This is a genomic window from Aeromonas sp. QDB54, from assembly GCF_027707385.1.
Lineage (GTDB): Bacteria > Pseudomonadota > Gammaproteobacteria > Enterobacterales > Aeromonadaceae > Aeromonas > Aeromonas hydrophila.
In genome coordinates this window covers 1-111,188 of the sequence record NZ_JAPCIT010000003.1, presented here as the reverse complement: position 1 = coordinate 111,188, position 111,188 = coordinate 1, and the positions used below count along the sequence as shown (strand labels likewise).

The following is a 111,188-nucleotide window of genomic DNA, read 5'->3' as shown; positions in this document are numbered from 1 at the left end:
ATGGGGATCCTGGCCATGACCAACGACGATGCCGAATACCTCGACGAGAACCGGCTGATCCGCGCCGAGCTTATCAAGCCGTTCGGCGCCCCCGTCTACCTGCGTACCCGCAACTTCGCTACCCTGTTGATGGGCAGCGACAACAAGCTGTGGGCCAACTGGCACTGTGAGAACGGGCTGGCGGCCAGCTACCCGCTGGCCTGATGGCGGTGAAATGCGAAGGGCCCTGACGGGCCCTTTTTCTTGTGAGGATCAGATTCCCCAGGCCGTTGCCCGCTCAGGGTTGGTCCGGCGTCTGGGCGAAGAAGTCGCGCCGAAACTGGCCGAGTACCGCTTCCCTGTGCTGCTGCCAGCTTGCCTCGTCCATGTTGCCCCGGCTGGCCGCCAGCTGCTGCTCCAGCTCGGTCAGCTGCTGCTGGTAGTGGCTGCGCTGCGCCAGCTGCTGCTGTCGGCTGGCGGCAAACTGCAGGGTCGCTTCGGCCTGCCCGGCCGGCAGGAAGTGGTGGGCCAGGGTCGTCAGCTCCTCGTCCCCCCACAGCTGGCGCGCCTGCTGCAAGCGGGCGGCCGGGTTGAACAGTTCAGCCGCCAGATCCGGATGATCCGCCGCCCACTCATCCTGCAAGCGGGTGAGGGCGGTCAGTCGCTCGGCCAGCGGCAGTTGCTCGTGCTCCTGCGCCAGCTGCTCGAGTGCCAGGGCGTAGCGCCCCTGCAGCCGAAACAGGCTCTCCCCCTCGCTCAGCCATTGGGCCTCTATCGCTTCCAGATTGGCCAGCCGCTCGGCGAGCGGCTGCTCGCTGTCGCTCACCTCGCTAGCGAGCTGCCGGTTCATCTCGTCCGGCAAGTCGCGCCAGCTGGCAGGCGCAGGTGCTGGGCCATCTGGCACGGCGGTGGCGGCAACCGGGCCGCTAGCGCGGGCCTGTGGCGGCTTTGTCTGCGGCGACGCTGCGGTGGCTGGGTGAGCGAGCTGGCCGGTGTGTGCCGGCCGCGTTGGCGCCTCCTGCCAGCTTAGGTTGAGCAACAACAAGGCCAGCATTGTCAGTGCCAGCAAGCCGTAGCGGCGCTTCATCGGCTGATCTCTCCCTTGACCGGGAAGTGATCGGAGAGGTTGCTGGCGGGCCAGAGGCTGCCATCGCTGCTGCGCGGGATCCAGACGCTGTTGAGGTTGTGGCGCACGGCGCCGTATTCCCGGCTCACCACCAGATAGTCGAGGTACTCCACGTTGGCACCGCCGGAGAGCGGACCGCCGGCATAGGGGTTGATCCTGGGATCGAAGGTGGCCTCGGTGTAGCCGCCATAACGGGGCTCGTCGGCGTTGAGGTTGGCCAGCATGCCGGCGTAGTCGTCGGCAAACTTGCGCTTGTTGACGTTGAAGTCGCCGCCATAGATGACGGTGTCGCTGGCGGGGATCTTCAGGCTGGCGGCCAGGGTGCGGATCTGGCCGAACTGGATCTGGCGCAGCCGGCGCGCCTCGTCGGTGTCGAAGCTGGCGGTGTGGGTGGCAAACAGGTGCCAGGCCTTGCCCCCCTTGATCACCTCCGCATACATCACCCCCTTATCGGCGAAGCAGTCGGTGCCGGTGCACTGGGGATAGACCAGCTGGGCCTCGCGCACTATGGGATAGCGGCTGATGATCACCACGCCGCCGTCGTGGATGTTGACCCCCGGCTTGTCGAGCACTCTGGTTTGGTAGGGGTACTCCTTGGCCAGCGCCTGCAGGAAGCCCTCGCGGCGCCCGTCGAACACTTCCTGCAACAGCAGGGCGTCATAACCCTTGAGGTGCTCGGGCAGCAGCGCCAGCCGCTCGCCGATGCTGGCGGCGATCACCGGCAGCGCCCAGACGTTGTAGCTGGCCACCTTCAACTTGGCTTCGTCAGCGTCGGGCAGCTCCACCTGCCTGGGCGGAGTGAGCATATAGTGCAGATCGTCGTAGCGGCCGGTGAACTTGGCGGCAAAGGCCAGCTCCTGCGGCCCGCTCAGGCGGTGGATGGCGCGATCGCTCTGCCAGCCGGAGTTGTCTGCCGGCGTCTCGCCGCCGTGTTGCAGGGTGCTGTTCCACCAGGTGCCCTCCATCTTCTGGTTGAGGCGATAGGTGTCGCCGCCGGGAGTGGTGACCCGGGTTTCGAACAGATAGCTCTTGCCCGCCTTCACCCCCTCGTAGCGGTTGAAGCTGAGCACCATGGCGCTCTCCCAGGGGCCCAGCTCGGTTCTGTGCTGAAGCCACTGGCTGCCGGCCTGCAGCTGGCCGGAGCCGCTCTGGCGGATCTCCAGCTGGACCGGATCCGGGCTGTTGTTGGTGAGGTAAACGTCGGTGTCGGCCAGCGCCTGCAGCGGAAACTGGCTGGCCAGCAGCAGGGCGGCATAACTGAGGGGTTTGTGCATCATGAAGTCCTTCTGGTCGAGGCACGCTGGAAAGTGACTGTTATGGCGGGCACAGAGGTCATTTCATTTACATTTTTGTTACAAATAAATGAAGGGCCCCATATGGGGAGGTGTTAACCCATGGGGTTGGCAACGGCCAAAGGGACGGGGGAGGTCAGGACAAACGAGGTGAAGCGGGCGTGCCGGGCGGCACGCCCCTGCAAGGCGGTCAGTGCTGGAACTGGTTGATCAGGCGGGAGAGGGCATGCAGCCGCTCCACCAGCAGGGTGATGCCGTCGAGGGCCTGGCGGCTGTTGTCGGCGGTGTGGCTGGCCAGCTGATGGATCTGGTGGATGCCCTTGTCCAGGGTGCTGGTGACATCCGCCTGCTGGCTGACGGCCTGGGCAATCTCGTCGCTGGTATGGGTGACCCGGGCCAGCATACGGTTGATCTGGTTGAGCACCTCGGCGGTGGTCCCCACGTGCTGCTGGCAGCGGTCCGAGGTCTGGGCGCCCTGGCTCATGCCGTCGGCCAGCTGACGGGTCGTCTGCTGCAGCGCCTGGATCATCTCGTTGATCTCGCCGGTGGAGCTGCGGGTCTTCTGGGCCAGCGCCCGGATCTCGTCGGCCACCACCGCAAAACCGCGCCCCTGCTCGCCGGCCCGCGCCGCCTCGATGGCCGCGTTGAGGGAGAGCAGGTTGGTCTGATCGGCGATCTGGCTGATCACCTCCAGGATCCCGCTGATCTTCTGGCTGTCGCCGGTCAGCCGGGCCAGCACGGCGTGGTTGGCGTCTAGCTCGTGATGGAGCTGATCGACCGAGGACTGGGTGGTGGCCAGCGCCCGCAACCCCTCGGCGGAGACCTGCTGCACCTCGCCCACCAGTTCGCTGGCCTGATGGGCGTTGCTCGCGACATCACGAATGGAGTGGCTGAGCTCGGTGATGGCGGCGGCCAGCTGCTCGCTCTGGGCCCGCTGCTGCTGCAGGTGGATATCGATGGTCTGGATATTGCCCCTGTCATCCTCGGCGGCCTGCAGGATCTGCTGGTTGGTGTCGGCGCTGCGCCCCACCACCGCCTTGAGCTCGGCCCGCTTCATGCGCAGCGCGAGCTCCAGGGCTGCCAGGGTGTCCCGCCGCCTGGTGTAGAGCACCTGGCAAAGCGGGGTGCCCATCTCTTCGCCGGCCGTATGAGCCAGCCGGTTGAGCCGCTGCTGCAGGCGCCAGCCGTGCAGCATCTGGGCCAGCAGGGCCAGTGCGCCTGGCGCTCCCCACAGCGGATTGCCGCTGATGATGGCCGCCAGCAGGGTGAGCAGGGCGCCGCCCGACAGCAGCAGGGTGAGCAGACCGGGTTCGAGGGCGAGCCGGCTCAGCCAGGGCAGTGCCTTGCCGGCCCGGATGCGGGCGTAGAGCTGCTCCGCCCAGGCGATGTCGTGCTCGCTCGGGCGGGTGCGCACCGACTGGTACTCGATGATCTGTCGCTGTTCGTTGAGGATGGGGGTGACATAGGCGTTGACCCAGTAGAACTTGCCGCTCTTGGCGCGGTTCTTCACTAGCCCCATCCAGCTTTTACCCTGGCGCAGTCGCTGCCACATGTCGGCGAAGGCGGCCTTGGGCATGTCGGGGTGGCGTACCAGATTGTGGGGCACCCCCTCCATTTCGGCGGGGTGATAACCGGCCACGTCACAGAAGTGCTGGTTGGCGTAGGTGATGTGGCTGGCGGGGTCGGTCGTCGAGATCAGTGACAGGTGGTCGGGGAAACGTATCTCCCCCTCCCGTTGGGTTGTGGTCATGAGTGCATCCTGATTGAGCCAAGTAACTGATAGATTTGTTTTTATTTTTTGTGATTGTTACCGGCCCATTCTAGGGGGCAGCAAGCGCGCTATCTTGGCTTGGGTCAATTAATCGCCACTCTCGCTTAGCTAAATAGTGCAAATGAAAGGTGCATCTGTGCAGGCGGATGGCAAAGGAGTGGGCGGCATGCGCCAAGGGGGGGGCAGAGGTTGCAGGCGCCCCGCTGGGGGCGCCCGGGATCAGCGGCTGGCCAGCGGGTAGGTAAAGAGGGCCAGGTGGGCGAAGTTGAACAGGAAGTGGATCGCGATGGCGACGCTGAGGCGCCCGCTCAGCAGGAACGCCAGGCCATAGCAGGCCCCCGCCAGCGCGGCGAACAGCACCAGCAGCGGGCCGCCGGCCAGGTGGGCGGCGCCGAACAGCAGGCTGGCCACCAGCACCCCAAGCCAGCGCCGGCTGTGTGCGGCGATCCCCTGCTGCAGGAAGCCGCGAAACAGCGCCTCTTCCGCCACGCAGGTGAACAGCAGGTTGTTGAGGGCAAACAGCCACCACCAGCCGGGCAGGCCCGCCTCGGGCTTGAGGGCCCCCAGCTGCCAGGCGGCGACCAGCAGGGCCGCCAGCGGCACCAGCAGCAGTGCCAGTCTGCGCCACTGAACGGTGCCGCCCGGGCCCAGCAGGGCGGGCCAGGCCAGCAGCAGGCCGAAGAAGACCAGGGGCTTGTCCAGGTTGAGGTACATGTTGAACGGCACGCTGGCGGGGCCGGCCTGCACCTGATCCAGCACCTTCAGGTTGGTGAAGCCGGGGATGAGGTGCAGCATCAGCGCCACCGCCCACAGCAGCACGGCGCTCAGGGCGACGGCGCGCCAGGGCTGGGGCAGGGAGGGGGTGCGCCAGGCCAGCAGCAGGCCCGCCGCGCTGGCCAGCAGGGCGATGGGGCTCAGGTGGCCGAGGCCGAGAGCCGCCAGCAGGGCGACGACCAGCATGATGAAACCGGGCAGCCGTTGCCGGGCCAGACAGAGCAAGACGGCCAGCGCCAGTGCTCCCCAGATGAGTGAATCAGGTAGAGGTAACATTGAGTCTCCAAGGCCGATGAAAGTCCCGCACCTTAACAATGGGACATCCCATGAGACAAGGCTTAATAAGCTGGTCGGATCCCGTGTTCGGCTGGCTGCCAGGGCGCGCGGCCATAAAAAAACCGGAGCTGGGCTCCGGTTTTGGCAAGGGTGACAAGGCGTCTCAGCGGCCGGATTCGGCGATCACCCGGGCAATGATGTCGGCACGCTTGCTGGCTTCCAGCTCGCCCAGGGCGATGAGGCCAGCCTTGAAGATCACGTTCTTCGGCAGGCTGACGTCGTCCAGGGTGGCAATGGCTTCGACGTGCATACCGTTTAGACGGCTGGCATCGCGCGGGCTCAGGTTGACCTGGGTGTTCAGCACCTGCTTGCCTTTCTTCTTGGCAGGGGCGGCTTTTTTCGGTTGTTCCTGCTCGTCTTCTTCCGGCAGTTCGTCATCAAAATCGTAAATAGACATAGTCAATCCTGTTGGTTAGGCAATGGGGCATGGTTGCCCGATGTCGTTTTTCAGAGGGGTCGATCAGCCCATATCCTCGTTGCGGATAAAGGCGCGCCAGGAGCCGAGCACCTGGGCAAAATCTTCCAGCCCGCACATGGCCAGCTGTTCATCATCGTAGTAGGCGAGATCGTCGAGATCCTCATCCTGCTCGATATTGAGGACGTTGGCTTTCACCTCGGCTTCCTCGTGGGTCAGCAGCAGGGAGTAGTCGCCGCCCAGCAGCCGGTATTCGACGCGAGTCCGGCTGGAGAGCTGATCGATGATGGCGAACAGCTCGTCGAGTTTATCCTCGTCCTTGCCCACTTCGTCGATCAGCCACTGGCCGATGGCCTCATGGCCCATGGAGAACCGGGCGCGATAACCGCCGAACGGATCGCGGCGAAATTCATAATCCATAGTTCAGTCCATAGCGGAAGGGTGAGTCGTCATGGGCAGGGCAAATCCTGCTCCATGGCGGGGCGCATATAGCGTAAAGTGGCCTATTCTAGCGAGCCCCCCCTCGCTTGTCTTGAAGATGTGGCATCTTTGCCCCGCTACCGGCGCTTTGTGACCGGTCCGGCCCCCGCTTTGGAGATGTGATGCAGCTAAACGATACCCTCGCGCGCCAGATTGTCAGCCGGGCGATGAAAATCCTGTCGTGCTCGGTCGAGGTGATGGATGAAGCACTGCGACTCATCATCGCCTCAGGCTATTCCCGGTTCATTCAGCGGAGTACCTATGCAGCTCAATGACACCCTCGCACGGCAGATTGTCAGTCGGGCGATGAAGATCCTCTCTTTTTCGGTCAACGTGATGGACGAGCATGGCCTCATCATCGCGTCCGGCAACCCGGAGCGGCTCCATCAGCGTCATGAGGGGGCTGTGCTGGCGCTGACCGAGAACCGGGTGGTGGAGATCAGCGACGCCACCGCCCGTGAGCTCAAGGGGGTGCGCCCCGGCATCAACCTGCCCATCGCCTATCAGGGGGAGCTGCTCGGGGTCATCGGCATCTCGGGCGATCCGGACGAAGTTCGTGCTTACGCCGAACTGGTGCGGATGACCGCCGAGCTCATTCTGGAGCAGGCGGCGCTCACCGAGCAGCTGCAGTGGGACAAGCGCCACAAGGAGGAGCTGGTACTGCAGCTCATCCGTGGTGAAGGGCGGGACGATCAGCTGCAGCAGGCGGCCCGTTTCCTCGGGCTGGATCTGGCCCAGCCGCGGGTGGTGGCAGTGCTGGCGCTGGAGGAGGCCGACCCGGCCCGGCTGCGGGAGCTGGTGCATCTGCTGGAAAACCCGGAGCGGGACAACCTGGTGGCCATCAACGGCCTGGACGAGATAGTGGTGCTCAAGCCGGCCCAGCTCAGCGACGGCAGCTGGCAGTCGGCGCAGGAGCGCAGCCGCATCAAGCAGCTGCTGGCGCGCATTCCCCACTTTCGGGTACGCATCGGGGTGGGTGATTACTTCGCCGGCACCGGCGGGCTGGCGCGTTCCTACCAGACGGCGCGGGACACCTTGCACCGCGGCATGCGGCAGGCGCCGCGCAAGCAGGTCTATTTCTTCGAGGATTATCGGCTGCCGGTGCTGCTCGGCAGTCTGGCGGACTCCTGGCAGGCGGATCAGCTGCGGGCCCCGCTGCATAAGCTGGCGCAGGAGGACACAAAGGGAACACTGCAGAAGACGCTGCGCCAATATTTCTTGCAGGATTGTGATCTGCATCCCTGCGCCGAAGCCCTGTTCATCCACCCCAATACCCTGCGCTATCGGCTGACCCGGATTGAGCAGATAACCGGGTTGAATTTCAACAAGTTAGATGACAAGTTTCTGCTCTATCTCGGGCTCAACCTCGACAGCTGATTTGTTCATTAATACAAAAAGTTGCGTTATACAACGCTGATATTTGGTTTTTTTACCAAAGCATTCCGATCCCGGATCACCATAATGGCCACCACTCACTCATTTGAAAGGTGCCCGTCATGATCCCTGTATCCGCGCTCGGCGCTCTCGCCGCGCTCTCCATCGCCATCTTCCTGATCCTGAAGAAGGTGCCGCCCGCTTACGGCATGATCGTCGGCGCCCTGGCCGGTGGCCTGATCGGCGGCGCCGATCTGACCCAGACCGTCGCCCTGATGATCGGCGGCGCCCAGGGGATCACCACGGCGGTGATGCGGATCCTGGCGGCCGGCGTGCTGGCCGGCGTGCTGATCGAATCGGGCGCCGCCACCACCATCGCCGAGACCATCGTCAAAAAACTCGGTGAAACCCGCGCCCTGCTGGCGCTGGCGCTGGCCACCCTGATCCTGACCGCAGTCGGCGTGTTCGTGGACGTGGCCGTCATCACGGTCGCTCCCATTGCGCTGGCCATCGCCCGCCGTGCCGACCTCTCCAAGGCGGCCATCCTGCTGGCGATGATCGGTGGCGGCAAGGCGGGCAACGTCATGTCTCCCAACCCCAACGCCATCGCCGCAGCCGATGCCTTCCACCTGCCACTTACCTCGGTGATGGCAGCCGGCATCATCCCGGGCCTGTTTGGGCTGGTGATGGCCTACTGGCTGGCCAAGCGCCTCAACAACAAGGGCAGCAAGGTCGCCGCAGACGAGGTGGTGAGCTTCAATGGCAGCAAGCTGCCGGGCTTTGCCGCCGCCATCAGTGCGCCGCTGGTGGCCATCCTGCTGTTGGCCCTGCGCCCCATCGCCGGCATAGTGGTGGACCCGCTCATTGCACTGCCCCTCGGTGGCCTGGTCGGTGCCCTGATGATGGGCAAGTTCAGCAAGGTGAACCAGTTTGCGGTCTCGGGTCTCGCCCGCATGGCGCCGGTGGCCATCATGCTGCTGGGTACCGGTACCCTGGCGGGCATCATCGCCAACTCCGGTCTCAAGGATGTGCTGATCAGCGGCCTGACCGCCTCCGGTCTGCCCTCCTACCTGCTGGCCCCCATCTCCGGTGCCTTGATGTCGCTGGCGACCGCCTCGACCACCGCCGGTACCGTGGTGGCCTCCAACGTGTTCAGCTCCACCCTGCTCGAGCTTGGCATCAGCAGCCTGGCGGGGGCCGCCATGATCCACGCCGGTGCCACCGTGTTCGACCACATGCCCCACGGCTCCTTCTTCCATGCCACCGGTGGCAGCGTCCACATGGGCGTGGGTGAGCGGCTCAAGCTCATCCCCTACGAAACTGCGGTCGGTCTGACCATTGCCGCCGTCTCCACCCTGATGTTCGGCGTGTTTGGCCTCGCCTAAGGAATTGATATGAAAATTGTTATCGCCCCCGATTCATTCAAGGAGAGCCTCAGCGCCATGGCGGTGGCCGATGCCATCGAGGCCGGATTCAAGCAGGTGTTGCCGGATGCCACCTACGTCAAATTGCCGATGGCCGATGGCGGCGAGGGGACGGTGCAGTCCCTGGTGGACGCCACCGGTGGCCGCACTCTGCCCTTCTATGTGACCGCTCCCCTTGGCAACAAGGTACAGGGCTTCGTCGGTCTGCTGGGGGATGGCGAGCGTGCGGTCATCGAGATGGCGGCGGCCTCCGGCCTGCATCTGGTGGCGCCTGAGCTGCGCAATCCGCTGCACACCTCTAGCAGCGGCACCGGCGAGCTGATCCTGGCGGCCCTCGACATGGGGGTGAAGCATCTGATCCTCGGCATCGGCGGCAGTGCCACCAATGACGGCGGTGCCGGCATGATCCAGGCGCTTGGTGGCAAACTGCTCAAGCGCGACGGCACTCCCATCGCGCCGGGTGGCGCCGGTCTGGCCGAGCTGGCCACCATCGATCTGAGCGGGCTCGATTCGCGCCTCGCCAAGATCACCATTGAAGTGGCCTGCGACGTGGACAACCCGCTGTGCGGGCCGAAAGGGGCCTCCGCCGTGTTCGGTCCGCAGAAGGGGGCGACCCCCGCGATGGTGGCGCAGCTGGACGCCAACCTGGCCCACTACGCCGACTGCATCGAGCAGGCGCTTGGCAAGCAGGTGAAGGAGATTGCGGGGGCGGGCGCCGCCGGTGGCATGGGCGCGGCCCTGGTGGGTCTGCTCGGCGCCGAACTGAAACCCGGCATCCAGATCGTCATCGAGGCGCTGAAACTGGCCGAGGCGGTGGCCGACGCGGATCTGGTCATCACTGGTGAGGGACGCATCGATAGCCAGACCATCCACGGCAAGACGCCAATCGGTGTCGCACGCTGCGCCAAGCAGTTCGGCAAGCCGGTGATCGGCATTGCGGGCTGCCTGACCGACGATTACGGCGTGGTGCACGAGCACGGGCTGGATGCGGTGTTCGCCGTGGTCAACCGTGCCATGTCGCTGCCGGAGGCGCTGGCCACCGCCACCACCAACCTGCAGCTCACGGCCCGCAACGTGGCGGCGCTTTATCTGCTGCGACCCTGACTCTCTTCTGGCCGGTGCATGGCGCCGGCCAACCCAGCCCCGTGTCGCGGTGACGACCTGCCCCGCAGCAGGTCTGCCCGAAACACCTTGCCGATCAGATGATCGGCTTTTTTCATTATCCTGCTGTATAGCCAGTGCTTTTCTGCGGTTTCTGTATTCTGGCCGCCGACTTTGCGGCATAGTGATCCCCCATAGTACAAGGAGCAACCCATGATCTTGCTGACCCTGGGGGTACTGCTGTTTACCCTGATCCACCTCTATCCCTGCTTCGCAGGTGCCCATCGGGCCCGCTTGCGCGAGCGGCTGGGGGAGAATCGCTACAAGGGACTCTTCTCGTTGCTGGTGTTCATCGCCATCGCCTGCATCATCGCCGGCTGGCGCAGCGCCAGCCCGCTGCCGCTCTATTTTCTGCCCGCCTGGGGACCGACCCTGATGATGGCGGTCATGCCCATCGCCCTGATCCTGTTCTGCTCCGGTCAGGGGCCCAACCACCTGCGGCGCTGGCTGGTGCATCCCCAGCTGCTTGGCACCCTGCTCTGGGCCGGCGCCCACCTGGCGGTCAACAGCGAGGCCCGCTCCCTGGTGCTGTTTGGCGGCATAGGCCTGTGGGCGCTGGTGAGCATCGTCTGGATTTCGGTGCGGGACTGGCAGCGCCATCCCCGTCCGGCGGCCAACTGGTACGGCACCGGGCTCAGCGTGGGGGCCGGGCTGGCGCTCACCGCCCTGCTGATCTTCTGGGGGCACGGCATGCTCACCGGCATCCCCCTCTATTGAGCGGGTGAACTGGCCGGCGTGCCCGTGCGTATGTCACTCATCTGCCTGACAGGAGTCGCTCGATGAAATGGATCATGTTGTTGCTGACACTCGGGGCCGGGGCGGCCGTCGCCGCCTGCCCGGACTACTTCAACGTGGAGATGCGGGAGCTCAACAGCACCCAGCGCCACAACCTCTGCCAGCTGACCGAGGGCAAGGTGGTACTGGTGGTCAATACCGCCTCCTACTGCGGCTATCGCGGCCAGTTCCGGGATCTGGAGACGCTCTACCAGACCTACAAGGAGAAGGGATTGGTGGTGCTCGGCTTCCCCTCCAATGACTTCTGGCAGGAGGCGGGGGAGGAGGACAAGACCGCCTCGGTCTGCCGACGCGATTACGGGGTCACCTTCCCCATGTTCAACCGGATCGCCGTGCGCGGGGCCGATGCCAGCCCGCTTTACCGGGGGTTGGCCACGGCGGCAGGCGAAGCGCCGGGCTGGAACTTTCACAAATACCTGGTCGGCCGTGACGGCAAGCTGGTCGCGAGTTATGGGGCGAACCAGAATCCGGCGGACGATCCCTTGCAAAAAGAGGTCAAACGGGCGCTCGGCCTTTAGCGCTACCCCGCGGCGGGCGGCTCTGGAATAATGGGGGCCCGCTCTTCTCTCTGGTAATCCCGTGCTGCAACGTCTGCCCCAAATGGTGATCTTCGATGCCCTGGTCCGTGAACAGGGCATCTCGGCGGCCGCCCGGCGGCTCGGGGTCTCCAAATCCCACATCAGCAAGCAGCTGGCCCAGCTGGAGACCGAACTCGGTGCCCAGCTGGTGCAGCGCACCACCCGCCGCTTCTCCCTCACCGAGCTCGGCCAGGAGTATGCCCGCCACTGCCGCGCCCTGGTGGCGGTGGCACTGGAGGCCGACTCCATGGTAGCGGAGCGGCGCGGCAAGGTGAGCGGCATCCTGCATCTGGGGGTTGGTCAGTCTTTCGGCCGGCTGCACGTGATCCCGCGCCTCAAGGCGTTTCAGGATCGCTACCCCGAACTGGAGCTGGAGGTCTCGCTGTTCGATCACCGCACCAACCTGGTGGATGAGGGGCTGGATCTCTGGATCACCACCTACGAGGACAAACCCGAGGCCCTGGTGGGGCAGCGGCTGGCGGACATTCACTTCGTACTGGTGGCCTCGCCGGACTATCTGCTGAGCCACGGCACCCCGCTGCACCCCAGAGATCTGGCCCAGCACAACTGCATCACCTATCAGAGCCGGGAGCGGCGCTACCACGAGTGGTCGTTTCGTCAGGGCAAGGAGCGCCAGACGGTGCAGGTGGCCGGCAACTACCGGGTGGATCTGGCGGAGGCGGTGCGCGACGCCGCCCTGGCCGGGCTCGGCATCGCCTACGTGGCCAACTACCTGCTGGACAAGGAGTTGCAGTCCGGCCAGCTGATCCCGCTGCTGCCCCAGTGGCGGCCGAACCAGAAGATGGCGGTGCACGCCGTCTATGCCAGACGCGAGCACCTGGATCCCAAGATCCGGCTGTTCATCGACTTCCTCAAGGAGAGCTTTGGTCCGAACCCCTACTGGGAGCAGCGGCTGGCCCCCTGGCTCGGTGGCAAATTGTCCGGCACCGAGGAATAATCGTTTCCATATAAGAACACTGGCTTTCGCTTGAAACCAAAATCGAGTCAAATCAGCCAGTTGCCGCAACCGGTATCGTGCAAACGTTTTTGCTAACAGGGCTGTAACCAAGTGGACTTGCAGTGGCGAGGCCGGGAGCGCAGAATCCGCGCCCATCTTTCGCCCCACCTGATGGAGTCCCTATGATTGCCCTGCTCGGCATCCTGAGCATTCTGGCCGTGGCCACGCTCTGCTCTGATAATCGTCGTCGTATCCCGTTGCGAACAGTGGGCCTGGCCCTCTGCCTGCAGATCCTCTTCGCCGGCCTGGTGCTCTGGCTGCCCGCCGGTCAGCACGTGCTGAACGGGGTAAGCGAAAGCGTCAGCAGCGTGATCGGCTACGGTCAGGAGGGGATCGCCTTCCTGTTCGGCGATCTGGCCAAGTTCAAGCTGGGCTTCATCTTTGCCTTCAACGTGCTGCCGGTCATCATCTTCTTCTCCGCGGTGATCGCCATCCTCTACCACATCGGCCTGATGCCGAAAGTGATCGCCCTGCTCGGCGGTGGCCTGCAGAAGCTGCTGGGCACCGGCCGCGCCGAGAGCCTCTCCGCCACCGCCAACATCTTCGTCGGCATGGTGGAAGCGCCGCTGGTGGTCAAACCCTATCTCTCCAAGATGTCCGACTCCCAGTTCTTCGCGGTGATGAGCTGCGGCCTCGCCTCCGTGGCCGGCGGTACCCTGGTGGGTTACGCCAGCATCGGGGTCGAGCTGAAATACCTGATCGCGGCGGCCTTCATGTCGGCGCCGGCCGGTCTGGCCATGGCCAAGATCCTGGTGCCGCCTGCCGCCGAAGAGCAGGACCACCATCAGGACGTGGTGATCCCGCGCGCCACCAACGTGATTGAAGCGGCCGCCGATGGCGCCATGTCCGGCCTCAACATCGCGGTTGCCGTGGGGGCTACCCTGCTGGCGTTCGTCGGGGTGATCGCCATGCTCAACGGCCTGCTGGGCTGGGCAGGCGACCTGGTGGGGCTGGAGCTGAGCTTCCAGATCATCCTGGGCTGGCTGTTTGCACCCGTCTCCTGGCTGATCGGTATTCCTTGGGAGCAGGCTCAGGCCGCCGGCGCTCTGATCGGGACCAAGATAGTGGTGAACGAGTTCGTCGCCTTCATCGCTCTGGTGCAGGATCAGACCCTGAGCGAGTCGAGCAAGGCCATCGTCACCTTCGCCCTGTGTGGTTTCGCCAACATCTCTTCCATGGCGATCCTGATCGGCGGCCTGGGCGCCATGGTGCCGGAGCGCAAATCCTTCATCGCCCGTTACGGCATGCGCGCCATCCTGGCGGGTGTGCTGGCGAACCTGATGAGTGCCTCGCTGGCGGGCTTGTTCCTCGCCCTCTGATTGACCCAGAAGCTAGCACCTTCCGGTCAGAGCCCGCTTCGGCGGGCTTTTTTGTGGCCGCTTGCCGGCAAAAAAAAGCGCCTCAGGGAGGCGCGGGGAAAAAGACAGATTGGAAGCGTCACATGGGTGCCACTTGAATGAGGGATGAGCCATGCCATCCAAGTGTGAAGCCATGATGCCTGATGCTGTCTGAAGCCCTTCTGAGGCGATTCTTCATACTATGTTCATTTTGCTAAACGCAATGGGACTGACTTGTCAGAGGCTCAGAGGCTCAGGGGGTCAGCGCAAAGTTGTCTGCGGTCTGTTGCTCCAGCGCCAGCAACCAACGTTTGATGGGAATGCCGCCGGCATAACCGGTCAGCTCGCCGCTGCGGCCGATCACCCGGTGACAGGGCACTATGATGCTGAGCGGATTGCGGCCGTTGGCGGCACCCACCGCCCGCACTGCCTTGGGATTGCCGATGGCCTGGGCTATCTCGAGGTAGCTGACGGTCTCGCCATAGGGAATATCGCCCAGGGCGCGCCACACCGACTGCTGAAAAGGGGTGCCCCGGGCGGCCAGCGGCAGATCGAAGCGGCGCAGGCGACCGGCGAAGTAGGCCGCGAACTGTTCGATGAAGGGGGCCAGCGCCTGATCGTCGCGCTGCCATTCGTCGGTCGGGGTCACCGGCTGCTCGCCTAGCACGAACTCCACATAGCGCAGCCCGTCCCGGTCGATGGCGATGAGCAGAGGGCCGTGGACGCTGTCGCAAAAACTGAATTTCATTCTGTCATCCTCGGGCGTTGGGCAAGGGCCCGGCTAGTCCACTACCGGCTTGCCGCGGGTCGATTTTATCTCCCCCTTGCGCTTCTTGGCATCGATCCGCTTGCGCTGGGAGCTGCGGGTCGGCTTGGTGGCGTGGCGGGCCTTGGGGCGCCAGGCCGCTTTCTTCAGCAGCTCCACCAGACGGTTCATCGCCTCCTTGCGGTTCATGTCCTGGCTGCGGTGGGTCTCGACCCGGATCATGATGAAACCGTCGTGAACCCGGCTGTCGCTCAGCTTGTCGAGCCCCTCCTTGTAGAGCGGGGTGAGGCTGGGGGAGTTGCGGTAATCGAAGCGCAACCAGACGGCGGAGTCGGTCTTGTTGACGTGCTGGCCACCGTTGCCCTGCGCCCGCATGGTCTGGAATTGCAGTTCATGCCAGGGCAGGGTAACGCTGTTGGAGATGACTAACATACTGCGGTGCTCTTGTTTGGTGCATCGGCTGTGGCTGGCTCAGCTTGGTGCCTCATAATGGGGCGAGATGCGCTCCCTTGGTGATGCCGGGAGAGTCCTGCTCCAGACGTAAATGCTATCTTTTTGAAATTAAACAATAAAAAGACTTGGCACAAGAATTGATTCCCCATTCATGACATACCATGGATTGGGAGCAACCAGATGAAGCTGATTACTGCGATTATCAAACCCTTCAAGTTGGACGACGTGCGCGAAGCCATCGCCAACCTGGGGGTCGAGGGTCTGACCGTGTCCGAGGTCAAAGGGTTTGGCCGCCAGAAGGGGCACACCGAATTATACCGGGGAGCCGAGTATCAGGTCGACTTCCTGCCCAAGGTAAAGCTGGAGATAGCGACGGCCGACGACAACGTCGAAGGGGTGATCGAGGCGATCTGCAAGGCCGCCTATACCGGCAAGATCGGTGATGGCAAGATCTTCGTCTACGACCTGCTGCAGGCCGTGCGCATTCGGACCGGTGAGAGCGACGACGAGGCGCTCTGATCGCGCTGGATGGGGCGAATGATCGGTACTTTGTCGCTGATTGACTCCATGGTGGGGCCGGATAGGATTCTATCCGGCCCCTTTGTTTGAACAGGGTTTAAATATGTGATCCCGCCACATCAGGATTTCTTGATCCGGCTGTCGAGCTCAATGCAAAATGCAAACAGCAATGGTTCTCACTCGATATAGCAACTCAAGGAATGGATGATGAAAATGAAGATGTTGGCACTGGCTTTCTCTGCGTTGGCGGCTCAGTCGGCATTGGCGGCAGGGGAGGTAAATGTCTACTCCAACCGGCAGGATGAGCTGATCAAGCCCATCATCCAGCAGTTCGAGAAGGAATCGGGCATCAAGGTCAACGTGGTGTTCGCCAAAGAGGGGCTGAACGAGCGTCTGGAGCGGGAAGGCAAGCTCTCCCCGGCGGATCTGATGCTGACCGTCGACATCAGCCGGCTGACCGATCTGATGGACAAGGGGCTGGTGCAGCCGGTGGACAGCAAGATCCTGCAGGAGAACATCCCCGCCATCTATCGCGATCCGGACAACCGCTGGTTCGCGCTGACCACCCGGGTGCGCGCCATCTATTCCAGCAAGGATCGTCTCGGCAAGCTCGATACCATCAGCTACGAAGATCTGGCCAAGCCTGAATTCAAAGGAAAAATCTGCACCCGCAGCGGCAAGCATGAGTACAATGTGGCGCTGGTCTCCTCCATGATCGCTCATCACGGCATGACCGAGACCAAGAGCTGGCTGGAAGGGGTCAAGGCCAACCTGGCGCGCAAGCCGCAGGGCAACGACCGGGATCAGGTCAAAGCGATCAAGGATGGTATCTGTGACCTGTCGCTCGGCAATAGCTACTACCTGGGTGCCATGTTGAAGGATCCGGCGCAGAAGGCTTGGGCCGATGCCGTCTACATCAACTTCCCGAACCAGGCTGACCGCGGCGCCCACGTCAACGTGAGCGGCGTGGCCATGACCAAGTACGCCAAGAACAAGGTTGAGGCCCAGAAGCTGATGGAGTTCCTCGCCGGCGACACCGCCCAGCACATGTATGCGGACGTGAACGCCGAATATCCGGTCAAGGCCGGGGTCGAGCCTTCCGCCATGGTCAAGTCCTGGGGCAGCTTCAAGTCTGACGCGCTACCGGTCAGCGATTACGCCAAGCACCGCAAGGACGCCTTGCAGTTACTGGATGAAGTGAAATTCGACTTGTAATTCAGATGGGGCCAAGGGCCCCATCAACCTCTGTGGTCTCATGAAAAATTTTGGATGGATTACCGGCAGCTGGGCCAGCGCCCTGCTGCTGGCTTTGCCGGTGCTTGCACTGGTCTTCTCCGCCTTGTCGGCCGACGGAGATCTGTTTGGCCACCTCGCCGATACCGTGCTGTTCGACTATCTGGCCAATACCCTGGGGCTGGTGGTCGGCGTGGTGCTGCTCAGTCTGCTGTTCGGTGTGCCGACCGCCTGGCTGGTGGCCATGTGCCAGGTGCCGGGGCGGCGCGCCCTGCAGTGGGCGCTGATGCTGCCGATGGCCATGCCCTCCTATATCGTCGCCTACGTCTATACCGACCTGCTCGACTACTCGGGCCCGCTGCAAGCGGGACTGCGGCAGCTGTTTGGCTGGAGCGGGCCGGCCGATTACTGGTTTCCGGCCATCCGCTCCCTCGGCGGCGCCGCCTGGGTGCTGGCGCTGGTGCTGTTTCCCTACGTCTATCTGCTGACCCGCGCCTCTTTTCTCGAGCAGTCGGTCAGCCTCATTCACTCCAGCCGCCTGCTCGGTTGCTCCCCCTGGCAGAGTTTTCGCCGCCTCAGCCTGCCGCTGGCGCGCCCGGCCATCATGGTGGCGGTATCGCTGGTGGCGATGGAGACGCTGGCCGATTTTGCCACCGTTCACTTCTTTGCCATCAACACCCTGACCACGGCGGTCTACGACACCTGGCTCGGTTATGGCAGCTTGGCCACCGCCGCCAAGCTCTCCTGCCTGATGCTGCTGGCGGTGGTGCTGCTGATCGCGCTGGAGCGCCGCTCGCGCAGCCGGCAGCAGGTGTTCCAGAAGTCGATGGGTCATGAGCAGCCGCTGTGCTATCCGCTCAAGGGGATTGGCCGTTGGTTGGCCGCTCTCTGGTGCTGGGGGCTGGTGCTGGCCGGCTTCGGCCTGCCGTTCGTCATCCTGCTCGATTACGGCGTGCGCTACTTCGAATTGTCGTGGACGCCGGAGTTCGTTCGCTTTGCCGGCAACAGCTTGGCTATCTCGGCGCTGACCGCCCTGCTGGCCATGGGCATCGCCCTGCTGCTCGGCTTCTGTCGTCGCCTCGATGGCGGAGTCAAGAGCCTGCTGCCGCTGCGCATCGCGGCCATGGGTTACGCCATGCCGGGTACCGTGCTGGCCATCGGGGTGCTGGTGCCGCTCACCGCCCTCGATTTTGCCATCAACGATCTGGCCGAGTGGCTGGGGCGTCAGGGCCCGGGTCTGCTGCTGACCGGTACCATCACCGCCATCGTGTTCGGCTATCTGGTGCGCTTCGTGGCCATCGCCATCGGTTCGGTGGAGAGCAGCATGGGCAAGATCTCCCCCAGCCTCGACATGGCGGCCCGATCCTTAGGGCAGGGGGATGGCGCCATGCTGCGGCGGGTGCACCTGCCGCTGGTACGGCGCGGGCTGTTTGCCGGTGCCATGCTGGTGTTCATCGAATCCATGAAGGAGCTGCCTGCCGCCCTGCTGCTGCGGCCGTTCAACTTCGACACCCTGGCGACCCACGTCTACCAGTTCGTGTCGGACGAGATGCTGGAGCGCGGCGCGCTCGGTGCCATCGTCATCGTGCTGGTGGGGCTGTTGCCGCTGATCTGGGTCAACCGCAACCTGGATGGGGCGGGGCACTGAGTCGCCACGTAGGCCAATGAAATTGCATGCAGTGTGCTGAGCCGAAAGGCCGCACACCGCCAGAAATGAGAGGAAGTCAGCCTTGTCCTGTTTGCAGGTTGAAAATGTCAGTTGCCGTTACAACGGCCGCAATGTGCTGGAGCAGCTCTCCCTGACGGTGGCCGACAACGAGATTGTCTGCCTGCTGGGGGCGAGCGGCTGCGGCAAGACCACGCTGCTCAAGGCCATCGCCGGCCTGCTGCCGCTGGCGGAGGGCACGATCCGCCTCGGCGATACCCTGCTCGACGGGCCGGATGTCAGCGTGCCGCCCGAGGCGCGCAACATCGGCATGATCTTTCAGGATTACGCCCTTTTTCCCCACCTGACGGTGGCCGACAACGTCGGCTTTGGCCTGACCAAACTCGATCGCCGTGCCCGCCAGCAGCAGGTGGACGAGGCGCTGGCGCTGGTCAATCTGCAGGGGCTGGGGGATCGCTATCCCCATCAGCTCTCCGGTGGCCAGCAGCAGCGGGTGGCGATTGCCCGGGCGCTGGTATGCAAGCCGCGGCTGATGCTGCTGGACGAACCCTTCTCCAACATCGACACCCAGGTAAGGATGAAGTTGATCCTGGAGATCCGCGCCCTGCTCAAGCAGCAGGGGATCGGCGCCATCTTCGTCAGTCACAGCAAGGAAGAGGCGTTCGCCTTCGCCGATCGGCTGGCGCTGTTTCGCGCGGGTCACATCGAACAGGTGGGTCAGCCGGAGCAGCTCTATCGCCGCCCCCAGAACCGCTTCGTGGCGGAGTTTCTCGGCGGGGTCAACTACCTGGCGGCCGAGGTGGTGGACAGCCACTGTGTGCGCACGGCGCTCGGAGTCATCTGCGGCAGCGAGCCCCATGGCCGGGCAGTGGGTGAGCTGCTGCAACTGATGCTCAGGCCCCAGCAGCTGCTGCTGGAGAGCGTCGCGGATGGCGAGCTCAAGGTGGTGGAGCAGCAGTTCCTCGGCCATCACTGCCGGGTGCTGTTCGAGAGTGGCGAGCTGCGGCTGGAGGCGAGCATCGGCGAGCCGCTGGAGGGAGCGCGGGCGCGGGTCAGGGTGACGCCCCACGCGCTGGTGTTGTTTGACCCTTTACCCTGAACGCGTGATATCGTCGTGAAATCAATGAACTGGAACCGCGCTGGTTTATAATCGCGCAACGCTAACCGCCCATATCGCCAATGTCTGTTCAGGGGAGAGATATATGAAAGCCCAAGCCGGGATCTGTGCCGAGCCCAATCTGCACGCCCTCTATCTGATGTTCAACCGTACCGGTGACGCCGCCGAGCTGGTGGCCCGTCTGGCCAGGTTGCCGGCCCTGTGGGAGGCGGTGGCCGCCGATTTCCCCGCTGCCGGCTTCAGCGGTCTGGTCGCCGTCGGTGCCGATGCCTGGGATGGCCTCTATCCTGCCGCCCGCCCGCCCCAGTTCCGCAGCTTCATGGCGCAATCCGCCAACGGCCAGGAGGCGCCCAATACGCCGTTTGATCTGTTCGTGCAACTGCGCGCCGATCGGGTCGATGTGCTGCACCATGCCGGTCAGCGCGTCATGGCCCTGCTGGCGGGCTTGGTGGCACTGGCGGAAGAGGTGCGCGGTTTTCGCAACCTCGACTGCCGCGATCTGACCGGTTTCGTCGACGGCACCGAGAACCCGCAGGATGAGCACCGCGCCGAAGTGGCGCTGCTGGACGGCGGCGAGTTTGCCGGCGGCTCCTACATCCACGTGCAGCGCTGGGTCCACGCCATGAGCGACTGGGAGAAGCTGGCACTGAAGGAGCAGGAAGACATCATAGGTCGCACCAAGGTCGACAACATCGAGTACGAGTCGGCCGACAAGCCGCTGACCGCCCACATCAAGCGGGTCAACCTCAAGACGCCGAAGGGGGAGTCCATGGAGATCCTGCGCCAGAGCATGCCCTGGGGCACCATGCGTGAGCAGGGGCTCTACTTCATCTCCTGCTGCCGCACCCCGCAGCACTTCAACGCCATGCTGGCCAGCATGTACAAGGGCGAGGGCAGTCACTTCGATCACCTGCTGCGCTTCACCAGGGCGGTGACCGGCGCAGCCTTCTTCGCCCCTTCAGAAGATTTTCTGGTGGCGCAGGGCAAATAAGGCTCGCCCACCCGCAGATAACAAAAATCCCGGCCTTGGCCGGGATTTTGCGTTTTGGCGGGACCGCGATGAGGCGGCGGCAACCATTACGGCGTCTGTTCGAACAGCTCGAGGGCGGAGAGGTAGAGCTCTTCGATGTCGGTGTCGCTGGTCGGGGTGATGAAGATGGTGTCGTCACCGGCGATGGTGCCGAGGATCCCTTCGGCCTTGCCAAGGGAGTCGAGCAGGCGGGCGATCAGCTGGGCCGCACCCGGGCTGGTATGGATCACCACCAGGGCACCGTTGTGGTCGACATCCAGCACCAGATTCTTGAGCGGGCTGGAGGTGGTGGGCACGCCCAGTTCCACCGGCAGGCAGTAGACCATTTCCATCTTGGCATTGCGGGTGCGAACGGCGCCGAAGCGGCTCAGCATGCGCGATACCTTGGACTGGTTGATGTTTTCGAAGCCCATCTCTTGCAGGGCAGTCACTATCTCTGCCTGGGAGCCAAATCGTTCTTCTTTCAGCAAGGCTTTAAAGGCCTTGGCCAGTTTTTCTTGCTTGTCGTTATGCTTCATCTTGGACTCACGAATGAGGAGGTTTGGCTGCCTGTCACGCTCAGGCGGCAGATATGAACAGCGTGCCCATTTTGCATTCATATGCCTATTTTTGCAAGGAAGCGGCGCTTGTTCTGCATATTGATTCAAATATAGCTTGCATCCACCCATGCCAGCGTTAGAATCAGGACGAAATTTTGAAAACTTATTCAATTGGGCTGTATGGGTATTGAATTAATCGGTATCGAAAAATCCTGGCACAAGGTGCCGGTACTGCAACAGGTCAGCTTTCGGACCGCTCCCGGTGAGACCTTGGTGCTGCTGGGCCCGAGCGGTGCCGGCAAGAGTTCTCTGCTGCGCATGATGAACCTGCTGGACACCCCGGATGCCGGTGTTCTGCGCATCGGTGAAAGTGAATTTTCTTTCCCATCCAGCCTCTCCACCGCCGAGTTCAACCGCCAGACCCAGGCGCTGCGGCGCAAGGTGGGCATGGTGTTCCAGCAGTACAATCTGTGGCCCCATCTCACCGTGATGGAGAACCTCATCGAGGCGCCGGTCAAGCTGCTTGGCATGAGCAAGGCGGCGGCCATGGAGAAGGGGGGCTATCTGCTGGCCCAGCTGCAACTGGCCGACAAGCGCGATGCCTGGCCGGCGCGGCTGTCCGGTGGTCAGCAGCAGCGGGTGGCCATCGCTCGTACCCTGATGATGGACCCCCAGGTGCTGCTGTTTGACGAGCCGACCGCCGCCCTCGACCCCGAGATCACCAAGGAAGTGGCGGAGATCATCCGCAACCTGGGCCAGACCGGCATCACCCAGGTGGTGGTGACCCACGAGGTGGAGTTTGCCCGCAAGGTGGCCAGTCAGGTGATCTATCTGGAGAAGGGGCGGATCATCGAAGCCGGCTCCGCCGCCATTTTCCAAGCCCCGCAAACCAGCCGGTTTGCCGAATTCTTGATGCATTGATATTCAAATCGATAAGGAAGCTGTCATGAAAAAGAGTCTGTTGCTGGTCGCCGCCATGGGCCTGCTGAGCACCTCGGTGCTGGCCAAGGAGATCAAGTTCGCCACCGAGGCCACCTACGCGCCGTTCGAATACCTGGACGACAAGAACGAGTTCCAGGGTTTTGACATCGATCTGGCCCGCGCCATCTGTGAACAGGCCAAGCTGGAGTGCAGCTTCCACAACCAGGCCTTCGACAGCCTGATCCCCAGCCTGAAATTCCGTCGCTATGACGCAGCCATCGCCGCCATGGACGTGACCCCGGAGCGGGCCGCCCAGGTCGATTTCTCCGACATCTATTACCAGAACTCCGCCGTGTTCGTGACCAAGAAGGGCGCCTTCAAGGGGCCGGAAGAGCTGGTGGACAAGACCGTCGGCGTGCAGAACGGCACTTCCCACCAGTCCTATCTGGTGGACAACTGGGTGAGCAAGGGTCTGCTAACCGTGCCCTACGCCAGCTACCAGAGCGCCTTCCTCGACATGATGAACGGCCGTACCGACGGTGTGTTTGCCGATACCGCGGTCGCCGCCGACTGGCTCAAGCAGCACAAGGAGTATGCCGTGATCGGCACGCCGGTGACTGACGCCAAGTACTTCGGTACCGGCTTTGGCATCGCGGTGGCCAAGGGCAATCAGGAGCTGCTGACTCAGCTGAACAAGGGGCTGGCCGACATCAAGGCCAACGGCACCTATCAGAAGATCTACGACAAATATTTCGCGCACTAAGCCATGTTGAGCCTGTTGTTGGATGCAGCCTGGATGACCCTCGGGCTGGCCTTGGCATCCCTGGTCGGGGGAATGGTGCTGGCGCTGGCGTTCAGCGCCGCCGAACTGAGCAAGCAGCGCGCTCTGGTGTGGCCGGTGGCCACTCTCACCACGCTTATTCGCGGCTTGCCCGAGCTGCTGGTGGTGCTGTTCATCTACTTCGGCTCGACCCAGGTGCTGTTCCTCATCACCGGCGAGTACGTGGAATTCAGCCCGTTCGCCTGCGGCGTGCTGGCGCTCTCCCTGCTGTTCGCCAGCTACGCCACCCAGACCCTGCGGGCCGCCCTCAATGCGGTGCCCGCCGGGCAGCGGTTGGCGGCACTGGCGCTCGGTCTTGGTAAGGGGCACATCTTCTTTCGCATCGTGCTGCCGCAGGCGTGGCGGCACGCCCTGCCGGGGCTCGGCAATCAGTGGTTGGTGCTGCTCAAGGACACCGCACTGGTCTCCCTCATCGGGGTGAACGAGATGATGCGCCAGGCCCAGATGGCTTCGGCCAGCACCTATCAACCCTTCACCTGGTATGCCGCGGCGGCCCTCATCTACCTGGCCATCAGCCTGGTGAGTGAGTTTGGCTTGAAGCAGGCGTCCCGTTACACCCGTCGTTACGGAGGCTGATCATGCAGGATTACCTGATGACCCTGCTGGGTGGCCTGGCGATTACCCTGCAACTCACGGCATTCAGCCTGCTGCTCGGCGTGCTGATGGCGGCTGCCATGACCTGGGTGCTGGAGCGCCGCATTCCGGTGGCGACCCAGCTGGTGCAGCTGTGGGTGCTGATCTTCACCGGCACGCCGCTGCTGATCCAGATCTTCCTCATCTACTACGGGCCGGGCCAGTTTGCCTGGCTCAAAGAGGGGCCGCTCTGGCCGCTGCTCAAGCAGCCCTGGTTCTGCGCCGTGCTGGCGCTCGGCTTCAATACCGCCGCTTATTCCACCCGGCTGTTCAAGGGGGCGCTCGATGCGATTCCGGCCGGTGAGGTAGAGGCCTGCCGCGCGCTCGGTTTCTCCGCCGGCCAGACCCTGTGGATGAAGGTGCGTCACGCCGCCCGGCGGCTGGTGCCCGCCTACTCCAACGAGGTGATCCTGGTGCTCAAGGGGAGTTCGCTCGCCAGTACCATCACCATCATGGATGTGATGGGGCTGGCCCAGCGCCTCAATGCCCAGACCTATGACACCCTGGCGGTGTTCACCGTGGCCGGTGCCCTCTACCTGACCATGAACGGATTGTTAACAATTGGTTTTCGTTGGTGTGAGCGCCGGGCGTTGGCCTTCCAGGGCTGAAGTCGGTAGATCTACCTATTAATGGTGAGGGTAAGTGCAGGAAATCTGTGCTTCCCCTCCAATTTTTTGCATTTTCCCCCATTTTTATTCGCCGCCTGTTTATTGGCTCACAGAACCTGTGATTACAACTGTTATCAGATTGTTTTTTAGGGGGGGATCCTTTAAGGTTGGGCGCACAACAAGAAACAACCTTAAACCTACGCTTAAACATGGAGTTGATCATGAAAGTTGCCGTTCTGGGTGCCGCCGGTGGCATCGGCCAAGCCCTCGCTCTGCTGTTGAAAAACCGTCTGCCAGCTGGTTCCGAATTGAGCCTGTATGACATCGCTCCGGTGACCCCGGGCGTGGCGGTCGATCTGAGCCATATCCCGACTGACGTGAAAGTAAAAGGTTTCTGCGGTGAAGATCCGAGCCCGGCTCTGGTCGGCGCCGATGTCGTGCTGATCTCCGCCGGCGTGGCTCGCAAGCCCGGCATGGATCGTTCCGACCTGTTCAACATCAACGCCGGCATCGTCAAGAACCTGGTGGAAAAGTGCGCGGCCTCCTGCCCGAAAGCGCTGATCGGCATCATCACCAACCCGGTCAACACCACGGTCGCCATCGCGGCCGAAGTGCTGAAGAAAGCCGGTGTCTATGACAAGCGTCGCCTGTTTGGTGTCACCACCCTGGACGTGATCCGTGCCGAGACCTTCGTGGCCGACGCCAAGGGTCTGAACGTCGACAAGGTGCGCGTCAACGTGATCGGTGGCCACAGTGGCGTGACCATTCTGCCGCTGCTCTCCCAGATCGACGGTGCCAGCTTCACCGCCGACGAAGTGGCCGCCATGACCAAGCGTATCCAGAACGCCGGTACCGAAGTGGTGGAAGCCAAGGCCGGTGGCGGTTCCGCTACTCTCTCCATGGGCCAGGCTGCCTGCCGTTTCGGCTTGTCGCTCATCAAGGGTCTGCAGGGTGAAGCCAACGTCATTGAGTGCGCCTACGTGGAAGGCGACGGCAAACACGCCACCTTCTTCGCGCAGCCCATCCTGCTTGGCAAGAACGGTGTCGAAACCGTGCTGGACTACGGCAAGCTGAGCGCCTTCGAACAAGAGGCGATGGATGGCATGCTGGCCACTCTGAAAGCCGATATCCAGCTGGGTGTCGACTTCGTCAAGTAAGGCGTCCGGATGGACAGCAAGGGGAGCTTCGGCTCCCCTTTGTCGTTATGGTGACGGATGCAGGCGGCGCCGGCCTAAGGGGATGCTGCCGGCTGCCGATAACAGGGTGCTGCAGGAGATCCTTATGATGAAACCCATTACCCTTGTCGGCCTTCTCTGTTTGCTGACGCCCCCATTGCTGACGAGCCAGGCGCAGGGGGCCGAGCCTTCCGCCTCTGCCGCCGCCGCGACGAGCGGGGCCGTGGCCGCCTCCGCACCGGCCAGTACGCCGGCGCAACCGGAGGCGGCGGTCCCATCTGCTGCAGCCGCGGTGCCGGCGGCCACGGATACCACGGCTGCGCCATCGACCAGCCCGGCGACGGCCGATGCGCCGGCAGCGGCCCCCATTCCTGCACCTGCCGCCACGGATAGCGGGCGCTCACCCAATAGCCGCCCCATGACCAGCACCCCGAGCAGCAGCAGCGGCCTGAATGTGGACAGTGGCACACTGCAGGCGGTGCCGCTCTATCGCCAGGACGAGCTGCTCAACTGGATTGAACAGGGGCGTCACCTGCAGCAGGTAAAGCAGGACAGGTGCCAGCTTACCCAGGATATCGAGGTGCGGGCCGAGGTGATGAAGGTGCCTGCCTATCAGTTTCTGTGGGGGGACATGCTGGCCTGGGGGGTCTGCATCAAGCCCAACGCGGAGCTGGGGGTCAAATTCATGTGGGAGGCGGCCAATCAGGGATTGGCGCCGGCGCTGGAACAACTGGGCCGTTACTACTGGAAAGGCACGCTGGTGCAAAAGGATCTGCTCAAGGCCGAGACCCTGATGCGGGAGGCCGCCAGCCTGGGCTTCCAGCGGGCACAGATAGAGTGGGTGGAGATGCTGCTGCAGGGAATGGGCAGCCCGCTCGACTATGAAGAGGCCTACCACTGGTTGCACAGCACGGTGATCGGCGACAAGGCGCTGCACCAGAAGGCGACCAGCCTGCTGAGCCGGCTCGGCAACCGGATGCCGGCCAATGCCATCGCCCGCGCCAAGGCGATGCACTTAGCCAAAAAAATGACCCACGGATCTGCATCCGTGGGCCGGGAGGTGCCGGCCGCCGTGCCGTGACAGGCTGGCCCCTCAGCTGGTTATAGTGATCAGATCGCCTTACAGATCTTGGTGGGGACCAAAAACTTCGTAATGGAGCTGGCCGGCCGGAATGTCTGCCGCGATCAGCTGCTGCTTGACTGCCTGCATGAAGCCGACGGGACCACAGAAGTAGTAGTGGGCCTGCGGCGTGATGCGCTCCTTCACTGCAGTCAGGTCCATGGTGCCGGCAAAGTCGTAATCTTCGCCCTGCACATCACTGGCCTGGGGCTCCCGATACCAGACCCGGCTCAGCAGGTTGGCGTTTTGGCGGGATTTTTGCTGAATATCCTCCCTGAAGGCATGTACGGCACCCTGTTCACAGGCGTGCAGCCAGGTGATGTCGGCCTGATGGCCGTTCGCCAGCAACTGGTTGAGCATGCTCATCATCGGCGTGACACCCACACCGGCCGAGAGCAGCACCACCGGGGTATGGCCATCGGCTTTCAGGTAGAAATCGCCGGTGGGGGGCATGACCTCAATCTTGTCACCCGCTTGCAGATGATCGTGCAGCAGGTTGGAAACCTGGCCCTGCGGCTCGCGTTTGACGCTGATGCGGTAGTGCTGGCCGTTGGGGGCATCGGAGAGGGAGTACTGGCGGATCTCCTGATATTCCAGCTCGGGGTGGACCAGCTTGATGCTGAGGTACTGGCCCGGCTTGAAGTCCAGTACCGGCTTGCCATCTACCGGCGCCAGCAGGAAGGAGGTGATGAGCTCGCTTTCGAGCCGCTTCTCCTTGATCAGGAAGGGGCGGGAACCCTGCCAGCCACCTGCCTGGCTCGCCTTCTCCTGATAAATCTCGCTCTCGCGGCCGATGAAGATGCTGGCGAGCACACCATACGCCTTGCCCCAGGCATCCAGCACCTCGTCGGTGACCGCACTTCCACCCAATTCTTTGAGCGTGGCCAAGAGATGACTACCTACAATGTGATATTGTTCTGGCTGGATCAGGAAACCCGTGTGCTTGTGGGCGATACGCTCCACGGCCCCGGCCAGTGCCCCCAGGTTGTCGATGTTCTTGGCATAGGCCGCCACCGCATTGAACAACGCCAGCGGCTGACCGCCGCTGCGCTGGTGCGCCAGGTTGAAAATGTCCTTCAGTTCCGGGTTATGGCTGAACATGCGCTGGTAGAAGTGCTGGGTGAGCGCGGGGCCCGCCGATTCGAGCAAAGGGATGGTGCTTTTGATGACGGCGATGGTGGCTTGGTCTAACATAGGGGGTCCTTGCTAATTGAACATCTAAAATGTCACTTAATAAGCTGCATCCTAGATGTTTATTTGATCTGAATCAATAATCAATTTCCGCGCGATGCGCCACAGGCACTATGAGACTAACTAGCTATACCGATTTTGGATTGAGAGCCCTGCTCTATCTGGCGACCCTGCCGGAGGGCGAATTGTCGAGCGTGGCCAAGGTCTCCGCCTTGTATGACGTCTCCCGCAATCACATGGTGAAGGTGGTGAACCAGCTGGTGAAACTGGGCTATCTGCAGTCCCAGCGCGGCAAGAATGGCGGGATCCGCATGGCTTGTGCGCCGGAGACCGTCAACATCGGTCAGGTGATCCGGGCGCTGGAAGGGAATCTGGACGGGATAGATTGCGGCTCGCCGGCCTGCCACATCGTCTCGGTCTGTCTGCTGAAGAATGCCCTGAAGGAGGCGATGAACGCCTTTCTGGCGGTGATGGACAGCTATACCCTGCAAGACCTGCTGGCCAATCGCGACGAGCTGCAGAAGGTATTTGGCGAATTGATTCCGACTCTGGTGCTGGAGCCGGATGAAGAGAGCGAGTGAGCAAGAAAAAAGGCTGCCAGTGGCAGCCTTTTTTCAATCTTCAAAGCCAGACTCGTTACGGTATAAATCAGGCATGATCCGCGCCATCTTCACCATGTTGTTCTCCACTTCCAGGATCTCGATGGGGTAACCGGCCAGCCGCAGGCTGATGTTGGGCTGGGGAATCTCCTCCAGGTATTCCAGGATGGCGCCATTGAGTGTTCTGGGCCCGTCGATGGGCAGTTGCCAGCTCATCTCCTTGTTCAGCTCACGGATGCTGGCGGAGCCCTCCACCAGGAAGGAGCCGTCCGGCTGGGGGTGAATCTCGTCGCTGGGAGCGGGGGTCATGGAGGTGGTGAAGTCGCCCACTATCTCTTCCAGAATGTCGTCCAGGGTGATCAGTCCCTGAATGTCGCCGTACTCGTCAACGATGAGGCCGATCCGCTCCTTGTTGCGCTGGAACTTGGCCAGCTGCACGTTGAGCGGCGTTCCCTCCGGGATGAAGTAGATCTCGTCCACCTCTCGCAGCAGGCTCGACTTGTTGAACTGATCCCTGGCCATCAGCCTCAGTGCGTCGCGGGCGTGCAGAAAGCCCACCACGTCGTCTATGTTGTCGCGATAAAGCAGGATCTTGGTGTGGGCGCAGTGGGCCAGCTGGCGCAGTATGGTTTTCCAGTCATCGTTGATGTCGATGGCGTAGATCTCGCTGCGCGGCACCATGATGTGCTCCACCGTCATCTTGTCCAGATCCAGAATGCTGAGCAGCATCTCCTGATGGCGCTGGGGGATGAGGCTGCCGGCCTCGTTGACGATGGTACGCAGCTCCTCGGTATTGAGGGCGTCATCCTTGCTGGGGTTGAGCCGCAGCAGCTTGAGCAGGCCGCTGGTGATGCCGTTGATCAGCCAGACCAGCGGCGAGAGCGGCACCATCAGCCCCTTGAGCACCCAGGAGGCCGGGTAGGCAATCTTCTCCGGGAACATGGCCGCCAGGGTCTTGGGGGTCACTTCACCAAACACCAGCACGATCAGGGTCAGGCCGAAGGTGGCGATGGCCACCCCGAGATCGCCGAAGACGCGGATGCAGACGATGGTGGCGATGGCCGAGGCGAGGATGTTGACCAGGTTGTTGCCGATCAGGATCAGCCCCAGCAGGCGATCCGGGCGAGAGAGCAGCTTTTCTACCCGGCGGGCAGCCTTGTGTTTGGTCTGGGCCAGATGCCGCAACTTGTAGCGGTTGAGGGACATCATGCCGGTTTCGGAACTGGAGAAAAAAGCAGACAAGAGGATCAAGATAACGAGAACAATCAGCAATGTACTCGTTGAGATACTGTCCAAGAAGGGCTCCTGTGGGAGTGGGTGATAAAAAGGGTAGCGGTCAGCTCAACAAGACTTCTTTGACGAACCGGCTGCCAAAATAGGCCAGGGTCAGAATGAAGCTGCCGATCAGGCTCAGGGTGATGACCTTGCGACCGCGCCAGCCACGGGTATGGTGGCCCCACAGCAGCAGCACGTAGACGCACCAGGCCAGGATCGAGAGGATGGCCTTGTGGGATTTGCCCTGGGCGAACATGTCTTCGAGGAAGAACAGGCCGGAGGCAATGGAGAGAGTCAGCAGGAACAGACCCGCCGAGATGAGCTGGAACAGCCGCTTCTCCACCGTCATCAGAGGCGGCATGGCGGGCAGCTGGCTGATCTTGCGCGATTTGAGCTGCCGGTCCAGACAGGCGAGCTGCAGTGCAAACAGGCAGGCGATCATCAATACCGAGTAGGCCATCAGCGCCAGACCAATGTGCAACAGCAGCTGGGGATGGGCCTCCAGATGGGTGATGTAGCGACCGGGAATGAGGGCGCTGGCGGCCAGCAGCAGGGCCGAGAAGCTGTAGACCACCGGCAGCAGGATCCAGCCGTTGAAGCGGCGGGTGACGCAGGTCATGAAGCAGCTGATGATGAGGCTGACCAGCGAGGCCACGTTGAGCATGCTCAGGTTCTGGCCGGAGTGAGTCACCAGCACTTCGCCGGCCACGGCGGTGCCATGGGCGATCAGGGCCAGTCCGATACAGGCAAACAGGGGGGCTTGTCCCACTGGTTTGGCACTGAGCAGCAGGTGCAGAGAGGCAATGATGGCCAGCAAATAGAACGCCAGGGCCAGAACAGAGATCACGATCATAACCGGGTCGTTGTCGAGCAAGCGATTGGGAATAGGAAGGGCAGTATACCTTGCACAAGATGTGCTCGCCAGTTGTGCAGCCGCCGATCCGCCCATATATAGGCAGCAGTCTGCCGCAGCGACGCGCACCAGAAGGCGCGCCGGCACCGGCCGAAATACCAGCCTGGGTTCATTGTGCCTGCCCTTTTGAGGGCAGGTCACCGTCGTGTGCGGCGAATAATCGTCCTCATTGCGCCGGCTGAGGTATAATGCCCCCATTTGTTACGCCAAGAACCGGAATGCGTCATGTTTGAGAATTTGACTGAACGACTCTCGCGCACCCTGCGCAATGTCAGCGGCCGTGGTCGTCTGACCGAAGAGAACATCAAAGAGACCCTGCGCGAAGTTCGCATGGCGCTGCTCGAGGCGGACGTCGCCCTGCCGGTGGTGCGTGACTTCGTGGCTCGCGTCAAGGAGCGGGCGGTTGGCCAGGAAGTGGCCAAGTCGCTGAGCCCGGGCCAGGCCTTCATCAAGATTGTGCATGGCGAACTGGTTTCCGTGATGGGGGAGGCCAACGAGCAGCTCAACTTGGCAGCCCAGCCACCGGCCATCATCCTGATGGCGGGTCTGCAGGGTGCCGGTAAAACCACCACGGTTGGCAAGCTGGCCAAGCTGCTCAAAGAGCGCAGTAAGAAAAAGGTGCTGGTAGTCAGTGCCGACGTCTATCGTCCGGCGGCGATCAAACAGCTGGAAACCCTGGCCAATGACATCGGTGTGGACTTCTTCCCGAGCGATGCCAGCCAGAAGCCGGTCGACATTGCCAATGCGGCCATCGATCAGGCGCGCAAGAAGTTCTATGACGTGGTGATCGTCGATACCGCCGGCCGCCTGCACGTCGACAGCGACATGATGGACGAGATCAAACATCTCCACGCTACCATCAAGCCAGTCGAGACCCTGTTCGTGGTGGATGCCATGACCGGTCAGGATGCCGCCAACACCGCCAAGGCCTTCAACGAGGCGCTGCCGCTCACCGGCGTGATCCTCACCAAGGCGGACGGTGATGCCCGCGGTGGTGCCGCCCTGTCGGTGCGCCACATCACCGGCAAGCCGGTCAAGTTCATCGGTATGGGCGAGAAGACCGATGCGCTGGAGCCGTTCCACCCGGATCGTCTGGCCTCCCGCATCCTCGGCATGGGCGACGTGCTCTCTCTCATCGAAGAGGTGGAGCGCAACGTCGATAAAGAGAAGGCGGCCAAGCTGGCCAGCAAGGTCAAGAGCGGCAAGGGCTTCGATCTGGAAGATTTCCGCGAGCAGCTGGCCCAGATGCGCAACATGGGCGGCATGATGGGCATGCTCGACAAGCTGCCGGGCATGTCCGGCCTGCCGGACAACATCAAGGATCAGATGGATGACAAGCTCACTGTGCGGATGGAGGCCATCATCAGCTCCATGACGCCCAAGGAGCGTGCCCATCCCGACCTCATCAAGGGCTCTCGCAAGCGTCGTATCGCTGCAGGCTCGGGCATGCAGGTGCAGGATGTGAACAAGCTGCTCAAGCAGTTCACCGAGATGCAGCGGATGATGAAGAAGATGTCCGGCAAGGGTGGCATGCGCAAGATGATGGGGCAGATGAAGAACATGCTGCCGCCGGGATTCGGTGGTGGCCGCGGCCCCTTCTGATTGCCGGGTCGTCATGCACACGTCAAGGGCTCACCATGGGTGGGCCCTTTTCATGGGGCCGCTTGTGCAAAAAATGGCTGGCTTGGTTGCAATTATTACGAATCCAAGTAGAATTACGCGGCTTATTTTAAGCTAGGGTCCGCGTGTTTGCGGGCCTTGTTCATTAGATGTTAATGAGGACGATATGGTAACCATTCGTTTACAACGTGGTGGCGCGAAAAAGCGTCCGTTCTACCAGGTAGTAGTTGCTGACAGCCGTAACGCCCGTGACGGTCGTTTCATCGAGCGCGTTGGTTTCTTCAACCCGGTTGCTTCTGGTAACGCTGAAAAGCTGAACCTGGACCTGGCTCGCATCGAGCATTGGGTTGGTACTGGTGCCGCTGTTTCTGACCGCGTTGCCAAGCTGATCAAAGACGCTGCCAAAGCTGCTTAATCAGCCAAACGGTAAGGAGTTAAGGTGGAAAAACCTGTAGTTCTGGGCACCCTGGGTACCGTTTACGGCATCAAGGGCTGGCTTAAAGTGAACTCCTTCACCGATGTTGCCGAAGCGATTTTCGATTACAACCCCTGGCTGATCAATCAGAACGGGGTGTGGCGTGAAATTCAGGTTTCATCCTGGAAGCGTCACAACAAGGGTCTGATCTGCAAACTCGATGGTATCGACGTGCGCGAGGATGCCCTGGCATTGACCAATGTCGAGATTGGCGTAGCCGCCGATCTGTTGCCTGCGTTGCCTGAGGGCGAGTTCTACTGGCGTGACCTGATTGGTTGCTCGGTAGTGACCACCAAGGGATACGACCTGGGCAAGGTGACCGAATTGATGGAAACCGGCTCCAACGATGTGTTGGTGGTTGAGGCCAATGTAAAAGATGCCTTTGGTGCGAAGGAGCGGTTGATTCCGTTCCTGGAAGAGCAGGTGATCAAGAACATTGATCTGACTGCTCGAACAATCGAAGTTGATTGGGATCCTGGTTTCTAGTTTCCCGCGCTAACACGGGTGCCGGAGGTTTCTTATGTGGATTGGGGTGATTAGCCTCTTCCCTGAAATGTTCCGAGCCATTACCGAGCACGGGGTAACGGGTCGGGCCGTCAAGAGTGGCCTGCTGCAGATTGAGTGCTGGAACCCCCGGGACTTTACCCACGACAAACACCGTACGGTCGATGATCGTCCTTATGGTGGTGGGCCCGGCATGTTAATGATGGTTCAGCCGCTGCGTGACGCGATTCATGCAGCCAAGCAAGCGGCGGGAGACGGAGCGAAAGTCATCTATCTCTCTCCTCAGGGACGCAAGCTGACTCAAGCGGGCGTGACCGAGTTGGCGACGAATCAGAAACTGATTCTGGTCGCCGGTCGATACGAAGGTATCGATGAACGCGTGATACAAACCGAAGTCGACGAAGAGTGGTCTATCGGGGATTACGTGTTAAGTGGTGGCGAGTTGCCTGCCATGACCCTGATCGATGCGGTTTCGCGTCTGGTCCCTGGGGTTTTGGGCGATCAGGCCAGTGCCGAGCAGGACTCCTTCACGGATGGCCTGCTGGATCATCCCCACTACACTCGGCCGGAGTTGTTGGATGGATTGGCGGTGCCAGAGGCGCTGACAAGCGGCAATCACGAAGTGATTCGGCGCTGGCGGCTCAAGCAATCGCTCGGACGAACCTGGCAGAGAAGGCCGGAACTTATTAACAACCTAGCTCTGACTGACGAGCAAGAATCACTTCTTGCCGAGTATGTCCGCGAAGTGCGTGACAGCGTTAAGTAGAGTTTTCAGTTTATCCTAGGTAAGGAAAGACAATGAGCAAGATTATTCAGCAGCTTGAACAAGAGCAACTGCGTACCGACATCCCGGCTTTTGCCCAGGGCGACACCGTACGTGTTCAAGTTCGTGTTAAAGAAGGTGGTAAAGAGCGTCTGCAGGCTTTCGAAGGCATCGTTATTGCCAAGCGTAACCGCGGTCTGCACTCTGCTTTCACCGTTCGCAAGATCTCCAACGGCGAAGGTGTTGAGCGTGTATTCCAGACTCACTCTCCGCTGATCCACAGTGTAGAACTGAAGCGTCGTGGTGATGTTCGCCGCGCCAAACTGTACTACCTGCGCAACCTGTCCGGCAAAGCTGCTCGTATCAAAGAGAAGCTCAACTAATCCGATTCGAATTGGTGTCGGTATGTCGGCGAAAAGCTCGACAGGTAGTGAAAAGGCTCGCCAATGGCGAGCCTTTTTTGTATCCGCTTCGGGTGTGTCGGCTCAACCTGGCTGGCTGACCCGCACCACCGAGTTGTCCCGTCCGAAGGGGCCGGGCACGTAGTCATCCGCCGCCCAGTCGTTGTCGTAGTGGGTCTCCCCGTTGGGTTGCACCAGCTGGTAGCAGTACTCGAAATGAGCGGGACCGTCGGTCGGCAGATTGAGGGTGGTCTTGAACTCACCGCTCTTCATCCGCTTGAGCTCGATGGGTTGCCACTGGCTGAACTCCCCCAGCAACAGCACCTGCTCGGCCTCTCCTGCGGCCTCTTTTTCCACGGCAAAGGTCACCTTGACCTCGGGGCGGGACTTGAGAAATTGCTTGTTGATCGGCATGACGCCTCCTTGTCCTGATTGCGAAGAAATAGCTTCTGGCTATTTTTATATCACTTTATGACAAGGATGTTGATAACCGAGATCAAGCGGGCAGGGCAAAGTGGCGCTGCAGCAGCCCGTGGGTAAAGCCTATCTTGAGGTAAAAGCCGCGCGGTAGGGTCATGATCGGCTGGCCATTGCGGCCGATGGCCCGGGTCAGAGCCTTGTTGTTGGCCGCCTTGGGGCGCAGTTGCAGCACCTGGCCGTGGCGGGCGCTGATCTGCTCCACCTCTCCCAGCACTATCATGTCCATCAGCTCTTCCCAGTCCTGGCGCAGCAGCCGCTCCTCCTCTTCATTCGGACTCCACAACAGCGGCATGCCGATCCGGCGCTCACCGATGGGGATCTCGCGGCTGCCCTCCACCGGGATCCAGAGCACGCGGGATAGCTTGTTGCGCACATTGGACTGTTCCCACTGCTGGCCGCTGACACCGATCAGCGGTGCCACGCAGACGAAGGTGGTCTCCAGCGGTTTGCCCTGAGGATCGATGGGGATCGTCTTGAGTTCGATGCCGAGATCCGGGAAGTCCTGTTCGGGCTTGCTGCCGGCGCTGGCCCCCAGCTGCCACTCGATCAGCTGACCAACCCAGCCCTTGTCACGACGCAGATCCGCCGGCACGGCGATGCCGGCCGTGGCGGCCAGCTGGGCCAGCGTGAAGCCCGCCATGGCATAGGCGCGGGCCAGCAATTCCTGCTCGGACTGGGGGTTGGTGGGCATGGGTCACTCCTGCAAAGGGGAATTATTCTAGCAACTCTGATCCTCGCTGAGGATCGCTGTTTTTATAACCGATCCTGGCAGGGGTATGCACAGGGGGGGCTGTTTTGTGAGTAAGTACTTATCATAATGATTTTAAACAAATTTGTCTCTATGCCGTCGGTCATTGACCGGCAGGATCCAGGCTCAAAATAGTTGTCCAAGGGTTTGCTCGCGCTGTTGCACACAGTTATCCACAGAAATCTTGGATAACTGCCGGCAAGTGCTAATAGTTGGCTCATTGTTACAAAAAAATGTGAAACAGCACCGATTTCAACGGCGATTCCAGCGCAGATAGTGTGCCACCCCTGTGGATAAAATAGCCGTGGTGGATCTTTGAACAGTCGAACTTGTTCACAATCGAGATCCCGGATCGCCGGCCGTGAAAGACATGGATCTTGATCCAGCATTGATTGTTTAACATCATGTATTTAAATACATATTCTGTTTTTATCAACATGGGGTATGCTGTCGCTTGGTTTGGAACAGATAAATGAAACTACTGTATATACCTGCTTGCTCACAGGCTTATGCACAGTCTGGGTGGGCAACTTGGTCCAGTTGATCCTTGGATTTGTTTATAAGTCGGCTTGAAATTGAAAGTTATTCATGAGTGGGGGATCGCAGTCCCTGTTTGCTGCCACGAGGTGAATGTGGAACAATCCCCTTATAGATTCAGCCTTTATAAGGTGATCACGTGATAGATGGCGACGGGTTTCGTCCCAATGTCGGAATCGTGATCTGTAACCGTGACGGACAAGTATTGTGGGCTAAGCGCTATGGGCAGCACTCCTGGCAGTTTCCGCAGGGAGGGGTTGATGATGGTGAGACGCCGGAGCAGGCCATGTATCGTGAGCTGTATGAGGAGATAGGCCTCAAGCCCGAAGATGTGACCATCATGGCCACCAGTCGCAACTGGCTGAAGTACCGCTTGCCCAAACGCCTCGTTCGTTGGGACAGTTCACCGGTCTGTATTGGCCAAAAACAAAAATGGTTCTTGCTGCAGTTGGATTCGGGCAGGGAGTCCAGGATCCAGTTCGGCTGTCATGGTCATCCCGAGTTTGATGACTGGCGTTGGGTCAGCTTCTGGTATCCGGTCCGTCAGGTCGTCTCCTTCAAGCGGGAAGTCTATCGACGGGTAATGAAGGAGTTTGCCCCGCTGGCGATGCCGGTGCCGGCAGTTCAGGTCAACAAGAAGGATGGGCGGCGCAATCGCCCCCGTTAAGGAGCACAGATTAGTTGTTAACGGAACTCAGACGCATCGTCGAAAGCATGGCCGAGGCCAATACCCTCGAGCTGGCCTTGCAGGCACTGGTCAGCCAGACCCGGCTGGCCATGATGGTGGACTGCTGTTCCGTTTATGTCTCAGAACCCGAGATGCGCCGCTACCGGCTAGCCGCGACCGATGGTCTGGCCGAGTCGGCGGTGGGCAAGGCCACCCTGCCGTTCGAGCAGGGCATCGTCGGTCTGGTGGGTCAGCGGGAAGAGCTGATCAACCTGGCCGATGCCCCCTCCCATCCCAGCTTCAAGTTCCTGCCCGATGTGGCCGAAGAGGCGTTTCGCTCCTTCCTCGGCGCCCCCATCATGCATCAGCGTCAGGTGGTGGGCATTCTGGTGGTGCAGCAGAAGGAGAGCCGCCTCTTCGATGAGGGGGAAGAGTCCTTCATGGTGACCCTGGCGGCCCAGCTGGCGGCCCGGATCGCCCAGGCCCAGGCCAAGGGCTGGTTGCAGAAGACCGACTGGAGCAAGCCGCTGCGCGGTATTGCCGGTGCCAGCGGCATCGCCATGGCCAAGGCCTGGGTGTGGCGGCCGCGCAAGGAGCTCAACTCCATCACCCCGCGCAAGGATGAGGATCACGCCAGACAGCTGGAACGGCTGAATGTGGCGGTGGAGGAGGTACGCCACGATCTGGAGAGCCTGGCACTGCGGTTTCGCGAGAGCTACAGCCAGGACTCGGTCGCCATCTTCGACATCTACCTGCATCTGCTGAACGATCCGGGCTACATCAAGCCCATTCGCAACAAGGTGAGCAAGGAGCACTGGACGGCGGTATCGGCGGTCAAGCTCATCAGTGACCGGCTGATCGATCAGTTCAAGGGGATGAAGGATCCCTACCTGCAGGAGCGCTCCACCGATGTGAAGGACATTGCCCAGCGGCTCATCAGCCGGCTGGTGCAAAACGAGCCAGAGCATATCGCCATCGGCGAGCCGGTGGTGCTGGTCGCCGACGAGGTGACCGCCACCATCCTGGCCGAAGTTCCCCGCGAGTTTCTGACCGGGGTGGTGTCGCTCAAGGGGGGCACCAACTCCCACGCCGCCATTCTGGCTCGCGCCATGGGGGTGGCGGCCATCATGGGGGTGGATCTGCCGCTCGGCGACATCGGCGGTCGCATGCTGGTGGTCGATGGCTACAGCGGTGATCTCTTCATCGAACCCAATCAGGTGATCCTGACCGAGTACCGCCAGCTGCTGAGCGAGGAGCGGGCGCTCGATACTCTGGTGCGCAGCGTCGACAACCAGCCCTCCGAGACGGCCGACGGCGTGCCTGTCTCCCTGCTGCTCAACGCCGGGCTCAGTGCCGACACCGAAATATCCCTCAATCAGCTGGCGGACGGGGTCGGCCTCTATCGCACCGAAATTCCCTTCATGCTGCAGGACAGCTTCCCCTCCGAGTGGGAGCAGACCGCCCGTTATCGCGGCATTCTGGAGACCTACCGCAATCGGCCGGTCTGCATGCGCACCCTGGACGTGGGCGGCGACAAGCAGCTGCCCTATTTCCCCATCGTCGAGGAAAATCCCTTCCTTGGCTGGCGGGGGATCCGGCTTACCCTGGATCACCCCGAACTGTTCCTGGTGCAGCTCAAGGCGATGCTGCGGGCCAGCGAAGGGCTGGACAATCTGGCCATCATGCTGCCAATGATCAGCAGCGTCAGCGAAATCAAGGCCTCCCGCCGCCTGCTGGATCAGGCCTGGCGGGAAGTGTCGGAAGAGGCGGCCAGCCGTGAGGCGGTGATCCGCTATCCTAGCCTGGGGGTGATGATCGAGGTGCCCTCCGCACTCTACATCCTGCCCGAAATGGCGCCGCTCATCGATTTCTGGTCGGTGGGCAGCAACGATCTGACCCAGTACCTGCTGGCGGTAGATCGCAACAACGCCAGGGTCGCCAACATCTACGATGCCTTCCATCCGGCGGTGATCCGCGCCCTGCAACTGCTGGTCGATGCCTCCCATCGTTACCAGAAGCCGGTGTCGGTGTGTGGCGAGCTGGCCGGTGATCCGGTCGGGGTGCTGCTGTTGCTGGCCATGGGCTATCGCCGCTTCAGCATGAACACACACAACATTGCCCGCATCAAGTACGTGCTGCGTCAGTCCACCCTGAGCGAACTGACGGTACTGCTGACGGATGGCCTCAAGCACGACAACCCGCACGTGCTGCGCGGCCTGTTTGCCCGCTATCTGGAAGAGCACGGCCTGGGCGGTTTGCTGCGCGCCGGTCACAAAACGAAACAGACTGATTGATAATCATGCCTTGTCCCTGCTGACGAATGATCGGAAAATGCGGCTTTTCTTATGACTGGGGCCGCATATGCAGCACGATGGATATTGGGTTTTCTCGCAGATTGATCCCGTAGCATTCAGTTTGGGACCACTATCGGTACGCTGGTATGGTCTCATGTACCTGTTTGGTTTCGCCTTTGCCATGTGGCTGGCGGGGCGCCGCGCGGATGCGCCGAACAGTGGCTGGACCCGCAACGAGGTCTCGGACCTGCTGTTTTACGGCTTCCTCGGGGTGATCCTGGGTGGCCGGGTCGGTTACGTGCTGTTCTACAACTTCGACATGTTCCTGGCCGATCCCCTCTACCTGTTCAAGATCTGGACCGGTGGCATGTCGTTCCACGGCGGCCTGATCGGGGTCATCACCGCCATGGTCTGGTTTGCCCACAAGACCAACCGCCACTTCTTCACCGTGGCTGACTTCGTGGCACCGCTCATTCCGTTCGGCCTCGGCGTCGGTCGCATCGGCAACTTCCTCAACGGTGAGCTGTGGGGCCGGGTCACCGATGTGCCCTGGGCCATCATCTTCCCGGAGGCAGGTCCTGAGCCACGCCACCCATCCCAGCTCTATCAGTTCGCGCTGGAAGGGGTGGTGCTGTTCATCATCCTCAACCTGTTCTGGCGCAAGAACCCACCCCGTGGCGCCATCTCCGGCATGTTCCTGCTGTTCTACGGCCTGTTCCGCTTCCTGGTGGAGTTCGTGCGCCAGCCGGACAGCCAGCTCGGTCTCTACTTCCAGGAGATCAGCATGGGCCAGATCCTCTCCACCCCGATGATCATCATCGGTGCCCTGATGATCTGGGTTGCCTACAAGCGACCGCAGCTGTTCGGTAACCGCGTCAAGGAGGCAAAGCAATGAGAGCCTATCTCGACCTGATGCAGAAGATCCTCGATGAAGGGACCGTCAAATCCGACCGTACCGGTACCGGCACCGTCTCCCTGTTCGGCCATCAGATGCGCTTCAATCTGGCGGAAGGCTTCCCGCTGGTCACCACCAAGAAGTGCCACCTGCGCTCCATCATTCACGAGCTGCTGTGGTTCCTCAATGGCGATACCAACACCGCCTACCTGAAAGAGCACGGCGTCAGCATCTGGGACGAGTGGGCCGACGAGAACGGCGATCTGGGGCCGGTATATGGCGCCCAGTGGCGCTCCTGGCCGGCGGCTGACGGGTCTGTCATCGATCAGATCCAGAAGGCGGTGGACGACATCAAGCACAATCCGGATTCGCGCCGCATCATCGTCTCCGCCTGGAACGTGGGCGAACTGGACAAGATGGCGCTGGCCCCCTGCCACGCCTTCTTCCAGTTCTATGTGGCCGACGGCAAGCTCTCCTGCCAGCTCTACCAGCGCAGCTGTGACGTGTTCCTCGGCCTGCCGTTCAACATCGCCAGCTACGCCCTGCTGACCCACATGATGGCCCATCAGTGTGACCTGGACGTGGGCGACTTCGTCTGGACCGGTGGTGACGTGCACCTCTACTCCAACCACATGGAGCAGACCGCACTGCAGCTCTCTCGCGAGCCGCGCCCGCTGCCGACCCTGGTGATCAAGCGCAAGCCGGACTCCATCTTCGATTACAAGTTCGAGGATTTCGAGATAGAGGGTTACGACCCCCATCCCGGCATCAAGGCGCCCGTCGCCATCTGATGTGAAAGGCGCCCATGAGGCGCCTTTTTTATGCATAAAAACCACAGGATATTCATTCTGATGACTGGGCTTCGAGTGATATCCGTATGGGAGAAAACCTGCTTATAGCAGACATGTTTGATTTTGCCTTCGGTTTTCTCGTTGTATTTCGCAGTAAGAAACGATTTTCCATTAATTGTTATGGGATATAGACTCAAAACAAAGTAATACTGTGGATAATTTAACCATGAGCGACGTAATCAAAAAGTTCCTCAAGCTGGAGGCTGCCTCCGGAATAATTCTGATCATGGCGGCCATGCTGGCGATGATCCTGGCCAACAGCGGCCTGGCCGGCAGCTATCAGGCCTTCCTCGATACCCAGGTGCAGGTGCGCATCGCCGCCCTCGACATCAACAAGCCGCTGCTGCTCTGGATCAACGATGGCTTCATGGCCATCTTCTTCCTGCTGGTCGGCCTCGAAGTGAAGCGCGAGATGCTGGAAGGGGCCCTCTCTTCCCGGGTGCAGGCCACCTTCCCGGCCATCGCTGCGGTGGGCGGCATGCTGGCACCCGCGCTCATCTATGCCTTCTTCAACTACTCGGATGAAGTGGCGCGCGCCGGCTGGGCCATTCCCGCCGCCACCGACATTGCCTTCGCCCTCGGGGTGATGGCGCTGCTGGGCAAGCGGGTGCCGGTCAGCCTCAAGGTGTTCCTGCTGGCGCTGGCCATCATGGATGACCTGGGCGTCATCATCATCATCGCGCTGTTCTACACCCAGCAGCTGTCGCTGACGGCGCTGGCGATCGGCATCCTGGCGACCCTGACCCTGCTGTGGATGAACCGCCGCGGCGAGGATAGGATCAGCCTCTACATGCTGGTGGGGCTGGTGCTCTGGGTAGCGGTGCTGAAGTCAGGCGTCCATGCGACCCTGGCCGGGGTCATCGTGGGCTTCATGATCCCGCTCAACGGCAAGCGCTATGCCTCGCCGCTCAAGCAACTGGAGCATGCCCTGCACCCCTGGAGTGCCTACCTGATCCTGCCGCTGTTCGCCTTTGCCAATGCCGGGGTGTCGCTGGAGGGGATCGGTCTTTCCGCCCTGCTGAGCCCGGTGCCGCTCGGCATCATGCTGGGGCTGTTCATCGGCAAGCCGCTCGGGGTGTTCACCATCAGCTGGCTGGCGGTGAAGCTCGGCATTGCCCAATTGCCCAACGGGGTCAATTTCAAACAGATCTTCGCGGTCAGCATCCTGTGCGGCATCGGCTTTACCATGTCGATGTTCATCGCCTCGCTGGCCTTCGAGCACGGAGGGTTGGATTACGGCAGCTATTCGCGCCTCGGGATCCTGGTGGGATCGACCCTGGCGGCGATCGTCGGTTATCTCGCCCTGCGCATGGCGCTCCCGAACCGGGAGGCCGACCAAAGCACGGAGGGGTTATGAAAAGACTAGGATGGCTGGCCTTGCTGGTGCTGAGCCAGACGGCCTGGGCTGGCAGTCTGCAGGATTGCCAGCAGGATGCGGCCTCGGCCGGCTGCTCGGCCTACCTCAACGGGGTGGTCGACAGCGCCCTGATGCTGGGGGACAAGCAGGCCAAGGCCCAATTTGGCGAGACCTTCGCCGAGCGGGCGCTGAGCAGCCGGGCCGGCGAGCGGGTCAAACAGTCCAACAAGCGTTACTGCGGGGAGCGGATGCCGGATCCGGCCCGCCTCAAGGCCCATCTGCAGGCTCAGTTCGACGCGAACAAGGTTGACTCGATCAGCGACATGTATGACATTCTGGCGGCTGAACTCAGTTGCTACCGGAGTCCGCGCAGCGCGGGAACCCCATCGGATGTCACACCTTAACTACAATCACCTCTACTATTTTTGGATGACTCAGAAGAAGGGCTCCGTCACGCAAGCGGCGGAAGCCCTCTTCTTGACCCCGCAGACCGTCACCGGCCAGATCAAGCTGCTGGAGCAGCGCCTGGGCGGCAAGCTGTTGATGCGTAAAGGGCGCTCCCTCGAGGCTACCGAGCTGGGTCAGCTGGTGTTTCGCTATGCCGACAAGATGTTCAGCCTCTCCTACGAGATGCTGGATATCGTGAACTACCGCAAGGAGAGCCAGATCCTGTTCGACGTCGGCATCGCCGATGCGCTCTCCAAACGCCTTGCAAGCCGGGTACTGCTCTCCGTCATCCCCAACGACGGCTCCATCCACCTGCGCTGCTTCGAATCGACACATGAGCTGCTGCTGGAGCAGCTGAGCGAGCACAAGCTCGACATGATCCTGTCGGACTGCCCGGTGGACTCCAGCCAGCACGCCGGCCTGCTCTCCAAGCGGCTCGGTGGCTGCGGGGTCAGCTTCTTCTGCAAGGCGCCACTGCCGTCGCTCCCTTTTCCCGCCTGTCTGGAGGAACGCAAGCTGCTGATCCCGGGCCGGCGCACCGCCATGGGCCGCCAGCTGACCCAGTGGTTCGAGCAGCAGGGCGTATCGCCCAGCATCCTCGGCGAGTTTGACGATGCGGCCCTGATGAAGGCATTCGGCTTCTTCAACCAGGGCATCTTCATGGCTCCTACCATCTATCGGGAGGAGATCCTGGAAGGGGAGGAGGTGATGCTGCTGGGGGAGACCCAGGATCTGATGGAGGAGTACTACGTCATCTTCGCTGAACGGATGATCCAGCATCCGGCGGTAAAACGGGTATGCGAGAGCGATTTCTCCTTTCTGTTTGCCGGTCAGGAGGATTTCACCACGATTCAACCGGCAACCCTGTCATTTTAAATCGACGGGCCACAGAGTATGATTCTTGCCTCGAACGAGAGGGAATGAGATGCAACTGGAAGAGATGGAGGCAAATGCAAGCCGGGCGGTCGCTCTGCTCAAGGCGCTGGCCAACGAGCGGCGCTTGTTTATCCTGTGTCAGCTGCTGGAGCGGGAGCTGTCGGTGGGCGAGCTCAACGAGCGGCTGGGCTTGAGCCAGTCGGCGTTGTCACAGCATCTGGCTGTGTTGCGGCGGGATGAACTGGTGGAGACGCGTAAGGAGGCCCAGACGGTCTACTATTCGCTGCGCAGCCACGAGGTGCGCGAGATGATAGGATTGCTGCACAAGTTGTACTGCAGCGAACAGAAATAAAAAACCGGCACGAAGGCCGGTTTTTTTAGCTTTGTTCAGCAGATGCTGAATTAAGCCATAGCTTTGATCTGGGCAGACAGGCGGCTCTTGTGACGAGCAGCTTTGTTCTTGTGGATCAGGCCTTTGGTCGCCATACGATCCATGATCGGCTGAGCAACAGCGAAAGCGGCAGTCGCGGCAGCCTTGTCGCCGGAGGCGATGGCAGCGATGACTTTCTTCAGGTAGGTACGGGTCATGGAACGACGGCTGGCGTTGTGCTGACGACGTTTCTCTGACTGAAGAGCGCGCTTCTTAGCAGATTTGATGTTAGCCAAGGTAAAACTCCTAAAACTGTCTTAGCGAGTGTATTGAAAAGGCCCGGAAATATGCCTTCTCAACCACATATTGTCAAATGATTTGTGCAAATAAACACCGCCCCCCGGTGGTGTGTCAGATGGGAGACGGTTAAACTGTCGGCCGATTCTAACAGCATTCTTTTCTTTCCGACAGTTCCAGAGGCCTCGTCTTGAGTAAGAAATTGATCAAATCCGGCATGATAGTGTCCGGAATGACGTTGGCGTCCCGCGTGATGGGCTTGGTGCGCGATGTGGTCATCGCAAATCTGCTCGGTGCCGGGGTGGCCGCAGACGTCTTCTTCTTTGCCAACCGCATTCCCAACTTTCTGCGTCGTCTGTTCGCCGAAGGTGCCTTCAACCAGGCCTTTGTTCCCGTGATGACGGAGTACAAGAAAAAGGGCGACGAGAGCGAGGTGCGCGAGTTGCTGGCCGCAGTGGCGGGCACCCTAGGGGGGATCGTCACCGTGGTCACCCTGCTCGGGGTGCTGGGTTCCGGGGTGCTGACCGCCCTGTTCGGTTGGGGCTGGTTCTGGGACTGGTTGCACGGCGGGCCGGCGGCCGAGAAGTTCGAGATGGCGAGCCTGATGCTCAAGATCACCTTCCCCTATCTCTGGTTCATCACCTTTACCGCCATGGCGGGGGCCATCCTCAATACCTTCGGCCGCTTCGGGGTCTCCTCCTTCACGCCGATCTTTCTCAACATCACCATGATCGCCGCCGCCTGGTGGATTTCGCCCTGGCTGGACGACCCCGAGCTGGCGCTGGCCATCGGTGTTTTCCTCGGCGGTCTGGTGCAGTTCCTGTTCCAGTTCCCGTTCCTGCGCCAGATCAACATGCTGGTGTGGCCCAAGTGGGGTTGGCACCATCCCGGGGTGGTGAAGATCCGCACCCTGATGATCCCGGCGCTGTTCGGGGTGTCGGTCAGCCAGATCAACCTGCTGGTCAACACCATGCTCGCCTCGTTCCTCGCGACCGGCGCCATCAGCTATCTCTATTACTCGGACCGACTGCTGGAGTTCCCGCTCGGCATGTTCGGTGTCGCCATCAGTACCGTCATTCTTCCGGCATTGGCCAAGAAGCACGTGGATGCCGATCCGGCCGACTTCTCCCGCACCATGGACTGGGGGGTACGGATGGTGATGCTGCTCGGCCTGCCCGCCATGGTGGGGATTGCCGTGCTGCGCGAACCCATTCTGCGAGTGCTGTTCATGCGCGGTGAGTTCGGCTTGCATGAGGTGAGCATGTCCAGCGCGAGCCTGCTGGCATCCACCACGGGCCTGCTGTCGCTGATGCTGATCAAGGTGCTGGCCCCCGGCTACTACGCTCGCCAGGATACCCGCACCCCGGTGCGGATCGGGATGATGTCGATGGCGGCCAACATGGCCTGCAACCTCATCTTCATTTATCCGCTCGGTTACGTGGGGCTGGCGCTCTCGACTGCCTGCTCGGGCACGCTGAACGCGGCCCTGCTGTTCAAAGGGCTCCATCAGCAGAACGTCTACCGGCCCTCCCGCCACACCGGGGTATTTTGCCTCAAGCTGTTGACCGCAAGTCTGCTGATGGGGGGCGTGCTCCTTTACCTCTCGCCGGATCTGGCCCAATGGGGCGCCTGGCACATGGGCAAGGCGAGCATGCAGCTGACCATGCTGCTGGTGCTGGGGGGCGCCATCTATGCCGGTGTCCTGCTGGCGCTGGGCATTCGGCCAAAAGATCTGAGAGCGGGGCGGGATGACTGAGTCGGCCCGCCATGGCTGAAGTCCCACCTGAACCAGCAATCAGGGCGGGATGGCTGAAATCGGGTCAGCAACAGGGCTGACCCAGAGTGCCACCTGATATATAATCCGGCGATTTTCATAGCAGCGACGCACAAGGCATTGATGGAGCTTATCCGCGGTATTCACAATATCAAGCCCCGTCACCGGGGGTGTGTATTGACCATTGGCAACTTTGATGGGGTTCATCAGGGTCATCATGCCGTGCTGTCCCGCCTGCAGGAAAAAGCAGCCCAGCTGGGCCTGCCGGCCTGCGTCATGCTGTTTGAACCGCAGCCGCTGGAGCTGTTTGCCGGGGCCGCGGCGCCGGCCCGCCTTAGCCGCCTGAGGGAGAAGTATGAAGCGCTCAAGGGGATGCAGATCGATCGCATGCTCTGCGTGCGTTTCAATCATCGCTTCGCCGAGCAGTCCGCCACCACCTTCATCGAGCAACTGCTGGTGGAGAAACTCGGCGTGCACTATCTGGTGGTGGGCGACGATTTTCGTTTCGGCAAGGGGCGGGAAGGGGACTTCCACCTGCTGGAAGAGGCCGGCCGGCGCTTCGGTTTCGAGGTGATCAGCACCCAGAGCTTCCAGTTGTCCCGTCAGCGGGTCAGCAGCACGCTGGTGCGCGAGGCCCTCGCGGCCGGCCGCATGGCGGAGGTGGAGCTGATGCTCGGCCGCCCCTATACCATCAGCGGCCGGGTGGCTCACGGCGACAAGCTGGGCCGCACCATAGGTTTTCCCACCGCCAATCTGGCCCTCAAGCGCCAGGTGATCCCGGTCGGTGGCGTGTTCGCGGTGGAAGTGTTATGTTCCGGCAAGACCTTCCCCGGTGTCGCCAATGTGGGTGTACGGCCGACCTTGAGCGGTACACAAGCCAGATTGGAAGTACATCTATTTGATTTTTCTGGCGACCTATATGGTCAACAGGTCAAGGTGCTGCTTCGCCACAAGCTGCGCGAAGAGCAGAAGTTTGCCTCTTTCACCGCCTTGAAAGAGCAGATCGAACGAGATGCCCTGGCGGCCCGAGCCTGGTTCGGGCTGCCACTACTCCATTTACCCAGCACTCTTTTAGAAAAGAAGGGAACCCAGGACTGATGAGCGACTATAAACACACCCTGAATCTTCCGGAAACCGAGTTTCCGATGCGTGGCGATCTGGCCAAGCGCGAACCCAACATGCTGAAACGTTGGTACGATCAGGATCTTTACGGCGCCATTCGCCGCGCCAAAGCGGGCAAGCCTTCGTTCATTCTGCACGATGGCCCCCCCTATGCGAACGGCAGCATTCACATCGGTCACTCGGTCAACAAGATCCTCAAAGACATCATCATCAAGTCCAAGGGCCTCTCCGGTTTCGACTCCCCCTACGTGCCGGGCTGGGATTGCCACGGTCTGCCCATCGAACTGAAAGTAGAAGGCATGGTCGGCAAGCCGGGCGAGAAGGTCTCCGCCGCCGAGTTCCGCGCCGAGTGCCGCAAATACGCCAAGACCCAGATCGAAGCGCAGAAGACCGACTTCATCCGGCTGGGCGTGCTGGGTGACTGGGAACACCCCTACCTGACCATGGATTTTGGCACCGAAGCCAACATCATTCGCTCCATGGCCAAGATCGTTGAAAACGGCCACCTGCACAAAGGTTCCAAGCCGGTGCACTGGTGTACCGACTGTGGCTCCGCCCTGGCGGAAGCCGAAGTGGAGTACTACGACAAGAACTCCCCCTCCATCGATGTGCGCTTCAAGGCCGTCGACGAGGCGGGTGTTGCCGCCAAGTTTGACTGCGCCGAAGGCCACACCGGCAAGGGCCCGATCTCTGCCGTGATCTGGACCACCACCCCCTGGACTCTGCCCGCCAACCGCGGCATCGCCATGCACGCCGATCTGGACTATGCGCTGGTGCAGGTGGAAGGGGAGCATCCCGAGCGCCTGATCCTGGCCGCCGAGCTGGTCAAGGACGTGATGGATCGCGCCGGTATCGAGCAGTTCCACAACCTGGGCTACGCCAAGGGCGCCGCACTCGAGCTGCTGCGCTTCAACCATCCCTTCTACAGCTTCGACGTGCCGGTGGTGCTGGGTGACCACGTCACCCTGGATGCCGGTACCGGTGCCGTACACACCGCACCTGGCCATGGTCAGGAAGACTTCGTGGTCGGTCAGAAGTACGGTCTGGAAGTCGCCAACCCGGTTGGCAGCAACGGCGTGTACCTGCCGGATACCGAACTGTTTGCCGGCCAGCACGTGTTCAAGGCCAACGCCTCCGTGGTCGAGGTGTTGACCGAGCGCGGCGCCCTGCTGCACCACAAGGTGTTCAACCACTCCTACCCGCACTGCTGGCGTCACAAGACCCCGATTATCTTCCGTGCCACCCCGCAGTGGTTCATCAGCATGGAGCAGAAGGGTCTGCGCAAACGCGCGCTGGAGGAGATCGAGCGCATCGAGCAAGACGGCATCCAACAGCACGGCCAGAGTGGCTGGGTGCCGGCCTGGGGTAAAAACCGTATCCAGGCGATGGTCGAGAACCGTCCTGACTGGTGTATCTCCCGTCAGCGTACCTGGGGCGTGCCCATCTCCCTGTTCGTCCACAAGGAGACCCAGGAACTGCACCCGGAATCCGTGCGCCTGATGCACGAAGTCGCCAAGCGGGTCGAACAGTCCGGCATTCAGGCCTGGTGGGATCTGGACAAGGCCGAACTGCTGGGCAGCGACGCCGACCTGTACGACAAGGTGCCCGATACCCTGGACGTCTGGTTTGACTCAGGTTCGACCCACTCCTCCGTGGTCGACGCCCGTCCCGAGTTCAACGGCAACCCGGCCGACATGTATCTGGAAGGCTCTGACCAGCATCGCGGCTGGTTCATGTCCTCCCTGATGATCGGCGTGGCGATGAAAGACAAGGCTCCCTACAACCAGGTGCTGACTCACGGCTTCACCGTGGATGGCCAGGGTCGCAAGATGTCCAAGTCCATCGGCAACGTGGTGAGCCCGCAGGACGTGATGAACAAGCTGGGTGCCGACATCCTGCGTCTGTGGGTCGCCAGCACCGACTACACCGGCGAGATGACCGTCTCCGACGAGATCCTCAAGCGCTCTGCCGACGCCTATCGCCGTATCCGCAACACTGCCCGCTTCCTACTGGCCAACCTGAACGGCTTCAATCCGGCGACCGACATGGTGGCGCCTGCCGACATGGTGGTGGTGGATCGCTGGGCCGTGGGTCGTGCCAAAGCGGTACAGGCTGAGATCATGGCGGCGTTCGACGAGTACAACTTCCACGGTGTGACCCAGAAGCTGATGCAGTTCTGCTCCATCGAGATGGGCTCCTTCTACCTGGACGTCATCAAGGACCGTCAGTACACCGCCAAGGCTGACAGCCTGGCCCGTCGCTCCTGCCAGACCGCCCTGTATCACATCGCCGAGGCCATGGTGCGCTGGATGGCGCCGATCATGAGCTTCACCGCCGACGAGATCTGGGCGCTGCTGCCGGGTGAGCGCGGCGAGTTCGTGTTCCCCGAGGAGTGGTATGACGGCCTGTTCGGGCTGGAAGCGGGTGAAACCCTCAACGACGATTTCTGGGCCGAGATCCTCACCGTGCGCGGTGAAGTGAACAAGGCGCTGGAAGTGGCTCGTGGCGAGAAGCGCATCGGTGGCTCCCTGCAGGCTGAGCTGACCCTGTTCGCCAAGCCGGCACTGGCTGCGCGTCTTAACGCCCTGGCCGATGAGCTTCGCTTCGTGTTGCTCACCTCCAAGGCCAAGGTTGTCAGCGTCGATGCCGCCCCGGCAGACGCCGTGGCGACCGAGCGCGATGACCTGTGGCTGAGCGTGGCCCAGTCTGCCGCCGCCAAGTGCGACCGCTGCTGGCACCATGTGGAAGACGTGGGCACCATCGCTGGTCACGAAGAGATCTGTGGCCGCTGCGTCACCAACGTCGAGGGTGACGGCGAAACTCGTCAATTTGCCTGATGAACATGACTCACCATAAAAGCGGCCTGCGTTGGCTGTGGCTGGCAGTGCTGGCATTTGTACTGGACCAGGGGAGCAAGCTCGCTGTGGTCAAGCTGCTGCCATTTGGCTACCCGGGGGTGGAGATCACCCCCTTCTTCAACTTGGTCCATGTCTACAACAAGGGGGCGGCTTTCAGCTTCCTGGCTGATCAGGGCGGCTGGCAGCGCTGGTTCTTCGCGGTGCTGGCGTTTGCCATCTGCGGCTTGCTGATCCACTGGCTGCGCAAGCAGTCCGTCGCTCAGCGCTGGAGCGGCATCGCCTACTCGCTGATCATCGGCGGGGCGCTCGGCAACGTGTTTGACCGGCTGGTGCTGGGTCACGTGGTCGATTTCCTTGATTTCTACTGGCAGCGCGCCCACTGGCCGGCGTTCAACTTGGCCGACAGCTTCATCTTCATCGGCGCCGCCATGATAGTGCTGGACGGTTTTCGCAGTGAGAAGAAGAAGGACGTGACGCCATGAGCCAGCCGATTGCGGCAGACAGCAGCGTGCTGTTCCACTTCGCCATCAAGCTGGAAGATGGCTCGGTGGCCGACAGCACTGCGCTGCAAGGCAAGCCTGCCCGCCTGCGGATGGGCGATGGCAGCCTGACCTCCAGTTTCGAGCAGTGCCTGCTGGGGCTGCGCGAAGGGGAGAACAAGAGCTTCACGCTGGCACCGGAAGAGGCCTTCGGCCTCTCCAATCCCGACAATATCTACCATCTGGACCGCGCCAAGTTCGGTGCCGATGTAGAGCCCAAGGTCGGCACCATCATCCTGTTCGACCAGCCCAACGGCAGCGAGCTGCCGGGTATCATCCGGGCGGTGGCAGGGATGTCGGTGACGGTCGATTTCAACCATCCCCTGGCCGGTCACACCGTCACGTTCGAGGTGGAGATCCTGGGGGTTGATGACGAGGAAGCGGTTCACTGATGAATATTCTTCTGGCCAATCCCCGTGGTTTCTGTGCCGGTGTCGACCGGGCGATCAGCATCGTCGAGAGCGCGCTGGAGAAGTTTGGCGCCCCCATCTATGTCCGTCACGAGGTGGTGCACAACCGCTACGTGGTGAACAAGCTCAAGGAGGCGGGCGCCGTCTTCGTCGAAGAGCTGGATGAGGTGCCGGACGACAGCATCGTCATCTTCTCCGCTCACGGCGTCTCCAAGGCGGTGCGCGAGATGGCCAAGTCCCGAGCCCTCAAGGTGTTCGATGCCACTTGCCCGCTGGTGACCAAGGTGCACATGGAGGTCCATCGCGCCAGCCGCAAGGGCTCCGAGGCCGTGCTCATCGGTCATGCTGGCCACCCCGAGGTGATCGGCACCATGGGTCAGTACGAGAATCGCGAGGGGGGCATGTATCTGGTGGAGACGCCGGAAGACGTGGCTAAGCTCAAGGTGAAGAACCCGGATGACCTCTGCTTCGTCACCCAGACCACCCTCAGCGTGGACGAGACCTCGGACGTCATCGATGCCTTGCGTGTCCACTTCCCCAAGATCCAGGGGCCGCGCAAGGACGACATCTGCTACGCCACCCAGAACCGCCAGGATGCGGTGCGGGAGATGGCGGGGCTGGTGGACGCCATGCTGGTGGTGGGGTCGCGCAACTCCTCCAACTCCAACCGCTTGCGGGAGCTGGCCGAGAAGGTGGGTGCCAAAGCCTATCTCATCGACGATGCCTCCATGATCGAGCCCGACTGGCTGGCGGGAGTAGAGGCGATCGGTGTCACCGCCGGCGCTTCCGCCCCCGAGGTGCTGGTGCAGTCGGTCATCACGCGCTTGCGCGAGCTGGGCGGCAAGGTGGTGGCCGAGCATCCCGGTCGTGAAGAGAACGTGGTGTTTGAGGTGCCGCCGGAGCTGCGCATCCTTTGAGTCAGCCATCCCGTGCGGGATAGTGCCACGAGTGCCTGAGCCACCTCCTGTGAGGTGGCTTTTTCATGGGCGATTCTTATGACTCTTGTTGTCCGGTTTGTGGCGAGATTGCCGCGAAATTTGATGATGTATGTCCAAGATCTGAGTAGATTGAATTGCAAGCGAAGGTCTGCGGTCTAGACTGCTGATGATCTTCTCATCTGGCTTGATGGCACATGGATATGCGAACGAGCCTCCCCGACAAAATCAGAGCGAAACAGGATGTTTTTGCGTTCAGGTTTTAGCCTCATCGAGCTGATGGTCACCGTTGCGCTCATCTCTATCCTGCTGACGTTGGGAGTTCCCTCCTTTAGCGCGATATTGCGCAACATGACGCTGACCAGCCAGGCCAACAACTTTGTGGCCGCCATCAACCTCGCCCGCTCCGAAGCCATTCGCCGCAATACCGCGGTCACGCTCTCCGCAACCGCCAGCAACCTGACCCAGAACCACTGGGAATCGGGCTGGCAGATCTGGGTCGACCGCAACGGCAATGGCACCCTCGACAACGGCGAATTGCTGCGGCTCTTTCCCGACATGGGTGCCGGCACCCTGGTCAGCAATACGTCGCTGGTACGCTTCAGTGGCAATGGCTTTCTCGACGGGCGTCAGCAGGTGGCGCTGGTGTTCTCTCTGCAGCCGCCGGAGTGTGCCCAAGAGGCCTCGCGCGACATCACGATCACCCCGGCCGGGCGCCCATCCATCGTGGAGACCAGCTGCATATGAAACGACATCAGGGGGTATCTCTGCTTGAGATCATGATCGCCGTGCTGGTGCTGTCGATCGGCATTCTCGGCATGGCAACCCTGCAGTTACAGGCGCTCAAGAGCAATCAATCGGCGCTCACCCGCACAGAAGCGACCCAGTTCGGCTACATGATCACTGACATGATGCGGGCCAATCGCAGCGCGGCCCTGCTCGGCCAATACAATGTCGGGCTGGGAGAGGCTGTCTCCGGCAGCTCGATGGCGATACAGGATGTGCAGTACTGGAAACAGGCGCTGACCGGCCTGCCGGGCGGTGACGGCGCCATTGCCGTCAGTGCCGGGCAGGCGACCATCACCATCCAGTGGGATGCCAGCCGGCTGGCTACCGAGCCTGCGCTGCGCAGCATGACCCTGAGGACGGATCTGTGAGCGGGCGGCGCACCTTGTTGCGTCAGGCCGGCGTCGGTCTGGTGGAGGTGATGATCGCCCTGCTGCTGTCACTGCTGACGGTCGGGGTCATCATTCAGGTGCTGCTTGGCAACCACAAAACCTATCTGACCGGCGAGGCCATCGCCCGGGTTCAGGAGGACAGCCGGTTTGCCGTCAATTTGCTGCAGCAGGAGCTGCGGATGGTGGGCTACCAGGGTTGCCTCAGCAAGCAGGGGGTCAATATCACCAACACCCTTAACGGTGGTACGGCGCTGCCCTACAACTTCACCGTCCATCTGCGCGGCTATGACAATGTCACTGCGACGCTGCCCACGGCGTTGTCGGCCCTGTTTACCGCTGCCGAGCCCAAACCCAAACCGGGAACCGACGTGCTGCTGGTGCAGGGGCCGACCGGCGCCGGGGTGCCGGTCACTCGCAACAACAGCGCCGCCCAGCTGTTCGTGCAGCAACTCTCCAGCAAGGCCAACTACTGCGGTACCGGCAAGCAGGGCTACAGCGACCTGTGCGAGGGGGACATCGTCATGGTGTCCGACTGTCAGAAGGCGCGGATCTTCCAGATCACCCAGACCCAGGTGGTGGGTGGCGGCAGTGAGATCAACATCGGCCACTCCAACGACAACAAATATACCCCTGGCAATGCCGTCAGCTCCTGGGGAGGTGCCAGCAGCCCGGTCGAAGAGCGCTTCGGTGCCGGCTCGGTATTGAGCCGGATGGAGACCCGGATCTATTACATTGCCCGCCCCTCTGCCAATGCGCCCTATGCCCTGTATCGCAAGAGCGGTCTGGCTGCGGGCATGCTGCTGGTGGACGGGGTCACCGATGTTCAGCTGACCTTCGGCGAGGATCAGAACCGGGATCGGGCGGCGGATCGCTATGTGAGCGCCGCCAGCAACCCGAACTGGGACAACGTGCTGGGGATCGGCGTTCAGCTGTTGATGCGCAGCGGTCAGGGCAATGTGGTATCGGATCCGCAGGCCATCAGCTTTGCCGGCGCCACCTTCCAGGCTGTCGACAATCACTGGTACTGGGTGGCCGAAACCACGGTCGCTCTGCGCAACCGGCTGCCATGAGGAAGGAGGCATGATGGCTCGACAAGGGGGAATGGCGTTGGTGATCAGCCTGATTTTTCTTGCTGTGGTGAGCCTGCTGGCAATGGCCAGCATGCAGAGCGCCCTGCTGCAGGAGAAGATGGCGGGCAACCAGAAGGAGTCACAGCAGGCGCTGCAGGCGGCGGAGGCGGCGCTGCGTGCTGCCGAGCGCTATCTGGAGGCGGGCAGTTCAGGCCCCTACGACAACAGTGCCGGCCTCTATGAGTTCGTCAGCGTGGCGGTGGATCCCGCCTCTCCCTCCACGGCCTGGCGCACCTATGCCAATAGCGGCCTGACCGGACGGGCCCCCGAATATTTTATCGAGCGGTTGCCCTATACCCAGGGCAGCAACGAGAGTCTGGCGGTTGACGAGCCCATCAGCGAGCGCCGCCTCTATCGCATCACGGCAAGGGGATTCGGACTCTCGGACGAGAGCCGGGTGCTGTTGCAATCGACCTACAGCCGCTAGGAGAACAACCCATGCGTGCATCTGGCTACGGACTCTCGGCCCTGCTGCTCTGCTCCCAGGTGCAGGCAGCCCTCGACATTGCCCAGGTTCCCCTCTATCTCGGAACCCGGGCCGAACCCAACATCATGTTCAGTCTCGATGACTCAGGTTCGATGCACTTCGAGTTGATGCCGGAGGGGTTGATCGAGAACAGCGCTCGCTACGTCTATCCCAGAGCCGACAATGTCTATGGCAGCGAGGATTATGACAACCGGACCGTGACCTTCACCAGCAGCAACGACCGCAACGCCTATACCCGCTCAAGCAACAACAACAAACTCTACTACAACCCGCAGCAGAGCTATCGGCCCTGGGCCAAGGCAGACGGCACCCTGATGGCGAATGCCAGCGTCAGCTGTGCACCGCACAACCCCTTCAATACCACGGCCGGCTGTCGAGATCTGACCAAGAACAACCGCTCCAAGTCCCTGCGTTACTACACCGGGTTCTCCTCCACTGACTACAACGACGATGAAACCTTCTGGCCTGCCGTCTACTTTGCCTACAAGGGCAGTGGCGACGTGAAGAAGGTGGGCAGCTATACCCGGGTGGAGATAAAGTCCGGCAGTACCTATGGCGGACGCCCCAATCGCAGCGATTGCAAAAGCGCCCCCGTTTGTACCTATGACGAGGAGATCCAGAATTTCGCCAACTGGTACACCTACTACCGCTCCCGGATCCTGGCGGCTCGTGCCGGGGTCGGCCGTGCTTTTGCAAGCCAGGGGCAGGCCCTGCGGGTGGGGTTTGCCACCATCAATGCCAGCGGCAGCGTGATCCGCGGGGTTGCACCTTTTTCCGGCACCGATCGCAGCGCCTTTTTCAGCGACCTCTACAGCCGCGATATTCCGGCCGCCGGCACACCGCTGCGCACCAGCCTGAAAGATGTGGGGGAGTACTTCTCCCGCACCGACAACAACGGCCCCTGGGCGGCCAGTGCCGGCAGCACCTTGCCCCACCTCACCTGCCGGCAGAGTTACAACATCCTGATGACCGATGGCTACTGGAACGGGGATACCCCCTCGGTAGGGGATCTGGACAAGGATGGTTACAGCAATACCCTGGCCGACGTGGCCTACAAATACTGGAAAACCGACCTGCGTGCCGATCTGGCCGACAAGGTGCCGACCAGCACGGCGGATCCCGCCAACTGGCAGCATCTGGTCAATTTTACCGTTGGACTCGGGGTCAACGGGTCGCTCAATCCGGCCAACGGCATCCCGAACAGCTGGCCCAATCCCCATGATCCGGATGACAAGGAGTACAAGAACGCGACCTACATTCCGGAGTACAAGATCGATGACCTGTGGCACGCGGCACTCAACAGCAAGGGCAGCTTTTTCAGCGCGGGCGACCCCGACATCTTTGCCGCAGCCCTGAGCAGCACCCTGGCCCAGATCGCGGCCCGCAACAGCTCCGCCAGCTCGGTGACCGCCAACGCCACCCGGCTGGACAGCAATACCCACATCTACCAGGCCCGCTACAACAGCGGCGACTGGTCGGGGCAACTTATCTCCATCCCCCTCAACAGCGATGGGTCGCTGGGCAACATGGCCTGGGATGCCGCAACCCTGATCCCGGCACACACCTCCCGCAGCATCTTTACTCGACAAAACGGGGTCGGCATTCCCTTCACCTGGGCCGATCTCAATGCCACCAACCGTGCCCTGTTCAACCTTGCCGGCGACAGCCAGGGGGAAAACCGGGTTGCCTACTTGCGCGGCGATCGCAGTCGCGAGCAGAGCAATGGCGGTCTGTTTCGCAGCCGCAGCGATCTGCTGGGGGACATCATCAACTCGGATCCCGTCTATGTCGGCAGCCGGGATTACGGCTACGGCAGCGCCACCGGCCTGACCCAGGCGGAGCGGGACGGTTATCTGAGTTTCCTCGGTTCGACGGCTATTCGCAGCCGCACCCCCATGCTCTACGTGGGGGCCAATGACGGCATGCTGCACGGTTTCAGGGTTGCCAACGGGGTGGAGACCCTGGCCTACATCCCTGCCAGCCTGTTGGGGGATTTGAATCTGCTCACCAAGCCGGACTACAGCCATCGTTACTATGTCGATGGCACGGCCAAGGTAGGCGATGCCTATCTTGGCAGCAGCTGGAAAACCGTGCTGCTGGGATCGACCGGTGCCGGTGGCAAGGCCGTGTTTGCCATCGACGTGACGGCGCCGGACAGCTTCACCGCTGACAAGATGCTGTGGGAGTTTACCAATGCCGAGATGGGGGTGGCGCTGGCAGCGCCGACCCTGGTTCGGGTCAAATCCGGCAACAAATGGGTGGCGCTGGTGGCCAACGGCTACAACAGCACCAGCCAAACGGCGCGCCTGTTCGTGCTGGATCTGGCGACCGGCGCGGTGATCAAGGAGATAGACACCCAGGTGGGCTCGGCCAGCGAGCCCAATGGTCTCTCATCCCCCTTGCCGGTAGACGAGGATGGCGACCGGGTGGCGGACTATGTCTACGCCGGCGATCTGCAGGGCAATCTGTGGAAATTCGATTTGACCGACAACAACAGCGCCCAGTGGGGGAGTGCCTTCAAGACCGGCAACAAGCCAAAACCGCTGTTTCAGGCGTGCAACGGAACCTGCTCCGCCAGCACGCGTCAACCCGTCACCATGCGCCCGCTGGCCATCCGTCATCCCAAAGGGGGCATCATGGTGCTGATGGGAACGGGCAGCTATTTCACCAATGACGACAAGTTGCTGCCGGCGACCCCTAGGCTGGAAGCCGTCTACGGCATCTGGGATACGGGGGCTAGCGTACTCAGCAGCCAGCTGTTGCAGCAGAGCATTACCCACGAATACTCCGCCAATGGCACTACCATCAAGTTCAACGTGAGGGTGGTGTCCAACACGGCGGTCAACTACACCAGCCAGAAAGGGTGGTATCTGGTGCTCAAATCCCCTGCGCTGAGCAAGGGGGTGGGGGAGCGAGCCGTGTCAGAAATGCTTTATCGCAACAAGCGGCTGATCTTCAACACCCTGATCCCCTCGGCGGACGCCTGTGACTTCGGTGGGCGCTCCTGGTTGATGGAGCTGGATCCTGTCTCGGGAGCGCGTCTGACCTACTCGGTGTTCGACGTCAATGGCGATGGCGCGGTCAACGATGACGACTATGTAGGGATCAAGGACAGTGGCGGCAACGACATCAAGGTGCCGGTCAGCGGCAAGCAGTTTGACGAGCTCACCACGACGCCAAGCGTGGTGGAAGATGCCGACATGGAGCGCAAGTACATCAGTGGCTCCAGCGGCAACATATCGGTCACGCTGGAAGAGGGGGCGGGTGATCTGGGTGGTCGCCAATCCTGGTTGCAACTGGAGTAGAGGTGGAGATGGAACGTGGATTTTCCCTGATGGAGCTGATGATTGCGGTAGCCGTGATGGCCATTCTGACCGTGATCGCCTATCCCAGTTACAACAGCTACATGGCCTCTGCCAAACGGGCCGAAGCCAAGGCCGCCCTGCTGGAGGCGGCGCAATACATGGAGCGACAGTTTACCGCCGACGGCAACTATGATGGTGGCAACCTGGCCTCCGCCGGGCTGGCTACCTTGCCCAGGGATGGCGGGACTGCCTATTACAATCTGGCACTCAATGCCAGCGGCGCCAGCTATACCCTGACGGCGATCCCGACCGGGGTGATGAACGGCGATCCTTGCGGCCTGCTGACCCTTGATCAGGGCGGACAGCAGGGGGTATCGATGGCCAGCATGACGGCAGCCGAGTGCTGGTAGTCTGTCACCAGCAGGCAGCAGGAGTCTTGGTATCGGCCTTGTTGAGGGTCAGGGTATCGCAGGCGGTGCTGCCACTCTTGTCGCCTACCTGTGCCCCCTTGCTGGTGGCGATCAGGGTATAGCCGGTTGCGGTGGCACCTGAAATGGAGAAGTCATAGTAGCTGCTGGTGGGGTTGCCCACTTGGGATGGGGTGGCGCTGTAACTGGTATTGGAAACCCGGAACTCTTCCTGTTTCAGCTGCATGCTGAGCAAGCCCTTGAGCGCTTCGGCCCGGCGGGATTTGCGCAAGCCATCGGTGAAGCTGGGATAGGCAACAGACGCTATGATGGCGACGATGGCGACCACGACGATCAGTTCAAGCAAGGTGATTCCGGACTGTTTGATTCTCATGGGGCGGCATGCTTCGTGAAACAGGTTGATACTATAGGATAGTACTGACAGTAGACCCTACTGGCACGTGCAAAAAGAAAGGAGTCTTGAGCTGATGGAAGGCAGAAAGGGCAGATCCGCCGGTTTTACCCTGATAGAGCTGATGGTTGCCCTGTCCTTGGTCGCCCTGTTGCTGACCGTGGCCATCCCCAGTTATCAATCCCTGCGCCAGGATCAGATGGTCAAGGCGGCCACCCAGGCGGTCTACACCGACATGATGCTGCTCAAGTCCGAAGCGCTCAAACGCAACAGCAATTTGCAAATGATCCTGTTCAACAGCGGCACCGACAGCTGGTGCTATCGCATCAGCATCGATGGCAGTTGCGCCAGTTGCAGCGACACCTGTTCCAGCATCGAGGGACGCAAAGGCGCTGATGCCAGTGAATTTCCTGGGATCATTCTGACGGGCACCTACACGGAGTCCTCAAGCCAGATACGTCCCATCAGCTTCTCCCCCCGGCGCGGTACCTTGCCAAGCGGCAGCATCACGGTGAGCTCCTCGGCCGCCAGTATGAAGGTTGTCACCAACAACCTTGGGCGGGTACGTACCTGTGCCGTCAGCAACCTGGTGGGAGAGGTGGCATGCAACTGAAAATGTGGGGTTTCAACCTGGTTGAGTTGATGGTGGCCATGGTAGCGGGCTTGCTGCTGGTGGCTGCAGTCATTTCGCTGTTTGCCACCATTCTCAAGGCCAATTACACCGCCATGCAGACCAGCCGCCTGAATCAGGAAGTTCAGTTGCTGACGGACATGATGGCACGAGATATCCAGCGAGCGGGGTATGACGCCAACGCCACCCAGTTTCTTGCCGCCCCTTCTGGCAGCCGATCCAGTTTCTATTTCGATGCGGCAGCGGATCTGATGAGTGAAACCGCGACGGGCTCTGGCCTGTATACCTGTATCAGGGTGCGCTATGACAACGATGAAAATGGGGTACTGAGCAGTGATGACACCCTGGTTTACAGCTACAGCAGTGCTGACAAGGGGATCAAGCAGGGGACCGGGACTACTACCTGTGGCAATGGCAGTCTGATCTCCAGCGACGATACCGTAGAAATCACCGCCATGACGTTCAGGCTCCTGCCAAGCAGTCAGGTCAGCGGGGCGAGGGCGCTGCAATTGATGGTGAGCGGGCGGTTCAAGGCCACGCCGGCACTGACGCTGAATCTGCAGCGGGATATCAAACTGCGCAATGATGGGTACTGACATGAGCCGACAAGCCGGTTTTACCACCTTCACCATCACTTTGTTGCTGGTGCTGATCTTGCTGGGCATTTCACTGCTGGTTGGCAAGATGCTGGTGGCCGATCGGCGAGTGACCCTCAACGAGGTGCTCTATCGTCAGGCCATGGCAATGGCGGAAGTGGGTCTGGCCGATGGACTGGGACGGTTGACGCTGGACCCGAGCTGGAGGACCAGCGGGGCCACGACTACCTTGACCACGGGCAGCTATACCCTGTCATCTTCTGACGATACTGCCATCACGGTGGGGTCGGTGGTCGTGACGCCGGTAAGGGTTCGTTCCCAGGCGACTCTCAGCAACAGCCAGGCCCAGGCGGCAGTCGAAACCAAGGTTGTACGTTTCAGCGTACTGGCCGGCTCTCCTGCCGCGCCTCTGACCGTGGCTGGCGGCATGGCGGTCGGCGGCAACTTTACCATAGTGGCCAATCCCAATGGTGGCGGGCTGGGGGTACCACTGTCGGTCTGGACCAGCGGCAACGTCGATCTAATAACGGGGACCGGACAGACTTGTCATCAGGGGGACTACGACGGCGGCTGTTCGGCCAACATCAGCCAGAAGGGGGACAAGCAGCCGGATATCAAGGATAACGATACTGCCTTCCCGACCGATCTGGTCTGGTATCTGTTCAATGAAAAGGATGATGCCAACGGCTGGGCCAATCTGGAGGCCAGGGCGACCCAGAAGCTGACGGACTGCAGCTCGCTTGGTCCAGCCTCAACCGGCCTCATCATTGTGGATGGGGACTGCAAGCCCTCCTCCAACGTCGGCTCCGCAACGGCGCCTGTGATTCTCATCGTGCGCAATGGCAATCTGGCGGTCAACGGCAATACGGTGCTGTATGGTTTGGTATTTGCCTACTCATCCAACCCTGCTGCTGCCGGGACGGACGTGAAGCTGACCGGTGGGGCCATCGTGTATGGCGCCATGGTTTCCAACTATCAACTGGGCAACGCCAACGGTACCTACGATGCCAAGTATGATGCCAGTGTCCTGAGCAACATCTCGAATGGTGCCGCATTCCAGATTGTCAATCAGGTGCCCGGCAGCTGGCGAGACTGGTAAGGGGATATGGAGATGAAAGGGCAAAAAGGATTTGGCCTGCTGGAGATCCTGATCACGCTGGTGGTGCTGGGAGTCGGCATTGTCGGCCTGGTCGCCATGTCCAAGTCGGCGCTGACGGTTTCGCAGGATGGCCGGCGTTATGAGACGGCGATGCGACTGGCTGAGTCCAAGCTGGATGAGTTTCGCAATTTCAATGGCGTGGTGAGTGCAACCGCGCCGCTGACGGCCTACAACCAGATAGCCTCGGCCAGTGCGGCCGTGACTCTGTCGGGTGAGGCCTACTCGGTGGGATGGACGGTGACCAATCAGTATCTGAATGGCTCAACCTGGCAGAACGTGGCACCGGCGGGCTATCGCCTGAGTTACCCGGGCCGCAAGGCGATCGCGGTCAACGTCGGGTGGACGGACAGCGAAGGGCAGGCTCAGGCGCTGCAACTGGCCGGCAATGTTTCACCCATCGAATCCTTGAGCTCCGATCAGCTGGATGGCGGTTTGAATACGGCGAGGCAGGGCCCCAAGGTCAACTACACACCCGGGGTGGCACCTGACGTCATCTCGGTGGAACTGGGGGATGGCAACAAACAGGAGACCAGCAAGCCACTGCCGACCGTCACATCCAGAGATGGTCTGGTGGGCAAGCTGGTCCAGTTCGAGACGGTGACTTATAAACCCGCTGCGGGCGGCAACACCCAGCAGGTGCTGCAGGACATGGCATCTGTCTCCTGCTCCTGCAGTTATGGCTCCAGCCTGAGCGCCTATCTGCCGGGTCAGGCCTACAGTTCAGCCAGCAACCAGCTCTATTGGAAATCAGGCTCGCTGCAGACCAAGACCACGGGGACGCTCGACAGCAGCGTCAATGGCCAGCCTGCGCTCTGTACCAGCTGCTGCAAGGATCACTTCGATGGCAGTGGCTCCAGCTTCACCAACTTCTATGCTCCGCTCAACACCAGCCGGGTACGCTACAGCAGCAGCCTCAGCACGGCGAACAGCGGCAAGTACGTGGATGCCTGCCGTTTCGTCCGGTTGGATGGCTATTATCGCCCGCTGCCTGACTGGAACCTGGTCAAGGTAGTGGTGACCACGGCCGATTTCCTGGCCAAACCAGCGAACCAGGCCAGTTATCAGAAATACATCAAGTATGTGGTCAAGACCTACATCGACTGGCAGAAGTCGACCCTGAACTGGACCCAGGGGGCCTCCGCCACCTTGCCGACCATCACCGATTTTTCAGCTTGGCTGGCTACCAACGCGGAAGCCGGGGGCGATACCACGACCGGGATCACCGTCAATACGGGTACGGCGCAGCTCATCGCCCGCGGCATCTATGTGGATGTGCTAGACCCTGTCTATCTGGTGGGGATTGATACCAGCGCGGTGGACTATCTGACCAAGGTGCCGTTTCAGGATATCAACCTGACCATGCTGGCAGAGTGGGCCATGGCCCCGCAGAACTTGCTGACGGGCAATGCCACCGACTATGCCGCCGTCACTAACGAGACGGTCAAGACGGTGGTGGATCTCAACAACTACTATTTCGGCAGTTACAGCCGCGGCTACATGACGGCGAAGAAATCGACCAAGGACAGCAACCAGGTGCTGCAGAGCGTCACCGTGCGTGTCACTGCCTATCAGGGGAATTCCGGCATCACGGCTTCGCTCATTTCGCCACGGGACCAGTCGCTGGCGCAGACGGCGGACATGCTGGTCAAAATCGATGTGGGGCAGCAGACGGTGCCAACAATGAAGGTTAGCGGCCGTATTCAATGTCTTGAACGCGGGAAAGGGAACAATAATCCACCGCCTGAGGCATGTAGTAAAAATGCTTTCAACAACCTGAATATCAGTACCCCAAATTCTGGCGCTACCTGCCGCATCGACAAGCCACAGGCCAACAATCAACCGGCATCTTATCTATGTGAAGCTCCGGAGAACTCGACCTTGGCCATCAATCTTTCTTACTCCAACCAGGGCAGCACCACCTATATGTTGCAGCCACCCTCCTTCAGCGTGCAGATGACGCAACAGTCCAACAATCAGGTGTTGAGCGGCCCCTGTTCACTGCTGGTGGACAACGGAGTGACCAACGCGACCAGCCTGACTTGCACCCCTTGAGCCTTGGGCGCTGGCACAGCCAGCGCCTTTTCTTTATCATTCCCCATCATTTTCGAATTCAAGATGCATCGCCATGGCAAAAGCCCTCTCTCTGATGCTTGCCCAGTTGAATCTGACGGTAGGCGCCATCGAAGATAACTGTGACAAGGTGCTGGCGGCAGCCGCCGAGGCCGATCGGCAAGGCGCCGATCTGCTGGTCTGCTCCGAACTGGCTCTGACCGGCTATCCGCCGGAAGATCTGCTGCTGCGCGCCGATCTGATGATCCGGGTGGAGGCCGCCCTGGCCCGCATCGCGGCATGGCAGGGGGCTTGCGCCATTCTGGTGGGTCACCCCTGGCGCGACGAGGAGGCACTCTACAACGCCGCCTCCCTCTACGAGCAAGGCAAGCTGGTCGCACGCTACTTCAAGCAGGATCTGCCCAACTACGGGGTATTCGACGAGAAGCGCTACTTCACTGCGGCAACCGAGACCTGCGTGGTCCTCTTCCGTGGTCATCAGCTGGGGTTGCTCATCTGTGAAGACCTCTGGCAGCCGGGTCCGGCGCTGGCCGCCAAGGCCGCGGGGGCCGAGCTGCTGCTCACCATCAATGCCTCGCCCTATGATCAGGAGAAACCCTGGATCCGCCGCGAGCTGATGATGGAGCGCTGCGATCAGACCGGTCTGCCGCTGGTCTACCTCAATCAGGTATGTGGTCAGGACGAGCTGATCTTCGACGGTTGCTCCAAGGTGTTCAACAGCCAGGGTGAGCTGACCCACAAGCTGGCCCCCTTTGCCGAAGAGCTGGCGCTGGTGCGCTTTGCCGATGGCCAGCCGGTGAAAGAGCGGGAACCGGCTGCCCCGCTCGATCCTTTGGCCGAGACCTATCAGGCGCTGGTGCTGGCGGTGCGCGACTATGTCACCAAGAACGGCTTCCACGGCGCCGTGCTGGGCCTCTCCGGCGGCATCGACTCGGCACTGACCCTGGCCATCGCGGCTGATGCCATCGGTGCTGACAAGGTGCAGGCGGTGATGATGCCGTTCCGCTACACCGCCCAGATGAGTGTGGAAGATGCCAAGGAGCAGGCCGAGCGGATGGGGGTGGAGTTCAATATCATCTCCATCGAGCCCATGTTCGAAGGGTTTATGGCCCAGCTGGCACCATTGTTTGAAGGGACCGCCCGCGACACTACCGAAGAGAACCTGCAGGCCCGCTGCCGTGGCGTGCTGTTGATGGCGCTCTCCAACAAGCGTCGTCGCATCGTGCTGACCACCGGCAACAAGAGTGAGATGGCGGTCGGCTATGCCACTCTGTACGGCGACATGGCCGGCGGCTTCGACGTGCTGAAAGATGTCCCCAAGACGCTGGTCTTCAAATTGTGCGAATACCGCAATTCCGTCGATTATGTGATCCCGCAGCGGGTTATCGATCGCCCGCCTTCGGCAGAATTGGCGCCGGACCAGGTGGATCAGGACAGCCTGCCCCCCTACGACATCCTGGATGCCATCCTCAAGCGCTACGTGGAAGAAGATGCCTCCGTGGCCGACATGGTGGCTGAGGGCTTTGAAGAGGCGGTGGTGCGCAAGGTGATCCGGCTGGTGGATCTCAACGAATACAAGCGCCGTCAGGCGGCGGTCGGGCCCCGCATCACGGCCCGCAACTTTGGTAAGGATCGCCGTTACCCCATCACGTCCGGGTTTGGCAAACAGAACTGGTAAGGAGTCACCATGAAGAAGATTGAAGCCATCATCAAACCGTTCAAGCTGGACGATGTGCGCGAGGCCCTGGCCGAGATCGGCATCAACGGCATGACAGTGTCCGAGGTCAAGGGCTTCGGCCGTCAGAAGGGCCACACCGAGCTCTATCGCGGCGCCGAGTACATGGTCGACTTCCTGCCCAAGGTGAAGGTGGAGCTGGTGGTGCAGGACGAGGATCTCGATGCCTGCCTGGAAGCGATCCAGAACACCGCCCGCACCGGCAAGATTGGTGACGGCAAGATCTTCGTCTGTGAGGTGGAGCGCGTCATTCGTATCCGTACCGGCGAAGAGAACGAAGACGCCATCTGATGAGATGGCAGAGCCTCGTGATGAGCCAACGAATGGAGACTCGATCCCGCTGATGTCCTGGATGCGCCTCGTTGCGGTGGCCGGCCTGCTGGCCGGTCTGACCGCCTGCAGTACCCGGCCGCCGGCCCAGCCGGAAAACCTGTGCCAGATCTTTCGCGAGAAACCGGACTGGCACAAGGCGGCACTGAAGATGAACGAGAAGTGGGGAACCCCGATCCAGGTGGTGATGGCCATGATGTATCAGGAGTCCTCCTTCGTGCACGACGCCCAGCCGCCGATGCAATATTTCCTCTTCATCCCGACCGGGCGGGCCAGCTCCGCCTACGGCTATGCCCAGGTCAAGGATGAAACCTGGGCCGACTACCAGCGGGAAACCGGCAATGGCTGGAGCGATCGCGACGACTTTGCCGACGCCATCGACTTCATGGGCTGGTACACTCACAAGGCCCAGCGGCTGAACGGCACCTCCAAGTGGGATGCGTATGGCCAGTATCTCAACTATCACGAAGGGTGGGGTGGCTATCGGCGTGGCAGCTACCGCAGCAAGGGGTGGCTGATGAAGACATCCCGCAAGGTGGAAGCCCGCGCCCAGCGCTACGGCGCCCAGTATCGACAATGCAAGGATCAGCTCTCCAGCGGGGGCTGGTTCTGGTAACCAAATCAGGAGTCAGAAATGCCGTTATTGGACAGTTTTACCGTTGACCACACCCGTATGGCTGCGCCGGCGGTGCGTGTGGCCAAGACCATGCAGACCCCGAACAAGGACACCATCACAGTGTTCGATCTGCGTTTCTGCGTGCCGAACCAGGAGATCCTCTCCGAGCGCGGCATCCACACCCTCGAGCACCTGTTTGCCGGCTTCATGCGTGATCACCTGAACGGCAACGGGGTGGAGATCATCGACATCTCCCCCATGGGCTGCCGGACCGGCTTCTACATGAGCTTGATCGGTGCGCCGGACGAAGCCCGGGTTGGCGCCGCCTGGCAGGCCGCCATGAGCGATGTGCTGACCGTGCAGGAGCAGGGCAAGATCCCCGAGCTGAACGAATACCAGTGTGGTACCTACAGCATGCACTCACTGGAAGAGGCCCATGCCATCGCCCGCCACGTGCTGGAGCGCGGCATCGGCGTCAACCGCAATGACGAGCTGGCCCTGCCGGAAGAGAAGCTGAAAAGCCTCTGATTCCTGGGGTAGTAAACATGAAAAAGGCCGGTCATTGACCGGCCTTTTTGTGTGCTGGCAGAATCAGGATGGCAGCGGCATCACCCGGTTGCGACCCAGCTCCTTGGCCTTATAGAGCAGCTTGTCGGTGCGTTCGACCAGGCTGTCGCCGGTCTCCTGGCCGCTGTATTCACCCACCCCGAACGAGGCGGTGATGTGGTCGATACGCCGGCCTGACTTGCGATCCAGGATCGACATCTTTTCGATGGCCCGGCGCAGGCTCTCCGCCATCTGGCGGCTCAGCGCCAGACTGCGCATGGGGACCAGCAGGGCAAACTCTTCGCCGCCGAGGCGGTAGGCGGTGACGCCCTCCTTGCAGGTTTCCCGCAGCCGCTTGCTGAAGGCTCGCAGCACCTGGTCTCCCAACAGGTGGCCATATTCATCGTTGAAACTCTTGAAGCGGTCAATGTCCGACAGGATCAGGGAGAAGGGCTGCTTGCTGCGGATCAGGCTCTCTATCTCCAGATCGAAGGCACGCCGGTTGAGCAGGCTGGTGAGCGCATCCTCGTTGGCCAGTTTGCGAGTCTCGTTGAGCGCCTCGCGCAGCTCCTTGATCTCCTTCTCGGCGCTGCTGAGCTGGTTGCGAAAGTGCATGGTGGACATGCGCACGTCCCGCGACTCGCGCACCAGATCCCGCAGGATCCCCATGGTGTCTTCCAGGCTCAGCCCCTCGTCGTCGATGAGGCTCAGCCGGTCGAAGCTCTTGTCGAGCATGTCCTGAAACATGCCGGTGTCGGAGAGGGCATCCTGCATGGTGTGACCAAGCTCATTGGCCATGGCGGCCAGGTTGAGCTTCATGGTTTCCATCTGCTGCTCATCTTGCGCGGCGAGGTGCTGGTGATAGAGGCGTTCACAGGTGGTGAGAGAGCAGGTTCCCTGCAGCTTGATGGCCTGATCGATGGCCTGATTGAGCTCGGGCATGCTGGCCGCCACGTAGTTATACCAAAGGGTGTAATTATCCGGCGTGGTGGGGATTTGATACTTGATCATCAGGGGAACCGCCTGCTTGAGATAGGCGGCGGATTGGGCGAACGAGTCCTTGCTCATGAGTTCCATGTCTCATCATGCCTGCAAACTGTGCATAGTATGACAGAGAGATTGGCCAAAAGGCAGTCGATGGATGCCATTCGCCCCCCCCTCCGATATAATGGCACCGTTACCACCTACCCTAAGGCCTGCTTATGTCTCAAAAAGATCCTTTCCTCGAACGCGAGGCCGAAAAATACGAGAACCCCATCGCCAGTCGCGAGATGATCCTCGACCTCATCAAGGGCCATGAAAAGCCCATGTCCCGTGAAGAGCTGGCAAAGGTCCTCAAGCTGACCGAAGAAGAGCCGCTGGAAGCCCTGCGCCGTCGTCTGCGCGCCATGGAGCGTGATGGTCAGCTGGTATTCACTCGCAACCAGTGTTACGCCCTGCCGGATCGTCTGAATCTGGTGAAAGGCTACGTGCTCGGCCACAAAGATGGCTTCGGTTTTCTGCGCCCCGAGGGTGGTGGCCCGGATCTGTTCCTGAACAACCGCGAGATGCAGCGCCTGATGCACGGCGACTACGCCCTGGTGCAGCCTACCGAGATCGACCGCAAGGGGCGCCAGGAGGCGCGTCTGGTACGTCTGCTCAAATCCCGTGAAGCGGACATCGTCGGCCGCTACTTCGTCGAGAACGGCGTCGGCTTCGTGGTGCCGGATGACAGCCGCATCGGCCAGGACATCATCATCCCGGAAGGGGAGAACAAGGGGGCTCGCCAGAGCCAGGTCGTGGTCGTGCGCATCAATCAGCGCGCCACCGCCCGCTTCAATGCGGTCGGTACCGTGCTGGAAGTGCTGGGTGAAAACATGGCGCCCGGCATGGAGATCGAGATCGCCCTGCGTACCCACGGCATTCCGCACACCTGGCCGGAAGAGGTGACCAAAGAGGTTGCCGGTCTGGGCGAGCAGGTGCCGGAGAAGGCCAAAGAGGGCCGCATCGACCTGCGCGCCCTGCCGCTGGTCACCATCGACGGGGAAGATGCCCGTGACTTCGATGACGCCGTCTTCTGTGAAGCCAAGCGCGGCGGCGGCTGGCGCCTGTGGGTTGCCATTGCCGACGTCTCAGCCTACGTGAAGCCGGGCACCGCCCTCGACACCGAAGCCTACCAGCGCGGCAACTCGGTCTACTTCCCCGAATTCGTGGTGCCTATGCTGCCGGAGGTACTCTCCAACGGCCTCTGCTCGCTCAACCCGCAGGTTGACCGCCTCTGCATGGTGTGCGAGATGACCATCTCCGCCGCCGGCCGCATGTCCGGCTACAAGTTCTACGAAGCGGTGATGAACTCCCATGCCCGCATGACCTACACCAAGGTGGCTGCGATCCTGGAAGGGGATCCCAAGCTGCGCCAGCAGTACGAGCCGCTGGTGGGTCACATCGAAGAGCTCAACAACCTCTACAAGGCGCTCAAGCATGCCCGCCATCAGCGCGGTGCGGTGGAGTTCGAGAGCGAAGAGACCCGCTTCATCTTCAACGCCCAGCGCAAGATCGACCGCATCGTGCCGCTGGTGCGCAACGACGCCCACAAGATCATCGAAGAGTGCATGATCCAGGCGAACGTGGCCGCGGCCCGCTACATCGAGAAGAACGAGGCCGCCGCCCTGTTCCGGGTGCACGACCGCCCGGGCGAAGAGCGTCTGACCGGCTTCCGTGACTTCCTCGCCGAGCTGGGTCTGGAGCTCAAGGGGGGCCTGGAGCCAGAGCCGAAGGATTTCGCCGACCTGGCCGCCAAGTTCGAAGGCCGCCCGGATGCGGAGCTGCTCTCCACCATGCTGCTGCGCTCCATGCGTCAGGCCATCTATCAGGCCGACAACATCGGTCACTTCGGTCTGGCGCTGAAGTCCTACGCGCACTTCACCTCGCCGATCCGTCGCTACCCCGACCTCATCCTGCATCGTGCGATCAAGTATCAGACCGCCAAGGAGCAGCAGGCCAACCTGCGCCACAAGTGGACCCCGAGCGGTGGCTACCACTACCAGCTGGAAGAAGTGGACCCGATGGGCGAGCACTGCTCCATGACCGAGCGCCGTGCCGATGACGCCACCCGTGACGTGGCAGACTGGCTCAAGTGCGAGTACATGCTGGATCACGTAGGTGACGAGTTTGACGGCGTCATCGCCAGCGTCACCGGCTTTGGCTTCTTCGTGCGTCTGGCTGAGATCCACATCGACGGTCTGGTGCACGTCAGCACCCTCACCAACGACTACTACCAGTTTGACCCGCTGCACCAGCAGCTGATCGGCGAGAACTTCCGCCGCCGCTACCGTCTGGGTGACAAGGTGCGGGTCAAGGTGATGGGCGTGAATCTGGACGATCGCAAGATCGACTTCGTGATGGTGGAAGAGCCTCTCAAGATTACCGGCAAGAACGCCAAAGAGATGGCGCGCAAGCAGGCCGAGATCAAGAAAGAGAAGGCCAAGAGCGCACAGCGTCACGAAAAACGTAAAGAGGGCAAGGATCACGGCAAATCCGACAAGGGCGGCCGTGCCAAACCCAGCAACAGACGACCGAGCAAAAAAGCTCGCGACAAGGCCAAGAGCACTAAATGAGTACTGAACTGATCTACGGCATTCACGCTGTATCCGCGCTGCTGGAGCGCACCCCGGAGCGTTTCATCGAAGTGTGGGCCCTCAAGGGGCGCGATGACGACCGGCTGCAACCCCTGCTGGCCGAGCTGGATGCGCTCGGCCTCAAGGTGCAGAGCGTGAACCGCAAGACGCTCGACGACAAGGCGGAGGGCAACAATCACCAGGGCATCATGGCCCGGGTGAAAGAGGCGCCCAAGCTGGCCGAGCACGACCTGGCCAGCCTGCTGGACAAGTTGACCGAGCAACAGACTCAGCCCTTCCTGCTGGTGCTGGACGGGGTGACCGATCCGCACAACCTCGGCGCCTGCCTGCGCAGCGCCGATGCGGCCGGAGTGCATGCGGTGATCGTGCCGCGCGACAAGGCCACCGGCCTGACTCCGATCGTGCGCAAGGTTGCCTGTGGCGCCGCCGAAGTGGTGCCGCTCATTCAGGTCACCAACCTGGCCCGCAGCCTGCGCGAGCTGCAGGAGCGTGGTGTCTGGATCGTCGGTACTGCCGGCGAGGCGGATCACGACGTGTTCCAGGCCAAACTCACTGGCCCGATGGCGCTGGTGATGGGTGCCGAGGGCAAGGGTATGCGCCGCCTCACCCGCGAGCACTGCGACGAGCTGGTGAGCATCCCGATGGCAGGGGCTGTATCCAGCCTCAACGTCTCGGTAGCGACCGGCGTCTGCCTGTTTGAAGCCGTGCGTCAGCGTCGTGTCTGAGGCGAGCTGAATGGACAGACCCCCGTTTTGCCGGGATCGGGTCACGGATGAGCAGGAGGCCGCGCGCCTCCTCTCTTTTGCCCGGCCGCTGACCCTGAGCCCCCGTGCCTGCCTCTGGCATGCTGGCGATCGACCCGATCTGCTGGTCATGGTGGAGCAGGGGCTGCTGCGGGCCAAGGTGGTGCTGGCGGATGGCCGCGAGTACATCAAGGAGTTCTACTGGGAGGGGGACGAGTTTCTCGACTTCCACCACCTGCTCAGTGGCGAGCCGGCCCGCTACAGCGTGGAGGCGCTGGAGCCCTGTCGGCTCTTGCTGTTCAATCTGGCCGACCTGCACACGCTCTCCTGCTGGCCCGCCTGGTATCAGCATCTGCTGGCGGTGCAACTGCGCATCAAGGAGGAGAAGGAGCTGCTGCTGCTGACCGAAAGCCCGCAGGCCCGCTATCAGCACTTTCTGCGCAGTTTTCCCGCGCTGGAGGCCAGGGTGCCCGATCACCAGATCGCCGCCTACCTCGGCATCACCCCCATCAGCCTGAGCCGCATTCGCAAACGGCTGAAGGATCTTAACAAAGGTTAATGCCGGCTCGCGTGCGGCTGGCTATGCTGCCCTTCTCATCATGAGCAAGGAACCCCCATGAACTGGTCTCTCAAGTCTTTTGAACAACTCGACGTCAACGAACTCTATGAACTGCTCACCCTGAGATCCCGGGTCTTCGTGGTGGAGCAGACTTGTGTCTTTCTCGATCTGGACGGCGTCGACAAGCGCCCTGACGTGCTGCACCTGCTCGGCTGGCAGGATGGGGCTCTGGTGGCCTACGCCAGGCTGATGGCGCCCGGTGTGGCCAAGGCGCAGCAGGTAGTGATCGGTCGGGTGGTGACCGCCCCCGAGGCGAGAGGCGATGGTCTGGGTCATCGGCTGATGCAGCAGGCGTTGCAGGAGTGTGCCCGGCTGTGGCCCGGGGTCAGCATCTATCTGGGGGCCCAGGCACACCTGCAAGGTTTCTACGGTCGTCATGGCTTCACCGCCGTGGGTGAACCCTATCTGGAAGATGACATTCCCCACATCGGCATGAGCTCCTCTTAATACCTTTTAAGCATAACAATGAAATTATTATGTCTTGAGGTAGTAAAGAAAACGGGTGCTCGGCGCCATGTTAGTGGGTACCCTCTGAGTGATTAATCGGCAACAGTTGATGGATAGGTTTTAAAAATGGTCTTTTACCCCATTAATTCAGAACAAGATTCAGCGATTGAGCCGTTGAGCCATTTTATTAGCGTTCGCCACTCGAGCGGCTGTCGCTGATGGAGTTGTTGCGCAAGCGGTTCGCACTGGACCTGCAAACCTTCGCCATCATCACCCTGGTGCTGGGCAATCTGGCCCAGGCCTTCTCCGATGTGCTGGTCAAGCTGATCGGCCCCGGCTTCAGCCCCTTCCAATACATGTTCCTGCGCCAGCTGCTGACCCTGTTGGTGCTACTGCCCTTCATGTTGCGGGTGCCGCGCTCGGCCTGGGGGCTGGGTGCCTGGAAGTGGCACCTGCTGCGCGGCCACCTCTGCCTGCTCGGCGGGGGCGGCATGATGCTGGCACTGACCCAGCTGCCGCTGGCCACGGCCAACGCCATCTTCTACGTCTCCCCGTTGCTGACGCTGCCGCTGGCGGCCTGGTTGCTCAAGGAGAAAATCAACTCCCGCGTCTGGTTGCTGGGAGGTATGGGGCTGCTCGGCGTGGTGTTCGTGTTGCGGCCGGGGGATTTCCATCTGGCCGGGCTGGGCGCCCTGGTGACCGCCTTCACCCTGGCGCTGTTCAACATCACGGGGCGCAAGTTGCCAGCCGGGATCTCGGTGGTGGCGACCCTATTCTGGGCCAATCTGCTGGCCCTGCCGTTGACCGCCGGGCTGGCGGTACATCAATGGCAGCCGGTGGACTGGCGACTGCTGGTGCTGATCGGCGGCAGCGGCGTCATGCAGTTGCTCTATCACGCCAGCTGCTTCTACGCCTATCGCCAGGTAGAGGCCAACCGCATCGCGGCGACCGAGTACTCGGGCCTGATGTTCGTGGTGCTGCTGGGGGTCTGGCTGTTTGGCGAGATCCCGGCGTGGAACCTCTGGGTCGGGGTGAGTTTTATCCTGCTGGCCATTCACTGGCAGCGCCGGCTGCGCTGATGACATACCCATCGGCTGCAGGCCGATGGGTGAGAAAAGCAGGCATCTTATGAGGCTGCTCTCTGTCATCGCCGGGCAAACCGGCTATGCTGGGCGGCCTGTTGCTATCGGAACCCTGTCGTGACCCCTACCATCTTTGCTGCCATCCTGCTGGCCGCCCTGCTGCACGCGCTCTGGAATGCGCTGGCCAAACGCCAGGCCGAGGGGCGAGTCAGCGTCTTGCTGGTCTCTCTCTGCTCCGGCCTGTTTGCCGCCCCCTTGCTGCCCTTGGTGGGGTGGCCGGTGGCGGCCGAATATCCCTGGTTGGCGCTCTCCATTCTGCTGCACTGCGGCTACTGTCTTTTTCTCGGTCGAGCCTACCGGGTGGGTGAGTTCGGCCAGATCTATCCGCTGGCCCGGGGCAGTGCCCCTCTGGTGACCCTGCTGTTCGGTGCCCTGCTGCTGGGTGAAGTGCCGGGGATGGTGGCGGTGACGGGGGCCCTGGTGCTGGTGAGCGGCGTGCTGCTGATGGCGTGGCGCGGCGGTCTGCGGCTGGCGCCGGCAGCGCTGCAGGCGGTGCTCATCACGGCACTGTTTACCGCCTCCTACACCCTGTCCGATGGGGCGGGAGCCCGCTCGGCCGGTGAGCCGATACGTTACACCCTCTGGCTGTTCGCCCTCACCGCGCTGATGATGCCGCTGCTGATGCGCTGGCAGAGTCGCACCGCCTGGCGCGAGCTGGGGCCTGCGGCGTGGCGCAGCGGCGCCATCGGTGGCGCCCTGTCGCTGTTGGCCTACGGGATCGTCATCTGGGCCATGACCAAGACGCCCATCGGCTTGGTGGCGGCCCTGCGCGAGAGCAGCGTGCTGTTTGCGGTGCTGCTCTCCTGGGGTTGGTTGGGGGAGACGCTGGGGCGGGTCCGGTTGCTGGCCGCCCTGGTGATCCTGGGGGGTATCCTGCTGATCCGCCTCGGCTAGGGGGAGGCGGATTAACGCATCCGGGCCGGCCGGTCAGGGAGTGACTTGGGTAATGAGGGTGAACCCCTCCTCACAGGAGGCCAGTTGCACCTGGACCTGCCCCAGTTCGGCCAGGCTGCCCACATGGGTGCCGCCACAGGGGATGGTGACCTCCCGGCCTTCCAGCGAGCAGTGCCAGTAACGGGAGTCGATGATCGCCTCGCCGGCCCGGCTGCGGCGGATCTCACCACTGGCCGCCAGCCAGTCTGCCAACTGCTGGTTGATCCTCTCTTCTATCTGCGGCAGGTCTGCCAGCAGTGCGTCGCTGTTGACTCCTTTCTTGCGCAGGCTCTTGCCGATCCGGTACTGCTCGCGCGAGCCCATGGGCTCGACCCGCGAGGTCTGGATGGCGAGGCGATCGAAGTCCGGCTGATCCAGCGCATCCCGCTCGCTGACCTCCTTGCGCCAGTAAGGCATTAGCGCCCGGTTGAGCGCTAGTGCCGCCAGATGACAGCCGCTGTGGCCCAGGCTCAGGGCGTGGCGGGCCTCGGCATCCACCTGTAGTGTCACCTGGCTGCCAGCAGGCAGCGCACAGTGACCAGCCAGCGGGTGCACCACCACGAAGCGCCACCCTTCTGCGCCCCGCTTGACCGGGATCGCCTGGTCGACGAACAGCTCCCCATCCGGGCTGATGGCCCCCATGCGACAGGGGCCGACGGTCGCGTCACCGCCCTCCCAATGCACGGTACCCACGTCACCCGGCTGATCGGGCCAGAGGTGGCTCTGGGGATGAAAGGGGGTAAGGTCGGTGACCAGCAGGCTGGTGTCGCCGCTCTGGCAGCAGATGACGCTGGCCTGCTCCTGATGGTGGCCCAGCACGAAGCTGGCTCGGGTATGTGGCATGGATGGCTCCCGCAAATCGAAGAGGAAGAGAGCCGCCAGCATACGTCAAAGCGCAGGCCGGCTCATTAACCTCGGTTAACGAGCCGACCTTGGGAGGGGATGGTGGACTAGATCATGGCGACCAGCAGGTAGGCGTTGAGCCCGATCACCAGGGCGACGATGAGGCGGCCGACCGCCTGGGTCACCGGGTGGTTGCGATACTCCCCCATCAGGGCGCGATCGCCGGTCAATATCAGCAGCGGAATGAGCGCCAGCGCGATGCCGAAGCTCAGCACCACCTGGCTCAGCACCAGGATCTCGGTGGTGTTGAGGCCCATGGCGATTACCACGAAGGCGGGAGCCATGGTGATGGCGCGGCGCAGCCAGAGCGGGATGGTGAAGCGCACGAAGCCCTGCATCACCACTTGGCCGGCCAGCGTACCCACCACGGTAGAGCTGATACCGGAGGCGACCAGCGAGAGGCCGAACAGGGTGGCGGCCGCCTGGCCCAGCAGCGGGGTCAGGGTCTGGTAGGCCGACTCCAACTCCGCTACCTGCTGGTTGCCGGAGCTGTGGAAGGCGGCCGCCGCCATGGCCATCATGGCCAGGTTGACGAAGCCGGCGATGGTCATGGCGATGGCCACGTCGACCCGGGTGGTGTGCAGCCGCTGGGGGACCGAGCCCTGATCCTGGGTGTGCTGGGTCAGTGCCGAGTGCAGGTAGATGACGTGGGGCATCACGGTGGCACCGAGCACGCCGGCCGCCAGATAGACGGCGTCGCTGTTGGGCAGGCCGGGGAAGAGGGCGCCCTCCAGTAGGCTCGGCAGGTGGGGGCGGGAGAACACCAGTTCGACAATGTAGGCCGCCGCCACGAACAGCAACAGGCCGCCCACCACGAACTCCAGCGGTTTCTGGCCGCGGGACTGCAGCATCAGAATGCCCCAGGTGACCACGGCGGTGATGCCGGCCCCTTCCAGCAGGGTGACTCCGAGCAGCAGCTTGAAGCCGACCGCTGCACCGATGAATTCGGCCAGATCGGTGGCCATGGCGATGATCTCCGCCTGTACCCAGTAGGCCCAGACAGCCGGCTTGGGCAGTCGGTCGCGAATGTGTTCCGCCAGGTTCTTGCCGGTGACGATGCCGAGCTTGGCCGAGAGGGTCTGCACCAGCATGGCCATCAGGTTGGCCCACACCACCACCCACAGCAGCTGGTAGCCGAAGGTGGAGCCAGCCTGAATGTTGGTGGCGAAGTTGCCCGGATCTATGTAGCCGATGGCGGCGATAAAGGCCGGCCCGAGCAGGGTCAGTTTGAATTTGCGGGCCGGGATGGCCGTGGTCAGCGCGGGTTGCATGGTATCAGCCTCCATAAGTGCATGGAGATAGAATAGATCTAAATGATAATTATTATCAATTGAAGTTTTGTATTGTTCTCATAGATAAAAACATCGGTGGCGGCTGGTTGCAGTGGGGGATGGGATTTTGTACAATACGCCGCCCTAGAAAAGCAGCGTCTAAACACCATTATGTTCCTTGCCTCCGAGGTCTGGCTGCACCTGGGCGGAGGCTGAATTAATCCGTAAGGAGCTAAAATGCGTCATTACGAAATCGTCTTCATGGTTCATCCGGACCAGAGCGAGCAAGTACCTGGCATGATCGAGCGTTACACCGGCGCCATCACCACCTCCGGTGGTACCATTCATCGCCTGGAAGATTGGGGCCGTCGTCAGCTGGCTTACCCGATCGACAAACTGCACAAAGCCCACTACGTTCTGATGAACGTAGAAGCAGAGCAAGCCGTTATCGATGAGCTGGAAACCAACTTCCGCTTCAACGATGCCGTTATCCGCAACATGATCATGCGCACCAAGCACGCCGTGACTGAAGTTTCTCCGATGGCCAAGGCCAAGGAAGAGCGCTTCACCCGTCGTGACGACGAGCGCCGCGAAGAAGCTACTGAAGCTGCTTCCGAAGAGTAATTCTGGATCACTGACTAGAGGATAAAGGCCATGGCACGTTATTTCCGTCGTCGTAAGTTCTGCCGCTTCACCGCCGAGAACGTTACCGAGATCGACTACAAAGATATCGTTACTCTGAAAAACTACATCACTGAATCTGGCAAGATCGTACCGAGCCGTATCACCGGTACCCGCGCCAAGTATCAGCGTCAGCTGGCACGCGCCATCAAGCGTGCTCGTTACCTGGCTCTGCTGCCGTACACCGATCTGCACAACAAGTAAGAATCGGTCCGGCGCTTAAGCCTAACTCAACGAAATTTATAGAGGAAAGGTAATGCAAGTTATCCTGCTCGACAAAATCGCCAAACTGGGCGGTCTGGGTGACCAAGTTTCCGTGAAAGCTGGTTATGCCCGTAACTACCTGATCCCGCAAGGCAAAGCTGTTATGGCTACCAAGGCCAACATCGAGACCTTCGATGCTCGCCGTGCTGAACTGGAAGCCAAACTGGCTGCCGGTAAAGCTGCCGCTGAAGAGCGCGCTGCCAAGCTGGGTGAACTGGCTGCCGTTGTTATCGCCTCCAAGTCTGGCGACGAAGGCAAGCTGTTCGGTTCCATCGGTACCCGTGACGTGGCTGAAGCCATCACTGCTGCCGGCGTAGCCGTTGCCAAGAGCGAAGTCCGCATGGGCAACGTTCTGCGTAACACCGGTGACTACGAAGTTGTTGTTCAGCTGCACGCTGACGTCAAAGCAACCGTACAGATCCAGGTTGTTGCCCTGTAATAGCGACTCGCTTTTGCAGAAAAAACCCGCGCACTTGCGCGGGTTTTTTATTTTCAGGCCCGGGGTTAGAGTAAGGATCCGTTCTTCTGGAGGAGATCCCTATGGCCTGGGTCGAAGGTCGCGTCCTTGAGCGTATCGAGTGGACGCCCACCCTGTTCTCCCTGCGTGTGGCGGCCGAGCTGGCCCCCTACAAGGCGGGGCAATTCACCAAACTGGCCCTCGAGCAGGGCGATCGCCGCGTCCAGCGGGCCTACTCCTTCGTCAATCCTCCGTCAGCACCCTATCACGAGTTCTATTTCGTCGAGATCCCCGATGGGGAACTGACTCCGTCCCTCGGCTCCCTGCAAGCGGGCGACAGCCTGCTGGTGCAATCCCTGGCGACCGGTTTTCTGACCCTGGACGAGATACCGGCCGGGCGCGATCTCTGGCTGCTCTCCACCGGTACCGCCATCGGCCCCTTCCTCTCCATGCTGGCCGACGGGGAAGCCTTCGCCCGTTTCGAGAATCTGGTGCTGGTGCACGGGGTGCGCAAGGGGGAAGAGCTGAGCTACCGGGAGCTTATCGCGGGTTTTGCCGCCCGCCACGGCGAGCGTTTTCGCTATGTGCCCTTCGTCAGCCGGGAGGAATGGTCCGAGGCGATGGCGGGGCGGATCCCGGCAGCCATCGCCGACGGTCGGCTGCAGGCGCGGGTCGGGTTGGAATTCGCCCCCGAGCTGAGTCAGGTGCTGATCTGCGGTAACCCGGCCATGGTGAAGGAGACCCAGCAGACCTTGCTGTCATTGGGGCTGGCCAAGAACCTGCGGCGGGCGCCCGGCAACATCAGTGCGGAGAACTACTGGTAGAGAAATGGACACAGGGGCCTCGGCCCCTGTGTCAGGGTGACGGGGATGACGATCAATTCTTCTTGCCGTTGCCTTTCTGCTTGTTGTGGCCCTGGCCCGGGTTGTTGCCGCTGTGGATGCTGCGGTTGTAGTGGTCCCGGTATTTGCCGTCCATCTTGTCGCAGTTGAGCTGGATGCGGCTGTCGCCGATGCCGAGATCGAAGCAGTTATTTTGCCACCAGTCGTACTCTTTCTGATCCCAGTTAATGTCCAGCTTGATGTCGTCGGTGGAGAGTTTGACACCATCGTTGTTCTTGGAGGGGGGCGCCGCCATAGCCACGCCTTGGACGAGCAGCAGGGAGAGCAGCAGTATGGATTTGTGCATGATGACCTCGAGTGCGGAAGGATTGGTCTCAGTGTAGAAGCTGGCGCCTTAACCGGGCCGGAACCGGGCTCGACATCAGTTGGCGGGCATGTCATGCCGGCTTGCCGCGGGCGGGCATGCGATCAGGCTGGCGGGGATTGCAGCGGCAGACAACGGGGAAGCGTCGACAATTTGCCCAATCTGGTCGCAGCCTGTCCGTTTGTGAAGGTATCGGAGTCAATTCAAATGATTAGCCTTCATTCTGTGGCTCGGCTGACTATAATCGGCAGCCAACTTTTCCTGCATATCGCACCCCCTTCATCATGACTACACAGGCTTCTACCGTGCTGCGCTACCCCAAGGGGTGGTTCGCCTTGACCACGGTGTACAGTTTTACCGGGCTGGCCATTCTGGCCTCCATCGTCTTCTCCCTGCTGCTGTTTCTCTCCATCGACGAGAACCCCCTGATGAAGTGGCTGTTCGGCGGCCTGGCCATCATCTTCGAGCTGGGCAAGTTCTACGTCTGGTACGAGTACGGCGAGTGCAAAGCGCGGCGGGAGCTGAGCGGGGCCTTCTGGTCGCTGCTGTTTTACAGCGTGCTGGCTGCCATCTCCATCGGTGGCAGCATCGGCGGCATCAACAGCGCCACCAACACCATCCTCAACCAGCAGGCGCGCCATGAGCGGGAGATCGCCCGCTTCGACGAGCAGATCGCCAGCATAGAGCGGCAGATCCAGCTCAACGAGGAGGCGGCCCGCAAGTATATCGAGATGGCGCGCATCTCCAGCGGTGTCAGCGGGTTGCAGCAGGCCAACACCAAGCTCAGGCTGCGTCAGGATGAACTGCGTCAGGAGCGCGATGCCAAGCCCATCAACGAGCAATCCTCCATGCTGGGGCTGATGAGCAGCCTGGCGGACGGGGTGGGAATGAGCATCAGCCAGGTGCAGTTTCTGCTGGTCTGCTTCCTCTCCGTGCTGCTCGACGTGTTTGGTGCCTTCTTCGTCAGCCTGATCGGCGAGGAGAACCGCTTTCGTCGCAGCTGGCTGTGGCAGCAGGCCAGGGAGCAGACCCTGGCCCGCCAGGCGCAAGCGGCGGCCATGGTGCCCGCCGTGATGGCCAGACCGGAGCCCGAGCCGGAGGTGGTGGCTCAGGTACGCAGTGCGCTGGAGAGCGGCGAGCTCAAGTGCAGCAAGCGGCGAGTCGCAGAGGCGCTGTCGCTGTCGCTGGAGGAGGTGGATCGGGTGTTCCAGCATCTGCTGGCCCAGGGGGTGCTGGGGCAGGGCAGCAACCGCCACTACCATCTCAGCTCGCAGGGGAGTTGATCATCAGGCCACCGCAGGGTGGCCTTTTTATTGCCGCGTGGGGGCTGTGCTAGTGGGTCAGCACCATCATCAGGCTGAGGAAGGCGGCCAGCCCGCCGCCGATGCCGATGATCCAGTAAAAGCCCTTGGCCCCCTGCTTGAGCGGGATGCGGAAGTAGAGCAGAAACGCCCACCACCCCAGGGCCAGCAACAGAGGAATAAGAAACATTCGAGCCATGGTGTCCTCGCTGTTATTCTGTTGACCCTTGATCAATCAACAGGATGGATTGTGCAATGACGCAGCTACAGATTACCGCATTCGGCGACCCCTCGGTACTTCGGCTCAACCCTTCCCTGGACAAGGTGCCAGCCGACGGCGAAGTGCGGGTGCGCATCTGTTTTGCGGGGGTCAACCCCATCGATGCCAAGACCCGGGCCGGCCTCGGCTGGGCGGCGGCCCAGAACAAGGACAAGCTGCCCTGGACGCCGGGCTATGACGTGGCCGGGGTGGTGGAGAAGATAGGCCCCGGCGTCACCGCGCTGGCCGAGGGGGATCGAGTGTGCGGCATGGTGGGCTTTCCCCTCACGGCTGGTGGCTACGGCGAGGCCGTGGTGGCGCGCGAGGAGGAGCTGGTCAGGCTGGAGCTGATTGGCCTCAGACAGGGGGCGGCGCTGCCGCTGGCGGGCCTCACCGCCTGGCAGGGGCTGTTTGAGCACGGCGCCCTCAAGGCGGGACAACGGGTGCTGATCCTGGCCGGTGCCGGCGGCGTCGGCCACCTGGCGGTGCAGTTTGCCAGCGCCTATGGCGCCGAGGTAGTGGCGACGGCGAGTCGCGACAACCACAGCTTCCTGCACGGGCTGGGGGCCAGTCGGATGGTGGATTACCATGACGCAGACTGGGTTGCTCAAGTGGTGGCCGGCGGTCAGGTCGATCTGGTGCTGGATCTGGTGGGGGGCGAGAGCGGCAAGGCGGCGCTCGCCTGCGTCAAGCCGGGTGGCCGGCTGGTGACGGTGCCCACCATCACCGCCCAGCAGATCAAGGATGCCGCGGCCGGCAGCGCCATCAAGGTGCTCGGCATGCTGGTACACCCCGACCGCCAACAGCTGAGCCAGATGCTGGCCTTGCTGCGCCAGGGCGAGGTTCAGGTCACGGTCGCTGGGGAGTATGCCCTGGCCGAGGGGGCGCTGGCCCATCAGGCCATCGAGCAGGGCCACGTGCGTGGCAAGCTGTTGCTGCGCATGCCCGCCGCGGACGGTCTGGCCGGATGAACGGCATCACCGAGCTGGGGCTCGGCTGGCTGTTTTTGAGCGCCTTCACCTCCGCCACCCTGCTACCCGGCAGCTCGGAAGTGCTGCTGGGGGCCATGGCGGCCAAGGGGGAGTGGAGCATGGCCAGCCTGCTGCTGTGGGCGACGCTGGGCAACACCCTCGGCTCCATGACCACCTGGTGGCTCGGCTGGCTCGCCACCTTCAAGAAAAAACCGGAAGATTTTCAAGGCCGTGGGGAACAAAAAGCCCTCGGCTGGCTCAAACAACATGGCCACTGGTGTCTGCTGCTGGCCTGGACGCCGGTGATCGGCGATGGTCTCTGTCTGCTGGCCGGCTGGCTGCGCCTCTCCTTCTGGCGCTCTCTCATTCTCATCGGGCTCGGCAAATTGTTGCGTTATGCCCTGGTCTTTCTGCTGGCCAGGCAGATCTTCTAGCTTCACTCACGAGGTAACCGTGAACAAACTCATTCCATTAAGCATGCTTCTGGGCTTCTCCCTGCCCGTGCTGGCGGCACCCACCCTGGTGTCGGAACAGGTCAAGGAAGAGGGCAAGCTCGGCATTCCCTACCAGATGTACAAGCTGGACAACGGCCTGACCGTCATTCTGGCGCCCGACAAATCCGATCCCCTGGTGCACCTGGACGTCACCTACCACGTGGGCTCGGCCCGCGAGCAGGTGGGCAAGTCGGGTTTCGCCCACTTCTTCGAGCACATGATGTTCCAGGGCTCCAAGCATGTGGGGGATCAGGAGCACATGCGGATCATCAACGAAGCTGGCGGTGACATGAACGGCACCACCAACAAGGACCGCACCAACTACTACGAGACCGTGCCGGCCAACCAGCTGGAGAAGGTGCTGTGGCTGGAGGCCGACCGCATGGGCTTCTTGCTCGATGCGGTGAGCCAGAAGAAGTTCGAGATCCAGCGCGCCACCGTCAAGAACGAGCGGGCCCAGCGCATCGACAACCAGCCTTACGGTCTGGTGAGCGAGAAGGTGGGGGAGGCGCTCTACCCGCGCACTCATCCCTACTCCTGGCAGCCCATCGGCTATGTGGAGGATCTCGACCGGGTCGACGTCAACGACCTCAAGCAGTTCTTCCTGCGCTGGTATGGCCCCAACAACGCCACCCTGACCCTGGGCGGCGACTTCGACACCAAGCAAGCGCTGGCCTGGATTGAGCAGTATTTCGGCTCCATCCCGCGCGGCCCGGACGTGGCCGAGCCGACCCCCCAGCCCGTCACCCTGCCCGAGACCCGTTACGTGACGCTTGAGGACAAGGTGCACCTGCCGCTGCTCTATATCAGCTACCCGACCGTGTCGCTCGGCGATCCGCAGGAGCCGGCGCTCGACATGTTTGCCGACGTGCTGGGCGGCTCCGCCAGCTCCATGCTCTACCAGTCGCTGGTCAAGAGCGGCAAGGCGATTGATGCGGGCGCCTCCCACTACTGCGAGGAGCTGGCCTGTACCCTGACCGTCTACGCCTATCCCAACCCGGCGGTGGACGGCAGCCTGAAGACCCTCAAGAGTGAGGTGGACAAGGTGATCGGCGAGTTCGCCGGTCGCGGCCTCAAGCCAGAGGATCTGGAGAAGGCGATCAACAGCTATCGCGCTTCGGCCATCTGGGGTCTGGACAGCGTCTCCGGCAAGGTGAGCCAGCTCGCCATGGGCCAGGTGTTCGCCCAGGATCCCAACTATGTGTTCAAGAGCCTGGATGCCATCGGCAAGGTGACCCCGGAGCAGGTCAAGACCGCCTACGACAAGTTCATCCTGAACAAGCCGGCGGTGGTGCTGAGCGTGGTACCCAAGGGCAAGAGCGACTGGCAGGCCGCCAAGCCCAATTTCACCCCGGCTAAGCGCGAGCTGCCGGATTACAGCAAGCATGATCAGGTGCTGGCCGAGCGACCGGTGAAAGACGATTTTGATCGCAGCGTACAGCCCAAGGCGGCCGATGCGGTGAGCGTCAAGGTGCCGGCCATCTGGCACGGCAAGCTCGACAAGGGGATCGAGATCATCGGCACCCAGAGCGACGAGATCCCCGCCGTCTCCATCATGGTCGCCCTGCCGGGCGGCATGCGGGCCGAGGGCAAGGGCGAACTGGGGCTGGCCAGCCTCACCGCCAGCATGATGGGACAGGGCTCGGTGCGCCTGACCGAGGCCCAGCTCAGCGACGAGCTGCAAAAGCTCGGCTCCAGCGTCAGCGTCTCCAGCGCCCAGTACAACAACCTGGTCACCATCAGCAGCCTGACCGACAAGCTGCCGCAGACCCTGGCGCTGGTGCGTGAGGTGTTTGAGCGGCCCGGCATGCGCGAAGCCGACTTCGAGCGGGTCAAGGCGCAGATGCTGCAAGGGATGAAGCAGAGCGAGCAGCAGCCGGAGTGGCTGGCCGGTCAGGCATTCCGCGAACTGGTCTACGGCAAGCAGAACCGTCTTGGTCAACCGGGCGACGGCGTGCTGGCCGATGTCGAGAAGCTGACCCTGGCGGACGTGAAGCGCTTCTACCAGAACTACTACAACCCGACCAACGCCAAGGTGGTGGTGGTGGGTGACGTGACCCAGTCCCAAGTGGAGGATCAACTCGCCTTCCTGACCCAGTGGAAGGGGGCCGAACCCTCTCTGGGCAGCCTCAAGCCGGCGGGCGAGCAGGCCAAGCCGGGCATCTATCTGGTGGACAAGCCGGGGGCACCCCAGTCGGTGATCCGCATCGGCCGCCGTGCCATGCCGTTCGATACCACGGGTGACTACTTCACCGCCGGGCTGATGAACTTCAACCTGGGCGGCAACTTCAACAGCCGCATCAACCTCAACCTGCGCGAAGACAAGGGCTACACCTATGGTGCCAGCTCGGGCTTCTCCGCCAACCGCGAGGCGGGTACCTTCGCCACCGGCGCCAACGTGCGGGCCGATGCGACCGTGGATGCCATCCGCCAGTTCCTCAAGGAGATGGACAACTACCGCAAGAACGGGCCGACCCCGGTGGAACTCGCCTACATGCGCAGCGCCGTGTCCCAGCAGGATGCCCTCTCCTACGAGACCCTGGGCCAGAAGGCGGGCTTCCTACTGCAGATGATCATGTACGACCTAAAGCCGGACTATGTGCAGGCCCAGAACAACCTGATCAAGACGGTGTCGGCCGAGACGCTCAAGGCCAGTGCGGCACGCTGGCTTGACCCGGCCGAGATGGTGATTGTGGTGGTGGGGGACAAGCAAAAGCTTGAAAAACCCTTGAAGGAGCTTCATCTTCCCATCTATCCGCTGCAGCTGCCCTGAGGGCGCTACATAATAAAGAGTGCCGCCCCCCTGTGGGGCGGCCACACATGAGCCGTGAATATGACTACGACAAGCTTGTCACTCACCGAGTTGTTGACCGCCCTGGGTTCGCCGGAACGGCTGACCGCCCTCAAGGGGATCCGGCGCGGGATCGAACGTGAATGTCTGCGCATCACCCCGGAGGGAACCCTGGCCCAGACCGATCACCCCCGCAGTCTGGGATCGGCGCTGACCCATGCCAACATCACCACCGACTACTCGGAGAGCCTGCTGGAGTTCATCACGCCGGCCACCGACTCCATCGACAGCCTGATGGAACAGCTTGGCGACATCCACCGCCACACCATCCACCATCTCGGTGATGAGCGGATCTGGCCGCTCTCCATGCCCTGCTTCGTCGGCGACGAGGAGAACATCCGGCTGGCCCAGTACGGCAGCTCCAACATCGGCCGGATGAAAACCCTCTACCGGCAGGGGTTGAAGAACCGCTACGGCAGCCTGATGCAGGTGATCGCCGGGGTGCACTTCAACTTCTCCATGCCGGACAGCTTCTGGTGCGAGTGGCAGGAGCTGGTGTGCGAGGGGTGCTGCAGCCAGCGCTTCATCTCCGACAAGTACATGGGGCTTATTCGCAACGTCTACCGTTTCGGCTGGCTGGTGCCCTATCTGTTCGGTGCCTCGCCGGCCATCTGCGACTCCTTCCTCAAAGGGCGCAAGAGCAATCTGCCGTTCCAGAAGACCGGCAAGGGCACCCTCTACCTGCCCTATGCCACCGCGCTGCGGCTGTCGGATCTGGGCTACACCAACAGCGCCCAGGCGGGGCTCAAGATCAGCCACGACAGCCTGCCGGCCTATGTGAGCAGCCTGCGTCGCGCCATCAACACCCATGATCCCGACTTCGCCAAGATCGGTGTCAAGGTGAACGGCGAGTACCGCCAGCTCAACGACAACGTGCTGCAGCTGGAGAACGAGCTGTATGCCCCGATCCGGCCCAAGCGCACCCCGCGCAGCGGCGAGAAGCCGTCGGACGCGCTGGAGCAGCGCGGCATCGAGTACATCGAACTGCGCACCGTGGACGTGAACCCCTTCACCCCGTACGGCATCGAGGTGGATCAGATCCGCTTCTTCGACCTGTTCCTGGTGTGGTGCCTGCTGCGCCCGTCCCCGGTGCTGGGCGACGAGGAGATTGCCCGCAATCGCCGCAACCAGACCAAGGTGGTGCTGGAGGGACGTCGTCCCGGCCTCGAGCTGGAGGACGAGCAGGGTCATGCCATCGGCCTGAAGGAGTACGGCCTCAAGCTGTTCGACGAGCTGGCCGAGGTCGCCGCGCTGCTGGATCGATGCTGCGGTCGTAACCGCTACCGCGAGACCCTGGCGATGCACCGCGAGAAGCTGCTCAACCCCGATCTCACCTACTCCGCCCGCCTGCTCAAGCAGTTGCTGGAGAGCGGCCAGGACAACGGCTGCTTCGGTGACGAGCTGGCGAGTCGCTACCGGGAAGAGATGCTGGCCGGTGAGCTGCAGTACTGGGACGAGGCCTACTTTGCCGGTGAGGCACGCGACTCGCTGGCCAAGCAGCGGGAACGCGAGCGCAGCGACAGCCTGTCGTTCGACGACTTCCTGGCCGACTACTTCGGAACCAGCAAGACCCCGGCCTGACGGGATCCACTTCTGCTGCAAGCCGCTCTTCGGAGCGGCTTTTTTATGGGCGGTCTCCAGTGGGCGGTCGGCCCATCACGGGCCCGAAAATAACTGTGAGTCAGCCTTCACTTCAGCAGCGCGATGGGCGGTTTTATTGTCAATCGGCTCACATTTTCCTCTTTTGCAGCTTGAGTCTGATGGGCTTGCCGCCTAATTTCTTGATCGCTGAAACGATTCAGCTTAAACAAAAACAAGAGACACGAGGATAAATCCATGTTGAAGAGACTTTCCATTGCCGTACTGTTCGCGCTGGGCGCCAGCTCGAGCCAGGCTGCCGAATTCCTGCTGACCGATTCCCAGCAGGGGCTGGATGTGGGGGACTGGAAGATCACCAGCGACAAGCTGGGGATCAAGAGTCCGGCACCGTTCAGCATCGAGAAGAAACGGCTGCATGGCGGGCGTCAGGAGGGGGTGGACCTGCTGATTGTCGACAACGGGGTGATGAAGATAACCCTGATCCCGACCCGCGGCATGGGGATCAAGGAGGTCAGAGCCGCCGATCTGCGTCTCGGCTGGGATTCGCCGGTCAAGGAGGTGGTCAATCCGGCCTTCATCGATCTGGAGAGCCGCGCCGGGCTCGGCTGGCTCGATGGCTTCAACGAGATGCTGGTGCGCTGTGGCTACGAGTGGACCGGTCACCCGGGAGTGGATGACGACGGCCGCCTCAAGAGTCTGCATGGCCGGGTGCAGAACATTCCGGCCTCCGTGGTCAGCGTGACCATAGACGAGGAGCCACCCTACGCCATTCACGTGCTGGGCCGGGTGGATGAGCGCACCTTCAAGATGAGCGAGCTGGTCACCTGGACCCAGCTCAGCGTGGTGCCGGGTCAGGCGGAGTTTGCCCTGCAGGACAAGCTGACCAATCACGCCGACTACGAGAACGAGTACCAGATCATCTACCACGGCAACTTCGGGGCTCCCATTCTGGAGGAGGGCGCGCGAGTCAGCACCCCGGTGAAGCAAATCTCCCCGTTCAACGACTACGCCAAGGGGGGGCTGAAGAGCTGGCAAACCTATCTGGGGCCGACCAAGGGTTTCGACGAGATGGTGTTCAACCTGGTGCCCTACAGCGACGCCGAGGGCAACACCCTGGCGGTGCTGAACAACCGGGCAGGCAGCGCCGGGGTGGCGGTGGGTTACAACACCAGGCAGTTGCCGGTGCTGACCCTGTGGAAGAACACCGACACCCGGGCTCAGGGCTATGTGACCGGCATCGAACCCGGCACCAGTTATGCCTACAGCACCAAGTACCAGCGCCCGCTGGGGTTGGTCCCCAAAATTCAGCCGGGGGAGACCAAGACCTTCGATCTGACCTACCGCCTGCTGCAGAATGCCGACGAGGTGAAGCAGGCTCTGGCCAGAGTGGAACAGATCCAGGCCGGTCGTCCCACCGAACTGCGTGACCAGCCGCTGGTCAAGCTGCCGTAAGCAACGGACAAACAGCAAAAAGCCGCTCTTGAAGCGGCTTTTTTATTTCCCTGAACCCGAGCGGTCTTAGACGTGGTTGTACTCAGACATGGTTATACATGGCCTCGATCTCGCTCTGGTACTTGGACTCGATGATCTTGCGACGCAGCTTCATGGTGGGGGTCAGCTCCCCCAGCTCCATGGAGAAGGCGCTCGGCAGCAGGGTGAACTTCTTCACCTGCTCGAACTTGGCCAGCTCTTTTTGCAGATCCTGAATGCGCGCCTCGAAGAACTCCACCACCTTGGAGTGGCGCAGCAACTCGGTCTTGCACTGGTACTGCAGGTTGATGGAGCGGGCGTACTCTTCCAGCGACTCGAAACAGGGCACGATCAGCGCAGACACGAAGTGGCGGGCATCGGCGACGATGGCGATCTGCTCGATGAAGCGATCCTTGCCGATGGTGCCTTCCACCAGTTGCGGGGCCACGTACTTGCCGTTGGAGGTCTTCATCAGCTCCTTGAGGCGCTCGGTGAAGTAGATGTTGCCTTCGCTGTCGAGTTCGCCAGCATCGCCGGTACGCAGGAAACCATCCTCGGTCATCACCTCGGCAGTGGCATCCGGCTTGTTGTAGTAGCCGCGCATCACGGTGGGGGAGCGCACCAGCAGTTCGTTGTTCTCACCCAGCTTCACCTCGATGCCGCATAGCGCCGTGCCGATGGAGCCCAGCTTGAACTGGCTGTCTTCGTAGCAGCAGACGGTGGCGGTGGTCTCGGTCATGCCGTAGCCGTACTTGAGATTGAGCCCCATGGCCTGGAAGAAGAAGTTCACCTCGTCGGCGAGGCGGGCGCCGGCCACCGGCAAGAAGCGGGTACGGCCGCCAAAACGGGCGCGCAGCTTGCGAAACACCAGTCGCTCGGCGAGCCAGAGCTGGCCGTAGAGCAGGGGGGAGGCGGTCTTGCCCGCCTGGCGGGTGGCGACCATCTGCTTGCCCACTTTGGTGGCCCAGCCGAACAGGGCCTGGCGCAGGCGCGGGGCCTGGGCCACCCTGGCCTGGATCATGGCGTAGGCCTTCTCGTAGAGGCGCGGTACGGCGCACATCACGGTCGGTTGCACCTTGCCGATGACATCCATCACCTTCTGCGGATCGCGGATGTAGACGTTCTCGGCGCCACAATAGAGCACGTAGTAGCTCCAGGCCCGCTCGAACACGTGGCTGAGCGGCAGCATGCAGAGCGACACATCCTGCTCGTTCAGATCGAGACGGCTGTTGTGCATCTCGAAGCAGGCAGCGATGTTGGCGAAATCGAGCATGACCCCCTTGGGTTCACCCGTGGTGCCCGAGGTGTAGATCAGGGTCAGCAGGTCGTCCATCCGGTACTGGCTCTCGCGCTCGCGCAGCACCTGCTCGCTGGGTTGGTGGTTGCCGGAGACCAGAAACGTCTGGAAGTGGCTTGCCTGCGGGCAGCCGCGCAGGTTGACGCTGCCGTCGAGGGCGACCAGCTGGCGGATCTCGCCGCTTTCAATCAGTTGCAGCGCCTGATCGAACTGAGGCTGTTCGCCGACGAACAACACCTTGATGCCGGCATCTTTGACGATGTAGCGCAGCTGATCGAGCGTGCTGGTGGGGTAGATGGGGACGCTGACGCCGCGGGCGGCCAGGATGCCGAGATCGGCCTGGGTCCACTCCGGCATGTTGCGGGCATAGATGCCGACCATCTCGGTGGGCTGGTGGCCGGCGCGGATCAGCGCCTGGGCACAGTAGTCCATGGCCTGTCCCAGAGTACGCCAGCCGATGGCACGCCACTGGCCATCCTGTTGTACGCGCAGGGCGGCCTTGTTGCCAAGCCGGGCGATACGCTCCCGCATCAGTCGAACCAGGTGGTGTTTCGGCATCAGTCAGACATCCTCAAGTAACAGTTGTACGCCCTAAGGGGCACTGAAAAATCGCGCTGGAGTTTAAACTCTAAGATTACAGCTTACAAGTGTTCGCCATTTGTCTTGGATCACAAAGTCGTCAATTAGGGTGAGCTTGAGGCATGATGGGGACTGACATGCGGAGCCATTCAGGGAGGGTGAACAATGAGTGTCGGCATCAAGGGGGTGGTGACCGGGGTATTGCTGTTATTGGCGGGGGCCGGCGGGCTCTGGTTTACGCTGGGAGGCACGGGGAGCGAGGAGGACAACCCCTGGCTGAGCGGCGCCGAGGGCTACGCGCAGGCGCAGCAGCTGGCCCTACACAAGGGTTATCCGCTGCTCTACGTGATCGAGCGCGCCAAATGCCGGCGCTGCAAGCTGCTGGATACCAGCCTGTGGCAATCAGAGGAGATGGCGCCGGTGTTGGCCCGGCTGGTCAAGGTGCGCCTCAACCCGGATGCGGGGGATGGCAGCGAGCACATTCTGCGCCGCTTCCCGCAGGTGGCGACCCCGCCCGGCATCTATGTGCAGCAGCCGGGCGAGCCGCTCAAGCCCATCAAGATAGTGGTGGATATCCAGCAGATCTGGATGCCCGGGGTGACCTGGCAGCGCGGCTTCTTCATGCCGCTCTCCGCCGCCGGGTTCGAGGCGGTGCTGCACACCACTCAGAGCCTGCAGGATCCGGCCCTCGACAACGCGCCGCTGCTGTAGTGCTGCAGATGTAGTGCCGCAGATGTAGCGCGGCGGTTTAGCCGAAGTCGAACAGGCGGGACATCAGCACGGCATCTTCCCGATCCTGGCCGGTGCCGTAGTAGTCGGCACGCCGGCAGTACTCGGCAAACCCTTCGCTCTCGTAGAGGCTGATGGCGGTGCTGTTGCCGGCCCGCACCTCGAGGAACCAGGCCTCGGCCTTGTTGGCCTTGCTACGGGTGAGGTACTCCCTGAGCAGCGCCCGCCCCAACCCCTTGCCCTGAAAGTCGGGGTGCACGCAGATGTTCATCAGCGAGCTGTCACCCGCCACCAGATCCGAGATGTAGAAACCGGCCGGCTGGCCGTCGACCAGCAGCAGGCCGTTGAGGTAGCGCGGCCCGAAGCAGGAGAGCAGATTGGCCTGACTCCAGGGCTCCTTGTGGGCAGCCTGTTCGATGGGGTAGATGAGCTCGAAGTCGGTCTCGAGCAGGGGACGAAATTGCACCATGGTGGCTCCGGGTCGGGGCGGCTGAACGAAGAGAGGGTGGGGCACGGCGTTCAGCCGAGGTGCCCCTTGAGCTGCTGCCACAGCGCCCGTTTCTGGGCCGGGCTGGGCGCGAGCGGGCAGATCAGGGCCTCTGGCCAGGCGGGATCGGCTGCTTCCAGCCAGAGCAGGGGCGGGGTGTGGCCAACGGGCAGGCTGCTCAGCAGGCTGACCTCGTCGCTGCCGATGCCGAGCAGCTGGCAGAGATCCGCCAGCAGGCCGGGGGCGGGCAGCCGGCTCGCCAGGATCCAGAGCTTGCCGCTTGGCGGCTCGCTTGGCACAGCCGAGGTGGGGGCTGTCTCCTGCTCACTTGCCGGGATCTCATTGGCCAGCGCGGGCGCAACCTGATGGCCGGCCAGCAGGGCCGGCCGGCGCAGTTGCCAGCTCGGGATGCCCATCCGGGCCAGCAGGTGTTGCCGCAGGCGACCGGATGCCTGGTCAGGTTGCGCGGGGGCGGGCTCCCGCGCCGTGGTCAGCTGCACTGGATCTTGCATGGACGATGACTCAGTCTTGATCTGCATTGATGAAAAAAGCTCTGCGCAGGGTACACTCGAACGCGTTTTGCTGCATCTTTTGCGGTATGTTTTAGCCAGGTGAGGCGGCCCGGCGCTCGGCAACCGGCCAGAGCGAGCCACAGGTGGCCTCCCGACAATCCAACAAGCAGGACAGGGAACCTTCGATCGCGTCGCGGGTGTGCCGGTTCCAGACAACCCCAGTATCGGAAGTGTGCCTATGCCACCTTTAGCATCACAGAATCTTCGTCTCGCCCCCATTCACGAACGGCTGCCACGCCTGCTGTCGGCCCTCGGCGAGGGGCTCTACGAGCGTCAGGATGCCCTGCGGCTCGGTTTGCTGGCAGCGCTGTGCGGCGAGAGCGTGTTTCTGCTGGGCCCGCCCGGCATCGCCAAGAGCCTGATCGCGCGGCGCCTCAAGCTGGCTTTCTTCGATGCCCGCCACTTCGAATACCTGATGACCCGTTTCAGCACGCCGGAGGAGGTGTTCGGCCCCCTCTCCATCCAGGCGCTGAAGGAGGATGGCAAGTATCTGCGACTCACCGCCGGCTACCTGCCGGAGGCCGAGGTGGTGTTCCTCGACGAGATCTGGAAGGCGGGCCCCGCCATCCTCAACACCCTGCTCACCGCCATCAACGAGCGGCAGTTTCGCAACGGCGACAGCCAGCACCCCATCCCCATGCGGCTGCTGGTGACCGCCTCCAACGAGCTGCCGGCCCCCGACAGCGGGCTGGAAGCGCTCTACGACCGCATGCTGGTGCGGATCTGGATGGACCGGGTGCAGGAGAAGGCCAACTTCCAGGCCATGCTGGCCAGCGACGGCCAATCCCACCAGAATCTGCCGCCCTCGGTGCAGATCCACGGCGAGGAGTACCTGGAGTGGCAGGAGCAGATCGACCGGATCCGGCTGCCGGACGACTGCTTCGAGCTCATCTATCAGCTGCGTCAGCAGCTCGACAGCCAGCTGGCCCACAGCTGCTATGTGTCGGATCGGCGCTGGAAGAAGGCGGTGAGGCTCATCAAGGCGAGCGCCTTTTTCAACGGCCGCGACGAGGTGGCCCCGCTCGATCTGCTGCTGTTCAAGGATTGCCTCTGGCATGACGAGGCCTCGCGCACCGCCCTGCTGGAGATGATGACCGAGTTCTCCCGTCTCTACGGCTATCAGCAGCTGGCCATGACTCGTCAGCTGATGGGGCTGCGGGAGCAGTTCAAGCAGCTCAAACAGAGCGTGGCCCAGCGCCTGTGCTGCAAGGCCAGAAAGCGCCAGCAGTGGTTCGGGCGCCGCGCCCGCGGCATCCAGATCCCGCTGGCCAACGCCCGCCCGTTCGGCAAACTGGCGCATTTCCACCTGCTCACCCCGGCGGCGCTGGATGGCGATGATCCGGAGCGGCTGGTGGAGACGCTGGTGTTCGACCGCACCCTGCTCTCCCACTGGCATCCCACCGGCGAGGCGCTGGTGGGCTGGCCGCTCGGCAACCCCAAGGAGGGCCACTACGAGCTGGTGCTGGACGACGAGCTGCGCCTGCACGTGCTGGACTTGCAGCGCCAGCAGATCCCCCTGGTGCTGGTGGAGCGCAACCCCATCCCCGAGGTGGTGATCGCCCCCTGGCAGGCCGCCCTGACCGATCTGCTGGCAGAGGCCGGCGTGCTGGTGCAGGAGCTCAAGCGCCAGCGCAACCTGTTCGAGCGTCATCAGCAGCACCTCTTCATCGGTCGCCACTGGCTGCAGCAGGTGGAGGACAGCTTCTTCGTGCTGAACCGGGATCTGGACCAGCTGCGCGCCGACCTCAGCCACTGGCACGACCGGCTGCCACAGCTGGACGCCTGAGCCATGGCGAGCGCGAAAGGGACTGTGGTGAGCCTGGTCGGCGGAGGTCGCCATGCTTGAGATCGGCATGATGGATCTGGGGCTGCTCATCGGCGAGGGGGAGCTGGCGGGCGAGATGGCGCTGCTGTTGGCCTCCACCCCCAAGATCTCCGAGTTCATCAAGCGCTCCCCGCTGCAGGGCAAATTGTTGCAAAAGCGCATCCGGCGCTGGAGCGAACAGCTGGGGGAGGAGATGCGCCACAAGCCGGTGCCGGTGGCGCTGGAGCAGGAGTATCGCCTCTATCAGGCCCACAAGGGGTTGCCGCTGGCCGAGCTGATGGGGCGATTGCCGGCCCTGCTGGACGGGCTGGAGCAGTACAGTCCCTTCGCCGGCGAGGCGCGCAGCCTGGTGCGCCAGCTGATGGCTCACCCCACCGACAGCCAGCGCCAGCTGCTGATCGAGAAGTGGCGCACCAGCCTGGTGGGCAGCCTGCTGCAGTTGCAGCAGCAGATCGCCGAGGCGGAGCGGGAGAAGCAGCGCCAGGAGATCGAAGATCAGCTGCTGGCGAGCCGTACCCTGGCCGATGCGCTCGATCCCAACCAGATCTCCGCCGGCGGGCTGTGGGATCTGGCGCAGGGCAGCTGGCACAAGCGCAGCCTGGTGCTGGTCAAGCAGTACGCCCGCATGTTGCAGCGCGAGCCGCTGCTGGCGGAGATCGCCAACCTGCTGGGGCGCAGCCAGCAGGACAACCGGGCCAACGATTCGCCGGTGCCGCCGGTGCAGGTGCACGAGCTGGAGGAGGTGCAGACCGACGATGTGCCGGATGATCTGGTGGGCATTCATCCGGCCAGCGATCTGATGCGACTGTTGCCGAGCGAGGCGGTGATGCTGGCGCTGCCGGAGCTGGAGCTGGAGTTCTACCGCCGCTATCTGGAGCGGCGACTGCTCAGCTACCAGTCGCGCGGCACCCTGCCGCGCCAGCGCATCATGCTGCGCACCCCGGAACTCGGCGGGCGGCAGCTGCAGCAGCGGGGGCCCTTCATCGTCTGCATCGACACCTCGGGCTCCATGGGGGGATACCCGGAGGAGTGCGCCAAGGCGCTGTTTCTGGCGCTGCTCAAGGTGGCGATGGACGAGAAGCGGGGCTGCTACCTGATGCTCTTCTCCACCGAGGTGGCGACCCTTGAGATCACCGCCGACACCGGGCTCGACAAGGCGGAGCGCTTCCTCTCCATGAGTTTTCACGGCGGCACCGATCTGGTCCCCTGCCTCGAGAAGGCCCTGATCAAGCTGGATGACCCCGCCTTTGCCAAGGCGGACGTGCTGGTGGTCTCCGACTTCATCGCCCAGAGCCTGCCCCACAGCCTGCTGGATCGGATGAACCGCCAGCGCAAGCAGCAGACCCGCTTTCACGCGGTGGCCATGTCCCGCCATGCCAAACCGGCGCTGCTGCGGGTGTTCGACAACAGCTGGCTGCTCGATTGCGGCCTGCGCGGGCGCCTGCTGCGGCGCTGGCAGCGCAGCTGAGCCAGGCCGTCAGCAGCGAGGCTGGTGGCCGAGTCCCCGTTCGTTGACCTGCTCCTGATCCAGCAGCGGCTGGCCGCTCGGCTGGGAGACGTAAAAGCCCCGCTTGCCGCTGCGCTTGACCCGATACATGGCCTGGTCGGCGCGGGCCAGCGCCGTGCTGAAATCATCCTGCGGCCGGATCGCCGCAATCCCCATGCTCAATCCCACCGAGGCGTCGCCGTTGGGCAGCTCGAACGGGGTGGAGATGGCGTTGATGCACTGGCGGGCCAGGTGGCTGGTACGGGGATCGTCGCAGCTCCAGGGCAGCAGCAGCACGAATTCGTCGCCGCCGAGCCGGCCTATCTTCACCCCCTCCTCGCAGCAGTCGCGCAGGCGGCGGGTGAGGGCGATCAGCAGCTCGTCGCCGGCGCGATGACCCAGGTTGTCATTGACCTGCTTGAAGTCGTCGAGATCGATGAAGCAGATCGCCTGGTACTCCTGCGGGAACTGGCGCTGCAGCGCGGTGCGGTTGAGCAGGCCGGTGAGGGGATCCCGGTGGGCGAGCTGGGCCAGCTGCTGCTCGTACTCCTTCTCGTGGGTGATGTCGATGTGGGTGCCCATCACCCGGATGGGATTGCCCTGTGCATCCCGCTCCACCACCCGGCCCCGGTCCAGCACCCAGGTGGTCTTGCCATCCTTGGCGATCATCCGGTGCATCACCTGATAAAACGGGCTCTTGCCGCTCAGGTGATCGAAGAAGGCCTGCAGCACCCGTTCCCTGTCTTCCGGGTGCAGGTGCTCGCGCCAGACGTCGAAGTGGGCCGACAGCTCCTTGGGCTGGTAGCCGAGCATGGCGCCCCAGCGGCGGTTGAAGATGATGAGCTTGCCGGTGGGCACATGGTTCTGCCAGATGCACAGGCCGGTGCCGTCCATGGCGGCTTCCAGCTTCTCCCGCGCATCCTCGGCAACCCGCTTGAGCCGTTCGTTCTCCTGCAGCAGCTTGTCGTAGGCCGCCTGCAGCTCCTGGTATGTCATCAACCCGCGCTTCCCTGTAGTGGATGGCGCTTATAGTCGATGCTGATTTTCCATCTGTAAAGAGGCACAAGGAGTCAGTGTGAGAGCCCGCCAGATCTGGCTGTTTTTCTCTCTTTCTCCCAGATGGCTGTGTGCTTGAACAAGGCAGGATATGATGGTCATAGTGAACACACCTGCCTAGCTGCACCACCAGAGGGGAAACCGAACCGGCATGAAACGCATCATGACCCTGATCCTGCTGACGGGATTGTGCACGCCCCTCGCCTGGGCGGCCCGGGCGCCGCTGACCGAACCCCAGCTCTCCCGCGAGCTGCAACTGCTGGAAGAGGGCTTCCAGCCCGACCGCATATTCCGGCTGCGCATCGCCGCGCTGGTGGCAAGCAAGGATGAGTATCCCCTCGACGTGCAGGGGCGCATCGTGCGCCTGCAGTGCTGGGCCATGCCCGCCGAGTGGGACAGCGAGTATCGCGCCGTGGTGGCCTTTGCCGATCAGCAGCTGGCCATCGCCCGGGCCCGCAAGGACAGGATCACCGAGACCGGCCTGCTCACCTGTCGTGGTTTTCACCAGCAGCTGCTCGGCAACATGGACCAGGCCAAGGCCGACTACCAGCAGGCGCTGGTGCTGGCCCGCCGGCTCGGCGATCGGCTGCAGGAGGCCGACATCCTCAGCTTTCGCGGCGACATGTACGCCTACCAGGGGGAGCTGGCGGAGGGACTGATGGAGCTTATCGAGGCGCACAAGCGCTTCGAGTCGCTGGGGCAGGACGGCAAGGCGCGTGAGGTGCTGGCCCAGATCGCCAACGCCTACCGGCGGATGGGGCTCTACGAGCGGGCCGATGGCTACTTCAAGGAGCTGGAGCACGACTACGGCACCCTGGGGGATCAGGAGCGGCTGGTGGACATCCGCTCCCAGCAGGGGCTGCTCTATGCCGAGATGGGGGAGTATGAACGGGCTCTGCCGCTGATGATCCAGGCCGAGCAGCTCTACCGCTCCCAGCAGAAAGAGGGACAGCTGGCCTGGATCCAGATCGAGATCGCCACCATCCTGCTCAACCAGAACAAGGTGGCCGAGGCGGTGAGCAAGCTGCAGCAGGCGGATGCCATCCTGCGCGGTGGCGAGAGCTCCGACAGCGTGACCCTGGGCCACTGGCAACTGGTGATGGGGATGGCGGAAGCGGCGCAGAGCAACCCGACCAAGGCGCTCTACTACCTGGCCCAGGCTGAACCCATCTTCGTCAAGGAGAAGAACCAGCGCTTCCTGGCGCGGGTCTACGAGGTGCGGGCCCGGATCCTGGAGCAGCAGGGGCAGATCAACGGGGCACTGGCCAGCCTCAAAAAGTACGTCGAGACCAAACACTCTCTGGAGCGGGTGCTCAGGGAGCAGCGTTCGTTGCAGATGCGCTTCGAGTTCGATCTGGCCCGCAAGGAGCTGGAGAACCAGGCCCTCAAGACCAAGCAGCTGCTGCAGGAGGCCAAGCTCAAGCAGCTGCAGGAGCGGCGCCACTGGCAGTACGCTGTGGTCATTCTGTTGCTGCTGGTGATGGGCATGCTGGCGCTGCATCAATTCAACCGCTCCCGCAAGATGCGCCGGCTCGCCATGACCGACGATCTGACCGGGCTGCACAACCGCCGCCAGATCCAGGCCAAGGGGCAGGCCTGGTTCAAGCAGGCGCGAGAGCATGGCCGGACCTTGTCGGTGCTGCTGCTCGACATCGATCACTTCAAGCAGGTCAACGACACCCTGGGCCACCACATGGGGGACAAGGTGCTGGCCGAGGTGGCCAGCTGCGTCGCCGCCCAGCTGCGCTCCCTCGATCGGGTGGGGCGCAACGGTGGCGAGGAGTTTCTGGTGCTGCTGCCCGACACCTGCCTCGACGAAGCGGTCGAGGTGGCGGAGCGGATCCGCCATCGGGTCGCCCAGCTGCGCATCGACGGGATGCCGGAGGGGCAGCCGGTGCACGTCAGCATCGGCTGTGCCCAGTACAGCCCCCTCGACGAGAGCTTCGGCGATCTGGTGCAGCGGGCCGACGAGGCCATGTACCGGGCCAAGCAGGCGGGCCGCAATCAGGTGATGCGGGCCGAGTAGGGGGCGCAGGCTCCCCTGCTCGACTGCAAAGCCGGGCTGGGTATTTTTCACTCGCGCGGGTATAATGTCGCGCAATTTTGCTTTGGCTCAGGTGAGAAGACCCATGTAACGCAACCCTCTTCCTCTCTCCACCGGTTGGTCTGATGCCAGCTTGGTGTGGCTCGTTGCGTATCCATGCCGGACCGTGAGTCAATGCGGCACTCCGGAATTATCCCACGGTGGCTTAAGGCCGCCGCCCAATAGAAGAACGTTGAATTATGTCAGCTGAATTTCTGAGTGAAGTCTCCAAGAGACGCACTTTTGCGATCATCTCGCACCCGGATGCGGGTAAAACCACCATCACCGAAAAAGTCCTGCTGTTCGGACAGGCCATTCAGCGTGCCGGTACCGTCAAGGGCCGTGGCTCGGGCCAGCACGCCAAATCCGACTGGATGGAGATGGAGAAACAGCGTGGTATCTCCATCACTACCTCGGTGATGCAGTTCCCCTATGCCGATTGTCTGGTCAACCTGCTCGACACCCCGGGTCACGAGGACTTCTCCGAAGATACCTACCGTACCCTGACCGCGGTCGACTGCTGCCTGATGGTCATCGACGCCGCCAAGGGTGTTGAAGACCGGACCCGCAAGCTGATGGAAGTGACCCGGCTGCGCGACACACCCATCCTCACCTTCATGAACAAGCTGGACCGCGAAGTGCGCGATCCGATGGAGGTCATGGACGAGGTGGAGCGCGAGCTCAACATCATGTGCGCCCCCATCACCTGGCCCATCGGCTGTGGCAAATCCTTCAAGGGTGTCTACCACCTCTACAAGGACGAGACCTACCTCTATCAGAGCGGTCAGGGCCACACCATCCAGGAGAAGCGGGTGGTCAAGGGGTTGAACAACCCCGAGCTGGATGCCGCCATCGGTGAAGATCTGGCGGCTCAGCTGCGCGGCGAGCTGGAGCTGGTGCAGGGCGCCTCCCCCGAGTTCGATCACGATGCCTTCATCGCCGGCGAGATGACCCCGGTCTTCTTCGGTACTGCACTGGGCAACTTCGGTGTCGACCACATGCTGGACGGCCTGACCGACTGGGCACCGTCGCCCATGCCGCGCAAGGCCGAGAGCCGCGAAGTGGCGGCCACCGAGGAGAAGTTCTCCGGCTTCGTGTTCAAGATCCAGGCGAACATGGACCCGAAACACCGCGACCGCATCGCCTTTATGCGCATCGTGTCAGGCACCTACTCCAAGGGCATGAAGATGCGCCACGTGCGTATCGGCAAGGACGTGAACATCTCCGACGCCGTGACCTTCATGGCCGGTGACCGTGAGCAGGCGGAAGACGCCTTCGCCGGTGACATCATAGGTCTGCACAACCACGGCACCATCCAGATCGGTGACACCTTCACCCAGGGTGAGGATCTCAAGTTCACCGGCATCCCGAACTTCGCACCGGAACTGTTCCGCCGTATTCGCCTGCGCGACCCGCTCAAGCAGAAGCAGCTGCTCAAGGGGCTGGTCCAGCTCTCCGAAGAGGGCGCGGTGCAGGTGTTCCGTCCGCTCATCAGCAACGATCTGATCGTGGGTGCGGTCGGTGTGCTGCAGTTTGACGTGGTGGTATCGCGCCTCAAGAGCGAATACAACGTCGAGGCGCTGTACGAGGCGGTCAACGTCTCCACCGCCCGCTGGGTGGAAGGGACAGACGTCAAGAAGTTCGAGGAGTTCAAGCGCAAGAACGAGGTCAACCTGGCCCTTGATGGCGGTGACAACCTCACCTACATCGCGCCGACCATGGTCAACCTGCGCCTGGCCCAGGAGCGTCACCCTGACGTCCAGTTCCGCCAGACCCGCGAGCACTGACAAGCGCTTGCCCGCTAGGCAGACAAGATAAAAAAAGACCCCGCCCAGGCGGGGTCTTTTTTTGCATGACGATCAAGGCGCAGATGGGGGCAGAGCTGCCATCACCCGTCGACAAGGGGGGCAATGCCCCCTATAAAGGAGGCTGTTACATGATTCAGGGAGTGATGCATGTCGGTCGAACTGCCCGTCGAGGCACAATTTAACGCTTACAACGCCCACGATCTCGAGGCTTTCCTGGCCTGCTTCTGCGAGGCGTTCAAGGGATACCGGATGCCGACGGAGAGCCCGAGCACTGTGGGCAAGGGGGCGCTCAGAGCCTTCTATGCCGAGCACAGATTCAATAACCCGCTGCTCAGGGCCGAGCTGCTGTCGAGAACCGTCATCGGCAACAAGGTGTTTGATCACGAGTTGATCTATGGCCTCTCCCCCGAGCCGTTGGAGAGCATGGCCGTCTTCGAAGTGGAGGCGGGCCTGATCAAGACGGCCTGGTTCTACTTCCCCACCTGAAAGGCGCCCAGCGCCCCTGTCTGCCTTGGCCTGACTGCAAACACCGCCCGCTAACACCGGCTGGCGTCAGGCCTCGCCCTCCATGCCGCTGGCGAGGTTCGCCAGCCAGCGTTTGACCAGCCGCAACTCCTCCTCGGCCAGCGGGGCGGCCAGCTCCTGCTCCAGCCGGGCGACCCTGGCCTTGGCCTCGGCCAGCAGCGTGGCGCCCGCCGGGCTCAGACTGAGCTGCTGGATGCGGCCATGCTGGAGGTGAGGGGTGCGAGCCAGCAGGCCGCTGCGCTCCAGGCTGGTCACCATGGGGCTCACCGTCTGGGGAGTGAGCAGGGTGAGGCGGGCGAGCTCGGCGTTGGAGCTGCCGGGGTAGGCATCCAGCATGGTGAGCAGGGCAAACTGGGGCGCCGTGATGGGCAGGTCCGCCAGCGCCCGCTCCATGCGCAGGCGCTGGGCGGCCGCGGCCTGGCGCAGCAGATAGCCGAGGTGACCCGCTTCGCCGCGCTTGCCCTCACCGGGGGCGGGCAGGGGGATGGGCAGCTCTGTACTCAAGAGGGGCTTGTTTATCATGTCAGGGTGCTGATATGTTGTTCGTGCCCTGATATTAAATCATGCCCAAGGAGAACACCAGAATGAGCACCCGCATCGATTACCCCGACTTTCGCCAGCTGCTGCCGGCGGCTCACGACGCCCTGATCGCCGCCGGCAAGGCGGTGGACGAGGCCGGCCTCGACAAGAGCCTGAGCGAGCTGGTGAAGCTGCGCGCCTCCCAGCTCAACGGTTGCAGCTTCTGCCTGCAGTATCACCTGAACATCGCCCGTCGCAGCGGGGTGGGGCAGGCCAAGCTGGATCAGCTGGCGGCCTGGCGCGATGCCACCGTGTTCAGCGCCCCGGAGCGGGCGGCCCTGGCCTGGACCGAGAGCCTGACCCGGCTGCCGCCGGATGGCGTGCCCGACGCGCTCTACGGCGAGCTGCGCGAGCACTTCAGCGAGGCACAGATAGTGCAGCTGTCGGTGACGGTGGCCACCATTAACAGCTGGAATCGGCTCGGGGTGGCGCTGCGTTTCGTGCCGCCTGCCGCCCAGCTTTGAGCGGCAGGCAAACAAAAGGGCGGCATTGGTGCCGCCCTTTTTCATCCTGAGTTGATCACTCAGGCCGGTCGCTGGCCATCGTCGGCGCCAAGCGCCAGCACCATGCAGATCTCGCAGGCATCGTGCCCGGTGCTGCCGAGCGGGCCCGGCAGGTGTTCGAAGCCCAGGGATTCGTAGAGCGCGGTGGCCTCGCGCAGCACTGCGGTGGTTTCCAGGTAGCAGCGCTGATACCCGAGTGCGCGCGCCTCGTCCAGCGCCTGCAGCACCAGCCGGCGTCCCAGTCCCAGCCCGCGCAGGGAGGGCATGAAGTACATCTTCTGCAGCTCGCAGACTTGCCCCTCTTCCCCCGCCAGCGGCGCTATGCCGCCTCCGCCGAGAATGGTGCCGTCCGGTCCCTCGATCACCCAGTAGCGGCTCTGCGCGCCCTGATAGGTCTCATGCAGCCGATCCAGATTGGGGTCGGCCACCCCGTAGCCCTTGTCGGCGGTGAGGCCGTATTCGGCGGAGACGGCGCGGATCACGGCGGCAATCTGGCCGTTGTCGGCCGACCGGATCGGGCGAATGCGGTAGCCCTGCTGGCGGCGGGCACGGGAGAGGGCGCTGCGATAGAGGCGCAGGCCGGTCCACAGCTGCTCGCGCTCGGCGAGGGTGAGCTGGGCCAGGGTCTCCTCCATTGCGCTGTCCATCTCCTGATGCAGATCCAGCAGCTGGGCCTGGCCGGCGATGGTGAGGCGCGCCTCCTTGCTGCGACCATCGGACGGATGGGGGTGCCAGCTGATGAGCTCGCGCTCGGCCAGGCGGGCCAGCGGGCGGCTGGCGTTGGACTTGTCGATGCGCAGCCGTTCGGCCAGTTGCTGGTTGGTGGCGGGGCCGCTCTCCAGCTCGATCAGCAGATGGGCTTCGAGCGGGCTGAGCGCCAGTTCGCCGCACTGCTGGGAGAGCATGCCGAGTTCGCGAACCAGATCGCGCGACAGGGCGCGCAGGGGGCGGGGATCCATATCAGGGCTTCCTATTTGGTTGTCATCAACAACCAATATAGCCAACTAGTTGTTACTAGCAACTTTTTTATTGAGTCAGCGAAGGATCACGAAACCGGCAGGAATGACAAGCGGATATAAAAAAGGGCCCGGGAGGGGGGGCCCAAACATTGGAAACCCGCGCGAGGGCGCAGATCCCATCCTTGGTCAGGCAAGGTGCCGGCGAGCGTTAGACCAGCTCGGCCAGCATGGTGTCGGCATAGGGCACCAGGGCGTCGCCCTGCTTCACTTTGGCGAGGTAGTCCGGGTTGGCGATGAGCGGGCGACCGATGGCGACGAGGTCGAAGCGGTCGGCCTTGATGGCCTCGGCGGCGGTCTCGGCGCTGTAGTTGCCCACCCCCACCAGATGGCCGTCGTAGCGGGCGCGCAGGTAATCGGAGGCGCGGCCGTCCAGGTAGTCGAAGGTGAGGCTGTCATCGAAGATGCCCAGATGCACATAGGCCAGGTTGCGCTGATTCAGCTCGGCCAGCAGGTGGTCGAACACGGCGCGATCCCGCGGATCCCCTTCAAGGTGCACGTAGGCACCGGGGGAGAGGCGCAGGCCCACCCGATCCGCACCGATGCGGGCATCGATGGCATCCACCACCTCCAGCGCGAAGCGGCTCATGTTCTCGGGGCTGCCGCCGTAGTTGTCGGTGCGCAGGTTGCTGGCATGGTGCAGGAACTGATCGATGAGGTAGCCGTTGGCACCGTGGATCTCCACCCCGTCAAAGCCCGCTTCGATGGCGTTGGCGGCAGCCTGGGCGTAATCCTCGACCAGCTGGGCGATTTCGCTCTCGGTCAGGGCGCGCGGCACCTGATAGACCAGCTCGCGCATGCGGGGCACAGTGCCCTCATGGGCGACGGCGGAGGGGGCCAGCACTTCGGCGTGGTGGAAGAAGGGGTGGGAGAGACGACCCACGTGCCACAGCTGGGCGAAGATCTTGCCGCCGTTGGCATGCACGGCGCCTGTCACTTTCTTCCAGCCGGCGATCTGCTCGGCGCTGTAGATTCCCGGGGTATTGGGGTAGCCCTGCCCGTCCGGCCGGATGATGGTGGCTTCGGAGATGATGAGGCCGATGTCGGCGCGGCGCGCGTAATAGGCGGCCATCTGCTCGGTGGGCACCAGGCCCGGGCCTGCCATGCAGCGGGTGAGGGGAGCCATCATGAAACGGTTGGCGAGGGTGAGGGTGTCGTTGAGGCGGTAGGGCTGAAACAGGGTATTCATGATCGTCTGTCCTGAGGGAGTGATTCTTGAACGTGCATTCAAGACGTTTTTTGTTTTGTGTGCAAGTCTTTTTTGAACGAGCATTCAACATGGGTTGGTGTTGCCGGCCCGCTGGGGTAAACTTGCCGCCCTCTTATTTCCCCTCGCCGGCCCCTGGCCGGTGAATCCGCTTTTTCAACGGAGAAACCATGCGCAGCGCCGAGTTCAACCGGGACGACGTCTTGCGAAATGCCATGGAGGCATTTCGGGCCAAGGGTTACGCCAAGACCACCATGCAGGAGCTGGTGGCGGCGACCGGGTTGCATCCGGGCAGCCTCTACGCGGCGTTTGGCAACAAGCGCGGCCTGCTGCTGGCGGCGGTCGATCACTATGTGCAGGAGAAGAGCGCCCTGCGGCGCAGCTTCTTCGCCGCCGCGAGCCCGCTGGCTGGGGTGCAGGCCTACCTCGAGCAGGTGGTGAACGACGCCCTCTGCGGCACCTGTCTGGTGACCCGCACCCTGATGGAGCTGGCGGAGCAGGACGAAGAGCTGCACCTGAAACTCAAGGCCATCTATGGCGAGCTGGATGCGGATCTGGCGGCGGTGCTGAGCCTGGCCCTCGAGCGCGGCGAGCTGGCGGCCGGGCGCGACATCCCGACCCTGACCGCCTTTTTACTCATCAACATCCAGGGCCTGGTCACTTTCGCCCAGTGCCGCCCCGATCCCGCCCTGCTGGGCGGCGTGGTCACCCAGTTGATGACGGCCCTGCGGGCGTAATGCGCCGCTCAGAAACAACCATGGCTCCCGCGGGAGCCATGGTTGTTTCTGGGGATGTCACTCGCAGCCTGATTGTTTGCTCCCTTCTCCCCTTGCGGGAGAAGGGTTGGGGATGAGGGGGCACACGTTGCCGGGTTACTCCGGATTAACCAACTCCTTCATCAGCGCCTTCAACCAGATCAACGCTGGTTGCTGCGCATGCACCGGATGCCAGACACAGTTGAGGTGATAATCCGGCACATCTTCGGGCAGTGGCAGGCTTTTCAGCGGCCAGTGGCTGGCGAGCAGCTCGGCCACCATGCTGGGCAGCACCAGCAGGTGATCGCTCTGGCTGACGATGGCGGCGGCGGACATATAGCTCTGGCTGTTGACCGAGATGGTGCGACTGAACCCCAGCGTCTTCAGATAGCGGTCGAGGCTCGCCTCCGAGGTACCGAGCGGTGAGTGGAACACATGGGGCATCTCGATCAGTTGTGACAAGCTGATGCGCTCGGCCGGCAGCGCTGGCTCATCCCCACTCTCTGCGATCGCCGGAGCGGCCATCGGCAGATCGGCGCGCACCAGCCCGGCCAGCGGCTCGGTGAGCCAGGTCTCCTTGCCGAGATACCCCGGCACCTGCATGTATTCGTCAAAGCCCAGCACGAGATCTATCTCGCCGCTCGCCAGCTCGGCTTCGGGCAAGGTGTCGCGCAAGATGCGGATCTCGATGGTGACTCCGGGCGCCAGCCGTTTGAGGCGCTGGATAAGCGGCGGGATCAGCACGCACTCCACGTAATCCGTGGTGCAGAGCACGAAGCGGCGCTTCGACTGGCTCGGTTCGAACACCTCCTCATCGCTGAGTTGCTGCTCTAGCAGCCGCAGCGCCTGCTGCACCCCCAGATGCAGCCGCTGGGCGCGCGGGGTTGGCAGCATTCCCTGCGGGGTGCGCACCAAGAGCGGATCGCCAAAGAAGGTGCGCAGACGATTGAGCGCATGGCTCATGGCGGGCTGGCTGATAAAGAGGGTTTCGGCGGCGCGGGTGACGCTGCCCTGCGCCATCAGGGCGTCAAAGGCGAGCAGCAGGTTGAGGTCGAGCTGGTGCAGTTTCATCAAGATTATTTGCCAGGCTTATGGGACAATCCATCCTATTCATTTGATGGATGTGAGCGCAACTTCTTACACTGCGACCACTGTTATTTTTCCAGGATCCCCGCGCCGCGTTTTCACGCCTGCGGGGTCTCAATCCATGCAAGGAGCCTTGCGATGAGCATCAAGACCATGAACACCACGCCGGCCGCTGACGGCTTCACCATGCCCGCCGAGTGGGCACACCAGCAGGCCGTCTGGATGATCTGGCCGTTTCGCCCGGACAACTGGCGTGAGGCCGGTCGCTTCGCGCAAGCCACCTTCGCCAAGGTGGCGGATGCCATTGGGCAAGCCACCCCGGTCTTTATGGGGGTACCGGCCCAGTTTATGGAGCAGGCTCGCGCCATCATGCCCAGCCATGTCACCCTGGTCGAGATGAACAGCGATGACTGCTGGGCCCGCGACAGCGGCCCCACCATAGTCACCAACGCGGCCGGCGAGTGCCGTGGGGTGGATTGGGGCTTCAACGCCTGGGGCGGTCACAAGGGCGGTCTCTACTACCCCTGGGATCAAGACGAGCAAGTGGCGGCCCAGATGCTGGCACAGCACGGCATGGCCCGTTACGACGCGCCGCTCATTCTGGAAGGGGGCTCCATCCACGTCGACGGCGAAGGCACCTGCCTGACCACCGCCGAGTGCCTGCTCAACGAAAACCGCAACCCGCACCTGAGCAAAGAGCAGATCGAAGCTCACTTGTGCGACTATCTGGGTGTGAAGAGCTTTATCTGGCTGAACGAAGGCGTCTACATGGACGAGACCGACGGCCACATCGACAACATGTGCTGCTTCGTGCGTCCGGGTGAAGTGGCTCTGCACTGGACTGACGACCAGAACGATCCCCAATACGCCCGCTCCCTGGCCGCCCTCAAGGTGCTGGAAGCGGCGGTCGATGCCAAGGGTCGCAAGCTGAAAGTGTGGAAGCTGCCCCAGCCGGGCCCGCTCTACTGCACCCAGGAAGAGTCTGCCGGTGTCGAGAGCGGTACCGGTGTGCCGCGTGAAGCAGAAGGTCGTCTGGCCGGCTCCTATGTGAACTTCCTCATTACCAACGATCGCATCGTCTACCCGCTGCTGGATGCCGCCACCGACGGCGAAGCCCAGCGCATTCTGGAAGAGATCTTCCCGGATCACACAGTCGTCGGCGTACCGGCCCGCGAGATCCTGCTGGGCGGTGGCAATATCCACTGCATTACCCAGCAGATCCCCTCCGGCAAATAAGAACCGGTTCCGGTGAGTATTCAAAACCCCACTCAGTGGGGTTTTCTCTCTTGATGACGTGATGGTCGCAGGCGCTGATGCGGCGATCATCATGACAAACAGTCACCCTTTTACAGGAGATCCCCATGATCGAAGTGACCGAGGTTTCCATTGCCGAGCTGCGTGCCGCGCTCGAATCAGGCCGCACCACAGCGGTCGAACTGGTCAAGGCCTATCTGGCCCGGATCGAGGCCTACAACGGCCCCGAGACTGCCACCAAACTCAATGCCGTGGTGGTCGCCAATCCCGATGCGCTGAAAGAGGCCGAGGCTTCCGATGCCCGCCGCGCCCGTGGTGAAACTTTGGGGCCGCTCGACGGCATCCCCTACACCGCCAAAGACAGCTATCTGGTCAAGGGGCTGACTGCCGCCTCCGGCAGCCCGGCCTTCAAGGATCTGGTGGCCCAGCGCGATGCCTTTACCGTTGAGCGCCTGCGCGCCGCCGGTGCCATCTGCCTTGGCAAAACCAATATGCCGCCGATGGCCAATGGCGGCATGCAGCGCGGCGTCTATGGCCGTGCCGAGAGCCCCTACAACGCCGACTACCTGACCGCGCCGTTTGCCTCCGGCTCCTCCAACGGCGCCGGTACTGCCACCGCCGCCAGCTTCTCCGCCTTTGGTCTGGCGGAAGAGACCTGGTCGAGCGGCCGTGGCCCGGCTTCCAACAACGGCCTGTGTGCCTACACCCCGTCCCGTGGTGTCATCTCGGTGCGTGGCAACTGGCCGCTGACTCCGACCATGGATGTGGTGGTGCCCTACGCCCGCACCATGAATGATCTGCTGGAAGTGCTCGATGTAGTGGTCGCCGACGATGCCGATACCCGTGGCGATCTGTGGCGCATGCAGCCCTGGGTGCAGCTGCCCAAGGCCTCCGAGGTGCGTCCGGCTTCCTATCTGGATCTGGCTGCCAAGCCCGATGCCCTCAAGGGCAAGCGCCTCGGCGTGCCACGTATGTTTATCAACAAGGATGAACTGGCCGGCACCAGCGAAAACCCCGGCATCGGTGGCCCGACCGGTCAGCGCATCCATACCCGCGAGACCGTGATCGCCCTCTGGGAAGATGCGCGCAAGGCGCTGGAAGCCGCTGGCGCCGAAGTCATCGAAGTGGACTTCCCGCTGGTCTCCAACTGCGAAGGGGACCGACCCGGCGCGCCGACCGTGTTCAATCGCGGCATCGTGAGCCCGGAGTTTCTCAACGACGAGCTGTGGGAGCTCTCCGGCTGGGCGTTCGATGACTTCCTGCGCGCCAACGGCGATCCCAAGCTTAAGCAATTGGCCGATGTCGATGGGCCGAAGATCTTCCCCCACGACCCGGGCACCCTGCCGAATCGCGAGGGCGATCTGGCGGCGGGCATGGACGAGTACGTCAATATGGCAAAGCGCGGCATCAAGCGCTTTGACGAGATCCCCACAGTGCCGGACGGCCTGCGCGGTCTGGAAAAGACCCGCAAGCTGGACTTGGAGGACTGGATGGACGGGCTCAAGCTCGATGCCGTGCTGTTCCCGACCGTCGCCGACGTCGCCCCGGCTGATGCGGATGTGAATCCGGCTTCCGCCGATATCGCCTGGAGCAACGGCATCTGGGTTGCCAACGGCAACCTCGCCATTCGCCACCTCGGCGTGCCGACCGTCACCGTCCCCATGGGGGTGATGGCCGATATCGGTATGCCGGTGGGGCTGACCTTCGCCGGTCGCGCCTATGACGACAACAAGCTGCTGCGCTTTGCCTCGGCTTTCGAGTCCACCGGCAGCAAGCGCAAGGTGCCACCGCGCACGCCGCCGTTGGCCTGATTGCGTTAGTGCCCTGTCCGCGAGGTATCAGGGATAAAGAGAGAGGGAGGCATCATGCCTCCCTCTTTTTTCGTCCAGTTTTATGGCCCCGGCCATCACACCCGGATGTTCTGGCCCGTGCCCATCTCGCTCTTGTTCATATGCGGTGTCTGCTCCTCTTGGGACAAACAGTCCTCCCACTCGTGGGCCTTCTCCAGCAGATCGGCGAGGCTCTCCCTGATCTGTTGCGGGCGATAGTTCCCCAGCGCGATCTGGGAAAAAAATGATACCCGCTCGGTGCCGGGATAGATACCGACCCCGTAGCCATGGCGCAAGGGGGAGAGGGCATGCTCGCCAAAACGCAGGAACAACTCGCGGGATAGACGTTCTGGGAGATCGCTCGCCGTGGTCACCGAGAGCACCAGCGCCATCTCGTCGGGTTGAGCCACGATATTGACCACAAAGGGGGCGGTCGCCTCCTCTACTGCTCGCTGGATCTCGAATGTGCAGACGCCGTTTTCATCGAAGGCCAGCGGTTCGACCGACAGCTCGGCCACGATTTTCTGATAGATATCCAACACAACACTCCAGTCCGGTTGCCCGGTCGTCTTCGAAGGGGCAGGGCAAGATCACAAAGAGATGGCCCTGCCACCGAGCGGGCAGGGTCGTCATCCATATCCCGGCAAGGGCTACACCTTGATATTGAGTGCTCGGCCCTCTTCCAGTTCGAACACCCGGACATCGCTCACCGGATTGTCGTTAAAGCGCACGCTTTTCTTCATCTTGGCGGGGGCGTTCTCCCCGTCCGATGAGCCAGTATTTTCATCGATCGCCGGTGAGGTCTCGTTGGTGCGTGTGTTTGCCGCAGTCAGGGCATCCAGCTCGGCGCTGGCTCTTTGCTCAAACAGCTGGCCGAAGCTGCGATTGAACTCGGCATTGACCTTGGTGTTGAACACCTCCGACTCCTGGCTCTGCACCTTCAATGCCTCTTGCAATGCCTTGGGATCGTTACTCAGCGAGGTGAACAGCGTATTGGTCTGCTCGATGGCACGGGAACTCAGCAGGCCGAAGATGGCATCTCTCCCGTTGATAAAACTGGAGAAGTGCTCCATAGCAAATGCCCGGGAGGAATCGCTCATGGTCTCAAGACCCAGCCGATTCTTGTTGGCGTCGGTCACATCCGCCAGAGTCGCGGTCTTGGGATCGCTGCCCGGCTTCAGATACTGGGCATCGTTCTTGAACTCGCTGATGGGCTGGTTAAAGGCTTGCTGCACAAGCTTCTTGATCTGGCCCAGTTCAGTCAGCTGCCGCTGCACCTCGGACTGAATTTGAGTGGCCCGGGTGGTGAGCGCACTCTCCCCCTTGGTGGCGGCTCGGCTAAAGAAGTCGACCACCGCATTTTTGATGCGACCCAGTGTGCTTAAATGGGCCAGGTCCCGCTGTACGGAGACATCCCCACTCTTGCCGATATGAATGCTGTAATCCTTGCCTTCACCCAGATGAAGGGCAAGCTTCTGATTGCTGCCGGGATTGACGTTGGCGAGCTGCAGGCTGTCGATAGCCTTCAACATCACCGGGGTAGCTCCATGAATAGCCATGACCTTGGTTCCTTATCTCACTAACAAGCGATACATCAGGCCTGCATCATACCTGTCAGTGAAAACGGCGTTTATTAGCCATGGTTGCACTATTTTAGTTTGGGGCTGACATGCGCCAGTCGCGCCTATGGTGACAACAACCTGCTGCGCTTTGCCTCGGCCTTCGAGTCCACCGGCAGCAAGCACTGGGTGCCGCCGCGCACGCTGCCGTTGGGGTGATAAGATCAGTCGGTAAACACGCAAATCTCGTCCAGTTAGGATGAAACTAAAACCACCTGCAATACAGGTGGTTTTTTATCTCCATGGAACCATCCAATAGAGTCCCCTGCTATGTAACACTTATTTTTATAAAACCAATCTGCTTTATTTTTTTATTATTCGTGATTGAATCATTTTAAACACCCCTTGTTCTGTGAGCGACCACGTTATTTTGTCTGGAATGCTAGTATCAACATCTATTAAGCCTAAAGCTAATAATTGAATTCTTATTGTGAATAGATCTTGTTGGTTTAAAACCAAGTCTGAAAGGCCACTTCTATTTTTATCAACGGAGCTTATATGCTCTGCGATAAACTCACTCACCTTGCTTTCTCTAGGCTTGTCAGAGATGAATGGTGAAACTAAAGTATATAAATCTGACCAAGTGATTTCAGCTGTCCATGATAAATGTTCTGTGTCTAAATACATGCTCATTTTATTTAAAACAAAGGTTCCATTAAGAGTCACCTTGCTATCAAAATCCGCTAGGTCAGATACACAGATTACGGGGCTTGATAAATTTGAGGTTGAAGCTAAGTTCTTGAGTTCTTCATTCTGTTTGCGTAGATCATTTAGTTCAAGTAAAAGTTCAGGGGAGGCTGATGCATTAGCTCGTACCCAGCCAATTGCGGGGTACATTTTTATTGTTTTATTTAAGCTTAATGCCACTTCACCAGGAAGTTGAGATGAACTTTCCCAAAATCGAACTAAGCGGCCGTTACGCACTTTATTTTTAAATTTTATTAATTTATCGTAATTATTTGGGTCAAGCTCAGTTTTTTCTCTTGGTAAACTGTCTGGTTCATTATGAAGTAACGCAATGACTTTAATGTTTTTGCTAACGGCATAATCAAATTCTTTCTCTGTGTAACTAATACCATCGTCTGCTATAGAACCGTATCTCCCTCCAATAATAAGCAAATAATAATCGCAGTCATCAATGACTTTTTTAATAAACTCCCATTGTTCCTCATCGGCAGCTGGGAATAACTCCATCCCGGCAGGTATACAATCCATTTCCATAAGGGTTTGGAGTACCTTTTGTCTTTCATCTTTTAAATCAACAAAAGTTGAACTAACAAAGACCTGATAACGTTTATTCATAATCACCTAGGGAAGGTGCGAACAAGTCCCTGATATGAGATCATGTTTGTCATCTGGAGCCATGGAACAGGGTTCATCATGA

Annotated in this window: 112 protein-coding genes and 1 pseudogene (1 of these 113 running past the window's edge); 80 read left to right on the top strand and 33 right to left on the bottom strand. The window is 61.9% G+C overall.

The window, feature by feature from the left end:
- Positions 1-204: the 3' end of an alkaline phosphatase D family protein gene (locus PG881_RS04050; protein ID WP_270798088.1), read on the top strand. The gene continues 1,278 nt to the left of window position 1, outside the view; the window shows 204 of its 1,482 coding nt (coding positions 1,279-1,482); the start codon falls outside the window, past its left edge; it ends in the stop codon at positions 202-204.
- Between the two features lie 73 nt (positions 205-277).
- Here the strand turns inward: PG881_RS04050 and PG881_RS04045 are convergent, their stop codons facing one another.
- The 6 genes from PG881_RS04045 to PG881_RS04020 form a co-directional block, all read right to left on the bottom strand.
- Positions 278-1,066: a hypothetical protein gene (locus PG881_RS04045; RefSeq protein WP_270798087.1), complete on the bottom strand. Its 789-nt coding sequence runs from the start codon at positions 1,064-1,066 to the stop codon at positions 278-280.
- The gene (locus PG881_RS04040) at positions 1,063-2,379 is read right to left on the bottom strand and encodes a sphingomyelin phosphodiesterase (protein WP_270798086.1); all 1,317 of its coding nucleotides are present in this window, start codon (positions 2,377-2,379) and stop codon (positions 1,063-1,065) included. Before PG881_RS04040 ends, PG881_RS04045 begins: the two co-directional genes overlap by 4 nt.
- Positions 2,380-2,587: 208 nt before the next feature.
- Entirely contained in the window at positions 2,588-4,147 is a 1,560-nt protein-coding gene (locus PG881_RS04035) for a methyl-accepting chemotaxis protein (RefSeq protein WP_041218181.1), read from the bottom strand.
- A gap of 240 nt (positions 4,148-4,387) precedes the next feature.
- Positions 4,388-5,218, bottom strand: coding sequence for a CPBP family intramembrane glutamic endopeptidase (locus PG881_RS04030; RefSeq protein ID WP_270798085.1), 831 nt, complete (start codon positions 5,216-5,218; stop codon positions 4,388-4,390).
- A 163-nt stretch (positions 5,219-5,381) separates the two neighbouring features.
- Positions 5,382-5,675, bottom strand: a complete 294-nt coding sequence (locus PG881_RS04025) for a hypothetical protein (protein WP_016349397.1) — start codon at positions 5,673-5,675, stop codon at positions 5,382-5,384.
- Positions 5,676-5,738: 63 nt separating this feature from the next.
- On the bottom strand, positions 5,739-6,113 hold the full coding sequence (locus tag PG881_RS04020) for a YacL family protein (protein WP_029304568.1): 375 nt from the start codon (positions 6,111-6,113) through the stop codon (positions 5,739-5,741).
- Positions 6,114-6,295: 182 nt separating this feature from the next.
- Between PG881_RS04020 and PG881_RS04015 the strand changes: the two genes are divergently transcribed.
- The 8 genes from PG881_RS04015 (at position 6,296) to PG881_RS03980 (ending at position 13,842) form a co-directional block, all read left to right on the top strand.
- Positions 6,296-6,448, top strand: a complete 153-nt coding sequence (locus tag PG881_RS04015) for a sugar diacid recognition domain-containing protein (RefSeq protein ID WP_270798084.1) — start codon at positions 6,296-6,298, stop codon at positions 6,446-6,448.
- Positions 6,435-7,550 (top strand): sugar diacid recognition domain-containing protein, encoded by a 1,116-nt coding sequence (locus tag PG881_RS04010; protein ID WP_270798083.1) that lies wholly within the window; start codon positions 6,435-6,437, stop codon positions 7,548-7,550. The genes PG881_RS04015 and PG881_RS04010 overlap by 14 nt, the downstream gene beginning before the upstream one ends.
- Positions 7,551-7,669: 119 nt before the next feature.
- Positions 7,670-8,932 carry a GntP family permease gene (locus tag PG881_RS04005; protein WP_017409005.1) on the top strand — a complete coding sequence of 421 codons (1,263 nt, stop codon included), beginning with the start codon at positions 7,670-7,672 and terminating at the stop codon, positions 8,930-8,932.
- A gap of 9 nt (positions 8,933-8,941) precedes the next feature.
- Complete coding sequence (locus PG881_RS04000) at positions 8,942-10,075, top strand: glycerate kinase (RefSeq protein WP_242796334.1); 1,134 nt, start codon at positions 8,942-8,944, stop codon at positions 10,073-10,075.
- Positions 10,076-10,285: 210 nt separating this feature from the next.
- Positions 10,286-10,849, top strand: coding sequence for an NnrU family protein (locus PG881_RS03995; protein WP_049047973.1), 564 nt, complete (start codon positions 10,286-10,288; stop codon positions 10,847-10,849).
- A gap of 62 nt (positions 10,850-10,911) precedes the next feature.
- Positions 10,912-11,445 carry a glutathione peroxidase gene (locus PG881_RS03990; RefSeq protein ID WP_146061716.1) on the top strand — a complete coding sequence of 178 codons (534 nt, stop codon included), beginning with the start codon at positions 10,912-10,914 and terminating at the stop codon, positions 11,443-11,445.
- 82 nt (positions 11,446-11,527) lie between these two features.
- Positions 11,528-12,463 carry a LysR family transcriptional regulator gene (locus PG881_RS03985; RefSeq protein WP_016349403.1) on the top strand — a complete coding sequence of 312 codons (936 nt, stop codon included), beginning with the start codon at positions 11,528-11,530 and terminating at the stop codon, positions 12,461-12,463.
- 182 nt (positions 12,464-12,645) lie between these two features.
- A complete protein-coding gene (locus PG881_RS03980) occupies positions 12,646-13,842 on the top strand; it encodes a NupC/NupG family nucleoside CNT transporter (protein ID WP_011704612.1) in 1,197 nt (398 codons plus the stop codon).
- A gap of 271 nt (positions 13,843-14,113) precedes the next feature.
- Here the strand turns inward: PG881_RS03980 and PG881_RS03975 are convergent, their stop codons facing one another.
- Both PG881_RS03975 and arfB read right to left on the bottom strand, forming a co-directional pair.
- Positions 14,114-14,608 carry a methylated-DNA--[protein]-cysteine S-methyltransferase gene (locus PG881_RS03975; protein WP_242796332.1) on the bottom strand — a complete coding sequence of 165 codons (495 nt, stop codon included), beginning with the start codon at positions 14,606-14,608 and terminating at the stop codon, positions 14,114-14,116.
- A 33-nt stretch (positions 14,609-14,641) separates the two neighbouring features.
- Positions 14,642-15,058 (bottom strand): alternative ribosome rescue aminoacyl-tRNA hydrolase ArfB, encoded by a 417-nt coding sequence (arfB, locus tag PG881_RS03970; protein ID WP_045529119.1) that lies wholly within the window; start codon positions 15,056-15,058, stop codon positions 14,642-14,644.
- A gap of 201 nt (positions 15,059-15,259) precedes the next feature.
- On the opposite strand from arfB, the gene glnK reads away from it, so the two are divergent.
- The 5 genes from glnK to PG881_RS03945 all read left to right on the top strand — a co-directional run bounded on the left by glnK (position 15,260) and on the right by PG881_RS03945 (position 20,605).
- Positions 15,260-15,598: a P-II family nitrogen regulator gene (gene glnK, locus PG881_RS03965; RefSeq protein WP_011704615.1), complete on the top strand. Its 339-nt coding sequence runs from the start codon at positions 15,260-15,262 to the stop codon at positions 15,596-15,598.
- A 207-nt stretch (positions 15,599-15,805) separates the two neighbouring features.
- Positions 15,806-16,813, top strand: coding sequence for a Fe(3+) ABC transporter substrate-binding protein (locus PG881_RS03960; protein ID WP_270798082.1), 1,008 nt, complete (start codon positions 15,806-15,808; stop codon positions 16,811-16,813).
- Between the two features lie 40 nt (positions 16,814-16,853).
- Positions 16,854-18,479 (top strand): ABC transporter permease, encoded by a 1,626-nt coding sequence (locus PG881_RS03955; protein WP_242796330.1) that lies wholly within the window; start codon positions 16,854-16,856, stop codon positions 18,477-18,479.
- Positions 18,480-18,561: 82 nt separating this feature from the next.
- Positions 18,562-19,596 (top strand): ABC transporter ATP-binding protein, encoded by a 1,035-nt coding sequence (locus PG881_RS03950; RefSeq protein ID WP_242796328.1) that lies wholly within the window; start codon positions 18,562-18,564, stop codon positions 19,594-19,596.
- Between the two features lie 103 nt (positions 19,597-19,699).
- Positions 19,700-20,605: a Dyp-type peroxidase gene (locus PG881_RS03945; protein ID WP_242796326.1), complete on the top strand. Its 906-nt coding sequence runs from the start codon at positions 19,700-19,702 to the stop codon at positions 20,603-20,605.
- Between the two features lie 86 nt (positions 20,606-20,691).
- On the opposite strand, the gene argR is transcribed toward PG881_RS03945, so the two are convergent.
- On the bottom strand, positions 20,692-21,162 hold the full coding sequence (argR, locus tag PG881_RS03940) for a transcriptional regulator ArgR (RefSeq protein WP_005308670.1): 471 nt from the start codon (positions 21,160-21,162) through the stop codon (positions 20,692-20,694).
- A 201-nt stretch (positions 21,163-21,363) separates the two neighbouring features.
- On the opposite strand from argR, the gene PG881_RS03935 reads away from it, so the two are divergent.
- The 6 genes and pseudogenes from PG881_RS03935 to PG881_RS23975 all read left to right on the top strand — a co-directional run.
- Positions 21,364-22,104 (top strand): ATP-binding cassette domain-containing protein, encoded by a 741-nt coding sequence (locus PG881_RS03935; RefSeq protein ID WP_005308671.1) that lies wholly within the window; start codon positions 21,364-21,366, stop codon positions 22,102-22,104.
- Between the two features lie 25 nt (positions 22,105-22,129).
- Complete coding sequence (locus PG881_RS03930; RefSeq protein ID WP_011704620.1) at positions 22,130-22,867, top strand: transporter substrate-binding domain-containing protein; 738 nt, start codon at positions 22,130-22,132, stop codon at positions 22,865-22,867.
- A 3-nt stretch (positions 22,868-22,870) separates the two neighbouring features.
- Positions 22,871-23,521, top strand: a complete 651-nt coding sequence (artQ, locus tag PG881_RS03925; RefSeq protein ID WP_017409015.1) for an arginine ABC transporter permease ArtQ — start codon at positions 22,871-22,873, stop codon at positions 23,519-23,521.
- A 2-nt stretch (positions 23,522-23,523) separates the two neighbouring features.
- Entirely contained in the window at positions 23,524-24,186 is a 663-nt protein-coding gene (gene artM, locus PG881_RS03920) for an arginine ABC transporter permease ArtM (RefSeq protein WP_016349411.1), read from the top strand.
- Between the two features lie 221 nt (positions 24,187-24,407).
- Complete coding sequence (gene mdh, locus PG881_RS03915) at positions 24,408-25,343, top strand: malate dehydrogenase (protein WP_029301952.1); 936 nt, start codon at positions 24,408-24,410, stop codon at positions 25,341-25,343.
- Positions 25,344-25,779: 436 nt separating this feature from the next.
- Positions 25,780-26,376 (top strand): annotated as a pseudogene (locus PG881_RS23975) (tetratricopeptide repeat protein); the annotation flags it as partial.
- Between the two features lie 105 nt (positions 26,377-26,481).
- Here PG881_RS23975 and hmpA read toward each other — a convergent pair.
- Positions 26,482-27,675 carry an NO-inducible flavohemoprotein gene (hmpA, locus tag PG881_RS03905; protein ID WP_139703241.1) on the bottom strand — a complete coding sequence of 398 codons (1,194 nt, stop codon included), beginning with the start codon at positions 27,673-27,675 and terminating at the stop codon, positions 26,482-26,484.
- 110 nt (positions 27,676-27,785) lie between these two features.
- Between hmpA and PG881_RS03900 the strand changes: the two genes are divergently transcribed.
- Positions 27,786-28,253: an Rrf2 family transcriptional regulator gene (locus PG881_RS03900; protein WP_011704626.1), complete on the top strand. Its 468-nt coding sequence runs from the start codon at positions 27,786-27,788 to the stop codon at positions 28,251-28,253.
- A gap of 33 nt (positions 28,254-28,286) precedes the next feature.
- On the opposite strand, the gene PG881_RS03895 is transcribed toward PG881_RS03900, so the two are convergent.
- Entirely contained in the window at positions 28,287-29,567 is a 1,281-nt protein-coding gene (locus tag PG881_RS03895) for an HlyC/CorC family transporter (RefSeq protein WP_011704627.1), read from the bottom strand.
- A gap of 40 nt (positions 29,568-29,607) precedes the next feature.
- Positions 29,608-30,399 carry a cytochrome C assembly family protein gene (locus tag PG881_RS03890; protein ID WP_011704628.1) on the bottom strand — a complete coding sequence of 264 codons (792 nt, stop codon included), beginning with the start codon at positions 30,397-30,399 and terminating at the stop codon, positions 29,608-29,610.
- Positions 30,400-30,684: 285 nt separating this feature from the next.
- On the opposite strand from PG881_RS03890, the gene ffh reads away from it, so the two are divergent.
- From ffh to rplS, 5 genes are all read left to right on the top strand, one after another.
- Complete coding sequence (ffh, locus tag PG881_RS03885; protein ID WP_011704629.1) at positions 30,685-32,061, top strand: signal recognition particle protein; 1,377 nt, start codon at positions 30,685-30,687, stop codon at positions 32,059-32,061.
- Positions 32,062-32,245: 184 nt separating this feature from the next.
- Positions 32,246-32,494 (top strand): 30S ribosomal protein S16, encoded by a 249-nt coding sequence (rpsP, locus tag PG881_RS03880; protein ID WP_005341383.1) that lies wholly within the window; start codon positions 32,246-32,248, stop codon positions 32,492-32,494.
- 24 nt (positions 32,495-32,518) lie between these two features.
- The gene (gene rimM / locus PG881_RS03875; RefSeq protein WP_011704630.1) at positions 32,519-33,040 is read left to right on the top strand and encodes a ribosome maturation factor RimM; all 522 of its coding nucleotides are present in this window, start codon (positions 32,519-32,521) and stop codon (positions 33,038-33,040) included.
- 34 nt (positions 33,041-33,074) lie between these two features.
- The gene (gene trmD / locus PG881_RS03870; protein ID WP_011704631.1) at positions 33,075-33,824 is read left to right on the top strand and encodes a tRNA (guanosine(37)-N1)-methyltransferase TrmD; all 750 of its coding nucleotides are present in this window, start codon (positions 33,075-33,077) and stop codon (positions 33,822-33,824) included.
- A 32-nt stretch (positions 33,825-33,856) separates the two neighbouring features.
- Positions 33,857-34,204: a 50S ribosomal protein L19 gene (rplS, locus tag PG881_RS03865; protein ID WP_005313505.1), complete on the top strand. Its 348-nt coding sequence runs from the start codon at positions 33,857-33,859 to the stop codon at positions 34,202-34,204.
- A gap of 102 nt (positions 34,205-34,306) precedes the next feature.
- Here rplS and PG881_RS03860 read toward each other — a convergent pair whose 3' ends face one another.
- Both PG881_RS03860 and mutH read right to left on the bottom strand, forming a co-directional pair.
- On the bottom strand, positions 34,307-34,636 hold the full coding sequence (locus tag PG881_RS03860) for an isoamylase early set domain-containing protein (RefSeq protein ID WP_011704632.1): 330 nt from the start codon (positions 34,634-34,636) through the stop codon (positions 34,307-34,309).
- An 82-nt stretch (positions 34,637-34,718) separates the two neighbouring features.
- Positions 34,719-35,393, bottom strand: coding sequence for a DNA mismatch repair endonuclease MutH (mutH, locus tag PG881_RS03855; RefSeq protein WP_016349416.1), 675 nt, complete (start codon positions 35,391-35,393; stop codon positions 34,719-34,721).
- 733 nt (positions 35,394-36,126) lie between these two features.
- On the opposite strand from mutH, the gene rppH reads away from it, so the two are divergent.
- From rppH to PG881_RS03815, 8 genes are all read left to right on the top strand, one after another.
- Positions 36,127-36,654 carry an RNA pyrophosphohydrolase gene (rppH, locus tag PG881_RS03850; protein ID WP_270798080.1) on the top strand — a complete coding sequence of 176 codons (528 nt, stop codon included), beginning with the start codon at positions 36,127-36,129 and terminating at the stop codon, positions 36,652-36,654.
- A 14-nt stretch (positions 36,655-36,668) separates the two neighbouring features.
- On the top strand, positions 36,669-38,948 hold the full coding sequence (gene ptsP, locus PG881_RS03845) for a phosphoenolpyruvate--protein phosphotransferase (protein WP_024944576.1): 2,280 nt from the start codon (positions 36,669-36,671) through the stop codon (positions 38,946-38,948).
- A gap of 67 nt (positions 38,949-39,015) precedes the next feature.
- Complete coding sequence (gene lgt / locus PG881_RS03840; RefSeq protein WP_270798079.1) at positions 39,016-39,843, top strand: prolipoprotein diacylglyceryl transferase; 828 nt, start codon at positions 39,016-39,018, stop codon at positions 39,841-39,843.
- Complete coding sequence (gene thyA, locus PG881_RS03835; RefSeq protein ID WP_270798078.1) at positions 39,840-40,634, top strand: thymidylate synthase; 795 nt, start codon at positions 39,840-39,842, stop codon at positions 40,632-40,634. The genes lgt and thyA overlap by 4 nt, the downstream gene beginning before the upstream one ends.
- Positions 40,635-40,860: 226 nt before the next feature.
- A complete protein-coding gene (gene nhaA / locus PG881_RS03830) occupies positions 40,861-42,051 on the top strand; it encodes a Na+/H+ antiporter NhaA (RefSeq protein ID WP_101614740.1) in 1,191 nt (396 codons plus the stop codon).
- Positions 42,048-42,455: a hypothetical protein gene (locus PG881_RS03825; RefSeq protein WP_219255201.1), complete on the top strand. Its 408-nt coding sequence runs from the start codon at positions 42,048-42,050 to the stop codon at positions 42,453-42,455. The genes nhaA and PG881_RS03825 overlap by 4 nt, the downstream gene beginning before the upstream one ends.
- Positions 42,442-43,374, top strand: a complete 933-nt coding sequence (gene nhaR / locus PG881_RS03820; RefSeq protein ID WP_017409027.1) for a transcriptional activator NhaR — start codon at positions 42,442-42,444, stop codon at positions 43,372-43,374. The genes PG881_RS03825 and nhaR overlap by 14 nt, the downstream gene beginning before the upstream one ends.
- Before the next feature lie 49 nt (positions 43,375-43,423).
- Complete coding sequence (locus tag PG881_RS03815; protein ID WP_016349423.1) at positions 43,424-43,726, top strand: ArsR/SmtB family transcription factor; 303 nt, start codon at positions 43,424-43,426, stop codon at positions 43,724-43,726.
- 50 nt (positions 43,727-43,776) lie between these two features.
- Here the strand turns inward: PG881_RS03815 and rpsT are convergent, their stop codons facing one another.
- Entirely contained in the window at positions 43,777-44,040 is a 264-nt protein-coding gene (rpsT, locus tag PG881_RS03810) for a 30S ribosomal protein S20 (RefSeq protein ID WP_005308808.1), read from the bottom strand.
- Between the two features lie 191 nt (positions 44,041-44,231).
- Here rpsT and murJ point away from each other — a divergent pair, with 191 nt between their 5' ends.
- Positions 44,232-45,797 (top strand): murein biosynthesis integral membrane protein MurJ, encoded by a 1,566-nt coding sequence (gene murJ, locus PG881_RS03805; RefSeq protein WP_270798077.1) that lies wholly within the window; start codon positions 44,232-44,234, stop codon positions 45,795-45,797.
- A 39-nt stretch (positions 45,798-45,836) separates the two neighbouring features.
- Here the strand turns inward: murJ and PG881_RS03800 are convergent, their stop codons facing one another.
- Positions 45,837-46,034, bottom strand: a complete 198-nt coding sequence (locus PG881_RS03800; protein ID WP_270798284.1) for a hypothetical protein — start codon at positions 46,032-46,034, stop codon at positions 45,837-45,839.
- On the opposite strand from PG881_RS03800, the gene ribF reads away from it, so the two are divergent.
- From ribF to tppA, 11 genes are all read left to right on the top strand, one after another.
- A complete protein-coding gene (gene ribF / locus PG881_RS03795) occupies positions 45,939-46,913 on the top strand; it encodes a bifunctional riboflavin kinase/FAD synthetase (RefSeq protein WP_017409028.1) in 975 nt (324 codons plus the stop codon). The genes PG881_RS03800 and ribF overlap by 96 nt on opposite strands.
- Positions 46,913-49,774, top strand: coding sequence for an isoleucine--tRNA ligase (gene ileS / locus PG881_RS03790; RefSeq protein ID WP_270798076.1), 2,862 nt, complete (start codon positions 46,913-46,915; stop codon positions 49,772-49,774). Before ribF ends, ileS begins: the two co-directional genes overlap by 1 nt.
- The gene (gene lspA / locus PG881_RS03785) at positions 49,774-50,277 is read left to right on the top strand and encodes a signal peptidase II (protein WP_270798075.1); all 504 of its coding nucleotides are present in this window, start codon (positions 49,774-49,776) and stop codon (positions 50,275-50,277) included. The genes ileS and lspA overlap by 1 nt, the downstream gene beginning before the upstream one ends.
- Positions 50,274-50,726, top strand: a complete 453-nt coding sequence (gene fkpB, locus PG881_RS03780; protein ID WP_270798074.1) for an FKBP-type peptidyl-prolyl cis-trans isomerase — start codon at positions 50,274-50,276, stop codon at positions 50,724-50,726. Before lspA ends, fkpB begins: the two co-directional genes overlap by 4 nt.
- Complete coding sequence (gene ispH / locus PG881_RS03775; RefSeq protein WP_017409030.1) at positions 50,726-51,661, top strand: 4-hydroxy-3-methylbut-2-enyl diphosphate reductase; 936 nt, start codon at positions 50,726-50,728, stop codon at positions 51,659-51,661. The genes fkpB and ispH overlap by 1 nt, the downstream gene beginning before the upstream one ends.
- A 261-nt stretch (positions 51,662-51,922) precedes the next feature.
- On the top strand, positions 51,923-52,426 hold the full coding sequence (gene tppE / locus PG881_RS03770) for a type IVa pilus pseudopilin TppE (protein ID WP_011704647.1): 504 nt from the start codon (positions 51,923-51,925) through the stop codon (positions 52,424-52,426).
- On the top strand, positions 52,423-52,836 hold the full coding sequence (tppB, locus tag PG881_RS03765; RefSeq protein ID WP_016349429.1) for a type IVa pilus pseudopilin TppB: 414 nt from the start codon (positions 52,423-52,425) through the stop codon (positions 52,834-52,836). The genes tppE and tppB overlap by 4 nt, the downstream gene beginning before the upstream one ends.
- Positions 52,833-53,927, top strand: coding sequence for a PilW family protein (locus tag PG881_RS03760; protein ID WP_270798073.1), 1,095 nt, complete (start codon positions 52,833-52,835; stop codon positions 53,925-53,927). The genes tppB and PG881_RS03760 overlap by 4 nt, the downstream gene beginning before the upstream one ends.
- A 13-nt stretch (positions 53,928-53,940) precedes the next feature.
- On the top strand, positions 53,941-54,414 hold the full coding sequence (locus PG881_RS03755) for a pilus assembly PilX family protein (RefSeq protein ID WP_230581672.1): 474 nt from the start codon (positions 53,941-53,943) through the stop codon (positions 54,412-54,414).
- Between the two features lie 11 nt (positions 54,415-54,425).
- A complete protein-coding gene (locus PG881_RS03750; RefSeq protein ID WP_270798072.1) occupies positions 54,426-57,779 on the top strand; it encodes a pilus assembly protein in 3,354 nt (1,117 codons plus the stop codon).
- Between the two features lie 8 nt (positions 57,780-57,787).
- Complete coding sequence (gene tppA, locus PG881_RS03745) at positions 57,788-58,189, top strand: type IVa pilus pseudopilin TppA (RefSeq protein ID WP_024944566.1); 402 nt, start codon at positions 57,788-57,790, stop codon at positions 58,187-58,189.
- A 4-nt stretch (positions 58,190-58,193) separates the two neighbouring features.
- On the opposite strand, the gene PG881_RS03740 is transcribed toward tppA, so the two are convergent.
- Positions 58,194-58,580 carry a type IV pilin protein gene (locus tag PG881_RS03740; protein WP_016349434.1) on the bottom strand — a complete coding sequence of 129 codons (387 nt, stop codon included), beginning with the start codon at positions 58,578-58,580 and terminating at the stop codon, positions 58,194-58,196.
- 94 nt (positions 58,581-58,674) lie between these two features.
- Here PG881_RS03740 and PG881_RS03735 point away from each other — a divergent pair, with 94 nt between their 5' ends.
- From PG881_RS03735 to luxS, 8 genes are all read left to right on the top strand, one after another.
- The gene (locus PG881_RS03735) at positions 58,675-59,211 is read left to right on the top strand and encodes a GspH/FimT family pseudopilin (protein WP_118881922.1); all 537 of its coding nucleotides are present in this window, start codon (positions 58,675-58,677) and stop codon (positions 59,209-59,211) included.
- A complete protein-coding gene (locus PG881_RS03730; protein ID WP_270798071.1) occupies positions 59,202-59,825 on the top strand; it encodes a PilW family protein in 624 nt (207 codons plus the stop codon). Before PG881_RS03735 ends, PG881_RS03730 begins: the two co-directional genes overlap by 10 nt.
- A gap of 1 nt (position 59,826) precedes the next feature.
- On the top strand, positions 59,827-60,924 hold the full coding sequence (locus PG881_RS03725; protein ID WP_045529160.1) for a PilX N-terminal domain-containing pilus assembly protein: 1,098 nt from the start codon (positions 59,827-59,829) through the stop codon (positions 60,922-60,924).
- Positions 60,925-60,936: 12 nt separating this feature from the next.
- Positions 60,937-63,036, top strand: coding sequence for a type IV pilus modification PilV family protein (locus tag PG881_RS03720; protein ID WP_270798070.1), 2,100 nt, complete (start codon positions 60,937-60,939; stop codon positions 63,034-63,036).
- 73 nt (positions 63,037-63,109) lie between these two features.
- Positions 63,110-64,732 (top strand): NAD+ synthase, encoded by a 1,623-nt coding sequence (locus tag PG881_RS03715; RefSeq protein ID WP_270798069.1) that lies wholly within the window; start codon positions 63,110-63,112, stop codon positions 64,730-64,732.
- 9 nt (positions 64,733-64,741) lie between these two features.
- Positions 64,742-65,080, top strand: coding sequence for a nitrogen regulatory protein P-II (gene glnB, locus PG881_RS03710; RefSeq protein ID WP_005308848.1), 339 nt, complete (start codon positions 64,742-64,744; stop codon positions 65,078-65,080).
- A gap of 61 nt (positions 65,081-65,141) precedes the next feature.
- Entirely contained in the window at positions 65,142-65,735 is a 594-nt protein-coding gene (locus tag PG881_RS03705) for a transglycosylase SLT domain-containing protein (protein WP_274382240.1), read from the top strand.
- 18 nt (positions 65,736-65,753) lie between these two features.
- Positions 65,754-66,263 (top strand): S-ribosylhomocysteine lyase, encoded by a 510-nt coding sequence (gene luxS / locus PG881_RS03700; protein WP_011704660.1) that lies wholly within the window; start codon positions 65,754-65,756, stop codon positions 66,261-66,263.
- A 63-nt stretch (positions 66,264-66,326) separates the two neighbouring features.
- Here luxS and PG881_RS03695 read toward each other — a convergent pair whose 3' ends face one another.
- The gene (locus tag PG881_RS03695) at positions 66,327-67,349 is read right to left on the bottom strand and encodes a GGDEF domain-containing protein (protein WP_024944559.1); all 1,023 of its coding nucleotides are present in this window, start codon (positions 67,347-67,349) and stop codon (positions 66,327-66,329) included.
- 134 nt (positions 67,350-67,483) lie between these two features.
- On the opposite strand from PG881_RS03695, the gene rnr reads away from it, so the two are divergent.
- The 6 genes from rnr to PG881_RS03665 all read left to right on the top strand — a co-directional run bounded on the left by rnr (position 67,484) and on the right by PG881_RS03665 (position 73,743).
- Positions 67,484-69,877, top strand: a complete 2,394-nt coding sequence (gene rnr, locus PG881_RS03690) for a ribonuclease R (RefSeq protein WP_270798068.1) — start codon at positions 67,484-67,486, stop codon at positions 69,875-69,877.
- Entirely contained in the window at positions 69,874-70,623 is a 750-nt protein-coding gene (rlmB, locus tag PG881_RS03685) for a 23S rRNA (guanosine(2251)-2'-O)-methyltransferase RlmB (RefSeq protein ID WP_270798067.1), read from the top strand. The genes rnr and rlmB overlap by 4 nt, the downstream gene beginning before the upstream one ends.
- Positions 70,624-70,633: 10 nt before the next feature.
- Positions 70,634-71,200, top strand: a complete 567-nt coding sequence (locus tag PG881_RS03680) for a Crp/Fnr family transcriptional regulator (protein ID WP_168968049.1) — start codon at positions 70,634-70,636, stop codon at positions 71,198-71,200.
- A 57-nt stretch (positions 71,201-71,257) separates the two neighbouring features.
- Positions 71,258-71,707 carry a GNAT family N-acetyltransferase gene (locus tag PG881_RS03675; protein ID WP_011704664.1) on the top strand — a complete coding sequence of 150 codons (450 nt, stop codon included), beginning with the start codon at positions 71,258-71,260 and terminating at the stop codon, positions 71,705-71,707.
- A gap of 218 nt (positions 71,708-71,925) precedes the next feature.
- Entirely contained in the window at positions 71,926-72,786 is an 861-nt protein-coding gene (locus tag PG881_RS03670) for a DMT family transporter (protein ID WP_029301975.1), read from the top strand.
- A 120-nt stretch (positions 72,787-72,906) separates the two neighbouring features.
- Complete coding sequence (locus PG881_RS03665) at positions 72,907-73,743, top strand: DMT family transporter (protein ID WP_270798066.1); 837 nt, start codon at positions 72,907-72,909, stop codon at positions 73,741-73,743.
- Positions 73,744-73,776: 33 nt separating this feature from the next.
- Here PG881_RS03665 and PG881_RS03660 read toward each other — a convergent pair whose 3' ends face one another.
- Both PG881_RS03660 and PG881_RS03655 read right to left on the bottom strand, forming a co-directional pair.
- Positions 73,777-74,667: a hypothetical protein gene (locus PG881_RS03660; RefSeq protein ID WP_270798065.1), complete on the bottom strand. Its 891-nt coding sequence runs from the start codon at positions 74,665-74,667 to the stop codon at positions 73,777-73,779.
- A 65-nt stretch (positions 74,668-74,732) separates the two neighbouring features.
- Positions 74,733-75,956, bottom strand: coding sequence for an Nramp family divalent metal transporter (locus PG881_RS03655; RefSeq protein ID WP_016349448.1), 1,224 nt, complete (start codon positions 75,954-75,956; stop codon positions 74,733-74,735).
- A 237-nt stretch (positions 75,957-76,193) separates the two neighbouring features.
- Here PG881_RS03655 and rpsF point away from each other — a divergent pair, with 237 nt between their 5' ends.
- The 4 genes from rpsF to PG881_RS03635 all read left to right on the top strand — a co-directional run bounded on the left by rpsF (position 76,194) and on the right by PG881_RS03635 (position 78,182).
- A complete protein-coding gene (gene rpsF, locus PG881_RS03650) occupies positions 76,194-76,580 on the top strand; it encodes a 30S ribosomal protein S6 (protein ID WP_005308887.1) in 387 nt (128 codons plus the stop codon).
- Between the two features lie 30 nt (positions 76,581-76,610).
- Positions 76,611-76,841, top strand: coding sequence for a 30S ribosomal protein S18 (gene rpsR, locus PG881_RS03645; protein ID WP_005308890.1), 231 nt, complete (start codon positions 76,611-76,613; stop codon positions 76,839-76,841).
- A gap of 52 nt (positions 76,842-76,893) precedes the next feature.
- Positions 76,894-77,340 (top strand): 50S ribosomal protein L9, encoded by a 447-nt coding sequence (rplI, locus tag PG881_RS03640; protein WP_011704669.1) that lies wholly within the window; start codon positions 76,894-76,896, stop codon positions 77,338-77,340.
- 101 nt (positions 77,341-77,441) lie between these two features.
- On the top strand, positions 77,442-78,182 hold the full coding sequence (locus tag PG881_RS03635) for a ferredoxin--NADP reductase (RefSeq protein WP_270798064.1): 741 nt from the start codon (positions 77,442-77,444) through the stop codon (positions 78,180-78,182).
- Positions 78,183-78,234: 52 nt separating this feature from the next.
- Here the strand turns inward: PG881_RS03635 and PG881_RS03630 are convergent, their stop codons facing one another.
- Entirely contained in the window at positions 78,235-78,546 is a 312-nt protein-coding gene (locus tag PG881_RS03630; RefSeq protein WP_270798063.1) for a hypothetical protein, read from the bottom strand.
- A 302-nt stretch (positions 78,547-78,848) separates the two neighbouring features.
- Here PG881_RS03630 and PG881_RS03625 point away from each other — a divergent pair, with 302 nt between their 5' ends.
- Positions 78,849-79,847, top strand: a complete 999-nt coding sequence (locus PG881_RS03625) for a Preprotein translocase subunit SecY (protein ID WP_270798062.1) — start codon at positions 78,849-78,851, stop codon at positions 79,845-79,847.
- Between the two features lie 49 nt (positions 79,848-79,896).
- Here the strand turns inward: PG881_RS03625 and PG881_RS03620 are convergent, their stop codons facing one another.
- Positions 79,897-80,064, bottom strand: coding sequence for a hypothetical protein (locus tag PG881_RS03620; protein WP_005308905.1), 168 nt, complete (start codon positions 80,062-80,064; stop codon positions 79,897-79,899).
- 56 nt (positions 80,065-80,120) lie between these two features.
- On the opposite strand from PG881_RS03620, the gene PG881_RS03615 reads away from it, so the two are divergent.
- The 5 genes from PG881_RS03615 to PG881_RS03595 all read left to right on the top strand — a co-directional run bounded on the left by PG881_RS03615 (position 80,121) and on the right by PG881_RS03595 (position 87,491).
- Complete coding sequence (locus PG881_RS03615) at positions 80,121-81,095, top strand: NADP-dependent oxidoreductase (protein ID WP_270798061.1); 975 nt, start codon at positions 80,121-80,123, stop codon at positions 81,093-81,095.
- Positions 81,092-81,529: a YqaA family protein gene (locus PG881_RS03610; RefSeq protein ID WP_024944550.1), complete on the top strand. Its 438-nt coding sequence runs from the start codon at positions 81,092-81,094 to the stop codon at positions 81,527-81,529. Before PG881_RS03615 ends, PG881_RS03610 begins: the two co-directional genes overlap by 4 nt.
- A 19-nt stretch (positions 81,530-81,548) precedes the next feature.
- Positions 81,549-84,362: a M16 family metallopeptidase gene (locus tag PG881_RS03605; protein WP_201887033.1), complete on the top strand. Its 2,814-nt coding sequence runs from the start codon at positions 81,549-81,551 to the stop codon at positions 84,360-84,362.
- Positions 84,363-84,422: 60 nt separating this feature from the next.
- Complete coding sequence (gene gshA / locus PG881_RS03600; protein WP_168968055.1) at positions 84,423-86,021, top strand: glutamate--cysteine ligase; 1,599 nt, start codon at positions 84,423-84,425, stop codon at positions 86,019-86,021.
- Between the two features lie 255 nt (positions 86,022-86,276).
- Positions 86,277-87,491: an aldose 1-epimerase family protein gene (locus tag PG881_RS03595; RefSeq protein WP_270798060.1), complete on the top strand. Its 1,215-nt coding sequence runs from the start codon at positions 86,277-86,279 to the stop codon at positions 87,489-87,491.
- 82 nt (positions 87,492-87,573) lie between these two features.
- On the opposite strand, the gene PG881_RS03590 is transcribed toward PG881_RS03595, so the two are convergent.
- The gene (locus PG881_RS03590; RefSeq protein ID WP_270798059.1) at positions 87,574-89,364 is read right to left on the bottom strand and encodes an AMP-dependent synthetase/ligase; all 1,791 of its coding nucleotides are present in this window, start codon (positions 89,362-89,364) and stop codon (positions 87,574-87,576) included.
- A gap of 186 nt (positions 89,365-89,550) precedes the next feature.
- On the opposite strand from PG881_RS03590, the gene PG881_RS03585 reads away from it, so the two are divergent.
- On the top strand, positions 89,551-90,096 hold the full coding sequence (locus PG881_RS03585) for a hypothetical protein (RefSeq protein ID WP_103827797.1): 546 nt from the start codon (positions 89,551-89,553) through the stop codon (positions 90,094-90,096).
- Between the two features lie 37 nt (positions 90,097-90,133).
- Here PG881_RS03585 and rimI read toward each other — a convergent pair whose 3' ends face one another.
- Entirely contained in the window at positions 90,134-90,583 is a 450-nt protein-coding gene (gene rimI, locus PG881_RS03580; RefSeq protein ID WP_011704681.1) for a ribosomal protein S18-alanine N-acetyltransferase, read from the bottom strand.
- Positions 90,584-90,633: 50 nt separating this feature from the next.
- A complete protein-coding gene (locus PG881_RS03575) occupies positions 90,634-91,113 on the bottom strand; it encodes a DNA polymerase III subunit psi (protein WP_270798058.1) in 480 nt (159 codons plus the stop codon).
- Positions 91,114-91,351: 238 nt separating this feature from the next.
- On the opposite strand from PG881_RS03575, the gene PG881_RS03570 reads away from it, so the two are divergent.
- The gene (locus PG881_RS03570; protein WP_270798057.1) at positions 91,352-92,959 is read left to right on the top strand and encodes an ATPase RavA domain-containing protein; all 1,608 of its coding nucleotides are present in this window, start codon (positions 91,352-91,354) and stop codon (positions 92,957-92,959) included.
- 52 nt (positions 92,960-93,011) lie between these two features.
- Positions 93,012-94,466 (top strand): ATPase RavA stimulator ViaA, encoded by a 1,455-nt coding sequence (gene viaA, locus PG881_RS03565; protein WP_158198019.1) that lies wholly within the window; start codon positions 93,012-93,014, stop codon positions 94,464-94,466.
- 9 nt (positions 94,467-94,475) lie between these two features.
- Here the strand turns inward: viaA and PG881_RS03560 are convergent, their stop codons facing one another.
- Positions 94,476-95,480 carry a sensor domain-containing diguanylate cyclase gene (locus tag PG881_RS03560; protein WP_270798056.1) on the bottom strand — a complete coding sequence of 335 codons (1,005 nt, stop codon included), beginning with the start codon at positions 95,478-95,480 and terminating at the stop codon, positions 94,476-94,478.
- A 223-nt stretch (positions 95,481-95,703) separates the two neighbouring features.
- Here PG881_RS03560 and PG881_RS03555 point away from each other — a divergent pair, with 223 nt between their 5' ends.
- The 3 genes from PG881_RS03555 to PG881_RS03545 all read left to right on the top strand — a co-directional run bounded on the left by PG881_RS03555 (position 95,704) and on the right by PG881_RS03545 (position 99,917).
- Entirely contained in the window at positions 95,704-97,566 is a 1,863-nt protein-coding gene (locus tag PG881_RS03555; protein ID WP_333563419.1) for a diguanylate cyclase, read from the top strand.
- Positions 97,567-97,820: 254 nt separating this feature from the next.
- Positions 97,821-99,410: a peptide chain release factor 3 gene (gene prfC / locus PG881_RS03550; RefSeq protein WP_085946238.1), complete on the top strand. Its 1,590-nt coding sequence runs from the start codon at positions 97,821-97,823 to the stop codon at positions 99,408-99,410.
- A 168-nt stretch (positions 99,411-99,578) separates the two neighbouring features.
- Positions 99,579-99,917, top strand: a complete 339-nt coding sequence (locus PG881_RS03545) for a nuclear transport factor 2 family protein (protein ID WP_039214220.1) — start codon at positions 99,579-99,581, stop codon at positions 99,915-99,917.
- A gap of 66 nt (positions 99,918-99,983) precedes the next feature.
- Here the strand turns inward: PG881_RS03545 and PG881_RS03540 are convergent, their stop codons facing one another.
- The gene (locus PG881_RS03540) at positions 99,984-100,478 is read right to left on the bottom strand and encodes a MarR family winged helix-turn-helix transcriptional regulator (protein WP_102989460.1); all 495 of its coding nucleotides are present in this window, start codon (positions 100,476-100,478) and stop codon (positions 99,984-99,986) included.
- Positions 100,479-100,540: 62 nt separating this feature from the next.
- Between PG881_RS03540 and PG881_RS03535 the strand changes: the two genes are divergently transcribed.
- Entirely contained in the window at positions 100,541-100,999 is a 459-nt protein-coding gene (locus tag PG881_RS03535; RefSeq protein ID WP_011704690.1) for a carboxymuconolactone decarboxylase family protein, read from the top strand.
- Between the two features lie 59 nt (positions 101,000-101,058).
- On the opposite strand, the gene PG881_RS03530 is transcribed toward PG881_RS03535, so the two are convergent.
- Complete coding sequence (locus PG881_RS03530; RefSeq protein WP_270798054.1) at positions 101,059-101,997, bottom strand: bifunctional helix-turn-helix transcriptional regulator/GNAT family N-acetyltransferase; 939 nt, start codon at positions 101,995-101,997, stop codon at positions 101,059-101,061.
- Between the two features lie 208 nt (positions 101,998-102,205).
- On the bottom strand, positions 102,206-103,243 hold the full coding sequence (locus PG881_RS03525; protein WP_270798053.1) for an alkene reductase: 1,038 nt from the start codon (positions 103,241-103,243) through the stop codon (positions 102,206-102,208).
- A 188-nt stretch (positions 103,244-103,431) separates the two neighbouring features.
- Here PG881_RS03525 and PG881_RS03520 point away from each other — a divergent pair, with 188 nt between their 5' ends.
- The gene (locus PG881_RS03520) at positions 103,432-103,998 is read left to right on the top strand and encodes a TetR/AcrR family transcriptional regulator (protein WP_024944533.1); all 567 of its coding nucleotides are present in this window, start codon (positions 103,432-103,434) and stop codon (positions 103,996-103,998) included.
- A 135-nt stretch (positions 103,999-104,133) separates the two neighbouring features.
- On the opposite strand, the gene PG881_RS03515 is transcribed toward PG881_RS03520, so the two are convergent.
- Positions 104,134-105,087, bottom strand: a complete 954-nt coding sequence (locus tag PG881_RS03515; RefSeq protein ID WP_270798271.1) for a LysR family transcriptional regulator — start codon at positions 105,085-105,087, stop codon at positions 104,134-104,136.
- A 153-nt stretch (positions 105,088-105,240) separates the two neighbouring features.
- Between PG881_RS03515 and aguA the strand changes: the two genes are divergently transcribed.
- Positions 105,241-106,338, top strand: a complete 1,098-nt coding sequence (aguA, locus tag PG881_RS03510; protein ID WP_270798052.1) for an agmatine deiminase — start codon at positions 105,241-105,243, stop codon at positions 106,336-106,338.
- Positions 106,339-106,463: 125 nt separating this feature from the next.
- Positions 106,464-108,167, top strand: coding sequence for an amidase (locus PG881_RS03505; RefSeq protein WP_270798051.1), 1,704 nt, complete (start codon positions 106,464-106,466; stop codon positions 108,165-108,167).
- A 95-nt stretch (positions 108,168-108,262) separates the two neighbouring features.
- Here PG881_RS03505 and PG881_RS03500 read toward each other — a convergent pair whose 3' ends face one another.
- The 3 genes from PG881_RS03500 to PG881_RS03490 form a co-directional block, all read right to left on the bottom strand.
- Positions 108,263-108,727, bottom strand: coding sequence for a CesT family type III secretion system chaperone (locus tag PG881_RS03500; RefSeq protein ID WP_270798050.1), 465 nt, complete (start codon positions 108,725-108,727; stop codon positions 108,263-108,265).
- A gap of 108 nt (positions 108,728-108,835) precedes the next feature.
- Positions 108,836-109,744, bottom strand: a complete 909-nt coding sequence (locus tag PG881_RS03495; protein WP_270798049.1) for a hypothetical protein — start codon at positions 109,742-109,744, stop codon at positions 108,836-108,838.
- Between the two features lie 363 nt (positions 109,745-110,107).
- On the bottom strand, positions 110,108-111,106 hold the full coding sequence (locus PG881_RS03490; protein ID WP_270798048.1) for a DUF4062 domain-containing protein: 999 nt from the start codon (positions 111,104-111,106) through the stop codon (positions 110,108-110,110).
- Positions 111,107-111,188: the final 82 nt, after the last annotated feature.

What these genes read in the sequence shown, in the direction of transcription:
- PG881_RS04045 (WP_270798087.1), bottom strand. Translation starts at nt 1,066, where the DNA reads ATGAAGCGCCGCTACGGCTTGCTGGCACTGACAATGCTGGCCTTGTTG.
- PG881_RS04040 (WP_270798086.1), bottom strand. Translation starts at nt 2,379, where the DNA reads ATGCACAAACCCCTCAGTTATGCCGCCCTGCTGCTGGCCAGCCAGTTT.
- PG881_RS04035 (WP_041218181.1), bottom strand. Translation starts at nt 4,147, where the DNA reads ATGACCACAACCCAACGGGAGGGGGAGATACGTTTCCCCGACCACCTG.
- PG881_RS04030 (WP_270798085.1), bottom strand. Translation starts at nt 5,218, where the DNA reads ATGTTACCTCTACCTGATTCACTCATCTGGGGAGCACTGGCGCTGGCC.
- PG881_RS04025 (WP_016349397.1), bottom strand. Translation starts at nt 5,675, where the DNA reads ATGTCTATTTACGATTTTGATGACGAACTGCCGGAAGAAGACGAGCAG.
- PG881_RS04020 (WP_029304568.1), bottom strand. Translation starts at nt 6,113, where the DNA reads ATGGATTATGAATTTCGCCGCGATCCGTTCGGCGGTTATCGCGCCCGG.
- PG881_RS04015 (WP_270798084.1), top strand. Translation starts at nt 6,296, where the DNA reads ATGCAGCTAAACGATACCCTCGCGCGCCAGATTGTCAGCCGGGCGATG.
- PG881_RS04010 (WP_270798083.1), top strand. Translation starts at nt 6,435, where the DNA reads ATGCAGCTCAATGACACCCTCGCACGGCAGATTGTCAGTCGGGCGATG.
- PG881_RS04005 (WP_017409005.1), top strand. Translation starts at nt 7,670, where the DNA reads ATGATCCCTGTATCCGCGCTCGGCGCTCTCGCCGCGCTCTCCATCGCC.
- PG881_RS04000 (WP_242796334.1), top strand. Translation starts at nt 8,942, where the DNA reads ATGAAAATTGTTATCGCCCCCGATTCATTCAAGGAGAGCCTCAGCGCC.
- PG881_RS03995 (WP_049047973.1), top strand. Translation starts at nt 10,286, where the DNA reads ATGATCTTGCTGACCCTGGGGGTACTGCTGTTTACCCTGATCCACCTC.
- PG881_RS03990 (WP_146061716.1), top strand. Translation starts at nt 10,912, where the DNA reads ATGAAATGGATCATGTTGTTGCTGACACTCGGGGCCGGGGCGGCCGTC.
- PG881_RS03985 (WP_016349403.1), top strand. Translation starts at nt 11,528, where the DNA reads ATGGTGATCTTCGATGCCCTGGTCCGTGAACAGGGCATCTCGGCGGCC.
- PG881_RS03980 (WP_011704612.1), top strand. Translation starts at nt 12,646, where the DNA reads ATGATTGCCCTGCTCGGCATCCTGAGCATTCTGGCCGTGGCCACGCTC.
- PG881_RS03975 (WP_242796332.1), bottom strand. Translation starts at nt 14,608, where the DNA reads ATGAAATTCAGTTTTTGCGACAGCGTCCACGGCCCTCTGCTCATCGCC.
- arfB (WP_045529119.1), bottom strand. Translation starts at nt 15,058, where the DNA reads ATGTTAGTCATCTCCAACAGCGTTACCCTGCCCTGGCATGAACTGCAA.
- glnK (WP_011704615.1), top strand. Translation starts at nt 15,260, where the DNA reads ATGAAGCTGATTACTGCGATTATCAAACCCTTCAAGTTGGACGACGTG.
- PG881_RS03960 (WP_270798082.1), top strand. Translation starts at nt 15,806, where the DNA reads ATGAAAATGAAGATGTTGGCACTGGCTTTCTCTGCGTTGGCGGCTCAG.
- PG881_RS03955 (WP_242796330.1), top strand. Translation starts at nt 16,854, where the DNA reads ATGAAAAATTTTGGATGGATTACCGGCAGCTGGGCCAGCGCCCTGCTG.
- PG881_RS03945 (WP_242796326.1), top strand. Translation starts at nt 19,700, where the DNA reads ATGAAAGCCCAAGCCGGGATCTGTGCCGAGCCCAATCTGCACGCCCTC.
- argR (WP_005308670.1), bottom strand. Translation starts at nt 21,162, where the DNA reads ATGAAGCATAACGACAAGCAAGAAAAACTGGCCAAGGCCTTTAAAGCC.
- PG881_RS03935 (WP_005308671.1), top strand. Translation starts at nt 21,364, where the DNA reads ATGGGTATTGAATTAATCGGTATCGAAAAATCCTGGCACAAGGTGCCG.
- PG881_RS03930 (WP_011704620.1), top strand. Translation starts at nt 22,130, where the DNA reads ATGAAAAAGAGTCTGTTGCTGGTCGCCGCCATGGGCCTGCTGAGCACC.
- artQ (WP_017409015.1), top strand. Translation starts at nt 22,871, where the DNA reads ATGTTGAGCCTGTTGTTGGATGCAGCCTGGATGACCCTCGGGCTGGCC.
- artM (WP_016349411.1), top strand. Translation starts at nt 23,524, where the DNA reads ATGCAGGATTACCTGATGACCCTGCTGGGTGGCCTGGCGATTACCCTG.
- mdh (WP_029301952.1), top strand. Translation starts at nt 24,408, where the DNA reads ATGAAAGTTGCCGTTCTGGGTGCCGCCGGTGGCATCGGCCAAGCCCTC.
- hmpA (WP_139703241.1), bottom strand. Translation starts at nt 27,675, where the DNA reads ATGTTAGACCAAGCCACCATCGCCGTCATCAAAAGCACCATCCCTTTG.
- PG881_RS03900 (WP_011704626.1), top strand. Translation starts at nt 27,786, where the DNA reads ATGAGACTAACTAGCTATACCGATTTTGGATTGAGAGCCCTGCTCTAT.
- PG881_RS03890 (WP_011704628.1), bottom strand. Translation starts at nt 30,399, where the DNA reads ATGATCGTGATCTCTGTTCTGGCCCTGGCGTTCTATTTGCTGGCCATC.
- ffh (WP_011704629.1), top strand. Translation starts at nt 30,685, where the DNA reads ATGTTTGAGAATTTGACTGAACGACTCTCGCGCACCCTGCGCAATGTC.
- rpsP (WP_005341383.1), top strand. Translation starts at nt 32,246, where the DNA reads ATGGTAACCATTCGTTTACAACGTGGTGGCGCGAAAAAGCGTCCGTTC.
- trmD (WP_011704631.1), top strand. Translation starts at nt 33,075, where the DNA reads ATGTGGATTGGGGTGATTAGCCTCTTCCCTGAAATGTTCCGAGCCATT.
- rplS (WP_005313505.1), top strand. Translation starts at nt 33,857, where the DNA reads ATGAGCAAGATTATTCAGCAGCTTGAACAAGAGCAACTGCGTACCGAC.
- PG881_RS03860 (WP_011704632.1), bottom strand. Translation starts at nt 34,636, where the DNA reads ATGCCGATCAACAAGCAATTTCTCAAGTCCCGCCCCGAGGTCAAGGTG.
- mutH (WP_016349416.1), bottom strand. Translation starts at nt 35,393, where the DNA reads ATGCCCACCAACCCCCAGTCCGAGCAGGAATTGCTGGCCCGCGCCTAT.
- lgt (WP_270798079.1), top strand. Translation starts at nt 39,016, where the DNA reads ATGCAGCACGATGGATATTGGGTTTTCTCGCAGATTGATCCCGTAGCA.
- thyA (WP_270798078.1), top strand. Translation starts at nt 39,840, where the DNA reads ATGAGAGCCTATCTCGACCTGATGCAGAAGATCCTCGATGAAGGGACC.
- nhaA (WP_101614740.1), top strand. Translation starts at nt 40,861, where the DNA reads ATGAGCGACGTAATCAAAAAGTTCCTCAAGCTGGAGGCTGCCTCCGGA.
- PG881_RS03825 (WP_219255201.1), top strand. Translation starts at nt 42,048, where the DNA reads ATGAAAAGACTAGGATGGCTGGCCTTGCTGGTGCTGAGCCAGACGGCC.
- nhaR (WP_017409027.1), top strand. Translation starts at nt 42,442, where the DNA reads ATGTCACACCTTAACTACAATCACCTCTACTATTTTTGGATGACTCAG.
- PG881_RS03815 (WP_016349423.1), top strand. Translation starts at nt 43,424, where the DNA reads ATGCAACTGGAAGAGATGGAGGCAAATGCAAGCCGGGCGGTCGCTCTG.
- ribF (WP_017409028.1), top strand. Translation starts at nt 45,939, where the DNA reads ATGGAGCTTATCCGCGGTATTCACAATATCAAGCCCCGTCACCGGGGG.
- PG881_RS03800 (WP_270798284.1), bottom strand. Translation starts at nt 46,034, where the DNA reads ATGATGACCCTGATGAACCCCATCAAAGTTGCCAATGGTCAATACACA.
- ileS (WP_270798076.1), top strand. Translation starts at nt 46,913, where the DNA reads ATGAGCGACTATAAACACACCCTGAATCTTCCGGAAACCGAGTTTCCG.
- lspA (WP_270798075.1), top strand. Translation starts at nt 49,774, where the DNA reads ATGAACATGACTCACCATAAAAGCGGCCTGCGTTGGCTGTGGCTGGCA.
- fkpB (WP_270798074.1), top strand. Translation starts at nt 50,274, where the DNA reads ATGAGCCAGCCGATTGCGGCAGACAGCAGCGTGCTGTTCCACTTCGCC.
- ispH (WP_017409030.1), top strand. Translation starts at nt 50,726, where the DNA reads ATGAATATTCTTCTGGCCAATCCCCGTGGTTTCTGTGCCGGTGTCGAC.
- tppE (WP_011704647.1), top strand. Translation starts at nt 51,923, where the DNA reads ATGTTTTTGCGTTCAGGTTTTAGCCTCATCGAGCTGATGGTCACCGTT.
- tppB (WP_016349429.1), top strand. Translation starts at nt 52,423, where the DNA reads ATGAAACGACATCAGGGGGTATCTCTGCTTGAGATCATGATCGCCGTG.
- PG881_RS03755 (WP_230581672.1), top strand. Translation starts at nt 53,941, where the DNA reads ATGGCTCGACAAGGGGGAATGGCGTTGGTGATCAGCCTGATTTTTCTT.
- PG881_RS03750 (WP_270798072.1), top strand. Translation starts at nt 54,426, where the DNA reads ATGCGTGCATCTGGCTACGGACTCTCGGCCCTGCTGCTCTGCTCCCAG.
- tppA (WP_024944566.1), top strand. Translation starts at nt 57,788, where the DNA reads ATGGAACGTGGATTTTCCCTGATGGAGCTGATGATTGCGGTAGCCGTG.
- PG881_RS03740 (WP_016349434.1), bottom strand. Translation starts at nt 58,580, where the DNA reads ATGAGAATCAAACAGTCCGGAATCACCTTGCTTGAACTGATCGTCGTG.
- PG881_RS03735 (WP_118881922.1), top strand. Translation starts at nt 58,675, where the DNA reads ATGGAAGGCAGAAAGGGCAGATCCGCCGGTTTTACCCTGATAGAGCTG.
- PG881_RS03730 (WP_270798071.1), top strand. Translation starts at nt 59,202, where the DNA reads ATGCAACTGAAAATGTGGGGTTTCAACCTGGTTGAGTTGATGGTGGCC.
- PG881_RS03725 (WP_045529160.1), top strand. Translation starts at nt 59,827, where the DNA reads ATGAGCCGACAAGCCGGTTTTACCACCTTCACCATCACTTTGTTGCTG.
- PG881_RS03720 (WP_270798070.1), top strand. Translation starts at nt 60,937, where the DNA reads ATGAAAGGGCAAAAAGGATTTGGCCTGCTGGAGATCCTGATCACGCTG.
- PG881_RS03715 (WP_270798069.1), top strand. Translation starts at nt 63,110, where the DNA reads ATGGCAAAAGCCCTCTCTCTGATGCTTGCCCAGTTGAATCTGACGGTA.
- glnB (WP_005308848.1), top strand. Translation starts at nt 64,742, where the DNA reads ATGAAGAAGATTGAAGCCATCATCAAACCGTTCAAGCTGGACGATGTG.
- PG881_RS03705 (WP_274382240.1), top strand. Translation starts at nt 65,142, where the DNA reads ATGCGCCTCGTTGCGGTGGCCGGCCTGCTGGCCGGTCTGACCGCCTGC.
- luxS (WP_011704660.1), top strand. Translation starts at nt 65,754, where the DNA reads ATGCCGTTATTGGACAGTTTTACCGTTGACCACACCCGTATGGCTGCG.
- PG881_RS03695 (WP_024944559.1), bottom strand. Translation starts at nt 67,349, where the DNA reads ATGAGCAAGGACTCGTTCGCCCAATCCGCCGCCTATCTCAAGCAGGCG.
- rnr (WP_270798068.1), top strand. Translation starts at nt 67,484, where the DNA reads ATGTCTCAAAAAGATCCTTTCCTCGAACGCGAGGCCGAAAAATACGAG.
- rlmB (WP_270798067.1), top strand. Translation starts at nt 69,874, where the DNA reads ATGAGTACTGAACTGATCTACGGCATTCACGCTGTATCCGCGCTGCTG.
- PG881_RS03680 (WP_168968049.1), top strand. Translation starts at nt 70,634, where the DNA reads ATGGACAGACCCCCGTTTTGCCGGGATCGGGTCACGGATGAGCAGGAG.
- PG881_RS03675 (WP_011704664.1), top strand. Translation starts at nt 71,258, where the DNA reads ATGAACTGGTCTCTCAAGTCTTTTGAACAACTCGACGTCAACGAACTC.
- PG881_RS03670 (WP_029301975.1), top strand. Translation starts at nt 71,926, where the DNA reads ATGGAGTTGTTGCGCAAGCGGTTCGCACTGGACCTGCAAACCTTCGCC.
- PG881_RS03660 (WP_270798065.1), bottom strand. Translation starts at nt 74,667, where the DNA reads ATGCTGGCGGCTCTCTTCCTCTTCGATTTGCGGGAGCCATCCATGCCA.
- PG881_RS03655 (WP_016349448.1), bottom strand. Translation starts at nt 75,956, where the DNA reads ATGCAACCCGCGCTGACCACGGCCATCCCGGCCCGCAAATTCAAACTG.
- rpsF (WP_005308887.1), top strand. Translation starts at nt 76,194, where the DNA reads ATGCGTCATTACGAAATCGTCTTCATGGTTCATCCGGACCAGAGCGAG.
- rpsR (WP_005308890.1), top strand. Translation starts at nt 76,611, where the DNA reads ATGGCACGTTATTTCCGTCGTCGTAAGTTCTGCCGCTTCACCGCCGAG.
- rplI (WP_011704669.1), top strand. Translation starts at nt 76,894, where the DNA reads ATGCAAGTTATCCTGCTCGACAAAATCGCCAAACTGGGCGGTCTGGGT.
- PG881_RS03635 (WP_270798064.1), top strand. Translation starts at nt 77,442, where the DNA reads ATGGCCTGGGTCGAAGGTCGCGTCCTTGAGCGTATCGAGTGGACGCCC.
- PG881_RS03630 (WP_270798063.1), bottom strand. Translation starts at nt 78,546, where the DNA reads ATGCACAAATCCATACTGCTGCTCTCCCTGCTGCTCGTCCAAGGCGTG.
- PG881_RS03625 (WP_270798062.1), top strand. Translation starts at nt 78,849, where the DNA reads ATGACTACACAGGCTTCTACCGTGCTGCGCTACCCCAAGGGGTGGTTC.
- PG881_RS03620 (WP_005308905.1), bottom strand. Translation starts at nt 80,064, where the DNA reads ATGGCTCGAATGTTTCTTATTCCTCTGTTGCTGGCCCTGGGGTGGTGG.
- PG881_RS03615 (WP_270798061.1), top strand. Translation starts at nt 80,121, where the DNA reads ATGACGCAGCTACAGATTACCGCATTCGGCGACCCCTCGGTACTTCGG.
- PG881_RS03610 (WP_024944550.1), top strand. Translation starts at nt 81,092, where the DNA reads ATGAACGGCATCACCGAGCTGGGGCTCGGCTGGCTGTTTTTGAGCGCC.
- gshA (WP_168968055.1), top strand. Translation starts at nt 84,423, where the DNA reads ATGACTACGACAAGCTTGTCACTCACCGAGTTGTTGACCGCCCTGGGT.
- PG881_RS03595 (WP_270798060.1), top strand. Translation starts at nt 86,277, where the DNA reads ATGTTGAAGAGACTTTCCATTGCCGTACTGTTCGCGCTGGGCGCCAGC.
- PG881_RS03590 (WP_270798059.1), bottom strand. Translation starts at nt 89,364, where the DNA reads ATGCCGAAACACCACCTGGTTCGACTGATGCGGGAGCGTATCGCCCGG.
- PG881_RS03585 (WP_103827797.1), top strand. Translation starts at nt 89,551, where the DNA reads ATGAGTGTCGGCATCAAGGGGGTGGTGACCGGGGTATTGCTGTTATTG.
- rimI (WP_011704681.1), bottom strand. Translation starts at nt 90,583, where the DNA reads ATGGTGCAATTTCGTCCCCTGCTCGAGACCGACTTCGAGCTCATCTAC.
- PG881_RS03575 (WP_270798058.1), bottom strand. Translation starts at nt 91,113, where the DNA reads ATGCAAGATCCAGTGCAGCTGACCACGGCGCGGGAGCCCGCCCCCGCG.
- PG881_RS03570 (WP_270798057.1), top strand. Translation starts at nt 91,352, where the DNA reads ATGCCACCTTTAGCATCACAGAATCTTCGTCTCGCCCCCATTCACGAA.
- viaA (WP_158198019.1), top strand. Translation starts at nt 93,012, where the DNA reads ATGCTTGAGATCGGCATGATGGATCTGGGGCTGCTCATCGGCGAGGGG.
- PG881_RS03560 (WP_270798056.1), bottom strand. Translation starts at nt 95,480, where the DNA reads ATGACATACCAGGAGCTGCAGGCGGCCTACGACAAGCTGCTGCAGGAG.
- PG881_RS03555 (WP_333563419.1), top strand. Translation starts at nt 95,704, where the DNA reads ATGACCCTGATCCTGCTGACGGGATTGTGCACGCCCCTCGCCTGGGCG.
- PG881_RS03545 (WP_039214220.1), top strand. Translation starts at nt 99,579, where the DNA reads ATGTCGGTCGAACTGCCCGTCGAGGCACAATTTAACGCTTACAACGCC.
- PG881_RS03540 (WP_102989460.1), bottom strand. Translation starts at nt 100,478, where the DNA reads ATGATAAACAAGCCCCTCTTGAGTACAGAGCTGCCCATCCCCCTGCCC.
- PG881_RS03535 (WP_011704690.1), top strand. Translation starts at nt 100,541, where the DNA reads ATGAGCACCCGCATCGATTACCCCGACTTTCGCCAGCTGCTGCCGGCG.
- PG881_RS03530 (WP_270798054.1), bottom strand. Translation starts at nt 101,997, where the DNA reads ATGGATCCCCGCCCCCTGCGCGCCCTGTCGCGCGATCTGGTTCGCGAA.
- PG881_RS03525 (WP_270798053.1), bottom strand. Translation starts at nt 103,243, where the DNA reads ATGAATACCCTGTTTCAGCCCTACCGCCTCAACGACACCCTCACCCTC.
- PG881_RS03520 (WP_024944533.1), top strand. Translation starts at nt 103,432, where the DNA reads ATGCGCAGCGCCGAGTTCAACCGGGACGACGTCTTGCGAAATGCCATG.
- PG881_RS03515 (WP_270798271.1), bottom strand. Translation starts at nt 105,087, where the DNA reads ATGAAACTGCACCAGCTCGACCTCAACCTGCTGCTCGCCTTTGACGCC.
- aguA (WP_270798052.1), top strand. Translation starts at nt 105,241, where the DNA reads ATGAGCATCAAGACCATGAACACCACGCCGGCCGCTGACGGCTTCACC.
- PG881_RS03505 (WP_270798051.1), top strand. Translation starts at nt 106,464, where the DNA reads ATGATCGAAGTGACCGAGGTTTCCATTGCCGAGCTGCGTGCCGCGCTC.
- PG881_RS03495 (WP_270798049.1), bottom strand. Translation starts at nt 109,744, where the DNA reads ATGGCTATTCATGGAGCTACCCCGGTGATGTTGAAGGCTATCGACAGC.
- PG881_RS03490 (WP_270798048.1), bottom strand. Translation starts at nt 111,106, where the DNA reads ATGAATAAACGTTATCAGGTCTTTGTTAGTTCAACTTTTGTTGATTTA.